103 protein-coding genes (1 of these 103 cut by a window edge) are annotated in these 114,382 nt (G+C 61.9%); 41 read left to right on the top strand and 62 right to left on the bottom strand.

Features of this window, described 5'->3' with window-relative positions; all coding sequences use genetic code 11:
• Positions 1-223 precede the first annotated feature (223 nt).
• Both EQV97_RS21250 and EQV97_RS21255 read left to right on the top strand, forming a co-directional pair.
• Positions 224-796 (top strand): chorismate mutase, encoded by a 573-nt coding sequence (locus tag EQV97_RS21250; RefSeq protein ID WP_122838472.1) that lies wholly within the window; start codon positions 224-226, stop codon positions 794-796.
• 121 nt (positions 797-917) lie between these two features.
• Positions 918-1,319, top strand: coding sequence for a hypothetical protein (locus EQV97_RS21255; RefSeq protein WP_240889749.1), 402 nt, complete (start codon positions 918-920; stop codon positions 1,317-1,319).
• 64 nt (positions 1,320-1,383) lie between these two features.
• On the opposite strand, the gene EQV97_RS21260 is transcribed toward EQV97_RS21255, so the two are convergent.
• Positions 1,384-1,776, bottom strand: a complete 393-nt coding sequence (locus EQV97_RS21260) for a cytochrome c family protein (protein WP_122838470.1) — start codon at positions 1,774-1,776, stop codon at positions 1,384-1,386.
• A gap of 66 nt (positions 1,777-1,842) precedes the next feature.
• Entirely contained in the window at positions 1,843-2,649 is an 807-nt protein-coding gene (locus EQV97_RS21265; RefSeq protein WP_240889751.1) for a class I SAM-dependent methyltransferase, read from the bottom strand.
• Between the two features lie 238 nt (positions 2,650-2,887).
• Here EQV97_RS21265 and EQV97_RS21270 point away from each other — a divergent pair, with 238 nt between their 5' ends.
• On the top strand, positions 2,888-3,271 hold the full coding sequence (locus EQV97_RS21270; RefSeq protein WP_201149782.1) for a hypothetical protein: 384 nt from the start codon (positions 2,888-2,890) through the stop codon (positions 3,269-3,271).
• Positions 3,272-3,276: 5 nt separating this feature from the next.
• Here EQV97_RS21270 and EQV97_RS21275 read toward each other — a convergent pair whose 3' ends face one another.
• The 5 genes from EQV97_RS21275 to EQV97_RS21295 all read right to left on the bottom strand — a co-directional run bounded on the left by EQV97_RS21275 (position 3,277) and on the right by EQV97_RS21295 (position 11,716).
• Positions 3,277-4,704 (bottom strand): sigma-54 dependent transcriptional regulator, encoded by a 1,428-nt coding sequence (locus EQV97_RS21275; RefSeq protein WP_122838467.1) that lies wholly within the window; start codon positions 4,702-4,704, stop codon positions 3,277-3,279.
• A complete protein-coding gene (locus EQV97_RS21280) occupies positions 4,673-6,163 on the bottom strand; it encodes an ATP-binding protein (protein ID WP_225568711.1) in 1,491 nt (496 codons plus the stop codon). Before EQV97_RS21280 ends, EQV97_RS21275 begins: the two co-directional genes overlap by 32 nt.
• Positions 6,164-6,250: 87 nt before the next feature.
• Complete coding sequence (locus EQV97_RS21285; RefSeq protein WP_201149781.1) at positions 6,251-7,279, bottom strand: SCO family protein; 1,029 nt, start codon at positions 7,277-7,279, stop codon at positions 6,251-6,253.
• Positions 7,276-10,083 (bottom strand): multicopper oxidase domain-containing protein, encoded by a 2,808-nt coding sequence (locus tag EQV97_RS21290; RefSeq protein ID WP_122838464.1) that lies wholly within the window; start codon positions 10,081-10,083, stop codon positions 7,276-7,278. Before EQV97_RS21290 ends, EQV97_RS21285 begins: the two co-directional genes overlap by 4 nt.
• A 184-nt stretch (positions 10,084-10,267) precedes the next feature.
• Positions 10,268-11,716, bottom strand: coding sequence for an ATP-binding protein (locus EQV97_RS21295; protein WP_240889753.1), 1,449 nt, complete (start codon positions 11,714-11,716; stop codon positions 10,268-10,270).
• Positions 11,717-11,997: 281 nt separating this feature from the next.
• Here EQV97_RS21295 and EQV97_RS21300 point away from each other — a divergent pair, with 281 nt between their 5' ends.
• From EQV97_RS21300 to EQV97_RS21315, 4 genes are read left to right on the top strand one after another with little or no spacing between them, the layout of a single operon-like run.
• Positions 11,998-13,344, top strand: a complete 1,347-nt coding sequence (locus EQV97_RS21300; RefSeq protein ID WP_122838462.1) for a hypothetical protein — start codon at positions 11,998-12,000, stop codon at positions 13,342-13,344.
• Between the two features lie 35 nt (positions 13,345-13,379).
• Complete coding sequence (locus tag EQV97_RS21305; RefSeq protein ID WP_240889754.1) at positions 13,380-15,626, top strand: Ig-like domain-containing protein; 2,247 nt, start codon at positions 13,380-13,382, stop codon at positions 15,624-15,626.
• A gap of 60 nt (positions 15,627-15,686) precedes the next feature.
• Positions 15,687-16,151 (top strand): curlin, encoded by a 465-nt coding sequence (locus EQV97_RS21310; protein ID WP_240889756.1) that lies wholly within the window; start codon positions 15,687-15,689, stop codon positions 16,149-16,151.
• A 27-nt stretch (positions 16,152-16,178) separates the two neighbouring features.
• On the top strand, positions 16,179-17,627 hold the full coding sequence (locus tag EQV97_RS21315) for a curlin (protein WP_240889758.1): 1,449 nt from the start codon (positions 16,179-16,181) through the stop codon (positions 17,625-17,627).
• A 525-nt stretch (positions 17,628-18,152) separates the two neighbouring features.
• Here EQV97_RS21315 and EQV97_RS21320 read toward each other — a convergent pair.
• The 20 genes from EQV97_RS21320 to EQV97_RS21415 all read right to left on the bottom strand — a co-directional run bounded on the left by EQV97_RS21320 (position 18,153) and on the right by EQV97_RS21415 (position 40,621).
• Positions 18,153-19,019 (bottom strand): CsgG/HfaB family protein, encoded by an 867-nt coding sequence (locus EQV97_RS21320; RefSeq protein WP_225568718.1) that lies wholly within the window; start codon positions 19,017-19,019, stop codon positions 18,153-18,155.
• Between the two features lie 27 nt (positions 19,020-19,046).
• On the bottom strand, positions 19,047-19,481 hold the full coding sequence (locus tag EQV97_RS21325; protein WP_045058812.1) for a curli assembly protein CsgF: 435 nt from the start codon (positions 19,479-19,481) through the stop codon (positions 19,047-19,049).
• A complete protein-coding gene (gene csgE / locus EQV97_RS21330) occupies positions 19,478-19,870 on the bottom strand; it encodes a curli production assembly/transport protein CsgE (RefSeq protein WP_045058813.1) in 393 nt (130 codons plus the stop codon). Before csgE ends, EQV97_RS21325 begins: the two co-directional genes overlap by 4 nt.
• On the bottom strand, positions 19,867-20,406 hold the full coding sequence (locus tag EQV97_RS21335) for a type II secretion system protein (protein WP_240889761.1): 540 nt from the start codon (positions 20,404-20,406) through the stop codon (positions 19,867-19,869). Before EQV97_RS21335 ends, csgE begins: the two co-directional genes overlap by 4 nt.
• Positions 20,381-20,755, bottom strand: a complete 375-nt coding sequence (locus tag EQV97_RS21340; protein ID WP_122838457.1) for a type II secretion system protein — start codon at positions 20,753-20,755, stop codon at positions 20,381-20,383. Before EQV97_RS21340 ends, EQV97_RS21335 begins: the two co-directional genes overlap by 26 nt.
• Positions 20,756-20,759: 4 nt before the next feature.
• Positions 20,760-21,233, bottom strand: coding sequence for a type II secretion system protein (locus EQV97_RS21345; RefSeq protein WP_240889763.1), 474 nt, complete (start codon positions 21,231-21,233; stop codon positions 20,760-20,762).
• Between the two features lie 2 nt (positions 21,234-21,235).
• Positions 21,236-23,068 (bottom strand): secretin N-terminal domain-containing protein, encoded by a 1,833-nt coding sequence (locus tag EQV97_RS21350; protein ID WP_122838455.1) that lies wholly within the window; start codon positions 23,066-23,068, stop codon positions 21,236-21,238.
• On the bottom strand, positions 23,065-23,583 hold the full coding sequence (locus EQV97_RS21355; protein ID WP_240889765.1) for a hypothetical protein: 519 nt from the start codon (positions 23,581-23,583) through the stop codon (positions 23,065-23,067). The genes EQV97_RS21350 and EQV97_RS21355 overlap by 4 nt, the downstream gene beginning before the upstream one ends.
• Positions 23,583-24,131, bottom strand: coding sequence for a GspMb/PilO family protein (locus EQV97_RS21360; protein WP_045058819.1), 549 nt, complete (start codon positions 24,129-24,131; stop codon positions 23,583-23,585). The genes EQV97_RS21355 and EQV97_RS21360 overlap by 1 nt, the downstream gene beginning before the upstream one ends.
• On the bottom strand, positions 24,118-24,663 hold the full coding sequence (locus EQV97_RS21365; protein ID WP_122838453.1) for a PilN domain-containing protein: 546 nt from the start codon (positions 24,661-24,663) through the stop codon (positions 24,118-24,120). The genes EQV97_RS21360 and EQV97_RS21365 overlap by 14 nt, the downstream gene beginning before the upstream one ends.
• Before the next feature lies 1 nt (position 24,664).
• Complete coding sequence (locus tag EQV97_RS21370; protein WP_225568722.1) at positions 24,665-25,468, bottom strand: hypothetical protein; 804 nt, start codon at positions 25,466-25,468, stop codon at positions 24,665-24,667.
• Positions 25,449-27,155: a GspE/PulE family protein gene (locus EQV97_RS21375; RefSeq protein ID WP_045058822.1), complete on the bottom strand. Its 1,707-nt coding sequence runs from the start codon at positions 27,153-27,155 to the stop codon at positions 25,449-25,451. Before EQV97_RS21375 ends, EQV97_RS21370 begins: the two co-directional genes overlap by 20 nt.
• 83 nt (positions 27,156-27,238) lie before the next feature.
• On the bottom strand, positions 27,239-27,757 hold the full coding sequence (locus EQV97_RS21380) for a response regulator (RefSeq protein ID WP_240889767.1): 519 nt from the start codon (positions 27,755-27,757) through the stop codon (positions 27,239-27,241).
• A 232-nt stretch (positions 27,758-27,989) separates the two neighbouring features.
• Positions 27,990-28,943, bottom strand: coding sequence for a peptidylprolyl isomerase (locus EQV97_RS21385; protein WP_240889769.1), 954 nt, complete (start codon positions 28,941-28,943; stop codon positions 27,990-27,992).
• Positions 28,944-28,956: 13 nt separating this feature from the next.
• Complete coding sequence (locus tag EQV97_RS21390; RefSeq protein WP_240889771.1) at positions 28,957-30,507, bottom strand: ABC transporter substrate-binding protein; 1,551 nt, start codon at positions 30,505-30,507, stop codon at positions 28,957-28,959.
• A gap of 9 nt (positions 30,508-30,516) precedes the next feature.
• Positions 30,517-31,146, bottom strand: a complete 630-nt coding sequence (locus tag EQV97_RS21395) for an SCO family protein (protein WP_122838448.1) — start codon at positions 31,144-31,146, stop codon at positions 30,517-30,519.
• Positions 31,143-31,799 (bottom strand): SCO family protein, encoded by a 657-nt coding sequence (locus EQV97_RS21400; RefSeq protein ID WP_122838640.1) that lies wholly within the window; start codon positions 31,797-31,799, stop codon positions 31,143-31,145. Before EQV97_RS21400 ends, EQV97_RS21395 begins: the two co-directional genes overlap by 4 nt.
• Positions 31,800-31,812: 13 nt before the next feature.
• A complete protein-coding gene (locus EQV97_RS21405; protein ID WP_240889772.1) occupies positions 31,813-33,843 on the bottom strand; it encodes a YncE family protein in 2,031 nt (676 codons plus the stop codon).
• A gap of 131 nt (positions 33,844-33,974) precedes the next feature.
• Positions 33,975-39,809, bottom strand: a complete 5,835-nt coding sequence (gene mnxG, locus EQV97_RS21410; protein ID WP_122838447.1) for a manganese-oxidizing multicopper oxidase MnxG — start codon at positions 39,807-39,809, stop codon at positions 33,975-33,977.
• 203 nt (positions 39,810-40,012) lie between these two features.
• Complete coding sequence (locus tag EQV97_RS21415; RefSeq protein WP_225568825.1) at positions 40,013-40,621, bottom strand: lytic transglycosylase domain-containing protein; 609 nt, start codon at positions 40,619-40,621, stop codon at positions 40,013-40,015.
• Positions 40,622-40,816: 195 nt separating this feature from the next.
• Here EQV97_RS21415 and gspG point away from each other — a divergent pair, with 195 nt between their 5' ends.
• The 3 genes from gspG to EQV97_RS21430 are packed head-to-tail and all read left to right on the top strand — an operon-like array spanning position 40,817 to position 43,038.
• Positions 40,817-41,266 carry a type II secretion system major pseudopilin GspG gene (gene gspG, locus EQV97_RS21420; protein ID WP_122838638.1) on the top strand — a complete coding sequence of 150 codons (450 nt, stop codon included), beginning with the start codon at positions 40,817-40,819 and terminating at the stop codon, positions 41,264-41,266.
• 14 nt (positions 41,267-41,280) lie between these two features.
• Complete coding sequence (locus EQV97_RS21425; RefSeq protein WP_225568726.1) at positions 41,281-42,468, top strand: type II secretion system F family protein; 1,188 nt, start codon at positions 41,281-41,283, stop codon at positions 42,466-42,468.
• Positions 42,469-42,495: 27 nt separating this feature from the next.
• Positions 42,496-43,038: a hypothetical protein gene (locus tag EQV97_RS21430; protein WP_240889774.1), complete on the top strand. Its 543-nt coding sequence runs from the start codon at positions 42,496-42,498 to the stop codon at positions 43,036-43,038.
• A 145-nt stretch (positions 43,039-43,183) separates the two neighbouring features.
• Here the strand turns inward: EQV97_RS21430 and EQV97_RS21435 are convergent, their stop codons facing one another.
• On the bottom strand, positions 43,184-44,080 hold the full coding sequence (locus EQV97_RS21435; protein WP_240889776.1) for a LysR family transcriptional regulator: 897 nt from the start codon (positions 44,078-44,080) through the stop codon (positions 43,184-43,186).
• Positions 44,081-44,282: 202 nt separating this feature from the next.
• Between EQV97_RS21435 and EQV97_RS21440 the strand changes: the two genes are divergently transcribed.
• Together EQV97_RS21440 and EQV97_RS21445 are read left to right on the top strand one after the other, a co-directional pair.
• Positions 44,283-45,302 carry an alpha/beta hydrolase gene (locus tag EQV97_RS21440; RefSeq protein WP_225568728.1) on the top strand — a complete coding sequence of 340 codons (1,020 nt, stop codon included), beginning with the start codon at positions 44,283-44,285 and terminating at the stop codon, positions 45,300-45,302.
• 93 nt (positions 45,303-45,395) lie between these two features.
• Positions 45,396-46,829, top strand: coding sequence for a mechanosensitive ion channel family protein (locus EQV97_RS21445; protein WP_240889778.1), 1,434 nt, complete (start codon positions 45,396-45,398; stop codon positions 46,827-46,829).
• A 63-nt stretch (positions 46,830-46,892) separates the two neighbouring features.
• On the opposite strand, the gene ycaC is transcribed toward EQV97_RS21445, so the two are convergent.
• The 4 genes from ycaC to EQV97_RS21465 all read right to left on the bottom strand — a co-directional run bounded on the left by ycaC (position 46,893) and on the right by EQV97_RS21465 (position 51,217).
• Complete coding sequence (ycaC, locus tag EQV97_RS21450; protein ID WP_045061273.1) at positions 46,893-47,519, bottom strand: isochorismate family cysteine hydrolase YcaC; 627 nt, start codon at positions 47,517-47,519, stop codon at positions 46,893-46,895.
• Between the two features lie 69 nt (positions 47,520-47,588).
• Positions 47,589-49,427: an amidohydrolase gene (locus EQV97_RS21455; protein ID WP_240889780.1), complete on the bottom strand. Its 1,839-nt coding sequence runs from the start codon at positions 49,425-49,427 to the stop codon at positions 47,589-47,591.
• Positions 49,424-50,035: an antibiotic biosynthesis monooxygenase gene (locus EQV97_RS21460; protein ID WP_122838637.1), complete on the bottom strand. Its 612-nt coding sequence runs from the start codon at positions 50,033-50,035 to the stop codon at positions 49,424-49,426. Before EQV97_RS21460 ends, EQV97_RS21455 begins: the two co-directional genes overlap by 4 nt.
• Positions 50,036-50,296: 261 nt before the next feature.
• On the bottom strand, positions 50,297-51,217 hold the full coding sequence (locus EQV97_RS21465) for a LysR substrate-binding domain-containing protein (RefSeq protein WP_045061270.1): 921 nt from the start codon (positions 51,215-51,217) through the stop codon (positions 50,297-50,299).
• 145 nt (positions 51,218-51,362) lie between these two features.
• Here EQV97_RS21465 and EQV97_RS21470 point away from each other — a divergent pair, with 145 nt between their 5' ends.
• Both EQV97_RS21470 and EQV97_RS21475 read left to right on the top strand, forming a co-directional pair.
• Positions 51,363-51,803 (top strand): AraC family transcriptional regulator, encoded by a 441-nt coding sequence (locus tag EQV97_RS21470; protein WP_240889782.1) that lies wholly within the window; start codon positions 51,363-51,365, stop codon positions 51,801-51,803.
• A gap of 185 nt (positions 51,804-51,988) precedes the next feature.
• Positions 51,989-54,787, top strand: a complete 2,799-nt coding sequence (locus tag EQV97_RS21475) for a winged helix-turn-helix domain-containing protein (RefSeq protein ID WP_240889785.1) — start codon at positions 51,989-51,991, stop codon at positions 54,785-54,787.
• Here the strand turns inward: EQV97_RS21475 and EQV97_RS21480 are convergent.
• Entirely contained in the window at positions 54,761-56,236 is a 1,476-nt protein-coding gene (locus tag EQV97_RS21480) for a winged helix-turn-helix domain-containing protein (protein ID WP_240889787.1), read from the bottom strand. The genes EQV97_RS21475 and EQV97_RS21480 overlap by 27 nt on opposite strands.
• Positions 56,237-56,383: 147 nt before the next feature.
• Positions 56,384-57,334, bottom strand: coding sequence for a GlxA family transcriptional regulator (locus tag EQV97_RS21485; protein WP_122838436.1), 951 nt, complete (start codon positions 57,332-57,334; stop codon positions 56,384-56,386).
• A 260-nt stretch (positions 57,335-57,594) separates the two neighbouring features.
• Between EQV97_RS21485 and EQV97_RS21490 the strand changes: the two genes are divergently transcribed.
• The 3 genes from EQV97_RS21490 to EQV97_RS21500 all read left to right on the top strand — a co-directional run bounded on the left by EQV97_RS21490 (position 57,595) and on the right by EQV97_RS21500 (position 60,536).
• Complete coding sequence (locus tag EQV97_RS21490; protein ID WP_122838435.1) at positions 57,595-58,317, top strand: pirin family protein; 723 nt, start codon at positions 57,595-57,597, stop codon at positions 58,315-58,317.
• 108 nt (positions 58,318-58,425) lie between these two features.
• A complete protein-coding gene (locus EQV97_RS21495) occupies positions 58,426-59,424 on the top strand; it encodes an NAD(P)H-quinone oxidoreductase (protein ID WP_122838434.1) in 999 nt (332 codons plus the stop codon).
• Positions 59,425-59,579: 155 nt separating this feature from the next.
• Complete coding sequence (locus EQV97_RS21500) at positions 59,580-60,536, top strand: alpha/beta hydrolase (protein ID WP_240889789.1); 957 nt, start codon at positions 59,580-59,582, stop codon at positions 60,534-60,536.
• A 3-nt stretch (positions 60,537-60,539) separates the two neighbouring features.
• Here EQV97_RS21500 and EQV97_RS21505 read toward each other — a convergent pair whose 3' ends face one another.
• The 3 genes from EQV97_RS21505 to EQV97_RS21515 form a co-directional block, all read right to left on the bottom strand.
• Positions 60,540-62,354: an ABC transporter ATP-binding protein gene (locus tag EQV97_RS21505; RefSeq protein ID WP_122838432.1), complete on the bottom strand. Its 1,815-nt coding sequence runs from the start codon at positions 62,352-62,354 to the stop codon at positions 60,540-60,542.
• Positions 62,355-62,401: 47 nt separating this feature from the next.
• Entirely contained in the window at positions 62,402-63,526 is a 1,125-nt protein-coding gene (locus tag EQV97_RS21510) for a hypothetical protein (protein WP_240889791.1), read from the bottom strand.
• Positions 63,527-63,603: 77 nt separating this feature from the next.
• Positions 63,604-64,644 carry an AraC family transcriptional regulator gene (locus EQV97_RS21515; protein WP_225568736.1) on the bottom strand — a complete coding sequence of 347 codons (1,041 nt, stop codon included), beginning with the start codon at positions 64,642-64,644 and terminating at the stop codon, positions 63,604-63,606.
• Between the two features lie 167 nt (positions 64,645-64,811).
• Here EQV97_RS21515 and EQV97_RS21520 point away from each other — a divergent pair, with 167 nt between their 5' ends.
• From EQV97_RS21520 to EQV97_RS21530, 3 genes are read left to right on the top strand one after another with little or no spacing between them, the layout of a single operon-like run.
• Positions 64,812-65,663, top strand: a complete 852-nt coding sequence (locus EQV97_RS21520; protein WP_240889793.1) for a 3-hydroxybutyryl-CoA dehydrogenase — start codon at positions 64,812-64,814, stop codon at positions 65,661-65,663.
• Positions 65,650-66,309 (top strand): TetR/AcrR family transcriptional regulator, encoded by a 660-nt coding sequence (locus EQV97_RS21525; protein WP_240889795.1) that lies wholly within the window; start codon positions 65,650-65,652, stop codon positions 66,307-66,309. The genes EQV97_RS21520 and EQV97_RS21525 overlap by 14 nt, the downstream gene beginning before the upstream one ends.
• Positions 66,310-66,356: 47 nt before the next feature.
• On the top strand, positions 66,357-66,770 hold the full coding sequence (locus EQV97_RS21530; protein ID WP_122838427.1) for a VOC family protein: 414 nt from the start codon (positions 66,357-66,359) through the stop codon (positions 66,768-66,770).
• A 191-nt stretch (positions 66,771-66,961) separates the two neighbouring features.
• Here EQV97_RS21530 and EQV97_RS21535 read toward each other — a convergent pair whose 3' ends face one another.
• The 6 genes from EQV97_RS21535 to EQV97_RS21560 all read right to left on the bottom strand — a co-directional run bounded on the left by EQV97_RS21535 (position 66,962) and on the right by EQV97_RS21560 (position 73,877).
• On the bottom strand, positions 66,962-67,177 hold the full coding sequence (locus EQV97_RS21535) for a TOBE domain-containing protein (RefSeq protein WP_045061257.1): 216 nt from the start codon (positions 67,175-67,177) through the stop codon (positions 66,962-66,964).
• 125 nt (positions 67,178-67,302) lie between these two features.
• A complete protein-coding gene (locus EQV97_RS21540; protein ID WP_240889797.1) occupies positions 67,303-68,124 on the bottom strand; it encodes a TonB family protein in 822 nt (273 codons plus the stop codon).
• On the bottom strand, positions 68,121-68,567 hold the full coding sequence (tolR, locus tag EQV97_RS21545; RefSeq protein WP_122838425.1) for a protein TolR: 447 nt from the start codon (positions 68,565-68,567) through the stop codon (positions 68,121-68,123). Before tolR ends, EQV97_RS21540 begins: the two co-directional genes overlap by 4 nt.
• A 13-nt stretch (positions 68,568-68,580) precedes the next feature.
• Positions 68,581-69,291, bottom strand: a complete 711-nt coding sequence (tolQ, locus tag EQV97_RS21550; protein ID WP_045060500.1) for a protein TolQ — start codon at positions 69,289-69,291, stop codon at positions 68,581-68,583.
• A gap of 91 nt (positions 69,292-69,382) precedes the next feature.
• Complete coding sequence (locus EQV97_RS21555) at positions 69,383-71,290, bottom strand: phytase (RefSeq protein WP_240889799.1); 1,908 nt, start codon at positions 71,288-71,290, stop codon at positions 69,383-69,385.
• A gap of 58 nt (positions 71,291-71,348) precedes the next feature.
• A complete protein-coding gene (locus EQV97_RS21560) occupies positions 71,349-73,877 on the bottom strand; it encodes a TonB-dependent receptor (protein WP_240889801.1) in 2,529 nt (842 codons plus the stop codon).
• A gap of 336 nt (positions 73,878-74,213) precedes the next feature.
• Here EQV97_RS21560 and EQV97_RS21565 point away from each other — a divergent pair, with 336 nt between their 5' ends.
• The 3 genes from EQV97_RS21565 (at position 74,214) to EQV97_RS21575 (ending at position 76,538) form a co-directional block, all read left to right on the top strand.
• Positions 74,214-75,128: a GGDEF domain-containing protein gene (locus tag EQV97_RS21565; RefSeq protein WP_225568743.1), complete on the top strand. Its 915-nt coding sequence runs from the start codon at positions 74,214-74,216 to the stop codon at positions 75,126-75,128.
• Between the two features lie 9 nt (positions 75,129-75,137).
• Complete coding sequence (locus EQV97_RS21570; RefSeq protein WP_240889803.1) at positions 75,138-76,181, top strand: AraC family transcriptional regulator; 1,044 nt, start codon at positions 75,138-75,140, stop codon at positions 76,179-76,181.
• Positions 76,182-76,304: 123 nt separating this feature from the next.
• Positions 76,305-76,538, top strand: a complete 234-nt coding sequence (locus EQV97_RS21575) for a hypothetical protein (RefSeq protein WP_122838636.1) — start codon at positions 76,305-76,307, stop codon at positions 76,536-76,538.
• Positions 76,539-76,583: 45 nt separating this feature from the next.
• Here EQV97_RS21575 and EQV97_RS21580 read toward each other — a convergent pair whose 3' ends face one another.
• Positions 76,584-77,183 carry a serine protease gene (locus EQV97_RS21580; protein WP_240890097.1) on the bottom strand — a complete coding sequence of 200 codons (600 nt, stop codon included), beginning with the start codon at positions 77,181-77,183 and terminating at the stop codon, positions 76,584-76,586.
• Positions 77,184-77,728: 545 nt separating this feature from the next.
• On the opposite strand from EQV97_RS21580, the gene EQV97_RS21585 reads away from it, so the two are divergent.
• On the top strand, positions 77,729-77,932 hold the full coding sequence (locus EQV97_RS21585) for a hypothetical protein (protein WP_045060494.1): 204 nt from the start codon (positions 77,729-77,731) through the stop codon (positions 77,930-77,932).
• Positions 77,933-77,948: 16 nt separating this feature from the next.
• On the opposite strand, the gene EQV97_RS21590 is transcribed toward EQV97_RS21585, so the two are convergent.
• The 6 genes from EQV97_RS21590 to EQV97_RS21615 form a co-directional block, all read right to left on the bottom strand.
• Positions 77,949-78,734, bottom strand: a complete 786-nt coding sequence (locus EQV97_RS21590; RefSeq protein ID WP_240889807.1) for a sulfoquinovose 1-dehydrogenase — start codon at positions 78,732-78,734, stop codon at positions 77,949-77,951.
• 28 nt (positions 78,735-78,762) lie between these two features.
• Positions 78,763-79,638 carry a 6-deoxy-6-sulfogluconolactonase gene (locus EQV97_RS21595; RefSeq protein ID WP_240889809.1) on the bottom strand — a complete coding sequence of 292 codons (876 nt, stop codon included), beginning with the start codon at positions 79,636-79,638 and terminating at the stop codon, positions 78,763-78,765.
• Positions 79,635-80,534 carry an aldose 1-epimerase gene (locus EQV97_RS21600; RefSeq protein ID WP_240889811.1) on the bottom strand — a complete coding sequence of 300 codons (900 nt, stop codon included), beginning with the start codon at positions 80,532-80,534 and terminating at the stop codon, positions 79,635-79,637. The genes EQV97_RS21595 and EQV97_RS21600 overlap by 4 nt, the downstream gene beginning before the upstream one ends.
• A 33-nt stretch (positions 80,535-80,567) precedes the next feature.
• Positions 80,568-81,644, bottom strand: coding sequence for a porin (locus EQV97_RS21605; RefSeq protein WP_122838418.1), 1,077 nt, complete (start codon positions 81,642-81,644; stop codon positions 80,568-80,570).
• Between the two features lie 142 nt (positions 81,645-81,786).
• Complete coding sequence (locus EQV97_RS21610; protein WP_240889813.1) at positions 81,787-83,832, bottom strand: alpha-glucosidase; 2,046 nt, start codon at positions 83,830-83,832, stop codon at positions 81,787-81,789.
• Complete coding sequence (locus tag EQV97_RS21615) at positions 83,832-85,589, bottom strand: solute:sodium symporter family transporter (protein ID WP_045060488.1); 1,758 nt, start codon at positions 85,587-85,589, stop codon at positions 83,832-83,834. The genes EQV97_RS21610 and EQV97_RS21615 overlap by 1 nt, the downstream gene beginning before the upstream one ends.
• A 229-nt stretch (positions 85,590-85,818) precedes the next feature.
• On the opposite strand from EQV97_RS21615, the gene EQV97_RS21620 reads away from it, so the two are divergent.
• Positions 85,819-86,883, top strand: coding sequence for a LacI family DNA-binding transcriptional regulator (locus tag EQV97_RS21620; RefSeq protein WP_240889815.1), 1,065 nt, complete (start codon positions 85,819-85,821; stop codon positions 86,881-86,883).
• Positions 86,884-86,927: 44 nt separating this feature from the next.
• Here EQV97_RS21620 and EQV97_RS21625 read toward each other — a convergent pair whose 3' ends face one another.
• The 4 genes from EQV97_RS21625 to EQV97_RS21640 form a co-directional block, all read right to left on the bottom strand.
• Positions 86,928-88,388, bottom strand: a complete 1,461-nt coding sequence (locus EQV97_RS21625; protein WP_240889817.1) for a 3-sulfolactaldehyde dehydrogenase — start codon at positions 88,386-88,388, stop codon at positions 86,928-86,930.
• A 37-nt stretch (positions 88,389-88,425) separates the two neighbouring features.
• Positions 88,426-90,165: a 6-deoxy-6-sulfo-D-gluconate dehydratase gene (locus tag EQV97_RS21630; protein ID WP_122838414.1), complete on the bottom strand. Its 1,740-nt coding sequence runs from the start codon at positions 90,163-90,165 to the stop codon at positions 88,426-88,428.
• Between the two features lie 66 nt (positions 90,166-90,231).
• On the bottom strand, positions 90,232-90,990 hold the full coding sequence (locus tag EQV97_RS21635) for a sulfite exporter TauE/SafE family protein (RefSeq protein ID WP_240889820.1): 759 nt from the start codon (positions 90,988-90,990) through the stop codon (positions 90,232-90,234).
• A gap of 130 nt (positions 90,991-91,120) precedes the next feature.
• Positions 91,121-91,924 carry an aldolase/citrate lyase family protein gene (locus EQV97_RS21640; RefSeq protein ID WP_240889823.1) on the bottom strand — a complete coding sequence of 268 codons (804 nt, stop codon included), beginning with the start codon at positions 91,922-91,924 and terminating at the stop codon, positions 91,121-91,123.
• A gap of 241 nt (positions 91,925-92,165) precedes the next feature.
• Here EQV97_RS21640 and EQV97_RS28895 point away from each other — a divergent pair, with 241 nt between their 5' ends.
• On the top strand, positions 92,166-92,300 hold the full coding sequence (locus EQV97_RS28895; protein WP_274610205.1) for a hypothetical protein: 135 nt from the start codon (positions 92,166-92,168) through the stop codon (positions 92,298-92,300).
• A 626-nt stretch (positions 92,301-92,926) separates the two neighbouring features.
• Here the strand turns inward: EQV97_RS28895 and EQV97_RS21645 are convergent.
• Entirely contained in the window at positions 92,927-93,124 is a 198-nt protein-coding gene (locus EQV97_RS21645; protein WP_240889826.1) for a hypothetical protein, read from the bottom strand.
• A gap of 389 nt (positions 93,125-93,513) precedes the next feature.
• Between EQV97_RS21645 and EQV97_RS21650 the strand changes: the two genes are divergently transcribed.
• Genes EQV97_RS21650 through EQV97_RS21680 form a run of 7 tightly spaced genes read left to right on the top strand, consistent with a single transcriptional unit; the run spans position 93,514 to position 99,217 of the window.
• The gene (locus EQV97_RS21650) at positions 93,514-94,458 is read left to right on the top strand and encodes a PDR/VanB family oxidoreductase (RefSeq protein ID WP_240889830.1); all 945 of its coding nucleotides are present in this window, start codon (positions 93,514-93,516) and stop codon (positions 94,456-94,458) included.
• Between the two features lie 52 nt (positions 94,459-94,510).
• Entirely contained in the window at positions 94,511-95,842 is a 1,332-nt protein-coding gene (locus EQV97_RS21655) for an aromatic ring-hydroxylating dioxygenase subunit alpha (protein WP_122838410.1), read from the top strand.
• Positions 95,832-96,365 (top strand): aromatic-ring-hydroxylating dioxygenase subunit beta, encoded by a 534-nt coding sequence (locus EQV97_RS21660; RefSeq protein ID WP_122838409.1) that lies wholly within the window; start codon positions 95,832-95,834, stop codon positions 96,363-96,365. Before EQV97_RS21655 ends, EQV97_RS21660 begins: the two co-directional genes overlap by 11 nt.
• On the top strand, positions 96,365-96,958 hold the full coding sequence (locus EQV97_RS21665; RefSeq protein WP_122838408.1) for an isochorismatase family cysteine hydrolase: 594 nt from the start codon (positions 96,365-96,367) through the stop codon (positions 96,956-96,958). Before EQV97_RS21660 ends, EQV97_RS21665 begins: the two co-directional genes overlap by 1 nt.
• Positions 96,955-97,767: an SDR family oxidoreductase gene (locus tag EQV97_RS21670; RefSeq protein WP_240889833.1), complete on the top strand. Its 813-nt coding sequence runs from the start codon at positions 96,955-96,957 to the stop codon at positions 97,765-97,767. Before EQV97_RS21665 ends, EQV97_RS21670 begins: the two co-directional genes overlap by 4 nt.
• A gap of 41 nt (positions 97,768-97,808) precedes the next feature.
• Positions 97,809-99,032 carry a dienelactone hydrolase family protein gene (locus EQV97_RS21675; protein ID WP_240889860.1) on the top strand — a complete coding sequence of 408 codons (1,224 nt, stop codon included), beginning with the start codon at positions 97,809-97,811 and terminating at the stop codon, positions 99,030-99,032.
• Positions 99,033-99,073: 41 nt separating this feature from the next.
• Complete coding sequence (locus EQV97_RS21680; RefSeq protein ID WP_240889863.1) at positions 99,074-99,217, top strand: hypothetical protein; 144 nt, start codon at positions 99,074-99,076, stop codon at positions 99,215-99,217.
• On the opposite strand, the gene EQV97_RS21685 is transcribed toward EQV97_RS21680, so the two are convergent.
• The 3 genes from EQV97_RS21685 to EQV97_RS21695 form a co-directional block, all read right to left on the bottom strand.
• Complete coding sequence (locus EQV97_RS21685; protein WP_122838405.1) at positions 99,196-100,203, bottom strand: AraC family transcriptional regulator; 1,008 nt, start codon at positions 100,201-100,203, stop codon at positions 99,196-99,198. The two genes, EQV97_RS21680 and EQV97_RS21685, sit on opposite strands and share 22 nt — an antisense overlap.
• A gap of 2 nt (positions 100,204-100,205) precedes the next feature.
• A complete protein-coding gene (locus EQV97_RS21690; RefSeq protein ID WP_201148882.1) occupies positions 100,206-101,219 on the bottom strand; it encodes an AraC family transcriptional regulator in 1,014 nt (337 codons plus the stop codon).
• 324 nt (positions 101,220-101,543) lie between these two features.
• On the bottom strand, positions 101,544-102,800 hold the full coding sequence (locus EQV97_RS21695) for an OprD family porin (RefSeq protein WP_240889865.1): 1,257 nt from the start codon (positions 102,798-102,800) through the stop codon (positions 101,544-101,546).
• A gap of 416 nt (positions 102,801-103,216) precedes the next feature.
• Between EQV97_RS21695 and antA the strand changes: the two genes are divergently transcribed.
• From antA to EQV97_RS21735, 8 genes are all read left to right on the top strand, one after another.
• A complete protein-coding gene (gene antA / locus EQV97_RS21700; RefSeq protein ID WP_240889874.1) occupies positions 103,217-104,620 on the top strand; it encodes an anthranilate 1,2-dioxygenase large subunit in 1,404 nt (467 codons plus the stop codon).
• A 2-nt stretch (positions 104,621-104,622) separates the two neighbouring features.
• The gene (gene antB / locus EQV97_RS21705; RefSeq protein ID WP_122838402.1) at positions 104,623-105,114 is read left to right on the top strand and encodes an anthranilate 1,2-dioxygenase small subunit; all 492 of its coding nucleotides are present in this window, start codon (positions 104,623-104,625) and stop codon (positions 105,112-105,114) included.
• 18 nt (positions 105,115-105,132) lie between these two features.
• On the top strand, positions 105,133-106,158 hold the full coding sequence (gene antC / locus EQV97_RS21710) for an anthranilate 1,2-dioxygenase electron transfer component AntC (RefSeq protein ID WP_240889876.1): 1,026 nt from the start codon (positions 105,133-105,135) through the stop codon (positions 106,156-106,158).
• Between the two features lie 106 nt (positions 106,159-106,264).
• The gene (locus EQV97_RS21715) at positions 106,265-107,425 is read left to right on the top strand and encodes an ABC transporter substrate-binding protein (protein ID WP_240889879.1); all 1,161 of its coding nucleotides are present in this window, start codon (positions 106,265-106,267) and stop codon (positions 107,423-107,425) included.
• Positions 107,426-107,528: 103 nt separating this feature from the next.
• Positions 107,529-108,440 carry a branched-chain amino acid ABC transporter permease gene (locus EQV97_RS21720; protein ID WP_122838399.1) on the top strand — a complete coding sequence of 304 codons (912 nt, stop codon included), beginning with the start codon at positions 107,529-107,531 and terminating at the stop codon, positions 108,438-108,440.
• A gap of 10 nt (positions 108,441-108,450) precedes the next feature.
• Positions 108,451-109,467, top strand: coding sequence for a branched-chain amino acid ABC transporter permease (locus EQV97_RS21725; protein WP_240889882.1), 1,017 nt, complete (start codon positions 108,451-108,453; stop codon positions 109,465-109,467).
• Positions 109,464-110,213, top strand: a complete 750-nt coding sequence (locus EQV97_RS21730) for an ABC transporter ATP-binding protein (RefSeq protein WP_122838397.1) — start codon at positions 109,464-109,466, stop codon at positions 110,211-110,213. Before EQV97_RS21725 ends, EQV97_RS21730 begins: the two co-directional genes overlap by 4 nt.
• Complete coding sequence (locus tag EQV97_RS21735; RefSeq protein WP_240889886.1) at positions 110,206-110,892, top strand: ABC transporter ATP-binding protein; 687 nt, start codon at positions 110,206-110,208, stop codon at positions 110,890-110,892. Before EQV97_RS21730 ends, EQV97_RS21735 begins: the two co-directional genes overlap by 8 nt.
• A 49-nt stretch (positions 110,893-110,941) precedes the next feature.
• Here EQV97_RS21735 and EQV97_RS21740 read toward each other — a convergent pair whose 3' ends face one another.
• The 4 genes from EQV97_RS21740 to EQV97_RS21755 form a co-directional block, all read right to left on the bottom strand.
• Positions 110,942-111,565 (bottom strand): NIPSNAP family protein, encoded by a 624-nt coding sequence (locus tag EQV97_RS21740; RefSeq protein ID WP_122838395.1) that lies wholly within the window; start codon positions 111,563-111,565, stop codon positions 110,942-110,944.
• 114 nt (positions 111,566-111,679) lie between these two features.
• Positions 111,680-112,675: a 3-hydroxybutyryl-CoA dehydrogenase gene (locus EQV97_RS21745; RefSeq protein ID WP_122838394.1), complete on the bottom strand. Its 996-nt coding sequence runs from the start codon at positions 112,673-112,675 to the stop codon at positions 111,680-111,682.
• Complete coding sequence (locus tag EQV97_RS21750) at positions 112,672-113,778, bottom strand: NAD/NADP-dependent octopine/nopaline dehydrogenase family protein (RefSeq protein WP_240889897.1); 1,107 nt, start codon at positions 113,776-113,778, stop codon at positions 112,672-112,674. Before EQV97_RS21750 ends, EQV97_RS21745 begins: the two co-directional genes overlap by 4 nt.
• A 119-nt stretch (positions 113,779-113,897) precedes the next feature.
• Positions 113,898-114,382: the end of an alpha-hydroxy acid oxidase gene (locus tag EQV97_RS21755; protein ID WP_240889899.1), read on the bottom strand. It continues 709 nt past the right edge of the window; 485 of the gene's 1,194 nt are visible here — the last part of the coding sequence; the start codon falls outside the window, past its right edge; the stop codon is at positions 113,898-113,900.

Genomic DNA, 114,382 nt, shown 5'->3' on the forward strand with positions numbered 1-114,382 from the left:
CGGCTACTCATCGAGGGCCGAGCGTTGTTACAGCAACGCTCACAACGAGCCCGGATACATTAGCGCAAGCCAGCTTTACCGAAAACAGCCCATGAGGTTGCAGGAGATGGGCTGACCATACATTTTTGTGGGCAAACCAGGCAATTTGACACTTATGACCACCGGCACACCTGTGTTACATACTTATTGAGTAGTGACCACTGTACCCATGAGGTTTTTGCCAATGCGCTTGTGCCCGTCCCTGCCAAAGCTGTTGCCTGCTGCGATGCTCGGTTTGTTCATGTGTGGAGCGCAGGCGGCCGTGCCCGCCCCGGCGCCCGACAGTTTGCGACCATTGCTGGTGACGATGTATGAGCGGCTGAGCATTGCCGATCAGGTGGCGCTGAGCAAATGGGATACGCGCCAGCCGACGCAAGACAGTGCGCGGGAAGCGCAAGTCATTGCCAATGCCAGGAAACAGGCGCTGGAACGCAAACTCGACCCGGACGAGGTCGCGGAGTTGATTGCCGCGCAGATTGAGGCCAGCAAGCTGGTGCAGTACGGTTTGCTTGCGCAGTGGCAAGCGGCTGGCAAGGCACCCGATACGCCGAGGCCAGACCTTTCCACGCAGGTCCGGCCGCGCCTGGATCAGCTGCAAGTCCGACTGTTGACCGAGTACGCCACGTTCGCCCGCTATCGTACCGACCCCGACTGCCCCCTGTGGCTAGCCACCGCCCGGTCCGGCCTGATCAAGGACGCTCTGCATGGACAGGCATTGATCCGGGCGACGGGTGATCTGTGTATCACTGCCCAGTGATGGGCGATTGGCAGCCATTGCTGGCGTCGATAGTCACCATCAACTCAATGAAGTTCTCATAATAAATCTCCGGCGTAACATCAGCTCCATACCAACCAATAACACCCCGGAGCACACCATCATGAAACGCCAGGTCCTTCTCAGCATCGCCTTCTCGGTTTTTGCAGTTAACGCTTTCGCCGCCACTTCCGCCCAGCCCGTCGTCGCTGAAGGCGGGTCGGATCGCCTGATTGAAAGTCGTGTAGCCGAAGGTGGCTCCGATCGTCTGCTGGAACGCCGTGTGGCCGAAGGCGGCTCCGATCGTCTGCTGGAACGCCGTGTAGCCGAAGGCGGCTCCGATCGTCTGCTGGAACGCCGTGTGGCCGAAGGTGGCTCCGATCGTCTGCTGGAACGCCGTGTAGCCGAAGGTGGCTCCGATCGTCTGCTGGAGCGTCGTGTAGCCGAAGGTGGCTCCGATCGTCTGCTGGAGCGTCGTGTGGCCGAAGGTGGCTCCGATCGCCTGATCGAGAGTCGCAACGCATGAGTAAAGTGTTAACGGCAGCACCCGAAAATAACCCGGCCTCAGCAGCCGGGTTTTTTCTGTCTGGTCATTGGCCGTCCTGGAACGTCTGCAGGTAGGCCAGCACATCCGCGACTTTATCCGGATCGCTGAGCCCCCAGAAGATCATTCGGGTCCCGGGCACCACCTTTTTCGGTGCTTCCAGGTACGCGGTGAGCGTTTGCGTGGTCCAGGTGATACCGGCTGATTTCATCGCATCGGAATACTGGTAATCCGTGGTGCTGCCGGACATCCGGCCGAAAATCTGATTGAGCTGCGGGCCGAAAGACGCCCGGGCGGACTCTCCGACCTGATGGCAGCCGCCGCAGATACGGCCAAACAGCTTCTGCCCTGCCTCCACATCACCCGCACCATGGGCCTGCGCGGTGAACAATGCACCACTGAGCAACAAGGCAACCGTGATTCCAGCGGCGTTGTTCATTTTCACTCCTGATCAGACGAGCACTATGCAGGCTGCACAGGATACGGATTGCCCCATCTTTCTCAATCAGGTTTTCACCGCCACCCAGGTGAAACACATGGGCAACTGGGCGCTCTGCTGCTCATAGCGGTCGTACAGTTCTTCGCGATTGGAGTGTGGATACTCCTTGAAATGGCTGATCGCCAAACCTGCATCGAGGGCGCCGGTAAAGATGTCGCCCAGGGTATGGATGAACCAGTATGACGCTGCGGACTGCTGCTCGACCTTGCCGGCATAGACAATCGGTTGGGTTTGCACGAATGGTTCGCTGCGAAAGTAGGAGCTGTCCAGGCGGTACGGATCGCTCGCCTCGGGGTCGAACATCTCCAGAAACGGGTGGGTTTCGTAGATCACCAGCGCGCCACCGGTTTTGAGGATGCGGGCCACATGGCGGAAGAACTCGCCAATGTCCGGCATCCAGTTCAATACGCCAATAGTGACCAGTGCCACATCGAAACGATTGTGGAGATCGCTTGGGAGGTGATGGATGTCGGCTTCGATGAACTGTGCAGGATGGGGCGAGCGCGCCCCCAGTTCCCGCGCCTGATCGAGGAAAGCGGCGGATTGATCGATACCCACCACGCTACGGGCACCAAGGGCAAACAGCGAGAGGCTTTCCCTGCCGTTGTTGCAGCCCACTTGCACGAGGTCTTTTCCTGCGACGCCGACTTGCTCCAGCAGCATGTGCAAGGTGGTGTCAAGACAGCTGAAATCATTGTGTTCTACAGCACTGAGCAGCGCCGGCCATTCAGGATTGTCCCGATGATGGCGGGCGGAGTCGTTCCAGGCCTCGCGGTTGCTGGCGATGGCTGTTTCCTTGGTCGGCATTTCCATTGCAGGCTCCAGAGATCTGGTCTTGATTGACCGGTGAAGGAGTCTAGGTGAGAGGTGCAGGAAAACCCATTGGGAGATTGTTGGATTCTTGTAAGGGGCAAACTCGCTGACTTCAATAGCCTAAGCGCGAGCAGAGCTCGCCCCTGCGAGGGGAATCTCCTGGCGGTGAACGTGTGCCCCCTGCGCAAGGTCTATAGTTAACGACCTTGGGGAAATTACCGAAAAATCAGGTGATGCCATGCAAAACACCAAGCTGATGATGTCGCTCGCTGTATGCCTGCTCGGTGCCAACGGCGCCCAGGCCGATGACAGTCCGATGCAGACGCAGACCTACAACAGCGAGTTCATCTACTACGGCGCGGACCAGCCCTTCGCCCACCCCTCGCCTCCGTCCATCAGCACCGTGCCGCCGGGGTCATACATCTCGACTTCGCCTCAGGACTTCATCCCGATAGCCAGCCGGCAGGAGTTTACCGACTCGCGCCTGCCGACCATCGCGGACGCCAGCGTACGGGTGTTCATCCGCTCCTATGACGCGCAGCGCGGGGTGTACGTCAACGAAGAAGTCCTCGACCCCACGTGCCTGCTCGCCTGCCTGAGTCGCCAGGGCCCGGCGTTGTAGCCCGGCTACCACTGGCGCTTGTCCGGACGCGAGAGGCCGAGCTTTTCGATGCGGTAGCGCAGCATGTCGCGGCTCAAGCCCAGCAGGCGCGCTGACTTGGTGACGTTCCAGTCGGTCTTGTCGAGCATCTTGCGCACCATGTCACGCTCGACCTCCGGCAGGTTCATCGACTCCGTGCCGTTGTAGACCGGCCGCGGCTCGTGGTGTTGCGCCTCCTGGATAATGGGTGGATCGTCCACCAGGCTCAGGCACACGTTCAACTGATGGGCTGCGATGGTATCGCTCTGGGCCAGCAGCACGGTCTGTTCGAGCATGTTGCGCAGCTCGCGCACGTTGCCCGGCCAGCTGTAGCTGAGCAGCAGTTCTTCGGCCTGATCGCTGAAATGCAGGTTCGGCTTGCCATAGCGCTTGCCGTGGGCCGCCAGGAAATGCCGGGCCAGGAGCAGGATGTCTTCGCCGCGGGCATACAGCCGCGGCACCTTGATCGAGATGATCCGCAGGCGGAAGAACAAGTCGCGGCGGAACTTGCCTTGCTGCACCATCTGTTCCAGGTTGCAATTGGTGGCGCTGATCACCCGCAGGTCGACCTTGCGCTCCTTCACCGACCCGACCCGGCGGATGGTCCGGTCTTCCAGCAGTTTAAGCAGCTTGGCTTGCAGCAGCAGGTCCATCTCGCCCACTTCATCGAGGAACAGGGTGCCGCCATCGGCGGCTTCGACCAATCCGACCCGGCGGTCCTTGGCATCGGTGAAGGCGCCCTTCTCGTGGCCAAACAACTCCGACTCCACCAGGTTCGATGGAATCGAGGCGCAGTTGAACTCAATGAACGGACCTTTGCTGCGCGGCCCGTCGAAATGCAGCGCCCTGGCCACCAGTTCCTTGCCGGTGCCGGTCTCGCCCTCCACCAGGACCGGCGGCAAGTCGGTGTTGGCCATGCGCCGCTCGGCGTCGAGCAGTTGGGCGATGGTGCCCTTGAGGTATTGCATGGGTGCCGACTCGCCGATCAACGCCTGCACGCCGGACTTCTGTGCTTCACGCTCCTGATAAAACGACAGCGTGCGCTCCATTCGATCAGTGGCCAGGGCCTTGTCCAGCAGCAGCTTGAGCTCCGGCAGGGCCACCGGCTTGGTGACGTAGTGGAAGGCGCCCTCTTTCATCGCCACCACAGCGTCTTCGACATTGCCGTAGCCGGTCATCATGATCACTTTCAGATCCGGCGCGCTGACGCGCAGCTTCTGGATCAGGTCGTGACCGCTCATGCCCGGCAACGAGTTGTCGGTCAGTACCACATCAGGCGCAAACGTGCGCAATTGCTCCAGTGCATCTTCCGCCGAGTGGCAGACCGTGACCTCGAAGTCTTTGCGCTCCAGGTAGGTCTGAATATTCTCGGCAAGAAGTTCGTCATCCTCGACCAGCAGTATGCTGTGCTCCATATTCCCCTCCCGTTGCCACTTTGAAGTTGAGACATACGCGGGTTCCTTCCAGCTCCCGACTGGTCAGTTCGACCGAGCCTTCGAAACGCTCCATTATTCTTTTGACCAGGGCCAGGCCCACGCCCAAACCGCCTTGCTTGGTGGTGAAAAACGGCTTGAAGACCATCTGCTGCTGTTGCGCGGTCATGCCTTTGCCGGTATCGCTCAACGTCAGGCTCACCTGCCCCGGCTGCGACGAATCGAGGCCGATCGTCAGCACGCCGCCCTTGGGCATGGCCTCCAGGGCATTGGCAAACAGGCTATTGAGAATCTGCGTGAGCAGCACCCGCTGACTGACGACCGGTTCGATCAAGCGCGGAGTGAAGCGCACCTCGACGTTCGAGCGGCGGATCAGCGGTTCAAAGGCGTTCAGCGTGTCCTCGACGGCGAGCAACAGGTCCACGGCTTCGGAATCGTCATTGGCCGGGCGCAAGGACACCAGCAATTCGCGAACCCAGCGCGACATGCGATCGACCTGGCTGATGATGTCGCTTATGTTTTTCTGAGCGTTCTGGCTGGCAATGTCCTGGGCCAGTTCGGCGCTGGAGCGGATGTTCGCCAGGGGATTGCGCAAGCTATGCGCCACTGCGGATGACATCTCCCCCAGGGCTACAAAGGTCTCGTTGGCGATCAACAGTTTCTGCTGGGCCTGCAGCAGCCTGGCAGCGCGCCGCACGATCCAGAACAAGCCCAGGTAGATGGCCGCGCCGCCCAGTGCAGTGGCCAGCCAGATGGCCTTGAAGCCTCGCTGGATGCGCGCTACCAGGTCTACGGGCTCCTTGTAGATTTCCACCATGGCAATGACCTTGCTCCTGTCGGCGTTGAACATCGGGATGTAGTTCTCGACGAACAGATAAGCCGGCTCGCGCAGGAACCGCTGCTCGGGACGCTCATCATCGACCTCGTGATAGCTGGTGGATACCGCCTCCTTCATCGTGAATGATTCGTCCAGTTCTTCGTCACCGGTAATGCGCTCACCGATCAGGTCGGGGTTGGTCGACCACACCACCGTGCGATCCAGTGCAAAGACGTGGGCCAGCAGGATGTCCGGCAAGTGCTCCACGTGGTCGAGAAATTCAACCCGGGCCGCCGCGCGTGTCGCGGGGTCTACGTCCGGATAAGCGTTGTCATCACGCGGGTCAAGCATCTCGCCCATGGTCCGGCGCGGATTGATCGAGGCATGGCGGATTTCAGCGTCACCGATGGCCTGGATGAATTGCGCAGTCAGCATGGAGTCACGCTCGATGCTCTCCTCGACCACAAAACGCGTGGAGATATAACCCAGGCCCAGGGCCACGGCGGCGATGATGACGAAGCTGCCCACGGAAAACCAACGCAGCAGATTGAACTGACCAGGCCAGCCCTCCCGCATTGCGGCCAAAGGCGGCGCAGATGCTTTTAATTGTTGTGGTCTGTGCATGGGCCTATCCCGGGATACAGGGGCGCGTTCCCAATCAGTGTAGGTGGCAATCAACGCCTCCGACGGTCCAATGATGGTAAATCGCCGCTATTGTGTTTGTGCCGCCAGCGCCTGCTGGCGTTCGGTCTCTTGCGTCAGAAAATCAATCACCGCCTGGGCCGAGCTTTCATCCAGCCGCAGGTTGGGCATCGGGATCTTTTCGAAGCGTTCGAACAGCGCCGTCGCGATCGGGTCCCCCTCCGCCAGCATCCGGTCCGGCTCACGAATCCAGCGACTCAACCAGGCCGGGTCGCGCTGGCGGGTCACGCCGATCAGGTCCGGCCCGATGCTGCGCATGCCAATGCCCTGGCCATCCTGCGGGCCAAGGCTGTGACACGAAGCACAGCGGGTGCGAAACAGTTCTTCGCCGGTGCTCGGCGGGCGGATCTGCGGGGCGTCGGCATAACTTTGTTCAATGCTCGGCTGCTTCCAGTTCTGCAAGGTATTGGCCAGCTGATCGGCGAGGATCCACGGATTTTCAAAGGGCGAGGCCTTCATCCAGCGGCCGGTTTCCTGGTTGCCGACGATCAGGCTGAGGTTGTGGTCCTTGTTACGGCCGTTGTCGACCCCTTCGATGAACAGCCCGAGCTTGTGTCTAAGCTCGGTGACATCGTCGAATTCACCGGTCAGAAATTGCCAGCCCGGCCCGACCTTGAAGCGTTGCGCGTAGGCCTTGAGCACGGCAGGTGTGTCGCTTAGCGGATCGATGCTGATCGAATAGAAGAAGATGTCCTTGCCGACCCGATCCCCCAACAGCGTCTGCACCTGACGCAGGCGCGCAGTTTCCAGCGGGCAGGAGTCGCTGCACGAGGTGAAGATGAAGTTGATCACCACCACCTTGCCCTTGATCAGGTCGTCGAAGAAATGCACCTGTTGACCGTCCTGGTTGGTCAGCTGGGTGTTGGGGAAATAATCGCCGCCCCAGGGCGTCACCGAGCCATTCGCCGCGGACTCCGCCTCGTGTGCCAGCAGCAACCGGCCAGCCAGCACGCAGGTCACCAGCAGCAGCACCAGGTGCATGGACAGGGCACGGGAGCGCGGCGTGTGCAGTGGCCGGTCGACCGGTAGGCGGTTCATTTTTTCACCGTCACTTGCGGTCCGAAACCGTCGCCGGTGCGGAAGGTTGGCAGTGCGGCGGAGTTCACATAGCGCACCCCGTCCCAGCTTGGCAGTGGCGTTGGCATCAGCTGCAATTGCCCGGGTTTTTCCAGGTCCCAGCGCAGCAGCATGGAGTTGTCTTCGTGCTGGGTGTTGTGACAATGCTCCATGTAGGTGCCGCCGAACTCACGGAAGTTGATCGCAAACTCCACGCTGTCCAGGCCGTCGTTTTCCGAGCCGATCCGGTACACGTCCTTGCGCGCCCATTTTTCCCATTCCGGTGGCGCCTTGCCGCCGCGACTGAGAATGATCCCTTCCTCGAAGTGCACGTGCACCGGGTGGCTCCAGCCCTTGCCGCCGGCCTTGATGTTCCACACTTCCAGGGTGCCGAAACCGCTGACTCCAGCGTCGGTGGGTCCGGTTTTAAGCTGAATCGAGGTATTGAGGCGCCGCGGGTCCATGTGGTAGCCGAAACCGCCATCGGTCTTGACCGTCCAGGGCGCGGCATCGGTGCCATCCGAGCGGCCATAGGTGAAGGTGCGGTGACGGGCCTGGGCGAGCAGCAGCTTGTCGGCGGCGTTGTCACGATGGATCTTCAGCGGGATCATCACCATGCCTTCGGCCTTGCCCGGCTTGGCCGGCTCGTAGGCTGCCGGATCCATGGCCAGGTCCTGGCCGGTGTAGGCCTTGACGTTAAGCTGGAGGACTTTGCCAACCCCCGGGTCACCCTTGTCCCATTGCGGCCCCTTGCTCGATTGCTTGAGCACCGCGAGGTATTTTTCCGACAGCACATCGCCAAGGGGGATTGGCTCTTTCGGCCCCTTGCCGTCGTCGTGGGCCAGCAGGTTGACCACGAACAGCTTGTCCCCTGGCTTAATGCCGTTTTTCGCGAAGTTGACGATGATATCGAAGCGTTCGGCGATGCCCTGGGTCGGCAGGATCGCATTGTGGTTCTGTTTATCGCCGTCGGCATCCAGGTCCATGCTGCCGTCGAAGGGCACGCTGTGCTCCATGATGTTGCCGTCGTTGGCGATCATGTGGAACGGCACCCGGCTGTAGGATACCCCGGAGTTTTTCGGCCCCTGGAACTCGCCGCTGCTGCCCTTGATTTCGCGCACGATGGCCAGCTTGAAGTAACGCGACACCGAGCCATTGAGGATGCGCAAGCGATAGCTGCGGGCGCGTACATCAAGGGTGGGTTTCCACTGCCAGTTGACCAGGATCTGGTCGCCAAGAAAGCCGTCGGTGTTGAACGGGTTGAACCACAACTGGCCGGACTGATCCCAGGCCTTGTCGGCGATCACCAGGTTGACGTCGTAATCGCGATTGCCCCACGGCAAGGCGCTGCCGCTGGGCAAGCGCAGGTTGACGCCGTCGTTGACCGACTCGTTGCCGCGGTCCAGGGCACTGTAGTAGTTCATCATCGCCGCGTTGCCCTTGTAGACGTTCTGCGCGGTGAAATCGAGCATGTGGTCGTGAAACCAGTGGGTACTCATGGTTTCGCGCCAGTCGCCACGGATCTTGATCGTGCCGTGGTCGCAGGTCTTGCGGCTGGGGGTCAGGTCGTTGGTCCAGAGGGTCTCGCCCGGCGAGCAGGGGAACGCCGCGCGCGGATCCTGGGCATCGGTGTTGATGCTGTCATAGCCGGCCAACTGGATCGGCCAGCGATAGTCGTAATACTGGCCGGGGAAGAAGAACGCATTGGCATAGCCATCGCTTTCCGCTGGCGCGTGGCCGTTGTGTTCGTGGGTGCTGATGGTATGCAGGCCGAAGCCCATGTTGGCCGCCGGGTCGATGGGCAGGCCGTTGTAGTGCCGCATCAGGACGGGCTGGCCGTAGCGCACCATCAACAACTTGGGCGGCAGGGTGCCGTCGAAGGTCCAGACCGAATTGTGGTTTTGCACCGGCATGTTCGGGTGAAAGCGCGGGTCGACGCCCTTGGCGGTGCCGTCGGTAGCCGGGACGCCGGCCACGTTGTGGTAGAGCCCGCCGGGGCCGAACTCGCCCAGGGCATAACCATGCATCTGCCGGCTATCACGCAGCCCGCCATTGACCCGGGCACCGGTCTGCACGGTCTTGTAGGCCAGTTGCGGGTAGAACTCGTTCCAGCGCTGGTGGGACCAGCCCTTTCCAGGTGGGCGCCCTTCTGCCGACGAGCCGATATGCCGGTTGAGGAAATATTCGATCTGCGCCTGCCAGGGGTTGCGGTCCACCACGTTGGAGAACTGACTGGGGAAAGGTGTCAGCCCCGGCTGACGCAGGAAAGCATCTAGCGCGACGCCTGGAGGTGCACTGCGCGCCGCACTGGTGGGGTCCTGTTGCGGCGCCGGGCCGATCGCCACGGGCGGAAACGGCAGGGGTGCCGCCGGTGTGGTCGGGTCAAGCTTTTCCGGGCCGAATTCTTCGAACAGCACCAGTTGCTGGGTAAACGGCTGGGCGCCAAACAGTGGGCTGGGCTTGCCATTCGTGGGGTAATTGAAACTGGTCTGCACCGTCGGCGGCAGGATGTTTTCCTGACGCGGCGTGTCGCGGCTGCCTTTGACCCCATCGGGTAAATCGAAGGAATCCTCGTTGGCCTCCGGCATGGTGAGGATCGCATTCAAGGCGCCGACCTTGTCCTCGGGTTCGTCGTAATAAGCCGAAGGGTCCGAAGGTTCGGGCTGTCGCTCGTCGTCGATCGGGCTGGCACGCAAGGAAGATGCAGCCAGGGTCATCAGGAGGATGCCCACGGGCGTGAACCACTTGCAGGTTCGTTTGAAGGGGTGTGTCGATTGCCTGTTCATCACCAGCCGCCTCACAGTCAGAAGGGGTACTGGTGGAATTGCAAGGAGCTCGCCAGACTTGTAACAGATTAATACAAAATAATTAACGTCATTCAATACAATGGCTTAACAACATCAATGTGCCATGACTGATCGAAGTGACTGGGGAATGACACCCGCTAGCGGGGAAAGTTCATCCCCAGTTTCAGGGAATCAGCTTGAACCACAGGCGCACGCAAGTGCCCTCGCCTTCGCGACTTTCCAGCTGCACCGAGCCGCCAAAACGCTCCATTATCCGCTTGACCAACACCAGCCCGACGCCAAGTCCGCCCTGCTTGGTGGTGAAAAACGGGCGGAAGGCCATGGTGCGTTGTTCGGCGTTCATGCCCTTGCCATTGTCGCTTATCACCACGCTGACGCTACGGGCATCACCCGGCTCCAGCCGCACGGTCAGGGTGCCCCCCTTGTCCATGGCTTCCAGGGCATTGGACACGAGGCTGTTGAGGATCTGGTTCAGTTGCACCTGCTGGCTGCGCACCATTGGCGTCTGGGTGGGCTCGAACACCACATTGATCTCGCCCTTGGCGATCTGCTGCTCGAACGCCATGAGGCTGTCGTGCAACGCTGCTACCAGGTTCACCGGTTCCGCTTCTTCGCTCAGCGGGCGCAAGGATTGCAGCAACTCGCGCACCCACTTCGACATGCGGTCGACCTGGCCGATGATGTCGTTGATGTTCTTGTGCGCCGCGCCAGTGTCGAACTCCAGGGCCAGCTCGGCGCTGGAACGTATGGTCGCCAGGGGGTTGCGCAAGCTGTGGGCAACCGCAGAGGACATTTCGCCCAGGGCCACAAAGGTTTCATTGGTGATCAACTGCTTCTGCTGGGTCGCCAGCAAATTCGCCGCGCGCCGCACGATCCAGTACAGCCCCAGGTAAATCAGCCCGCCGCCCAGGGCCGTGGCCAGCCAGATCAACAACAGGCCACGCTGCATTCGATCAATCAGGTCCTTGGGCTCCTTGTAGATCTCGACCATCGCCGTGACCTTGTCGCCGTCGGCATCGAACAACGGAATGTAATTCTCTATGAAAATGTATTCCGGGGGAGTGACGAACTTCTGCTCCATGCGGCTCTTGTCCACTTCGTGATAACTGGCGGACACGGGGATTCTGGAATTGAAGGCCTGGTCCAGGTCATCATCGGTGTGGATGGTGGTGCCCATCAGGGACGGGTTGGTCGACCAGATCACCGTGCGGTCGGGGGCATAGATGTTGGCCAGAATCACGTCCGGCAGGTGCTCGATATGGTCAAGGAATTCGCCGCGGGCCTTGGCCCGGGCCAAGGGGTCGACGTCGGAAAAATTGCGGTCCTGGCGCGGGTCAAGCAGCTCGCCCATGGTCCGCACATGCGGGATGGACACGTGGCGCACTTCGGCAGAAGCGATTGCCTGGATGAACTGCGAGGTCAGCAAGGCGTCACGCTGTACGCTTTCGGTAATCACGAAGCGGGTCGACACTGCCCCCAGGGCGATCGCCACCGTGCCGATGACCGCCATGCTGATCAGCGAAAACCAGCGCAACAGGTTGAACGGCTGCTTGCGCGAGCCCAGGCGAACATCGCCCTGGTGGGACGCGAGTGTTTGAGTCGACCTGGCCATGGATAGTGTTCCGCACGAATTCCCCTATAGGGTTATAGCCCACCCGCCGATCTTTGCCCGATCCCGGGGGTGGCTGCCCCCCATTCCCCGCCGCCCCCATCTACCCCCAACTCTGGGGGCTGGGGCCCGATGGTGTTTCACTCAAGACGCCACCCTCTCGCACCTGCACGCCCGTGCGCCGGGCCTGTGCGGGGCATTTTCGCTTTCTGGTACGGAAGTTGCCGAAACCCCTCTCAACTGACCCATCCCCAAGGGACAGGTCTCCAATAGAGGGAATACTCATGCACCCTTTACTGTCCAAAACGGCGGCCGCCCTGGTCGTCAGTGCTCTGGCTCAAGGCGTCGCCCAGGCGGCGCTGTTTGCAGTCGATCCCGGACCCTATCTACCTGGCAACGGTGGCTTCGCCGCCTGGTATCAGGACACGCACGGTCGGACCCTCGACCTGTGCCTGTCCAAGGCGGTAAGTTCGCGGGTTCCAGGCGCACCCGGCGCGCCGACCTACATGTGCAACCTGCTGCCGACTCCCGGGGTTTTCGATGACGCGCAGCCAATCGTCTTCCCCACTAACTTCCCCGACGAAGCCTTCTGGTTTACTGCCGACGCGGCAATCGTCGACGCCGCACGCGGGATTGACCTGGCATTTGGCACCGCCATTGAAGCGGCCTTCGCCGCCGAAGAACCGGTGGAAGGCGACCAGGTCAGCTTTGCCCGGGTAAGGATTCGCGTCGACGTGCCCGTCGCCGGCACCTACGTGATCACCCACCCCTATGGTGTCGATGTGTTCAACATCGACACCCCCGGGCGGCGCGCGATCAACATGACCCGGGACATCGGCATCGGCACGCCGAAAACCTATGACGGCGCCCTCAAGGGCGATGTCGGGCCTTTCCTGCGCAGCGTCAACGGCCCCTACTCCGAGACCAACCCGCTGACCGGCAGCGCCGAACAGTTCGTCGGCGACCCCAACCTCACGGAAGCCGTGACCGGCAGCCCGTTCAACACCAACTTCGTGCGCATCGAAGGCCCTAACGGCCTGGACCTTCGCACTACGCTGTTTTCAATCTCGGGCAAATTATCCACCGTGGTTCGCCCCACGCCCATGATCGCCCAGCGGAGTACCTACTCACGCACCGCCGGTGAAAGCGCGCCAGTGGCCCAGCAGGACGTGTTCGTAATGGCGCCACCGCCACCGGCGAGCGTGACCCTCTCCAGCAGTACCCCGGTCCTGAACCTGAGTGAAGCCGACACCACCGGCAACTGGTACGCGCAGTCGTCGGCCAACCCGACCTTGCCGACCACCTTGCAAGTGACCGCCGACAACCACCTGGCCATTCCCAGCAGCACGCCGACCACCCTGCCCATGGCTCTGACCGACCTGGTGGTGATCCAGCGGGCCGAGTACAGCCTGAGTTCCGGGCAGCTGACCCTCGTGGCCTCCACCAGCGATGAAACCTCGCCGCCAGTGCTCACGGCAACGTCAGGCAGTGGTGCCGCCATCGGCGCCCTCAGCGGCGAAGGCGCGGTGAAAACCCTGGCCACCGGTATCTCGCCGATTCCACCGTCCCGGGTTCGTGTGACGTCATCCAATGGCGGCAGCGACACCGAAGAAGTGGTCATCGTGCAATGAACGCTCACATGCCCAGATCCTCATCAGGAGGCATCATGAACAATTGGCCACGCCTGGCGCTCAACGCCCTGGGACTGACTCTATCGCTGTCCGGCAGCGCGTTCGCGCAACTCGCCGCCGTCGACCCGGGCCCTTATACCTTTGCCACGGGGAAATTCCCCATGTGGTATCAGGACAACAATCAACTCTCGATGGAACTGTGCCAGTCCCGGGCCGCCAGCTCGCGGGTGCCGGCCTCGGTACCGCCGGCCTACATGTGCACCCTGCTGCCGGAACCGGGTATTTACGATGACACCCAACCCATGGTGTTCCCGGACAACTGGCCACCGGAAGCCTTCTGGTTTCTTGCCGAGACGGCCATCCCCGATAACGGCGCCGGCTATGGCGTAGATGCCTACGTGGCCGGGATCGAAGCGGCATTCGCTTCAGAGAATCCGATCGATGGCGACCAGCAAAGCTTTGCGCGGATTCGCATCCGGGTGAACATTCCCACGGCCGGTGTCTACACCATCACCCACCCGTATGGTGTGGAAACGGTCAACGTGACGGCACCTGGCCGTCGTGCGATCAACATCACCCGCGACATCGGCATCGGCGCACCGGGCAATTTCACCGGTGCGGTGAATGGCGCCATCGGCCCCTTCCTGCGCAGCATCAACGGCCCCTATACCGAGGTGAACCCGGACACTGGTGGCGTGGAAACCTTCGTCGGCGACCCGAACCTCACCGAGCAGGTCACCGGCAGCCCGAACAACACCAACTTCCTGCGGGTCACCGGGCCTGCGGGCACCATCCAGACCAACCTCTTCACAGTGGCCGGCAAGGTCCTTGACGCCCGTGCGCAAACCCCGGTCGAGGTGGACCGCGCGACTTACCGGCGCACCACCTCGGGTGGTAGCAGCAACGTGCGCGTCGAAGTGTTCGCCAAGGCCGGCAGCGGTTCGTCCCTGTGCTTCCGCGAAAGCGTGGCGCTGGTTCCCGGACCACCGCTTTCGCCCTGCCAGACCACCCTGTTTGGGGACAACACCGGGCTATTCTTCGGTCAGCGCCAGGCTATTGGGCCGGTGCCTCCGGTCATAGTGGTCACCGCTTCCAATCCGGCAGGCACTACCCGGCCGACAGCCGTATCGAGCAAGCTCACAGACGTGGTGAAAATCCAGACCGCACGCTACAACTGGTCTAACCACAGCCTGCTGATCGAGGCCACCTCCACCGATGAAGTGGCCATTCCGGACATGGTCGCGCAAGGCTACGGACGCCTGTCGAAATCCGGCACCCTGCAGAAAATCACCATAGCCGATCTGACCCAGCCCCCCGCTTCCGTGACGGTAAAATCCGCCGCCGGCGGCAGTGACACCGAGCCAGTAGTGGTAGTTGGCAGCGCGCCGAACACCGGCGAAAACCAGCCTCCACTGGCCGTCGCCGACAGCGGCAGCACCAGCTTCGGCGTACCCATCACCCTCAACCTGCTGACCAACGACAGTGACCCCGATGGCGACGTGCCGCTGAGCATCACCGCGTTGACCCAACCGGCTGCGGGACAGGGCACCGTGGCATTGAGCGGCACGACTGCAGTGGTCTACACCCCCCCGGCGGTGGTCAACGCTCCGCTGACCACCACCTTCACCTACAAGGCGCAAGACATCAAAGGCCTGGCCTCGACCGCTCCGGCGACCGTGACCATCACCGTGGCACCTAACCAGGCACCGGTGGCCGTCAACGATGCCATTGCAACCCTGGGCGTGGCGGTACCGATCAGCGTGCTGGCCAACGATACCGATCCGGAAGGCAACCTGCCCCTGGCAGTCGCCAGCTTCAGCCAACCACCGGCGGGTCGCGGCAGTGTCAGCAGCAACGGCACGGTACTGACCTACACCCCACCGGCCACCGTGACCACGGCTTTCACCACGACCTTCACCTACACCGTCCGGGACAGCTTCGGTGCTGTGTCAGCGGCCCCGGCGACGGTCACCGTGCAAGTCTCGCCACGGCCTGCTGCGGAGAACTTCACAGTGACCACGGCCACGGTGTCGGCACGCTCCAACAACCGCTTCACCTGGGACTTTGCCGGCACCAGCTCGGTGATCACCGGCAACACCATCACCGTCCGGGTCAGCACCCCGACGGGCCTGGTGACCCTGGGTACCACCACGGTGCCAGTGACCGGTCGCTGGCGGTTGACGGTCAGCAACAGCACCACGGTGATCCCGTCGGCGAACCCGACAGCCACCATCACCTCGTCCCAAGGCACCGTGCGTACGGTGTCGGTAACGGCGAACTGAGCCCTCGCCCCGTCAACTCCAGGAGTTGACGGGGCCAGCCTCTTCTCACAGGACAACGCCATGAAAACGTCGACCGCCGCCCTGCTCTGCCTGCTTCTGCTCTGCAGTGGCGCTGGCGCGCGCGCCGACGACGACCTGATGGACAACGACGACCTGGCCCCCGCCACCGACCTCGGCGAGCTGCCACCGCCGGTTGGCCAACAGGCACTGATCGACCAGAACGGCCAGGCCAACGTCGCGCTGCTGCAACAGAACGGCCAGTCGTTGCTCGGCAGCATCGTCCAGTCGGGCAGCAATCAGGAGGCGTTCATTCTTCAGCAAGGTAACGACCTGATGGCCCTGATCACCCAGCAAGGTTCGGGCAATAACGCCGGCATCACCCAGACCGGCAGCCACAACCGCGCGCAGATCTCCCAGAACGGCAACAACAACGACGCCACCATCGACCAGGCCGGCACGGGGCTTTCCAGCGCCGTTACCCAGTCGGGCAATGGCATGAGCGTTTCGGTCAAACAATATCGCTAAAGCACTGCACTACCCGGAGGTTTCATCATGTTCAAACTGACGCCCCTCACCGCCGCCATCCTGGTCATTGTCAGTGCCCAGGCCATGGCCGACGACAGTATCTCGACCCAGAAACAATTCGGTGATGCCAACATCGCCAATGTGAAGCAGACCCAGGCCCCGTTCAGCACCGCAACCGAGCAGCAGTTCGGCCAGGGTAACGACGCGATGGCGGTGCAGGACACTGCAAGCAGTAGCATCGACCAGAATCAGGTCGGTGATTACAACGCCGGCTATGCCGAGCAACTGTTCGAGGACGGCAGCACCATCGTGCAACGGCAGGTGGGTACGTTCAACAACACCCATGCCAGCCAGTCCATCGGCTTGACCGGCAACGAAGCGCTGCAACAGCAACAGGGTAGCGGCAACTTTTCGTTCATTTACCAGGACAGCCAGCAAGGCGCCTCGGGCCAGACCTTTCAAAACGGTGACAGCAACGTGGCTTACATCGAACAGATGGAAGTGGGCGATGCGAATGTCGCCACCGTGGTGCAGTACGGCACCGCCAACTATGGCACCGCAGAACAGGTCGGTCACTCGGGTGGCCAAATTGCGATCAACCAGAACGGCGGCGACAACTACGCCTACGGTGATCAGCGCAGCGGCGTTGGCGGCACAGTGACCATCAGCCAGTTCGGCGACATGAACGGCAGTGAAGTCTGGCAGTTCGGTCAAGCCGCCAGCCAGGTTATCGTCGATCAATACGGGCAGGCCAACGAAGCGATCGTCGACCAGAGTTTTGGGCAAAACAACTACGCCCAGGTCGTGCAAGTCGGCGACCTCAACGCACTCTACGCCGACCAGTTCGAATCTATCGGTTCGACCCTGGCGCTATACCAACAGGGTACCAACAACATCCACTTTACCTACCAGAGCGGCGACAGCCATGTGCTCAATGCCAGCTCGGTGGGTAACGAGAACAAGGTCTACGCCAGCAACTGGAAAGGCCCACAATCTGGTGGCCAGTTCGGCACCAACCAGCGCGCCACCGTCAACCAGACCGGCAACGCCAACATCGCCAACTTCACCCAGACCGGCGCCGGCCACATCATGACCACCAACCAGAGCGGCCTGGGCAACAAGACCACGGTCAGCCAGGCCGAGTCCTACAACGAGCTGTACTTCGACCAGAACGGCACCGACAACATTCTCATCGCCGACCAGCGCGGCACCACCAACCTGATCCAGGGTTCCTCCACCGGCACCGGCAACAGCAGCGAGTTCGACCAGTCGGGCAGCGGCAACCAGGCGTTCACCACGCAGATGTATGGCAGTGACAACCAGATCACCGTCAAACAGGCCGACAGCATGAACGTGGCATATGTGACCCAGGGCGGGACCGGGAACGTTGCCAATGTTGATCAGAGCGGCGTGTCGCAGATGGCGACGGTGCAGCAGTTTGGCGGGGCTAACCAGGCGACTGTGTTGCAGCAATAACTGATAGGGGGGTACCAAAACCGCGGCCTGAAGGTCGCGGTTTTTTTTTGCTTGCGCGGTTCTGGGCTGCCCCCCGAGATGTTGGACATCAATCAGGACTTTGGGGTGCAGACCATTCTTTAGGAGCTGACCGTAGGAGCTGCCGAGTGAAACGAGGCTGCTCCTACAGTTTGGTCGCTTAGGGATCGCGCGTGCATTGCAAATCCCCGTGGGAGCAAGGAAGGCCGGGATCATCCGCTTATGCTTCTTCGCCCTCAGGCAACACAGGGTTTGGGCGATGCGCTTGAGTATCGGAGGGTTAGGGTACTGGCAGAGCTGCTGGTCTCGAACCCTGTCTCGATGTAGGAGCTGACGAGTGAAACGAGGCTGCGATCTTTTGATCTGGTTTAGCCACCACCAGGATCAAAAGATCGCAACCTCGTTTCACTCGGCAGCTCCTACAGGCAGCTCCTACAGTTTGGTCGCGCAGGAGTCGCCTGTGCACTGCAAGTCCCTGTGGGATCAGGGAAGACTGGGACCGCCCGGTTATTCTTCCTCGCCTTCCGGCACTACGCGGTTCTGCGACAGGTAGCGTTCCATGGTTTCATTTTGTGGCGGTGCCGAGTTGTCGCCGGCGACCTGCCACATTTTGCGTTCAATGCCTTGGGACAACAGGTGGCCGACCGCCGATTCGATGGCCGACAACACGCACAACTGCGCCGGCTCGTTGGTGGTGTAGCCCACTTCGGCCTCGAGCAGTTTCTTGAACTCGATGAACTTGAACACCCCGGCGCTGCGGGCCACGGAGTAGATGGTCTTGCTGGTCATCACGTTGGCCAGGACCTGGCCGCTGCGCACGTCCACCGCCCGCAGGTTGACGGTGACCTGGTCGACCCGATACTCGCGGGAGATGTCGATGCCCAGGTAACGGGCCCCTTCCCCGCCGCTGCGCACATTGGTGTCATAGGCGATGATGCCGCCTTCGAGCATCATGTTCGCCGCCTGCAACGGCGGCAGTTCCGCCTGGATGTTCATCGGCGTGTTCGGTTTCTTTTGCGAAGCGCGAATGATCTTGCGTTCGGTCAGCAGGTTCTGCAGCCCTTCACGCTCCAGCACCACAAACCAGCCGCTGGCTTGCATGGCGTCCATCAGCATGCTCGCCGCGCCCTGGGTCACGCTGGTGGAAAATGAGCTGGCCGGGGTGGGTTTGTACTGCCCGGTCTGGTCGCGAAAACCGTAGACCACGGCCATCAAGCGGCCCTTGGGACGCGGCAGCTTGATCAAGTCGTAGTAGGTTGACGCCCTGGGCGTCAGGGTCGGGGTTTCGCTGTCCTGCTCGGCCGGCATCGGCTCGCGCAGGCTGCAACCCTGCAAGGCTGCCAACAGCATCCCTAGCACAATTATTTTTTTCATGTCCGTTACTCCCCATCAGTCCTTGGCTCAAGGAGCCAGGCCGTTCACCAGGATTTCCGAAATTTCGCCGGTCGCTCGGTCCGTCACTTCAATGGTCAGTGCGCCCGAGTCGTCGATGACATTGACGATAAAAGCGTCGGTGGACAGGCTCCCCGCGTTGCCGGTGGAGATGTTGTCCAGCAGCTGCCCCAGCAGGCGCGATTGCAACTGGCTGCTGAAGCGCTCGAGGGCCGAGGTGCCGGCGATCGCGGTGCGATCCTTGAGGTCCGGGTCGTCGTAGTCGTTCTGCGCCTGGGCGTTGTTGAGCAGCCAGGTGCCGTTCAACGGGTTGCCGCCGAACGAGGGGTTGACCGGCGTGTACACCAGCTCAGTGGCCTGGACCACACCGCAACTGGTAATCCCGAGCAGCCACATGCCTGCCCACGCGAGGCCGCTGCGCTGCGAAAACAATGTCGTCTTCATAATTCGTCCCTCTCAAGGTCCGTGGTGTCTTGCAACAAGGCTTCCAGCTTGCGCTGGACAATCTGTCCGCGAACCCAGTCGGCGGCGTCATAAGCCTCGTCCTTGAGCTCCACGGTGTTCGGCGGTAGAAAGCGCCGGTAAACCAGTCTCTGTTGGTATTCCACGGTCACCAGGCTGCCCCAGCGTGCCGAAGGTCGTTCGCGTACCACCAGGTTGAAATCCATCGGGCTGGTCGCTCGCAGGCGTTCACTGAACGAGTAGTAAAATTCGTGGCCGATGTGCGAGATCGTGTCATCGACGATGAAGCCCATCATTTCGTCCTCTTCCCCGGCCGAGGCGAACGGCAGCACCAGCACCAGGGCCATGGCGGCCAGCCATTGGCGGTTCATGGCCGCAACGCCCCGGGTGCGCTGGACTGACCTTTGGCCGGACCCGACGCGCCATCGAGGAAGGCTTTCTCGGCGACAAACTGCCAGTCCTTGTAACTGGCCATGCCGGTGAAGTCCGACCACTGGCTGGGGAAATCCACCTGCTTGAGCGGCTTGTCGGTAGACGGGCTGTTGAGGCCGGTGATGCGTCCATCAAAGCCCCGTTGCAGGCTCCACTCACCGCCACCGATGGGATCAGGATAGAGCTGGCGGATATGGTGCCTGGGCGTTGGAAAACGCTGGTCGTCCAGCAGGTCTTCGAGCTCCTTGGGGTACTGCGCCAGGCCAGGCGAACTGCGGTAATAGCTGCGCAGCGCCTGGGCATATTGGGTACCGACCCAGAGCAGCTGTTTCTCGCGGTCACGCCGCGATGCGGTGGACCAAAGCTCGCCTGCGCTGGCCAGGCCCATGCCCATGACCATGATCAGGAACAACACGCCCAGGTAGGTGAAACCGCCCTCTGCGGACGGCCTACCACTCGGAATAAAGGCTGCCATCACGCGCCCTCCCTGTGGCTCCACTCTTGATATCGGCAACACCGCCCGCCACACCCTCCGGCGGCGCGACCATGACCCAGGCATCCTTGCGCTCGGCGATCGGGTCCATCGGCGGGTTGCGCAGGTAACGCTGCTCAACCAGTTGCTCGATGGAGTCGGGATAACGCCCGGTGTCGCCGTAATAGTGGTCCAGCGCCTCACGCATCGCCGACAGGCTCTGGCGCAGGGTGGTCTCTTTCGATGTTTCCAGGCTGTTGAAATAACGGGGCAAGGCAATGGTCATCAGGGTTGCGATGATTGCCATGACCACCATCAGTTCCAGCAGGGTAAATCCCTTTTGCCGACGCATGATTTCACCACTCCCTATAGGCGACGCCGTTGAGCCCCTTGCCGCGAGCCTGGGAATAGACGTCAAAGACGTCCTCCCCCTCACGCGGGTTCTGGGCCGAACTCTCATAGGTGCGCAAACCCCAACCGCCTTCGTCGTCACGCTTGACCGACGCCAGCGGATCGTGGGGAATGCGCCGTAAAAAGTAGAACTTGGCACCCTTGGCACTGCGCACATCGCGCACACCGTCCACCAGCACTTGCAGGTTCGGTGGGTAGCCGCTGCTGTTCAGCGACTTCTCGATGTAGCCGGCATCGAATGCGCGCTTGTAGGCATCGATGGCATCGCGAATCTGGTACAGCGCGGTGCGCAGGTCCTGCTCTTTGCCCCGGCGCACCACGGTCTCGGTCAGCGGCGCGGCCATGCCGGCCAGCAGGCCGATCAGGGCCAGCGTCACCACGACTTCGATCAGGGTAAAACCGCGTTGCGAGGCGTTCATGATCAAGGCTTCTCGACGACGACACGGGTGGCGACCACCGGCGTGCCTATGGTTTCGGTGCGGATCGCGGTGTCCATCGAGCGGTCCGGGGCCTGGATGTGCATGCTGGTTTCGGTGCCGGTAGGGAACTCCATGTCCGAGGGGCTCTGGTATGGCAGGTTGCGCACGATGCGCGGGGTGATGGACAGCACCAGTTCCGATTTGCTGACGTCGTCGCGGTTGCTGCCGAACAGCCGGCCCAGGCCTGGAATATCGCCAAGGCCGGGGATTTTGTTGCCGTTGCTGCCATGGTCATTGCGCACCAGCCCGGCGAGGATCTGCGTTTCGCCGTCGTGCAGGCGCAAGGTGGTCTGGGCATTACGGGTGTCAACCTGAACCGGGATGGTGCCCTGGCGGGTCGGTTCCAGCGGGGTCGCGTTGCTGACCTCCAGGGCGATTTTGATCGCCACCTCGTTGTTCAGGTGCACGATGGGCTGGACTTCGAGCTTGAGACCGACATCCAGGTAGGTCACGCTTTCGGTGATCACCGGGCCCTGGGTCGAAGGGACCGAAGTGGCGCTGATGATCGGCACGCGCTGGCCAATGTGGATGCGTGCCTGCTCGCGGTTGCTGACCCGAATCACCGGGCTGGCCAGGGTATTGATGTCCTTGTCCTGGGCGTTGATCTTGGCTTGGGGCGAAGGCGAAATCGAGATCCGGCTGGAGTTGATACCCCTGAGCTGGTCGAGCACCGACACCGCCTGGCCGTCACTGGTGAGCACGCCAAAGGTATTGGGCCACTGCAGGCCGAGATCGAGGATGCGCTGGCGAGCGACCTCCATGACTTCCACTTCCAGCACCACTTCGGGGTTGGACTGGTCTTGCGATTGCAGGAGTTTTTCCGCCATGCGAATCGCGTCTTCGCTGTCGCGCATGGTCAGGGTGTTGAGGCGTTCGTCGACAAATACATCGCGGGTCTTGAGCATGGTCTTGATCATATTCAGCGCGGTGTTGGCATCGATGCTGGTCAGGTAGAAAGTGCGCATCACCAGCTCTTGATAGTCCTTGAGCTTCTGCGGCGAGTCGGGGTAGATCAGCAGGGTGTTTTCGTTCACCACTTTCTGGTGCAGCTGGTTCTGTTGCAGCAGCAGTGCCACGGCGTCTTCGATGCGCACGTCACGCACGAAGATGGTGGCTTTCATGTCCGGGCGCAGGTCCTTGTCGAAAATGAAATTCAGCCCGGCGACCTGGGACAGCACTTCGAAGATGGTCTTGAGGTTGGCATCGCGAAACTCCAGGGTCACCGGCCGATCGAGGCGAGTGCGCAGCTGCGGGTACTGCACGACGTTACGGCTCTGCACCAGGCGGATGCTGCTTTGCAGCTCCAGGGCGCCTTCGTTTTTCGGGTCCAGCTCGAGTATCTGCTTGACCTGGCGGTCGGCGGCGTAGATGTCGCCACGGCGCAGGTCGCCCCGGGCCAGCTCGAGTTTTTCATCCTGGCTGCGCATGTGTTCAAGCTGGCTCAGGGATTCCTGGGCGCGCCGGTTGTTCGGCTCGATGGTCAGTACCCGGCCATAGCCCATGCGGGCGGAGGCAAAATCACGCTGGGCGCGGTCCATGTCGGCCTGGGTCAGCAGCGCCGTCACCGCCCGGGCGCGGCTGCTGTTCAAGGCCAGGTGCAGCTCGGTATCACGAGGATTTTCGCGCAGGCCTTCCTCGATTCGGGCCAGGCCGGCTTCGTACTGTCCCGACTCAATGAGGTCGGACGCCTCCTGCTTGGCTACCTGCGCGGAACTGCACGCGGCCAATCCTGCACACAGGCAGACAAGGCTTATCAGCAAACGGGATCGGTTCATTGCGTGCTCCCCACAGACAGCGTCTGAGACAAATGCAAAGGCAGGTAAACGAAGCTCAGTTCCACATCGGAAATGCCCTCGATCCGCCACGTTTCGTCGATCACGTCCCCTTTGCGCACGACGTATATTTTTTCGCCGTTCTGCAGAAATACCTGCAGATCGGTACGGTCATCCAGCCTGCCCACGAACTGGAAAGGCATGGGCGGTGCGCTAGGGGCTTGCACCACCGGGGTGACGTTGACGGGTTGTTCGGTGACGACGGCGAGGGTCGGCGCCGCTTTCCAGCTGCGGGCGGCGAACAGATCGCCGGCCGGGCTCAGGTCCTTGATCTGCGCGGGTTTGCCAGCAGCGGGTGCAGCCGGCAAGGCGCCGCTAACCCTGGCTTTGGCCGGGCTGCCTACGACAGCGACGGTGTCATCGCCCTCCTCTGTCGACTGGAAGAACTCGCTCCCCCAGGTGAGCGCTGCGGCAACCCCGAGGAATGCCAGCCAGCCCACTACGCGTTGGCTTTTCATCACGACCTCGACAGGTAAAGGGTCATGCGGATCCGCCCGGTGAGGTCGGTGTCGGCGATCTTCTTGCGCTGGAACTCCACGTCCTCTACCACCACGGCCGGCAGCTGGCCGAGCAAGGCGTGCAGGAAGCGCCGCAGTTGCGGATAGCTGCCGCGCACCGGCAGGAGGATCTGATAACGCGCCAGGTGGGTCTTGGGATCGATGCCCAGGGAGTATTCACCGCGGGCCAGGGTGATACGTTCCTGGGCGGCCAGGGCGTAGATCTTGTCGATGGCAACCGTTGCCTGGGGCTGTGACGGCAACTTGCTGCGGAAGTCATCGAGCTGGCGCTGCGGCACCACTGGCGCAGCCACGCTGCCCTCTTCAACCTTGGCCAGGTATTCGCCGGCTTCCCGGGTCTGCTGGCTGAGCTGTTGCAGCGACTGCCAGTCCGGCAGCAAACCTGCCAGGCCATACACCAGCGCCAGCAGCACCAGGGCAATACCGGCAAGCCCGGGCACACCGAGGCCTTGCAGGTATTCGTGGACGATCAATCTAGGGATTTGCATCGCCGATCTCCCAGGTAGCCGACAGGTTGAATTGCACCGGATGCTCCGGCACGTTGGCGACGATTTCGTGGCTCAGCAGCGACACATCGGACAGCTCGTCGCTGGCTTCGAGGCGCCGGTGGAAGTCGAGCATCGCTTCCAGGTCCCGCGCTTCAGCGCTGATGCGCACCTGGCCCTTGCGAGCGTCGGGGGTCAGGGTCAGCAGGGCAATGTTGTCCCGGGGCATACTTTCCAGGGTGGCGAACAGGTGCTCCCAGGGGCGGCGCAACTGCTGCGAGACCTTGCGCATTTCGGCCAGGTTTTGCGCCTGTTCGCGGATTTGCGCCGGGGTCAGGCTGAGCTTGGTACCGGTGTCGCCGGTCAGTACCCGCTGAGCCGTTTGCAGGTGACCTTGCTGCTGGCTGGATTGGTCGCTGACGTGCTGGCCGAGCGCCAAGCAAGTCAGCGCCAGCACCACGCCGGCGGCCAGCAGGCTCCAGCCCAAGGGACCGGAACGGCGACGCGGCTGGAAGTCGAGCATCAGGGCGCGCATGTCAGGCCACCGCCCGGGACATGACGTACAGGCTGTCGCGTACGGCTGTCCGGTCCTCTTCAAGGGTGCGCAGGTGAACACCCGGCACCTCGGGGTGCGAATCGATGCGTGCCGGCGCATGCAGGTAAACATTCAGCGGGCGGTCGCTGGTGGAGGCTTGCAGCTGGCTTTCACGACCGATCAGCGCCGCCAGTGCGGCATCGCTGTCACTGCTGCCCACCGAACGCACCGAAGCCCAACGCCCTTCCCGCGCCACCAGCAACACGCTGCGCACCGGCTCGGCGACCACGAAGAGAAAATCGCCGGCGTCGAAGCTCGAATCGAAGTGATTGAAAGCGGCCATCAGGTAGGGCTGCACCGAGCGCAGCTTCAGGCCCCGGGCGCTGGCCAGCGTCCGCAGGCGCTCAAGCAGGTCCTGCGGCAGCGCGGCAGCGATGCGGTCGTAACCCGCAGGCTCGGCCGACAACACCAGGTTCCAGGGCTGCGTCGGCACACCGTAAAGGTCTTCGAAGCACAGTTGGGCGAAGCCACGCAGTTCCTCGGGGCTGTTGATCTGATCGCTCCACGGCACCAGGCAGAAGCGGCTGAAGTGCCCCGACACGACCACGCTCAACTGCGCACCGGCAGCGGCATGTTCGCCCAGCAGGCGGTCGAGGGTTTCCAGGGCGACGGCCCAGGCATGGAAGCCTTCGTCGATGAAACCGACGCTGCCCAGCCACAGGGTGTCGCTGCCCTGGCGCCGGCCCAGGCCAACGCCACTGGCGCCGAGTACGGCGACAAAACGATCACGAGACAAAAGTGACACGATTGATCTCCTCGAGCGTGGTCCGCCCTTCCTGCACCAGTTCCAGGGCCGACTCGCGCAGCAAGCGCAAGCCACGTTTGCAGGCATGGGCCTTGATTTTCGAAATCGGCTGGCGCTCGACGATCATCTGCCGCAGCTCGTCGTCCAGGTGCAGCAGCTCGGCGATCGCGGTACGCCCGCGATACCCGGTGCCCCGGCAGTGGCCGCAGCCCTTGCCGTGCACGAAGTGGAAATCGGTCACCTGTTGCGGGTCGAGCCCCGAGAGGTGCAACTCGTCATCAGTTGGGAAATGCGGCGCGCTGCAGCTGGCGCAGACCAGGCGGATCAGCCGTTGCGCCAGCACCGCGTTGAGCGCCGAAACCAGGCTGTAGGGGTCGATTTCCATCTGGGTGAAACGGCCAATCACGTCGAACACGTTGTTGGCGTGGATGGTGGTGAACACCAGGTGCCCGGTGAGTGCCGATTGCACGGCAATCTGCGCGGTGTCCGGATCACGGATTTCGCCGACCATGATCTTGTCCGGGTCGTGGCGCAGGATCGAGCGCAGCCCCCGGGCGAAGGTCAGGCCCTTCTTCTCGTTCACAGGAATCTGCAGCACACCCGGCAGTTGATATTCCACCGGGTCTTCGATGGTGATGATCTTGTCCACGCCGTGGTTGATCTCGGTGATCATGGCGTAGAGCGTGGTGGTCTTGCCGCTGCCAGTCGGGCCGGTCACCAGCACCATGCCGTAGGGTTCGGACGCCAGGCGGCGCAGTTGGCGCAGGGTTTCGTCTTCAAAGCCCAGGGCCTGCAACTGCACGCCACTGACCTTGTCGGCCAGGTCCTGTTTGTCCAGTACCCGCAGCACCGCGTCCTCGCCAAAGATGCTGGGCATGATGGACACACGGAAGTCGATCTGCCGCCCGCTGATACCGATCTTGAAACGGCCATCCTGGGGCACGCGTTTTTCGCCGATGTCCAGTTCGGCCATGACCTTGACCCGCGAGAGCACCTGCTCGGCGAACTCGGTGCCCTGGATCTTGCTGATATTGTTGAGCACGCCGTCGATGCGGTACTTGATCACCAGGCCGCTGCCGGTGGTGCCCAGGTGGATGTCGCTGGCGTGCATCTTCAGCGCGTCGTAGAGGGTCGAGTTGACCAGCTTGACCACGACACTGGCGTCCTCGCTGATGCTGGTCAGGGACAGGCTTTGCAGCTTGTCGATTTCCACCCCTGAGTCGGCCTGGGCATTGAGCGATTCAACCGCGTGAAAGCTTTCCTCGTGGCGGGCCAGGTAGGCCTTGAGATCGTCGGCGTGCACCAGGTACAACGGCGCGCCGTGCAGGCAGTCGTCGATCCAGGCCAGGCGCGCGCTGTCGAAGGGGTCGGCGAACACGCCAATGACCGTCTCTTCGTGACGCAGCAGGATAAATTCGCGCTTGAGGCATTGGGCCAGGGTGACCCGGTCGAATACCGGGGTGGCCTTGAACAGCGTGTCGGTGTCGAGCACCGGGTAATGCAGGGTAGTGCCCAGGCATTCGATGAAGGGCATGGGGGCCAGTTCACACAACACCCCAAGTGCTTCCAGCACCCGTTCGCCGGAAGTGGCCGCGCGGGAGCGGGCCTGGGCCAGTTGTTCACTGGAAAAACGCGACGGTACGGTGTCCAACAGCGCCGGTTCTACGGCTAGGGATAGACGGTCCATGGCATGCTCTCCAACGCCGGGGGCTTTGAGCCCTGTCGACGCGGCGAGCAGTTACGGGGGGTCCGGAACGACTTGTCGCGTCATTACTCCCCGGTGAGCAATTGTTCGTCGTCTGGTGCCATGGAGTTCGAGTTTCTTCGGCGATCCACCAGCACCCAGCTTCCGTCGTACAACTGCAGCGGGAAACTTTCGGTCCTGCTCTGGCGTCGTTCGACGAATCCTGTAGCAGTGTTCGTTCGGCGCTCCATCCCCAGAAGGTCACAAACGGCCCGGGCCAGCTCCGCCAAAGGAAACGGCTTGAACAGGATGTGACTGACTCCAAGTTGCCGGGCCCGCTCACAGACTTCAGCGGTTGGGTGCCCTGTAATCAGTACACAATGACAATTCCTGTTCTGGCGGACTTGTTCGAGAACGTCAAAACCTTCCATATCGGGCAAGCGGTAATCGAACACCATCACATCGGGGGCAAAATCAGCGGCTTCGCCGATGGCTTTGGCACCTTCGTGTGCTATCCGGACTTCCAGCCCTTGCGCCTGCAGGTAATCCTGGAGGTTATGTGCAAGGAGCTGTTCGTCTTCAACAACCAGTACTTTGTTTAACAAGGTGGACTCCTTGTAACCGCAGGTCCGAATCTCGAACCTGGCAGAGTGCCGCCTCAATCAGGCTAACGCACACTTCATGCCAGACTCGGCGCGGAAGTTTTCACCACTGCATGTAGTTGATATTCATGAAAAACCTTTTTCGCCCGAGCACACCACCGCCAAGTGCCCCCCAAAGCCGGGGCAAGTGCACGGATTCACCCTGAAGCTTTTCCCCACTATTGGGGAACAAACTTCAATCGTCGTCAATCCGTTCAATTCGATTGCTCGACCGCAACTGCGCAAGCACTTCGCCACGAATGGCAACCTGTTGCTGTCGAGCAAGGTAAGCCCTGACCATTTCCAGTCCCTGTTCTTCTGAGACATCGGCGGGCTCGCTACGGTTCTGTAAATAAATGAGGTGCCAGCCCACCGGAGTGCGTACCGGCTCGCTGAGGTCACCCGGGGCCATGGCAAAGGCTGTCGCTTCGAATTCAGGGAACATGCGGCCCTTGGGGAAATATCCCAGGTCCCCGCCGCTGCTGGCGGAAGCATCCTCTGAAGCACTTTTGGCAATACTGGCAAATTCGGCACCGTTAACGATTTGCAACCGCATGTCTACCAAGCGTAGACGCGCTGCTTCAATTGTCGCGGTATCTGCGCCTTCAGGGACCTTCACCAGGATATGCCGCGCCTGTACTTCCTCGGGCCGGCCCATTTCGCTGCGGTGTTCCTCGTAGAAGGCCCGCACCGCTTTTTCGTCGGGCGCGGCCACTTTGGTCAGTTCGGCAAACACCTGCTGCGCCGCCATGTCACGCCGGGTGTACTCGATGAAGCTGGCTTCGTCAAAACCGGCATCGTTCAGGCGCCGGGCGAACACCTCAGGGCCGCCGATGGCCTGGCGAGCCTGGTCGACCTGGCCCTGCACCTGTGCGTCGCTGATCACCACGCCGCGCCTGACGGCTTCTTGCCACAGCAATTCCTTGTCGATCAAGGCGTCCAGGGCCTTTTGCCGCAGTTGCTTGTAGGCCTTGGGATTGCGAATGCTGCTCAAAGCCCGGCCCTGGTCCTCGAGGAACTCGGCGAAATAGCGTTCCAGGCGAAATTCGGATATTTCCTCGCCATTGACCCGCGCCGCGATCGGGCCGGTGCTGGCGTAACTCACCGGCACCGACAGGGTCAGCAGGAGCAACCAGGTGTTGAGTTTCATGATGAGCCTCCGTTCAGGGCATCGCTGCTATCGGTCTATAGGGCGCTACCAGGTAGAAACGCTGGTCAGGCAGATCCACGGTCACCACATGGGCGCCGCTCAGGCCCAGGCGGCGGCCAGGGCCAAAGCTGATCAAGGGCGTCAGCCCGGTATCGAAGTCGTGCAGGCCTTCGAGAGCGTCGACCAGCTTCTCGCGGCTGGTGTCGCGCCCGGCCTGTTTCAGGCCCTCGCTGAGCAGCAGCATCGAGCTGTAGGCGCCCACTTGCAGCACCGCGTGCTGGCCGCCCAGGCCCTGGTTGGCGCGCACCTGCGTCAGGGCCAGGCGGCCAGCAACGGTCCAGTCACTGGGCACAAACGGATACGCCAGGAACACTCGCCGAGAAAAACCACTGGGCACCTGCAGCAGGTCCCCCGCCACCTGATTCGAGGTGGCAAACAGATACGGCACCTGCCCGGCCACTTGCAGGCGCTCGGCCAGGCGACTGAAACCGGCCCCGCTGCCCAGGTAAAACACCGAACGCGAGCCTAGCGGCACTTCTTCGCTGGCCGGGTCGTAGGCTTGCAGGCGTACTTTCTGCCAGGCGTGATCCTGCAGATACCGGCTCAGGTTCTGGGCCGCCAGGCGCTGGCCGGCTTCGTCCGGGTAGGTGATCAGCGTGGGCCCCTGCAGCACTTTGAGCTGTTCGGTGGCGTAGTCGGCCAAGGCGATCAGTTGCTCGCGCAAGCCCGGCAAGGGCTCGAAAATCTGCCGGCTGGCCTGGGCTGTTCCCAGCAGAGACAAGGGACCGATCAGCGGCACGCCGGCGCGTTCCAGACGAGTGGCCAGGTCTGCGTCCAGTGCCGGCACCAGGGGCGCGATCAGGGCGAATACCTGTTCCTGGTCAATCAGGCGGTCCAGCGCCTGCGCGGCACTGGCGCGGTCCGGCCCCGGGTCGAGAATGGTCAGGCGCAGCTGCCGGCCGTGGATACCACCGGCTTCGTTGATACGCGCCACGCTGCCCTTGAGCACCGCCGCCACCGTGGCCCCCTCCTCGCCCAACGGCCCGGAAGCTGGCAACAGCGTACCCAGGTGCACGGTGGCCGGGTCGAGGCCAGGGTCGCCGTCTTCGGCCACGCGCTTGAGATAGGCGGTGAGGTTGCGCTGATCGTTCATCGACAGGACAAACCTGGGCATCGCCGGGTCGAGTCGATTGTCGCCGGGATCGCGGCCTTCCTGAATGGCTTTGGCCAGGCTGGCGTCGGTATAGGCCGGGTAGTCGCGGCCGTTGACCTGTTGCTGGCCATAGGTGCTGCTGAGCCGCGGCCAACTCAAATCCGGCGGTCGCACCCCGCCTTCGGGTCGTCCCACGCCGTCGGCGCCATGGCAATTGGCGCAAGGCAGGCTGGTGGCGGGCAGTAGCATGCCCGCCGCACCGACCCGCGCCATGATGGGCTCGCCACTGGCCGACAGCCCCTCGCGATACAGCCGTTTACCGGCGCTTTCGCTGGGGGTCAGCGGCAGCGCCTGGGCGCCGAGGTGCAGACCGCACAGGAGCAGCAGGCCGAGGACGAGGGAGGTTTTCATGGCGCGCGCTCAACGGCCGACCAGGGGCATTGTCAGCAACTGCAAGCGCTGGGCAATGGCGGCGGCCGGGGCATCGGGACGAATCTTGCTCCAGCGCTTGTTGGCCACGTCACCGACGATCAGTTGCGTGGAGTGCTGTTCCGGGGTCGGCACGATCTGGCCGATGCGCCCCAGTACCAGGTCCATCTGGGCCTTGTCGCCCGTTAGAAAAAGCCAGTGGGGGTCTTCTACCCCTTGTTTCAAGGTGTAAGCCTTGAGTACCGCCGGGGTGTCCCGCAGCGGATCACTGGTAAGGGAGATAAAGGTGATGCCCTCGGCCTTGTCGCCCAGGACTTCGCGAACTTCCTTGAGTTTTTGGGTGATCAGCGGACAGGCATCATTGCAACTGGTGAAAATCACGTTGAGCAGCACCACCCGGTTTTGCAGCGCGTCGCTGTAGAACCGCAGGGTCTGGCCATTCTGGTCCTGCAACGGGGTGTCGGTGAACCAGGTTTTGGCGTCGCGCGTGCCGCTGGCCGGTTGCGCGGCGGGCGTGGCGGGCGTGGCAGGTGCGGGTTCCTGGTGGCCCTCATGGGCAAGCGCCAGCGAGCTGAAGAGGCCCAGGCACAGGCTCAAGGCGATACGGTCGAAAGTCCTCATGGGTGCTGCTCCATGGCAATGGCGGTGTGTTTGGCGTGGGCATTGCGTTCGCCGCTGAGTTTTTCCACTTCGCGGGTGAGCACGGCCGGGTCGGTGAAACCGTAGTAGCGGGTCCAGTGCCGGCTGTTGCCATCGCCCACCAGAATCAGCGGCGCATGGCTTTTCAAGTCGCCGTTGAACGTGCCCAGGCCCTTGAGGGTTTCAGCGACCGACTGGGTAGAGCCGGTGAGCCAGCTCCAGCCGGGGCCGTTCTGGAACGAGCGGGCGTATTCATTCAGCCGCTTGGCATCGTCGCGTTGCGGGTCGATGCTGATCGACACCAGCTGCACCTCGGTGCCGACCCGCGCGCCGAGTTGCTTCTGTACCTTGCCCATGATCGAGGACACCACCGGGCAGACCGTGGTGCAGCTGGTGTAGATGAAACTCATGACCACGATCTTGTTGCTCACCAGGTCTTGTTCCAGGCGCACTGCTTTGCCCGTCTGGTCCACCAGAGCAACGTCGGCGAACTTCACCTGGGCGCTTTCGGAGGTAGCACTTTTGGCGGGCATGTCATGGCCGGCATGTTCATCCGCCGAATGGGCCATGGCCTGGCTGATGCCGGCAGCAAGCAGGCACAGCGTCAGCATTGCGCAGGGTGCGAATCGATTCATGTTCATATCCTCTTCAGTGTGCAGCGCCCGGGACCACCCGGACGCTGGCAAAGGTCTTGTCGTCGAAACTCGCGCCAAGGGACGCCGCACGCACGTGCAGGTACCAGGCGCCGCTCTGGTCGAGGGTCACCGGTGCTTCGTACACGCCGTTGCCCACTTCCAGCGCCGCTACGGTCTGGGTCTTCGATGACGGCGCGCGGAAGTAGCGCACCCTCACGTCCTTGACCCCGCTGCGCTCGACTTTCTGCTTGCCCTGGACGATGCGAAAGCGCACGACGTAGGGAGCGCCCAGGTCGGCAGTGGATTTATCGAGCATGAATTCCACTTTGGGCACGCCCGCGTGCAGGGCAACCTTGTCGTTGGGTTCCACCTGCGCGGTGAAGCAGTGAATGATGTTCGGCTGGTTGAGCAGGAAGGCCACGTCGAAACGCCCGGCCACCGGCAGTTTGATGCGCGCGCTGTAAAGCCCGGGCTCGTCCTCGCGCAGGCTGCGATTGATCACCAGCGCAGCCCGCGCCACTTGCCCGCGATTGGGGTAGCCGGACATCGGCGCGTTCATGCCTTCGGCGTAGAAATAGGTGGTGTTGTCCACCGGGTTGACCACGAACACTGCGTTGTCATCGCGCGACACCGCCAGGCTCGACGCCAGTGGCAGGTCCCCCGCCAGGCGCGGAGCCTGGGGGCCGGCTTCGAAACCCTGGGTGATCGGCTTGCGACCCTCGCCCAGGGAAGCCAGGTTGATCATGGTGACCTTGGCCGAGGCCAGGCCGCGAATGTAGGCGTAGGCCTTGGTGAACACCACCTGGAACGGTTCGGCGGAAACGTCCAGGTCATGGATCAGCGAGTTGGTCGCGGCGTCGATCACCGAGGCCTGGTTCTCCAGGGTATTGAGTACGATGGCGAAGCGTCCATCGCTGCTGAACCCCATCGGGCCCAGGCCCTGCTTGAGCTGGATCACCCGGCGCACGGCCAGGCTGGCGCTGTCGATGACCGTGACAGTGCCGTCCTTGCCGTCGGCGACATACACCGCCTGGGACAACGGCGAGTAGGCCACGGACAACGGGTGCGAACCGGTCTTGAGCTGCTTGCTGAGGGTCAGGGTGGCGATATCGATGATGCTCACGGTGCCGTCATCGCGGTTGCTGACGAAAGCCTGGCGGCTGTCCTTGCTGAAGGCGATTTCGTGGTGCCCGGCGCCGGTGGCCAGGTGCTTGAGCGGCTTGAGGCTGCGTGCGTCGATCACCGTCACGCCGGACGCCTCGGGGCTCTTGGCGTTGTTGCCAACCCACAGCAGGCGTTCGTCGGGCTGCAGCGCCACGCGCACCGGGTTGCTGCCGGCGGCAACCGAGTCGATCACCTTAAATTGCTCGCTGTCGATCACGGCGACTTCGCCGGCCGTGGGCATCGAGACGAACACTCGTTTGTTGTCCTTCGGGGTGACCCAGTCCATCGGGGGTTGCTTGATGTCGATGCGCGCCATGGTGCTGGTGATGCCTCCCACCGAGACCGAGGGATCGACCACCATGACGCTGGCATCGCGGTTCATCACCAGCAGGAAGTAGCTGTTGAGGTCAAGCAAGGGCCGTGCGCCGATGCTCGATTTTAGGAACACCCCGACCCGGGACTTGCAGCTGCGTTCACGGCCCTGGGCCTGGTCCGCCGCCACGGTTTCCGGGTCGAGCCAGGCCCCCGGTGCCACGCCGGCCAGGGGTTGGCCGGAAGCGCTGTCGGTGATCCGGAATCGCACGTCGGCAAATTCACCTTCGCGCAGCACACCGTCTGCGGCCAAGGGGCGAACCTGCATTGCCACCGACACGCCGTCACGTTCGAGGATCTGCTGGCCGTCGTCAGCAGTGCTCGCCGCGACCGGATTCTGGCTGGCGGGCTGAGCCGCCTTGGCGGGCGAACTGGCGTTGGCAGACCAGGTATTTGGCAGTGCGATCTGGCTGAGCGTGTCTGGCGGCATGGTCTTCCACACCCCCAGCCAGATCAGCGCCACCCCGACAACCAACGCACCTGCGATGACCTTGATGTTCCTGTTCATTCCCCTCTCCCCTTACAGATCTGTGCCTGCCTGTGCACTGTCGCTCTTGCTTCTGCTCGGTGCTTTTGCCCTGTGGGCCCACCCTGGTGTTGAGGGTGTGGCCCATGACTCCATCGCGAGCAAGCTCGCTCCTACTGGGCTGGCGGCGCCGGTTCCGCTTCGTTGGTCACCCGCAGCAATCCCCACAAGCCGGAGGTATTGCCGTAGGCGCCGTAGTCGCGGTACAGGTAGTCACCCGGTATCGCATTGCTGCCCCCGGCACTTGGGTGCATGAAGCTGAAGTGCGCGGCCGGCAGGATGCTTTCCCGGGCGCCGATGTACATCGACATCGGGTTGTAGCCGAACCGCACCGAACCCACGCCCGGGGTGCCCATCGGGTAGCCACCGGTGTCGCTCTTCTCCGACTGGAACGGGTTGACAGACCACACGTGGCCGTCCAGCTGGAAGGTCGTGCCACGGCTGCCACCGGTCGGCAACAGGATGTGCGTACGGAACGGTTGCCCCGGTTTTGCATAGAGCACTGGTGTCTGTGGATCGCCGCCGATCAGCGCATTGCTATAGGCCATGTGCGCGTTAGGTACGTCACCGTAGCCGGCACCACCGGCGTGACCGAAGGGTGCATCCGGCGCCAGTCCGAAGCGGAACCACAGCGGCTCGGCCTTGTAGTTGATGGCCATGCTCGAGTTGTCCTGCGGATCGTTCGGCACCCCGAACCCTTCGGCCGCAATGCCTTCCACCGGCCGGCCGTTGGCCCAGCGCATGTTCAAGGCTTTCTGCCAGACCATCGCGAAGTCGCGGTATACCGCCTGCCCTGGCGCCGTGACCGTGGCGTTGGTCTTGCGGGCGTCTTCGACCCAGGTCGCGCCGATCGGCAGGATGGACATTGCCCCACCCAGGCCTTTCTGCCCTTGCTTGATCACGTCCGCCGGGGTGATGTTCAGGCCGCCGAACTCCACCGCCGTAGCGTTGATGTTGTCGACACTGCGGCCCAGTTGTGTCACCGGCTTGCCCTCACGCTCCAGGTGCCCGGCGTAGTACTGGTAGGTACGAGTCGGGTAGGCGCCGGTATTGCCGACCCGTGGTGGCACGGTCTGGATCGGGTTGGCGCCGACGTTGACGCCGTCGGACTTGGTGATGTCGTACGCCAGCAGCTGGGCATGCAGGCCCACATGGCTGGACGGCCGGATCAGATTGTTGCTGAAGATGGTCGAGCCCTGGCCACTGTTGCGATCACGCTTGACCAGGCCTTGCACCGCAGCAGTCTGGGTCAGGTCGGGCATGACCAGCGGCAGGCGGTTTTCCAGGGTGACGTTGATGCAGTCACCCGCCGCCGCACGCAATACCAGCGGCTCTACCGGTACGCCGGGTTTGAGCTTGCCGGTGTTCGGGTCGAGGTCGGACTTGCGCACGTACAGGATGGCGGTCGGGTCATGCAGCGGCCCGCTTTGCCCACCGATGGTGATGGTTTCGCCATCTTCAGGATCGGTCACCGTGACCTGCGGGATGTTGACCGTCCGCGAGTTGAACACCAGGGTGCCGCCCGCCGGATTCAACGGGCCGCCGACGTGCTGGCCGAGACCGGCAGGATCGCCGATGGTCAGGTTCAACGGGTTGCGCAGGATGTCATTGGCCAGCGCCGCGACCACTTCATAGTTGCGTTGCACGGTCGGCCGGGTGCCGATGCCACTAGGGTTGGCGCTGATCCGTGGGCACGAACCCTCGTACGCCACGGTGTTGCGCATGCCCGCCGGTTTAGGGTTGTTCGGCAGCGCGAACAGGTCGCTGCGCTGGGCCGTGTAGTTGCGCATCACACCCCAGATACCGTTCCAGTAACCCTCGATGGAGGCATCCATGGAGTACAGGTAGTCACCCGTGGTCGCCGCCGAACTGGAGAGCATCGAGACCGGTGCGTTGAAACCCATCTGCTCGGAGATGCCGACCATTTGCGAGGCGCGCCAGCCGGAGTTGGAGCTCATGCCGAAGCCGGAACCGCTCTGCAGCCATTTCACCCCGTGCAGGGTCACGTTGTGCTCCTCCTCATGGCCGCCGGCATGCAGGCGCAGCCGTACGTTGTCACCGGTATAGGTGCGCAGCATCGGGGTGAACGGGTCGCCAGGTTCGGCGCCGCCACGGTTGATGTGCGGTGGGAACAGCGTGGTGCCGCCGGTTGGGCCGGTCGCCGAGGTGACCAGGTTGGGCGCCAGGTTCATCGCAGCGATGGCACGGTCGGTACGGCTTTGCATGGCGTACGCGAGGTCGCCCCCCAGGCCGTCCGCCTGCATGCCGCGCTTGCCGTCAGGGCCGAGTTTGTTCGGGTCATACACCCGCAACGCCAATGGCTCGTTGCGATAGTTGACGACGAACATGCCAGGGTCATCCACCGAGATAGCCTGCGGGCACGGCCGGGTCGGGCAGCCTGGGACCATGCCGCCCTGCACTTCGATGATGCCATCCAGCAGGTTGCTGGCGTTGTTGCGCACAGGCGGGTTGATGGCGTAGCGGAAGCTGTCCGCAGTGGCCGGGAACGCCGTCGGGTTGGGCACGCCATTGGGGCCCGCGCCCACGTACACACCGGCTTCATAGGCGTGCTGGAAGTCGCTGTACTCAAGGAAGAACTCGCGGAAGCTGTCGTTCTTGCCGTCGCCGTCCAGGTCACCGGTGGACACCACCGCTTGCCACGAAGTCGGTCCGCCGTCTTGCCGCGCGCCGCTGTACAGCTGCTCGCCGGTCTCGGCGTGGAACCAGGTGGAGCCGGCAGGTTCAGCCAGCACGGTGGCGTACAGGCCAATCTGTTGGTGAGTCGATGGGCCGAGATGGTCGTGGGTGAAGATGGTCCCCAGGCCACGGTCGACGCCTTTGGTATTGACCACCGGATCGACGAACCAGCGCTGCATTGCAGTCCGTGCCCCGACCCAGTCCGCCCGACCGTATTGACCAAAGAACGGATGGTTCTTGGCTTTCGGGCAGGCCGGCGTGCCGTCACGCGGATCGGCGCCCAGGCACTGGTTGAACTCGCGAATGGCGTGAATACGCTCCTGCACGGCGCCAGGGGAGAGCACGCCATCTTCGTAGTTCCAGCCGTTGGCCGAGCCGTCGGCCGCCGTCAGGTCCCATTTCGGCAGGTGGATATGCTGGCCGATCACGTCGGTTGGGGTGCGCACCTGATAATCGTCCATCTCATAGGTGGCCGGCACCAGGTTGGTTTGTTGGTACTGCACGCAGTCGAACGTGTTCATGCGCATTACCAGCGGTTCTGGTGGGCGCTGCTTGGTGATCACCGGCCAGGCGTCTTCCCACAGGGCCAGAATGCGCGCTTGCGGGAAGTGGTAACCGACCTTGTTGTACACCGCATCGAACTGGATGTTCGCGGCTTTGTAGACCCTTGGACGGTCGGCGGTGAAGGTCGATGAACCGGTGTAGGACATGCCGTCGATACGCTCGCCGCTGGCAAACTCGCCAGTACCGGCGCTGCTGGTCAGGCGTTTCTGCCGGTCATCCATGCAGGGTTCGTAATAAGGCGCGCCGGCAATGGGCAAGGCGCCATTGGTGCGGAAGGCCCGTGCCACGATCTGGTTGCCGGGGAGCAACGCGTAGCTTGGGTGGTCTTTCTTGGCATGGAAGGCCATCGCTGCCTGTTCCACCTCAGTGCCCTCTTCCGGCATGTAGATGGGTTTGGCGCGGGTCACTTCCTTGGAGAAATCCAGCGAGGTGGTAATGGTGTTCGCTTCACCGCCCGCAGAGAAGCCGTCCAGCGAGTGCCGGCCCAGGCCGCCATCCCAGCCGCCGGATTGCGCCGGATCGAGGTTGGCCCACAGGGCGTTGCCGCTGGTTTTCAAGGCCTGGGCCTTGGCTGCATCGAGCATGTCCAGGGGCGGGGTCGGTGGGCGTTGGCCGACCGATGTTTCCATGCCGCCGATCCAGAATGGATAGCCAGGGTTTTTCAGGCTGCCATCGGCATTGCGGTTGGCTTCGCTGCGATCCACCAGGGCCAGCGAACCGATGGCCTGGGCACCACCGGTGCCACCTTGGTGGTCATCATCGTCGTCTTCGTCATCGTCATCGTCGTGACCGGCCACCAGGGTTTCACCGATTTTAGGCACGACCGCGACCTTGCCCGGCATCGGCGCCATAGCCTTGCCGGGCAGTGGCACTACCGCTGGAATCGGGGTACCGGCGATGATCTCGCCATCAGGCAGGGCACGGGCACCCGCCGCGGGTTTACCGCTACGCAGGGCATAGGGCTCGCTGTGGTAACCGTCGTCGCCTTGTTGCGAGACTTCGAGTTTGGTGCCTTCTTCAAACACGTCATGCACCCGCCACATGGCCCACATGCCCTGGGCGAAGTGCGGGTAGAAGTGGCAGTGATAGATCGCATCGCCGGCCACGCGGTTGCGGTTGCCCGAACCACCGTTGGCGATTTCATAGGTGTAGCCGGCGCCCGGGCCAATGCCCTGGGCATCCACGTAGTCGGAGTTGTCGTCATTGGGGTTGAACAGCCACTGGTGCCCGTGCAGGTGGAAAATGTGCTGCTCGTGACCGTTGTGGGTGTTGCGGAATTTCACGAAGTCGCCAATGTAGCTGTGGTTGACGTTGGACGGCTCAGACGGGTACAGCGCCATGGTGGCCTTGACCCCAATCTGGTCGGCGCGCGGGGTTTCCCCGGGACGAATGTTTTCCAGGCCAGCGTTGGCCGGCACATCCACCAGCATCGCCACGTCGCCAACGGTGTGCGAGCTGAGGAAGAACTCTTCGTAGGCGCAGGACAGACAATCGTGCATCGGCCCGACGCCGAGGCGGTTGGCGACCACTTCGGCACCCATGCCGCCGGAGCCATAGTTGATCATGAACGAATCGCGGGTCGGTTCCAGCACGTGGGCCATCACCGGGTCTGCCCAGTAGGCGGGGAATGCCTGGGTGGCCGCGGTTTCATCCTGGAACTGCGAGGCGAAATCGCGGAACGGTTCCAGCCGGTTGGGCAGCGCCGGGTTGCGTTTGCCAATGGCTTCCAGGGGGTAGGTCGAAGGCGGGAAGCTGCCGTCGGCGTTGCTGCCCATGACGATCGCGTCACTCTCGCTGGAGATGATTTCGTTGCCGTCGACCATATTGATAATCGGCGTGCCGGCCTTGCCTTCACGGATCCACGGCTCGCGCTGCGGGTAGCGTGCCTGGTAATCAACGATCGGTTGTCCGGTCGGTGTGCGCCCGGTGCTGGCCAGGCGCATCTCTTCTTCAGTCACGGTGTTGCGATAGGTGCGGCCGCCCTTGGGCACTACCACCACTTCGCCGAACAGGCCATTGGCGACGTTACCGGCAGCGCCTTCACCACCGAAGGTGGCGCCACGGCTGCTGGCGGCGAAAGCGCCTTCGCGTTCGGCATACAAGGTATAGGAGCGGCTTGCGCCGGGGGCGACCAGGGTGTTGGCATTGCGGCCGGTATAGGAGGAAATGTCGTCGATGCTGTTAACCGCCTGCATGCCGTTGACCTGGAAGCCGACATGGCGGTCCGTGACCTGCTCGTCGACCTTGAAGTCATCGACTGCACCGATTTCAACTTCGCCTTCGATTTCCCCTTCTTCTTCCTCCCCGCCGTCATGACTGCCGGGGTTGGCTTGATAAGCCAGCAGGTTCTGCAGGTTGATGGTCAGGCAATCACCGGCTGCCACGCGCAGCACCAGGGGCCGCGGACGCTTGTCGGGCCGCAGCGAGACCTTGCCCGGCACCGCTGTGCCACCCTGGGCCAGTGACCTGTTGTGATCGTCGACCACATCGCGACGCAGGGCGAACATCATGCCGTTGACGTTCTGTGCGCCGAGTCGGTTGAACATCAGCGGCTGGTCCAGCGCCACGACGTTTGCCACCAGATTGCGCTCGCAGCGCAACGCGGCCTGGGCCGTTTCCAGGCCGAACATCGGCACCAGAAACAGCAGCAGATTAAGCAGGTGATGAGCGTTGGGTTTGCCGGTCATGATCACGGACCTCGGTGGGGTGCTCATTGGGAATACGTCTCGTCAAAAATCACTTCAGCAATCGCCATGCCATAAAACTTTTTGTTATTTTTCAGAAGGTTATACGGACGATTTGATAAGTCGGGGGAAATCCCCCACCCATTCCCCGGTTTGCGGGGTAACCGATACCTGTCGGTTTTCCCCACAATTGGGGAATCCCCCAATCACAGCGGAGCATCCACGGCCAGGCCCTGCAGACGCCGGTATTGGCGCAGGACGCTGGGCACATAGCGCTGGGTTTCGGCGAATGGCGGAATCACTCCGCCACGGCTGATCACCGCCTGTGGCCCGGCGTTGTAGGCCGCCACGGCGAGGGCGATGTCGTTGTCAAACAGGGTCATCAGGCGCTTGAGGTATTTGGCCCCGCCCTGAATGTTCGCCTTGGGGTCGTAGACATCCTTGACCCCCAGCTCCCGGGCGGTGTCGGGCATCAACTGCATCAACCCCCCCGCGCCTTTGGGTGAGGTGGCGCCGGAGTTGTAGCTGGACTCGGCCTGGATCACCGCATGCAACAGCGCCGCCGGTAACTGGTTGGCCGTGGCCGCTGCCGACACCAACTCGGCGTAGGGCCGCGCGGCAATCATCTGCGGCTGCTGGTCAAGGCTGACCTGCGCCACCTCAGCCTCACGAATCACCCGTTCATAGTGGCGGCCGGGACGGTGGACATTGGACAGGACGTAGCTGCCCTTGGCGTCGACGGAAATGAACACATCGGCGTGCGCAAACCCGGCCAGCAACAGCCCGCCCAGCAGTCCCGCAGTGAATGACTTGATCATTGGTACCTCCCCTGACCTGCCCCGAAAAATGGGGGTAATGCCCCAATGACAAGTCGTGAACCAGCCGTACGCAAGCACCGTGCCGTAACTGCAAAGCCCCGTAATGCGGGGGTTGCAGGGCAATGACCGAGCCTGTGCATGGCAATTGCATAAGGCTTTCGCGCGACCCTTCCGTCTATGTGTGAGGTCATCATGAATCAGCGTCAGTGCTGTATTGCGCGTAGCTATACCCCGCGAGCTCAGCGCGGGTTCACCCTGCTCGAATTGCTGGTGGTGCTGGTGGTGCTAGGCCTGTTGGCCGGCATCGTCGCGCCGAAGTACTTTGCCCAGCTCGGCCGCTCGGAAGTGAAAGTGGCCAAGGCGCAGATCGAAGGCCTGGGCAAGGCGCTGGACTTGTACCGCCTGGAGGTCGGGCATTACCCCTCGACCGAACAAGGCTTGCAGGCGCTGGTCACCGCGCCCAGCGATGAAACCCGCTGGACCGGCCCCTACCTGCAGAAAAAACTGCCCCAGGATCCGTGGGGACGTAATTACAACTACCGCTACCCCGGGGAAAACGGCGAGTACGACCTGCTGTCCATGGGCAAGGACGGCCAACCCGGCGGCGAAGGCGAAAACGCCGAAGTCACCAGTTGGCAATGACGGGAGTGGCGACCATGCGGTTTCATCTCAAGGCAGTGGGCAAGGCCGGCGTCGTGTCAGTGACCGTCGAGGCCCAGGGCGACAGCGAGGCGCGGCGCATGGTCGAGGACCAGGGCTTGCGCGTCGTCAGCCTGCAGGCCGACCGGCGCTGGCAAGCGCTGCGCCTGCACAAACGCGAAACCTTCAACCTGGTGTTGTTCAGCCAGGAACTGACCACGCTGCTCAATGCCGGCCTGCCGCTGATCGATGCACTGGAGAGCCTGGCGGAAAAAGAAAACGCGCCCCAGGCCCGCAAAACCTTGAGCGAGCTGGTGCGCTTGCTGTACGAGGGCAAATCCTTCTCCCAGGCATTGGGCCAGTTGTCAGGGGTTTTCCCGCCTCTCTACGTCGCCTTGGTACAGTCCAGCGAGAAGACCGGCGCCGTGGGTGATGCGCTGGGTCGGTATGTCAGCTATCGCCAGCGCATGGACGAAGTTCGCCAGAAGATCGTCAGCGCTTCGATCTACCCGATGCTGTTGCTGGTGGTAGGAGGTGGCGTGGTGTTGTTCCTGATGGGCTACGTGGTACCGCGTTTCAGCCTGGTGTTCGAGGGGCTGGGGTCGAACCTGCCGTGGTTGTCCCAGGTGCTGATGAGTTGCGGGATGTTCCTGCATGCGCATCAGGGTGAATTTTTCGGCGCCCTGGTGGCCATCGTCGTCGCCCTCGCCTTTCTCCAGCGCCAGCCGGCCTTTCGTCGTGGCGTTGATCGGGTGATCGAACGGCTGCCAGCGGTGCATCAACGGATTTTCATGTACGAGCTCGCGCGCTTCTACCGCTCCCTGGGCATTCTGCTGCAGGGCGGTATCCCGCTGGTCACCGCCATGGGCATGGTCCGCGGCCTGCTCACCGTGCCCTCCCGCGTGCGCCTGGACCAGGCCTGCGAACGGGTTCGCGAAGGTCAATCACTGTCCGCTGCACTGGAACTCAATCACCTGGTGACACCCGTGTCCCTGCGCTTGCTGCGTGCAGGCGAACAGTCCGGCAACCTCGGACAGATGATGGAACGCAGCGCCGACTTTTATGACGAAGAGATCAGCCGCTGGATCGAATGGTTTGTACGGCTGTTCGAACCGCTGCTCATGACGTTCATTGGCCTGTTGATCGGGGTGATCGTGATCCTGATGTACATCCCTATCTTCGAACTGGCCTCGAGTATTCACTGATACATCCACAACAAGACGGAGATCGATATGCACATGAAGAAGCTTTTGCTCGCAGTGGCTATTGGCGCAGTTCTGTCGGCATCTACTGTACTGGTTCCCGATGGATTGTCCGGGATGTCCAGCGCTCAGGCTAAGGATGGTGGTGGTGGCGGAGGAAGTGGTGGCGGCGGGGGCAGTGGTGGTGGTGGCGGTGGCGGTGGCGGTGGCGGTGGCGGTGGCGGTGGCGGTAATGGTGGTGGCGGCGGCAGTGGCGGTGGTAATGGTGGTGGTCACGGCGGCGGCAGCAGTGGCGGCAATGGCGGCGGCAACGGCGGCAGTCATGGCGGCAGCGGCAGCGGCGGAAACAGTGGCAGCGGCCACAGCGGCAGCGACCATGGTTCGGGCCATTCCGGCAATTCCGCGTCATCCTCGTCCGGACGCAGTGGCACCCATGACGAGCCAGGTGACGACCACGGCGTACACCGCGCCGGCGAAGTAGGCGACGACCATGGCGCGCACCGCGCCGGCGAAGTCGGTGACGACCATGGCGTGCACGTCGGCGGCGAGCCAGGCGACGACAAACGATCCTGACACCCACCCCCCCTGTGGGAGCGAGCCTGCTCGCGATGGTCGTCAACGATGACGCGGGAAACCTGAATGACCGCGTCCTCCCGAAACGATCCCGCAATCCGTTGATCTTGTTTGCCCTACAGGAAAACAAGATCAACGCACCCCTCTAGACAACCTCCTCGGCGCTATCCAATCGCTCGCGCAAAAACTCGATCAACGCCTGCACCGGCCTCGACCCCTGGCGATGCTGCGGATACACCGCCGACAACGTCAAAGGCTCGGGACGGAATTCATCCAGCACCGGCACCAGCCTGCCGTCCCGCAACGCCGCACCGACGATAAACGTCGGCAGATAGGTGATCCCCATCCCGGCAATCGCCGCATCCCTGAGCAACTCCCCGTTATTGACCCGCATGCGCCCGGTGACATTCACCGACAACGGCTTGCCCGGCCCCTCGAAGCGCCATTGCACCTGGCGACCGTGGCCGTAAGGCAGGCAATCATGGGCGTGCAACTCCTCCGGCCTGAGCGGCGTGCCGCGCTCCTCAAGGTACGCCGGGCTGGCGCAATATACGCGCCGGATCGAGGCGATACGCCGGGCAATCAGCGTCGAGTCTTCCAGTGTCCCGATGCGCAGCGCCAGGTCGTAGCCCTCACCGAGCAGGTCCACGGGCCGGTCACTCAGGTCCACCTCGACCGTGACCTCGCGGTAGCGCTGCAGGAACAGCGGCAGCAAACACCCCAGGTGCGCCAGTGCAAAAGACAAGGGCGCACTCACGCGGATAGTGCCCCGTGGCTCCGTGGTCTGGCCGGCAATGCCCTGCTCCACCTGCTCGACCTCACCCAACAGGCGCAGGGCCGACTCGTAGTAACTCTGCCCCAGGGGCGTGACATCCAGGCGCCGGGTGGAACGGTTGAGCAACCGTACGCCCAGGCGCTCTTCCAGCTGCATCAACCGGCGGCTGACGAACTGCTTGGACAAGCCCAATTGATCGGCTGCAGCCGTGAAGCTGCCGGAGTCCATGACCTGGCAGAAAATGCGCATATCTTCGAAAGGGTTCATTGTCACTTCCTGGTTGACAGTCAAACACTTTATAGCTGCTTTTTCCCTTTTTTACATCCTATTAATCTGTGCTCACCCCGGACATGCAGGCGCTGCCGGAGGCTGCGATCTTTAGATTCTGGGTCGTGAAAACCAGGATCAAAAGATCGCAGCCTTCGGCAGCTCCTACGGACCGTACCTCCCAACGAAAAGGAATTACTTCATGAACATCGTCACCCAATCCCTGACCGCTTCCCTCCTCGCCCTCGCCGTCGGTAATGCCTTCGCTGCGGGCAGCCCGGGCGTTGAACACAACACCCAGGCCTTTCTCGAAGCCCTCGCGGCAGGTGGCGGCAAGCCGCTCGAACAGTTGAGCCCCAAGGATGCCCGGGCAGTTCTGAGCGGCGCACAGAATTCGGTGAAGGTCGATGTGTCGGGTATCGCCGTCAGCGACCGGGCGATCAAGGTCGACGGGCAGACCATCAACCTGAAAATCGTCCGTCCGGAAAAGCTTAAAGGTGAGTTGCCGGTGTTCATGTTCTTCCACGGTGGCGGTTGGGTTTTGGGGGATTATCCAACTCACCAGCGACTGATCCGCGATCTCGTGGTGGGCTCCGGTGCCGTTGCGGTCTATGTCGACTACACGCCGTCCCCGGAAGCGCACTACCCGACCGCGATCAACCAGGCCTACGCTGCCACCCGCTGGGTCGCCGAGCACGGCAAGGACATCGGCGTCGACGGCAAACGCCTCGCCGTGGCTGGCAACAGCGTCGGCGGCAACATGGCGGCGGTCGTGGCCTTGATGGCAAAAGAACAGAAAGCACCGGCCCTGCGCTTCCAGCTGCTGATGTGGCCAGTGACCAACGCCGCTTTCGACAGCGGCTCGTACCAGCAATTTGCCGAGGGCCACTTCCTGACCAAGGGCATGATGAACTGGTTCTGGGACAGCTACACCACCAACCCCGCTGAGCGCGCGCAGATCCACGCCTCGCCATTGCAGGCCAGCGCCGAACAGCTCAAGGGTTTGCCGGCCGCGCTGGTACAGACCGCCGAGTTCGACGTGCTGCGCGATGAAGGTGAAGCCTACGCCCGTCACCTGGACGCGGCCGGGGTGCCGGTCACGGCGGTGCGGTACAACGGGATGATTCATGACTTCGGGTTGTTGAACCCGCTGAGCCAGATCCCGGAGGTGCAAGCGGCGGTGCGGCAGGCGGCGCTGGAATTGAAGACTCATCTGAATTGAGGATGTACCTTCTGCGTTTTTCGTAGGAGCCCGGCTTGCCGGCGCCTACGAAAAGCAATTTTGCATTATCACTCCAGCCTTCCGGGGTTCTCCATGTCCTTTGTCCTCGCCCACCTGTTGTCCTTGAGTGCCTTGCTACTGGTCATCGACACCCTGCTCTGGCACTTCGCGCCATTCAAGCATCGCGTGGTGCGTGTCGGGGTGCGCCTGGGGCTGTTCATGGGGTTCAGCGCGCTGATCATCAATGCCGGTGTCAGCCCGTTGCAGGCCCCGTTGTTTGCCGACGATAGCGTGCTGCAGTTGGGCGCAACGGCCCTGGGTATTCTCTGGTGGCTGTATGCGGCGCGCGTGCTGACCGAGGTCATCGGCCTGGTGCTGGTGCGGCGCATCGGCCACAGCGGACGGTTGCTGCAGGACGTGATTGGCGCCCTGGTGTTCCTGATCGCCATCGTCGCAGCGGCGGGTTATGTGCTGGAGCTGCCGGTGAAAGGCTTGCTGGCGACTTCCGGGGTGGTGGCAATCGTAGTCGGCCTGGCATTGCAAAGCACCTTGAGCGATGTGTTCTCCGGGATCGTGCTCAACACCACCAAACCCTATCAGGTGGATGACTGGATCATGATCGACGGCGTGGAAGGCAAGGTGCTCGATATCGACTGGCGCGCCACCCACCTGTTGACCAGTGCTGGCAGCACTGCGGTAGTGCCTAACTCGGTGGCGGCGAAGGCGAAAATCGTCAACCTGAGCCGGCCGAGCAACATGCACGGGGTGTCGATCAGCCTCCACGTGCCCAATCACATCCGTCCGCGCCGCGTGCTGGATGCCCTGGATCGCACCCTGCAAGGCAGCAGCAGCCTGCTGCTCAATCCGGCGCCGAAAGCCGTGCTCAAGGAAGCTGGCGAATCCATGTCGGAGTACGTCGCCAGCGGCTTCATTGCCGAGTTGGGCAAGAAGAGTGAGGTGCGCAACCAACTGTTCGACCTGGCTCATCGACACCTTGAGGCGGCGGGGATTTCCCGTCAGCTCGACGGCGTGATCGAACCCACTACCCGGGCCCGGGCGTTGCTGGATGAAGTCAAAGTCTTCCGCTCCCTGAGTGACGCGGAACGCGACGAAATGGCGCGCTCGATGGTTGCGCAGCAATACGCCGCAGGTCAGGTGGTACTGGAACTGGGCGATGTGCCGGACAGCCTGATGGTGATTGCCACCGGTGTCGTCAGTGCCAGCGTACCCGATGGCAGTGAGCACACCGAAGCCGGGCGCATGGGCCCGAGCGAGGTGATGGGCGAACAGAGCATCCTCACGGACTCACCGTCCCAGGCCACGTTCACGACATTGACCTCGTGCATCATTTACCGGATCGACAAATCCCTGGCCCGCCAATGCATGGAGGCGCGTGTAGAAGTGGGTCGGGCGTTGAACAAATTGCAAGCGGTGCGCCAGCAGAACAGCCGGTTGGCGCTGATGGCCAAGCCGGAGCCGATCCGTAAAGGCGGGTTCCTGGGGTGGTTGCAAAAACGTCAAGGCTGACGCAAGGCACAGTGGAAGCGGGGTTGCCCGCTCCCACAGGCTATCGGTGTTGGCCGAAAATGCTTACTTCGAGCTCAGCACCGAATAGCTGTTCATCAGGTTGCGGTAGTTGGGAATGCGCGGCGACAGCAGGTTGGCCAGGCCTTCCATGTCGTTGCGCCAGTCCCCCTGCAGCTCACAGGCCACCGAGAACCAGTTGACCAGTTGCGCGCCAGCGGCAGCCATGCGGGCCCAGGCGGCTTGCTGGACGGTTTCGTTGAAAGTGCCGGAAGCGTCGGTCACCACAAACACTTCGAAACCTTCCGCCAGCGCCGAGAGCGTCGGGAAAGTCACGCAAACATCGGTCACGACGCCGGCGATGATCAGTTGCTTGCGCCCGGTGGCCTTGACCGCCTTGACAAAGTCTTCGTTATCCCACGCATTGATCTGGCCAGGACGAGGAATGTACGGCGCGTCCGGAAATTGCTCCTTGAGCTCTGGAACCATCGGACCGTTCGGGCCGTTTTCAAAACTGGTGGTGAGGATGGTCGGCAGCTTGAAGAACTTGGCCACGTCGCCCAGGGCCAGCACGTTGTTCTTGAACTCGTTCGGCGAGAAATCCTGGACCAGCGAGATCAGACCGGTCTGGTGGTCGACCAGCAGCACCACGGCGTCATCTTTGTTCAGGCGCTTGTAGGGAACATTGCTCATGTGAAACTCCTCGTTGGATGGGCATTACGTGCCGCGCCGAAGGGGAATTCGGCGCAGCGTGGACAGTCGTCAGAACGCGAAACACGAGCAGCCGAAGGCGCCCCAGAAGCCGGCAAAATCACTCACCGGAGCGTTCGACAAACGCGCCCGGTCGTGGCTATGGGCATGCACACCACAGGGTCCGCTGCAGTGATGCACCTGGGCCTGGATCGGCGAGGTCGGGCGCCAGTGGCCGGGGACCTTCACCACCGGAGACCAGTCGGGCAGCACCGGCACTTTCGCCGGGCCAAGTTTTTCAAAGTCACCGGCGGCATACACCACCTTGCCGCCGACCACGGTCAACACCGACTCGATCCACTTGATGGCTTCTTCATCAACGCTGAAAAAATCCGCACTCAGGGCGGCCAGGTCAGCCAGTTGGCCGACCTTGATCATGCCTTTCTTGCCCTGCTCGGAGGAGAACCAGGCGCTGCCATGGGTGAACAGTTCGAGCGCGGTCTGCCGGGAGAGGCCTTCGCTGTGCAACTCCAGGCCACCGACGGTGCGACCGCTGACCATCCAGTACAACGAGGTCCAGGGGTTGTAGCTGGACACCCGCGTCGCGTCGGTGCCGGCGCCGACAGGTACGCCTTCAGCGAGCATGCGTTTGATCGGCGGCGTGGCTTCGGCGGCCTTGGCGCCGTAACGCTCGACGAAGTACTCGCCCTGAAAGGCCATGCGATCCTGAATCGCAATACCACCGCCCAGCGCCCTCACCCGCTCGATGTTGTGCGGGGTAATCGTTTCGGCGTGATCGAAGAACCATGGCAAGCCGTTGAATGGAATGTCGCGGTTGACCTTCTCGAACACGTCGAGCATGCGGCTGATGGATTCGTTGTAGGTGGCGTGCAGACGAAACGGCCAGCGTTGCTCGACCAGGTGGCGTACCACCGGCTCGAGTTCATCTTCCATGGTCTGCGGCAGGTCCGGGCGCGGCTCGAGAAAGTCCTCGAAGTCGGCTGCCGAGAACACCAGCATCTCGCCGGCGCCGTTGTGTCGCAGGAAGTCGTCGCCCTGGTGCAGGGTCACGCTGCTGGTCCAGTTCTTGAAGTCGGTGAGTTCTTCCTTGGGTTTCTGGGTGAACAGGTTGTAGGCGATGCGGATGGTCAGTTGCTGATCTTTCGCCAACTGCTCGATCACCTGATAGTCGTCCGGGTAGTTCTGGAAACCACCGCCGGCATCGATCGCGCTGGTCAGGCCAAGGCGGTTGAGTTCGCGCATGAACTGGCGAGTGGAGTTGACCTGATACTCCAGCGGCAGCTTCGGCCCCTTGGCCAGGGTCGAGTAAAGGATCATCGCATTGGGACGCGCCACCAGCATACCGGTCGGCTCACCGTTGGCATCCCGGACAATCTCGCCACCTGGCGGATTCGGCGTGTTGCGGGTGTAGCCGGCCACTCGCAGGGCGGCACGGTTGAGCAAGGCGCGGTCGTACAGGTGCAGCACGAACACTGGCGTGTCCGGTGCCGCCTGGTTGAGTTCTTCCAGGGTCGGCATGCGCTTTTCGGCGAACTGGAATTCGTTCCAGCCGCCCACCACCCGGACCCACTGCGGGGTCGGCGTGCGGTCCGCCTGCTCCTTGAGCATGCGCAGGGCATCGGCCACCGAGGGCACGCCTTCCCAGCGCAACTCGAGGTTGTAGTTCAGGCCACCACGAATCAGGTGCAGGTGCGAGTCGTTGAGCCCCGGTATGACGCAGCGGCCCTTGAGGTCGATGACCTGGGTGTGTGCACCGCGCAGGGCCATGGCCTGGGCATCGGTGCCAACGGCGATGAAACGGCCTTCGCCGATGGCCACGGCACTGGCGCGCGGGTTCTCCCGGTCGACGGTATGAAATTGGCCGTTGAACAGAATCAGATCGGCGTTCATGGGTTTTCCTTGGGCTCGGAGGTGGGAGACAGCCAGGGCGCGAACAGCCGCGTCGCCATCGGCATGAACAGGTACACCACCGAGACGACGATGGTGAGGGTGATCAGGAACGTGGCCACCACGTAGTTGGAGAGCAAGGGGTGGAGTTGCAGCAGTGGCCCCCAGATCAATGGCACCAGCAGGGTGTGCGGCAGAATGACCAGCAACGTCACCACGGCCTGCTTCCAGCGTGGCGGTGGTGGTGAGGCGGCGTCGGCCTGGGTGAACCAGAATTCGTTGACCGGGTTGACCTCGGTCTGGTCACCGTCTGCCAGCATGGGCGTGGCTTCGTTGACCAGCGCCAGCCGTTGCGGCGAATCGAGCCAGCGCTGCATGGCTTCGGTGGAGCAGAAGCGCAGCACGCAGGTGTACAGGTCGAGACCGGCGTTCTTGCCGCGCATCACGTCCACGCCCAGATGCCCATCCTGCTGTCCGGCGATGGTGACGATGTTGCGCAACCAGGTTTCGTAGGGCACTTCAAAACCGGCCTTGACCCGGTGTTTGATCACCAGGGTCACGACTTCTTCAAAGCCGCGCACGGGGGTGTGACGTGTGGTGGGTTCAGACATGGCGTAACGCTCCGCACAATCGATCATTGAGCGCCAGACGTTCTGGCCGGCAATAAGAGAATAGTGCAGGGAGTTTTGTGCAGGGAATTGGATGTATGTGCTGTTCTGGCTGGCTGAGCTCGACCAGCGAAAATCCGCTGTGGGAGCGGGCTTGCTCGCTAGGGGGCCGGTACCTTCAACATTTGTTCAACTGCCCCACCGCTGTCGCGAGCAGGCTCGCTCCCACCCTGGTCCCACGCCACGCGAAGATTTCAGGGGTAGTTATGCCTCTATTGGAAGCGGCCGTGACATGAAGTCGCTGATCCGCGAGCGCAGCCAGCGTTCTGCCGGATCGTTGTCGTGCACCCCGCTCCAGGCCATGGAGAGCTGCGCCGCCTCGATCGGGAATGGCGGGTCCTCGGCGCGCAGGGCGCAGCCTTCGACCAGCGCGCAGGCCGCGTAATCCGGAACGGTTGCAATCATCTCGGTACCGGCCAGCAAGGCGCGCAGGCCGCTGAATTGCGGCACGCCCAGGACCACCCGACGATTGCGGCCAATCTTGGCCAGGTCCAGGTCAATGTTGCCGCTCAGGTCCCCGGAAAACGAGACCATGGCATGAGGCCGCTCGCAGTACTCATCCAGGGTCAGCGCGCCTGGTCGCTTGTCTGCACGCAGCACTTTGCAGGGAATATCGCGCAGGGTCTTGCGCTTGGCGTTGGCCGGCAGATCCGTGGTGTAGCTGACCCCGACGGAGATTTCACCTGAGGCCAGGAGCGCCGGCATCAACAGGTAATTCGCCCGGCGTACCACCACGATGATGCCTGGCGCCTCCTCGCGAAGGCGCGTCAGCAGTGATGGAAACAGGCCAAACTCGGCATCGTCCGACAGGCCGATGCGAAACACATCGCAGCTGCTCGCCGGATCGAACTCCTTGGCCCGGCTGACCGCGCCAGAGATGGTGTCCATCGCCGGTTGCAACTCCTTGAGAATCGCCAGTGCGCGGGCAGTGGGTTCCATGCTCCGGCCGTTGCGCAGCAACAACGGATCGTCAAACAGGTCACGCAACCGTCCCAGTGCGGCACTCACTGCCGGCTGTCCCATGAACAGTTTTTCAGCGACGCGAGTGAGGTTCTTTTCGAACATCAAGGCCTCGAAAATCACCAGCAGGTTCATATCGACTCGGCGCAGATCGTTTCGGTTCATGGGTCGCGATTCCCTCAAGGGTGAACACCCGATTGTGGCTGATTTTATTCCAGGCTGCCTGGTGTTAACACGCAATTAACAACGATTAACTCGCCACGCAGAGCCTCCCGTCCAAGAATGCGGTGTACCAACCCGGATATTGCTTATGGCTCAATCTCAGCAAACTATCGCCTGCACGCCCGTCGTCGAACCGCGCAAGAAGAAGACTGGTGGCCTGATCCCGTGGCGTGAAAGCCTGGCCAAGCAGTTGATCCTCGACCGTTTGAGCGAGACCGTCGAAGTCGCCGACCTGGCGCGTGCATGCGCCCTGTCGCGCAGCCATTTCTCCCGCGCGTTCAAGTGCAGCACCGGTCTATCACCCCAGGACTGGATTCGCCAGCAACGCCTCGCCCGCGCCAAGCAACTGATCCAGAGCACCGACATGACACTGACGCAAATCAGCCTGGAATGCGGCTTCTGCGACCAGGCGCATTTTTGCCATATCTTCACCCGCAGCGAAGGCATCAATCCGTTCGCGTGGCGATGCCGGATGGTGCGTTCCCCGACCAGCCTCAAGCCTGGAGCAATGCCGGTCTGTCAGCGTTGAGCCGCTCGTTGCGAGTCTCGGTCACGCCATAGAGTGTCCGAATCGAATCGCGATGGCGTCGAGTTAAACGCCGTTAATTCTGCACCGCAAAGCGGGCTCGCCCGGCGTACCGTTGCGTTGACGCGCAAACCTCTGGAATATGCTCGCAAACTGCGTACCAGACGCACGCAAGCAGGAGTGAGCGCGTGACCCTTTCCCCCGAACTGGCCATCCATTTCGGCCCCTACCGGATCTACCCCGGCCAGCGCCTGGTGCTGGAGGGCGACCAGCCGTTGCGGCTGGGCCGGCGCGCCCTGGATATCCTGTTGATCCTGCTGCAACACGCCGGCAATGTGGTCAGCAAGCAGGTGTTGATCGCCGGAGTGTGGCCCGACAGCGTGGTGGAAGACATCAACCTGCGGGTCCATATGGCTGCTTTGCGCAAAGCCCTGGGCGACGGCCAGACCGGGCAGCGCTACATCATCACGGTTGCGCAGCGCGGCTATAGCTTTGTCGCGCCCTATTCGATGCAGGCCTTCGAGCCACATCCGGCGCCTGCCGCAGTCGAACGCAGCCGCCACAACCTGCCCGTGCGGCGCACCCGCCTGATCGGTCGCCAAGCCCTGGTCGAGCGCCTGGTGACACACCTGTCGCGCCAGCGTTTTATCACCCTCGTCGGCCCCGGCGGCATCGGCAAGACCACCGTCGCCCTGCGCGTCGCCGAGCAATTGATCGGGCAATACCGCGATGGCATTCGCCTGCTGGACCTGGCGCCGATAAACGACCCTTCAATGATCACCACGCATCTGGCCACCCTGCTCGACCTGTCCGTGCACGACACCGAGCCAATGGGCAGCCTGGTGAACTTCCTGAGCGAGCGGCAGATGCTGTTGGTGATCGACAACTGCGAACACCTGGTCGACGCCGTTGCCCTGCTCTGCGAGAACATTCTGCGTGGTGCGCCCAACGTGCACATCCTGGCCACCAGCCGCGAGGGCCTGCGGGCCGAGGGCGAGTTCGTGCAGCGCCTGGAGTCGCTGGACTGCCCGCCGCCCTCCACGGTGCTGGACCGCGCCCAGGCGCTGAGCTTTTCCGCGCTGCAACTGTTCGTCGAACGGGCCATGGCCAGCCACGACAGTTTCGAGCTGCACGATGCGCAATTGCCGGTGCTGGTCGAAATTTGCCACCGACTCGACGGCATCCCGCTGGCCATTGAACTGGCAGCGGCGGAGGTTGGCCGCTTTGGCTTGAGCGGCCTGCTGACCCAGCTGCAGGGCAGTTTTCGCCTGCTGGCCCACGGCAGTGACCTGAGCCTGGCCCGCCATCAGACCTTGCGCGCCACCCTGGACTGGAGCTTTGAACTGTTAAGCCCCTGCGAGCAGGTGTGCCTGCGCCGACTCGGCGTATTTCGCGGCGGCTTCACCCTGGCCTCAGCCGCAGCGGTGATCGTGGGCGAACAGATCGAGCCCGATGAAGTGTTTGCTTCGATCACCCAACTGGTGGCCAAGTCATTGCTCAACGTGGAAGTCGGCGACGAAGAGGTGTTCTACCGCCTGCTCGATCTCACCCGCGGCTATGCCCTGGAAAAACTCGAACAGGCCGGTGATCTGCTGGACACCCGCGCCCGGCACGGCGCACGGTGCCTGGCCCTGATGCAACAGGCCCGGACCGACTGGGAGTTGATTCCGACCAGCCGGTGGATCGAGCGCTATGCCCGCAGCCTGGCGGACATCCGCTGCGCCCTCGATTGGGGGTTGCATGCCGCCGGCCCGCAGACGCTGGCGATCACCCTGGCGGCGGCTTCCACGCCGCTGTGGCAGGAGCTGTCACTGCTCAAGGAACACGGCGCCTACGTGCGCAAGGCGCTGGCATTGCTCGACGTAGAACCGCAGCCCTGCCCGCAACTGAAGATGAGCCTCAATCTTGCACTCGGCAGTTCCTGCTATCACACCCAGGGCGGCACTGCCGAGACCATCGAAGCGTTCGTCAGCGCCAGGAACCTGGCCAGGGCGAGCAATGACGTGGCCGGGGAATTGCGCGCGGTGTCGGGGTACATGGCGGTCAACCTCAGTTGCGGCAATTATCAGATGGCCCTGGAGCAAAGCCAGCAATTCGACCGCCTCGGCCGCCACGGTGACCCGCTGCTGGACTTGAGCGCGCACCGCCTGCGGGTGCTCGCCCTGCACTTCGTGGGCAATCAGCGCATGGCCCGGGTCAACGCCGAAGAGGTGATCCAGCGCATGGCACAGAGCGGGCACCTCAACCGTTTCACTCATGGTTTTGGCGTGCAATACGACCAGAGCGTGGCGGCGCTGACGATTCTGGCGCGCATCCTCTGGGTCCAGGGTCAGCCCGAACAAGCCTGGCGTACGGCCCGGCAGGCGCTGGACGTAGCGCTGCAGATCAACCACGGCACGTCGATCTGCTACACCCTGGCACTAGCAGGCTGCCTGATCGCACACTACAACGGCGATACCTGCAGCGCCCGTGAACTGTTGCAACTGCTGCTGCAGCAAGCGCAGAAACACTCGGTGCTGCTGTTCTACAACTGGGCGCGCGAGTATGCGCAGGTGATCGCCCCCGACACAGCACCGACTGCCGCGCCGGCAGGTTCCGGGTTGATCCGGGAGATCATGCTCACGCTGGATGCCGGGCTGATCGATGAAGCATTGGTGCTTCGGGCGGAGACCGGGATGGCCGGTTGGTGTACGGCGGAAATCATGCGCGCCAGGGCCGGTACCTTGCTGGCGGTCAATGATTCAGACGAAGCGGCGCGCGAGGTCGAGGCGCTACTGATCAGGGCGCTGAATGTGGCGAGCAACCAGGGCGCCCTGGCCTGGGAACTGCGCAGCGCCACCGCCCTGGCGCAACTCTGGCTGCATCTGGGACGACCGCTGCAGGCGCAGGAACTGCTCGCGCCCGTTTACGCGCGTTTCACCGAGGGCTTCGCCACACCGGACCTGCAAAAAGCGCGACGTCTACTCGACAACCTCCAGCACACCTGACTCACGCCAGGCGCGGCGGATGTGATGGCCGTAGCGCACCTCGAACAGGTGCAGGCAACCGCTGTGCGAAAGCTTATCCAGCGCATAGCGGCGAGTAGTGTGCAGCAAGCGATACCGCGCGCTGCCGTTGACCTGTTCCAGCGACAGCAGCGATTTGGCCACCAGCCCCTCCAGCAGCGTCAGCAATTGCGCGGGACGCAGCACCGCGCAGCTGATCACGCCGATGGCCGCCTCCAGGGTGAACGACATCTTGAACACGGCCAGGCGCTGCAGCACCGTCTGCTCGCGGTTGCTGAGCTTGTCGTAACTCCAGTCCAGAGCCGCCTTGAGGGTCTGGTGGCGCGGCACCGCAGTACGCCGGCCCTGGGTCAACAACTGGAAGCAATTGTCGAGCTGGGCCTGCAATCCCACCAACGCCAAGGCATCGATTTGCGCCGCAGCGAGTTCAATGGCCAGGGGCAAACCATCCAGGCGGCGACAGATTTCACGCAAGGCCTTGAGGTCTTGTTCGCGCAGGGCAAAACCTTGCTGACGCGCCCGCGCCCGGCTGACAAACAACTGCACCGCCGAATAGCCCATCACCTGCTCGACGCTGTGCAGCGCGGACACCGGTGGAACGACCAGTGGTGCCACGCGCTGGACGGTTTCACCGGCGGCCTGCAGGGGTTCGCGACTGGTGACCAGGATCGATAACCGTGGTGCGCCCCGTAGCAGCGCCTCGACCAGGTGACGACAGCGTTCGAGCACGTGCTCGCAGTTATCCAGCACCAGCAGGGCATGCCGCGCCTTTAGCGCCTCGAGGGTCGAGCCAACTTCCAGACCAAGGCTTCGCAGCACATGATCGACCACTCGCGTCGGATCATCGAGGGTGGAAAAATCCACCCGCCACACGCCGTCCCGATAGTGCTGCAACAACAGTTCGGCGACCCGCAGCGCGACCGTGGTCTTGCCAATGCCGCCGGGGCCGACCAGCGTCAGCTGACGCCGGACCGGCAACTGCCGCACCAGGCTGCCGACCACCGAGTCCCGGCCGGTTACCGGGGTCAGCCGGGCGGGCAAGTTGTGCTGGGGTGGCAGGCAAGTTTCAAGGGCAACTAGCGTGCTCGCCGGCCCCTGCACCACTGGCGCGACAAAACAGTAGCCCTTCTGGGGAACATTGATGATGTAGCGCAGGCCGTTCTGCCCATCGCCCAGGGCCCGGCGCAAGGCGGCAATGTGCACCCGCAGGTTGATTTCCTCGACCACCGAAGTGGGCCACACCCGGGCGATCAACTGCTCTTTGCTCACCACTGTGCCCGCTTGCTCGACCAGTAGCTGCAGGAGGTCCAGGGCGCGACCGCCCATGCGTAGCGCCACCTCGCCGTCCAGAATCAGGCGTTGTTGCAGGTAGAAGGCATAGGGCCCGAAGTGCAGCACCGTATCGCTGTGCAAATCTCTGAGACTGTTCATGCCGTTTACATGCTGAAACCCGACCCTGCGGATTCCCGCATCTCCAGTGCAATGAGTTCTCATCTATCTTGGCAGGCATTGGTGACAGCACAACTGCGGCGATGGGAGTGTCACGGCCATCCGGGTGCGCGGGACGGACAATCAGCCTCAGCTGAACTGCTCGCGGTAATGAGTGGGGGTCAGGCCGAGCTTTTCACTGAACAGAAACCGCATGTGCCGCACGCTGCCGAAACCACTTTTGAAGGCGATGGTCTTGAGTGGCAAGTCACTGGTTTCCAACAGGTTTCTCGCGTGATCGATGCGCGCACGCTGGAGGAACTCCATGGGCGTCATGCCCACTTCCCGGGCGAACACCCTGGCGAAATGCCGCGGGCTCATGGCCGCCAGGCTGGCCATGCCATCAATGTTGAAAGGCTGGTCGAGGTGTTCCAGCACATGGTTCTGCACCCGGGTGATGGCCGTTTCCTGCGGCGCCACGGCCGCCATCAAAGGACTGAATTGTGCCTGCCCACCCTGGCGCTTCATCACCACCAGCAACACCTTGGCCACGTCCTGGGCGACTTTCTTGCCGTGGTCGGCGGCAACCACCGAAAGCGCCAGGTCGATACCGGCCGTCACGCCACCGGAGGTGATCAGATTGCGGTCCAGCACGTAGATCTGATCGGTCTCGACCGTCGCCTTGGGGAAGCCCTTGATCAGCCGCTCGGTGTAGTGCCAGTGGGTGGTCACCCGATAGCCGTCGAGCAGGCCCGCATGGCCAAGCACGAAGGCACCTGTACAGATCGAGCCGTACTGGCCGGCCCGGGCTGTCGCGGCCGGCAGCCAGGCGAGTAACGAGGGGTGCCTTTCGTTGTAGGCGCCGGGGCCGCCGGGGACCAGCAGCAGGTCATAGCTATCAGAGGCCTGGTCGATGTGCAGATCGGTGCTGAGGCTGACACCGTTGGACGCACGCAGCGGGCCGGGTTCGGTGCCGATGGTGGTGAGTACGTAGGCGTGCTCGGCTGCCAGATAACGATTGGCGATGGAAAACACCTCCATGGGGCCGGCCATGTCGAGCAGGAGGAAATCGGGGAACAGCACCATTGCCACGGTTTTCATGGGATCAATATCACTGGGTTCATGTAAAGACGCACCTTCCCCTGCAGGAGCGAAGCTTGCTCCTACAGAGTTGGGTCTAAGGTGCTGGGCATTATGACCAGGTTCAGCCTGGATGTCGGGCGGGAAAAGGTGATCATCCGCACATTACTGTCAACCTGGAAGCGACAGTATTTCAATTTTCATCTACTTATTGCATCGAGCAGTAACCATTAACCTTCTCCTCACTCGGACGAATCACCGTCCCTCCAGGAGAATTCATCATGCTGACCCTTCGCAAAGCCACTGATCGCGGCATGGCCAATCACGGTTGGTTGAAGTCGTTCCATACCTTTTCGTTTGCCAGCTACCGCAACCCGAAAGAGCAGGGATTTTCCGACCTGCTGGTGATCAACGATGACCGCGTGGCGGCCGGGAAAGGTTTCGGCCAGCACCCGCACCGCGACATGGAGATTTTCTCCTATGTGCTCGAAGGCGCACTGGAGCACAAGGACACTCTGGGCACCGGCTCGGTGATTCGTCCCGGGGACGTGCAATTGATGAGCGCGGGCAGTGGTGTTGCACACAGTGAGTACAACCACTCAAGCACCCGCCCGGTGCACTTTCTGCAAATCTGGATCGTGCCCGATGTCGCCGGGGCCAAACCACGCTACCAACAGGAGCACTTCAGTACGCAGAAAAAACGCGGGCGCCTGCAACTGATCATTTCGCCGGACGGTAGCAACGGCTCGCTGAAGGTGCGCCAGGATGCGCGGGTGTACGCGGCACTGATCGACGGCGAGGAAAGCGCCACCCTGGAGCTTGCAGCCAACCGCTATGCCTACGTGCATGTGGCGAGCGGCAGTGTCGAGCTTAATGGCCTGCGGTTGCAGGAGGGCGATGGGGTGCGGGTGCGTAATGAGCAGGTGTTGATGTTGAGCAATGGTGTGGATGCTGAGGTGCTGGTGTTTGATTTGCGGGCGCAGGAATTGCCGCAGATGCCGTAATGGCAATAGGGTCAAAAGATCGCAGCCTCGTTTCTCACGACAGCCCCTACAGTAAAACTGCGAAAAAAATGGTCTTATCCATTACATCCTTAAAAACAGGCCACTGCCATGCCCCTGCCACAGACCATGACCCTCATTGAAATCACCCAGCCTGGCGGCCCCGAGGTCTTGCAGCCGCGTCAGGAAGCGCTGCCTGTGGCGGCCGCCGGCGAAGTGCTGATCCGCGTTCACGCCGCCGGGGTCAACCGTCCCGATGTCATTCAACGCACCGGCAAGTACCCGATGAAGCCTGGAATGAGCCCGATTCCTGGCCTGGAAGTGGCGGGAGAAGTGGTCGCGATCGGCGCAGGGGTCAACGAGTTCATCGTCGGTGACAGGGTCTGCGCCCTGACCAATGGCGGCGGCTATGCCCAATATTGTGTGGCGCCGGCCAGCCAGACCCTGCCAATTCCCGACGGCATGGACTGGATTCACGCGGCCGCCGTCCCGGAAACGTTTTTCACGGTGTGGGCCAACCTGTTCGACATCGGTGGCGCCAGCAAGGGCCAGCGGGCGCTGATTCATGGCGGCACCAGCGGGATCGGCACCACCGCCCTCATGCTGTGTCGCGAGTTCGGGGTCAAGGCGTTCGCCACGGCGGGGAGCGAGGACAAATGCGCGGCGATACGCCAGCTGGGCGCCGAGGCGATCAACTATCGTGACCAGGACTTCGTCCAGGTGATTCAGGACAAGACTGCCGGCAAAGGCGTGAATGTGATTCTCGATATCATGGGCGGCTCATACCTGAACCAGAACATCGCGGCACTGGGCATGGACGGTCGCCTGGTGATGCTGGGTTTCCTGGGAGGCGCCAAAGCCAATGAAGTCGACCTGATGGCGATCCTCGGCAAGCGCGCAACCATCACCGGCTCGCTGATGCGTTCGCGCACCCGCGAGGAAAAGGCCTCGATTGCCGAACAGTTGCGCGAGTACGTCTGGCCGGTATTGTCCGCCGGGCGGTGCGTGCCGATGATCGACAAGGTCTTCGCTCTGGCCGACGCATCCCAGGCGCATGCACGGATGGAGGCTGGTGATCACATTGGCAAGATCGTGTTGCAGGTGGATTGATACTCCAACCGCGCATCAACACAGGTTCCCTCTGCAGGAGCAAGCTCGCTCCTGCAGGCATGTATGGGCAGTTGACGGCTGTCGATATTTTTCCCGCCTGCGCCACGCATCTGTTAAAACCCAAACTTCAGTTTTTTTGATGGTGAACGACCGTTATGCGCTCTTCCCTCCTCCCCCTGCTGCGCCGCCGTTGGCTCTCGCTGATGTGCATGGCTGCGCTGATTGTCGGCTTGCCGGTGGGTTGCGGGGTGCTCCAGCACAAGGAGCGCGAGTTGCTGTTTCGCATCGAACCGGGGACCGCCGGTTGGTACCGGGGCCTGCCCAAGGACGTTCAGGAGTTTGACATCAAGCCCTCCGGTTTCAAGGCCGGGCAATCCCTGCATGCCTGGTGGTGGCCGGCGGCGCGCCGCGATGCGCCGTCAATCCTGTACCTGCACGGTGTGCGCTGGAACCTGACCGGCCAGGCATTTCGCATCGAGCAACTGCGCGCCATGGGCTATTCGGTGCTGGCCATCGACTACCGCGGCTTTGGCCAGAGCAAAGGTGACCTGCCTTCTGAAGCCAGTGTCTACGAAGATGCACGTGCGGCCTGGGAGCGTTTCACGGCGATGCAGCCCGACGCCAGCAAGCGCCTGATCTACGGGCATTCCCTGGGTGGTGCGGTGGCCGTTGACCTGGCAGCCGAGCTGGCGGCCCAGGCAAAAAAGAACCGCGACCCGGTGCCTGTGCGTGGCCTGGTGATCGAGTCCACCTTCACGTCACTGGGGGATGCGGTGGCCCAGGTGGCCGATAACAACTTGCCGGTGAAGTGGCTGCCGGTGCGCTGGCTGCTGTCGCAGAAATTCGATTCAATCGACAAGATCGTCGACATCGACATGCCGTTGCTGGTGGTTCACGGCCTGGCCGACCCGCTCATGCCGTCGCGCTTCAGCCAGCAGCTGTTCAACGCCGCCAATGAACCCAAGCGCCTGCTGCTGATCCCCGGTGGCACGCATAACAACAGCATGAGCCTGGGCCGTGCGCAGTACCGCCAGGCGCTGGAAAGCCTGATGAAAACCACTCCAGCGCAGGTAGCCGGCCCTGCCGCCGGCCGGGCTGCACACGATTCCTGAGGCTCAGCGGTAACCCTGGGCCTGCAGCTGGAAGAGCTGCGCATAGCGTCCTTCGGCCGCCACCAGGCTGGTGTGATCGCCGCGTTCGAGTATCCGCCCCTGTTCGAGCACGATGATGTGGTCGGCATTGCGCACGCTGGAAAACCGGTGGGAAATCAGCAGGGTCATGCGCCCTTCGGTGTGTTCGCTGAAGTGCTGGAACACCGCTGCTTCCGCCGCAGGGTCGAGTGCCGAGGTCGGCTCGTCGAGGATCAGGATATCGGCGTCGCGGCGCATGTAGGCGCGGGACAAGGCGATTTTCTGCCACTGCCCGCCGGACAGTTCCTGTCCCCCGGCAAACCAGCGCCCCAGTTGCGTCGCATAACCGCGGTCCAGCTGTTCGATGAACGGCGCGGCCATGCCTTCAGTGGCGGCTGCCTGCCAACGCGGTTCATCGTTGAAGGCCCGGGTATCGCCCACCCCGATGTTTTCTCCCACGGTGAACTGGTAGCGGATGTAGTCCTGGAAAATGACCCCGATGCGCCGTCGCAGTGCCTGTTCTTCCCACGCTTGCAGATCGCTGCCGTCGAGCAGGATGCGCCCCTGGTCCGGGCGATACAGACGGGTCAGCAGCTTGATCAGCGTGGTCTTGCCTGAACCGTTTTCCCCTACCAGCGCGACGCTGTGGCCCGGCACCAGGTGCAGGTCGATGCCTTCCAGGGCCGCGCGACTCGCCCCGGGATAGCGAAAACCGACATTCTCAAAGCGCAAGCCATCGCCCGGCGCCACGCCCTCGGTCAAATGACCACTATCGGCCACCACCGGTTCGCCCAGGTATTCGTAAAGGCTCGACAGGTACAGGCCGTCCTCGTAAAGGCCACTGATGGCGCTGAGGCTGCTGCTCACCGCCGACTGCCCCTGCTTGAACAACACCAGGTACATGGTCATCTGGCCCAGGGTGATGCTGCCGTGAACGGTGTCGACCACCACCCAGGCGTAGGCCAGGTAAAACGCCGCGGTACCCAACAATCCAAGGACAAAACCCCAGCCATCCCGGCGCAGAGTCAGGCGCCGGTCCTCGGCGTAAAGACGGGCGAACGTGTCGCGATAGCGCTGCAACAGCAGGGGTGCGAAGCCGAAGAGCTTGACTTCCTTGATGTAGGCCTCGTGGGACAGCAGGGTCTCAATGTAATTCTGCTGGCGACTTTCCGGCGCGCGACGGGTGAATAACCGGAAAGCATCCCCGGAAAAATGCGCCTCGGCAAAAAACACCGGCAACGCCCCCACCACCAGCAGCGCCAGGGCCCACGGCGAGAAATGCACCAGCAGCACGCCGAAGCTGATCAGCATGATCAGATTCTGGATCAGCCCCAGCGACTTCATCACCAGCGCCAGCGGCCGGGTGGACGCCTCGCGTCGCACGCGCACCAGCTTGTCGTAGAACTCGGAGTTTTCGAATTGCACCAGGGACAGGGTCTGGGCTTTCTCCAGGATCATCGTGTTGACCTTCTGCCCCAACTGCACCCGCAACAGCGACTGCTGGACCGACAGCGCCCGCTGGGTCGCGGACAACAGGGCGAGCACACCCGCCTCGAACAACACGTAACGCACCACTGGCCACAAGGGTGCACTGCCCTGCTGGGCATGCAACTGCATGGCGAAGACCACCGCATCGACAATGCGCTGGCCCAGCCAGGCGGCAAGCGCCGGCAGTATGCCGGCGATCAGGGTGGCGATCACCAGGCCGATAAACAGTGCGCGGGAGGTACCCCAGACCAGAAGCAAGGCGCGTCGGGCCTGGTCGAGCAAGGAGGTGACGCGATTCAGGGCAACTGGCATGCGGTGCTGGACCCGGTGTAGTGATGGCGTGAGTGCGCCATGTTACTTCAGCCAGGGGTCGGGGCGGTCACTGCAACAGCCGCAGTTTTTACCTTTTCACGCGGACAGACGTCCACGCCCACCAGACCCGCCCGTGGGACAAACTGCACCGCCTTGGTATCGGACTTCCACAACCGCACGAAGTACGTGCCATCCGCTTCGGCAATGACCCGCAGCGGGCGACTGAAACCGGGCCTGTCGGGATCGGTGATCGACTCGAAGCCTTTGCTCTCGGCGCCGAAATTCAGCACCGTGCAATTGCGTGCGCCGGAGGCGGACACCTGGAAGGCGAAGCCGCCGAGCCTGGCGCCCGAGGCAGGGTAAAATCCCAGCACCATGACCAGCACCATCACCGCGCACGCCACCATGGCAAGGGGGTTGTGGTGGCTGCGCATCTTCACTACGAACAGGGCGCCCAGCAGCTGGATGATCCACAGCACCAGCAACTCCACCAGCATCAACGGCACCATCCACCACAGATTGCTCACATAGCGGCCGGCGATGTCGATCGCCACGATGGTGACATTAAGAATCACGCCCATCTGCACGAAGGCCGACATCAGGCAGGCAAATCGGAAGTCCATCGACATGGGGCCGTCGATACCCAATGTCATCAACCAGTAGTAGGCGGCGATGGTCAGCACCGTGCCCACGACCGCCAGCAGGGTCCAGTACCAGGTGGCAGACACCTGGGAACCGATCACGCTCAGCAACGCGCAGAACGTCCCGAGTACCACCAGGCTGGCCGCCCAACGTCCCAGCATGCGCTTGTGGCGCTTGCGCTGTTGCGCGGTGGCAGGGCCGAGGGTGAGCTCGTCACTCAGGCGCCGCTGCGAATCATTGAATCGATGAAACAGTACAAAGATCGGCAGCAATACAAACGCCAGCAGAATCGAAATGATGAAGATCAGAATCGCCGACATCACCGGCAACGCCGTGATGACCGCCGACGAGGTGATGCTCAGCGGGATTTTTTCTTCCTGGATGTATTGGTACAGGTACACCCCGGCCATCAGCAGAATGCCCACGGTCAGCGGCCAGGCGCGCTCGTTGAGCCACAGCAGGCACTGGCTCAACTGTTTGAAACGATCGGGGGTGGCAGTACGCGGGGGAATGTTTTCGATATCGGTCACGTCGACAGGCTCCAGTTCCATGGGGGCAGGTACAACGACTGTACAGGCCCAAACGCAGGAAAACATCGGGGCCGAGCTTAATCAGAAGCGTCCGTCAGATCTTTCGCCAATGCCCCCTGGAAACGCGACCGGTACTTGCCCGGGCTCTCCCCGGTCCACTTCTTGAACGCCCGATGAAACGCGCTCGGCTCCTGGAAACCCAGGCGCTCGGCGATGTCGCCGATGCTTGCACGGCTTTCGCGCAACTGCTCGAACGCCACGCCACGCCGTACTTCGTCCTTGATTTCCTGGTACGAGCAGCCTTCGCGCTCCAGCTTGCGGCGAAAGGTGCTGGGGCTCAGGTGCTGTTCAAGGGCAAAAGCCTGCAGGGTCGGCCAGTCGCTGTATGGGCTGTTGCGCAGGCGCTGGTGCACTTGCGAGGCCAGGCCATGCTGATTGCGGAAGCGGATTACCAGCCACTGCGGCGCCGTGCGCAGGAACACCTTCAGCGAGGCCAGGTCCTGGACCACAGGCAGGCGCAGGTAATGGCTGGCGAACTCGATCTCGGTGCGCTCGGCCCCCAGTGTCAGGTTGGGCCCCCAGAGCAGTCGGTCATCGCTGAGGGCTACCCGGGCATGGCGAAAGTCGGCACGGTCGATCGGAATGCGCCGGCCACCGAGCCAGCACAACAGACTGATCATCAGCACCAGGAAGGTCTCCTCGCCAAATCGACTGACTTCAGGGTTCTTCGCCCGGGATTCCAGGCTAATGACCGCACGCTTGCCACGTACGGTCAGCGTGCCGCGGAAATCGCGCAGGAACAGGCCGAAGTTGGCCAGGCACTGGCGCATCGCCTTGTGCAGGTCGGGTTCCTGGATCAATGCCCGACAGATCAGGGCGAACGCACCCGGCGGCATGCCATGGGAGTCGAGCAGGAAAAATTCATCATCGAGCTCGCGGATCAGGATCAGCCATAGCGCGGCAAACGCGCTGGCAGGCACTCGCGCTGTGGGCTGCCGCACCAGCAACGGGTCGATGCCGGCCTGTAGCAGCAGCGCTTCGCGACGCAACGGATCGGCGCCCAGCTCCTGGACCATGGCTTGCACAAAGTAGGCGGCGACCGAATCCTTTTCCCGCATGTGAACGCTTCACTCCCCAGTATTCGAATGGCAAAAAACACCAGTTGCGTTGAACAGTTGCGGCATAGGACAACTGCCCTGCCCGCTCTAGACTCGGCGCCAATAGTACGCTTTTGGCCGCCTCGACGGCCAAGGTATCGCAAGGTTTTGAGCGCAAGGACTGGAACATGGATCTGCAAAATATTGGCGTAATCGGCGCGGGCACCATGGGCAATGGCATCGCCCAGGTGTGTGCCCAGGCCGGTTTCGATGTGATCTTGCTCGACATAAGCGAGAGCGCGCTGCAAAAAGCGCTGGCGACGGTGGGCAAGAACCTCGATCGGCAGGTGGCCAAGGAAACGCTGAGCGAAGCACAAAAGCTCGCGACCCTTGCCCGGATCCGCACCAGCACTGACTACAGCAGCCTGCAGGCCGTGCAGCTGGTGATCGAGGCGGCGACCGAAAATCTCGAACTGAAACTGCGGGTGCTGCAACAGATCGCCGCACAAGTGGGCAGCGAATGCGTGATCGCTTCCAACACGTCGTCGCTGTCCATCACTCAACTGGCCGCCAGTGTCAGTCAGCCCGAGCGTTTCATCGGCCTGCACTTCTTCAACCCGGTGCCAGTGATGGGCTTGATCGAGGTGATCCGCGGCCTGCAAACCAGCGACGCGACCCACGCTCTCGCGCTGGAGATGGCGACTACCCTGGGCAAGACCGCGATCACTGCCGGCAACCGCCCGGGTTTTGTGGTGAACCGGATCCTGGTGCCCATGATCAACGAAGCGATCCTGGTGTTCCAGGAGGGCCTGGCCAGCGTCGAGGACATCGACGCCGGCATGCGCCTGGGCTGCAACCAACCGATCGGCCCTCTGGCATTGGCAGACCTGATCGGCCTGGACACCGTGCTGGCAATTCTCGAAGCCTTCTACGATGGATTTAACGACAGCAAATACCGCCCTGCTCCACTGCTAAAGGAAATGGTCGCCGCCGGCTACCTGGGACGTAAAACGGGGCGTGGCTTCCATGCCTATGCCTGAGCGCTGTTCACGTTTTGCCGAATACCGGGACAAGGTGCTGGAGCTGTTTGCCAGCAAGGGTTTCGGCCAGGTCGGCATGCGTGAACTCGCCACCTGCCTGGGGCTCGCCCCGGGCTCGCTGTATCACCATTATCCGAGCAAGCAGCACTTGCTCCTCGATCTGATCGAGGAATTCTATGAAGAGCTGCTGGCTACCCTGGGCCGCGTCGAACAAAAGGCTCCGGACAAGCGCGAGCGCCTCAACAGCCTGATCCGCGCCCACCTGAATCTGCATGAGGACATGCCTTGGCATTTTCGCCTGGTAGAGCGCGACAGCGGTTGCCTTAACGATGAGCAGCAAGTGCGAGTGCAGCGGCTGCGCGAGCAGTACGAGCGCAAACTGCTGAAAATGCTTGGGGTGCGGTCGCGCTTTAGCGAACAGGGCCTGCTCGCCGCCGGGCATGCCATCGCCTCGCTGCTCAACAGCGCCCCCACCTGGTTGACTCATCACCCGCTGGACGAAACCGAGCGCGGCGAGCTGCTGGAGAACATGGTCAGCGGCGCCATCGAAAGGCTGCTGGCACCGCGTCGCTCGAGTGAGGCGATAAGCCTGGCTACATCCATAGAAAAAACATCTAAAAAAACCTCGGCAATCGCCGCGATTTAGCGCTTTGCTACCCGGGTCAATCATCTTCAATGACCGGGAGCTGAATCATGAAAATCAATCCCTATCTCATCTTCAACGGCGACTGCAAAGCCGCCTTTACGTTCTACGCCCAGGCGTTAAACGGCAGCATCGACGTCATGATGACTTTCGGTGAAAGCCCCGCCCGCGAAAACGTCCCCGCCGACCTGCACAACCTGATCATCCACACCCGCCTGTCGATAGGTGACCAGGCCATCATGGGCTCGGACACCACCCCGGATCGACCCACGGATGACATGGCCGGCTGTTCGATATCGCTGAACGTCGACAGCATTGCAGAGGCCGAGCGGGTGTTCAGTGCATTGGCCGAAGATGGCAGCGTGCAAATGCCGCTGGAACCGACGTTCTGGGCGGCACGGTTTGGCATGTTGCAGGATCGGTTTGGAGTGGCGTGGATGGTGAACTGCGAGAAGGATCAGTGATTGGCCGATTGGCTGATTGCCAGCACCTTGTGGGAGCAAAGCTTGCTCGCGATGACAGACTCCTGTTCAACAGTGATGTCGACAGGCACACCGCCATCGCGAGCAAGCTCTGCCCCAAAATTTCACCTCCAACAGGGGGGGTAGTTTCACCTCAAACAGAGGGCCAGGTATTTGGGCCGTGGGAACCCGCATCAAAGCTTGGCGATCGAAACCTCAGTCGATTTAACAAACGCAATCACCTCACTGCCCACCCGCAACTCCAGGTCCCGCACCGAGCGGGTGGTAATGACCGAAGTGACAATCCCGGAAGCTGTCTGCACATCAATCTCGGAGACCACTTCGCCCTGGACGATTTCCTTGATGACACCCTTGAACTGGTTCCGCACGTTGATCGCTTTGATGGTCATGTTAAGGCTTCCTGTCTGAGTCTTGTTGGCTGGCACACATGTGCAGGCCCCCAAAGTGCACCGAGCGGAACGACATTAAAAGGAATATATAATTATCTATCTATGCCTTTTTGGAATAAAAAGAGTTACTTGATCCGATAGTGAAAGGTATTGCGCACTGCCGGCACCGACACCGCCTTGCCATCAATCATCCGCGGCTGATAACGAAATGTATCGGCAGCGGCCAGAGACGGTCGCATGAACATCGGGTGACAACCCTCAAGCACCTTCGGATTCTCGACCTTGCCCTGCGGATTGACTGTGTACTCCACCGTGCAATCGCCCTCCAGGTTCTTATCCAGCGCGCGTTGTGGATAGTCGGGCGCTTCCTTGCTCAATGGCAGGTACTGACGAGTGTCGGCAGCGGCCTGGGCAGCCGCCTGTTGACGGCCTCGCTCGGCACTCAGGCGCGCCTGTTCGGCCTGCTGTGATTGCTGTTGCGCCAGGCGCTGCTGTTCGACTTCGCGAGCGCGGTTTTGCGACTCCAGGCGCTCACGGTTTTGCTCGACTTGGAGCTCACGCTTTTTCTCTTCGACCCGCTTGCGAGCCAAGGCCGCCTGCTGCAACTTCTGCACCTGGACCTGCGGGTCGACAGCCGGCTTGCTCGGCGCTGGCGACGCGGCCACAGGCTCAAGCGGTTGCACCACGGCAGGCACCGGTATGGGTGACGGTATCGGTGCCTGAAGCGCAGGTGCCTCGGGCGTCGGCGCCAGGATCACCAGTTGGGTACGCAAGACCGCCGGCTGCTCGGCCGGAGCCATCTCGGCCACCCAACCCCGCACCAGCAACCCCAGCACGATCACGTGCAACCCGACCGCAAGGCTCGCAGCCAGGCCATTGCGCCACAGCCCGCTGCGATCGACCGGCGCAGCCGCCAGGTAAGGCCTGTGCAAGGTCATCGCCGTCATTGCGGGGCCTCGGTTACCAGTCCCAGGTTACTGACCCCACCCTGTTGCAACGCCGCCATGGCCGCGACCACGCTGCCGTAGCCGGCGTCCTTGTCGGCGCGAATGTAGACCTGGGTGTCTCGCCGCTCAGCGACCACCTGCGCTACCTTGGCCTGCATGTCTGCAAGGCTCACCGCACTGTCGGTCTGGTTGCGGGTGTCGAGTTCGCCGCCAAGATTCCAGTAGTAACCGCCCTCGGCTTTCACCGACAGGGTGAGGATCTGCTGCCGGCTGTCATTGGCCAGTGCTTCGCTGGCGACCTTGGGCAGGTCGATTTTCACCCCTTGGGTGAGCATGGGCGCGGTGACCATGAAAATCACCAGCAGCACCAGCATCACATCGATATACGGCACCACGTTCATCTCGGCCTTGGGTCCGTGTTTGCGTTGCGGTCTGACCAACATCGTCACTCTCCTTTCAGGCGGCGGCGGCCAGGTTGATCGGCGCGCCATGCAGCTTGCGGTGCAGGCGCACTTGCAGCTCGTTGCCGAACGCGTAGTAGCGCGTCAGTAACGTCTGGCTACGCGAGGAAAAGCGGTTGTAGGCAATCACCGCAGGTATCGCCGCAAACAGGCCGATGGCCGTGGCAATCAGCGCTTCGGCAATGCCCGGGGCCACGGTGGACAACGTCGCCTGCTGCACCTGCGACAACCCGAGGAAGGAATTCATGATGCCCCACACGGTGCCGAACAGGCCGATGTAGGGGCTGACCGAACCGACCGTGGCGAGGAACTGCAGGCCTTTTTCCAGGCGCACTTCCTGCTCGCTGATGGCGACATAAAGCGCCCGCTCCACGCCCTCGAGCACCACGTCTGCAGCATTGCCCGAGTGTTGGTTGAGGTGGTTGAACTCCTGCAAGCCGGCCTGGAAAATGGGCTCGACGCCGGCTTCGCTGTCAGTGTTTTTCGCCGTTTCGCGATACAACGCCAACAGGTCCGGCGTGCCGCGAAAGCGCTGCACGAAATCGTTGAGCTGTCGCTCGCGGCGCTTGAGCACGCTGCTGCGCAGGATGATCAGGTACCAACTGAGCAGCGATGCCAGCAGCAGGATAAGCATGACCGCCTTGACCAACAGACTCGCGTCGCTGATCAGCCCCCAGATCGTCATGTGTTCGAGTGTGGCCTGCATGGTGAAACTCCTTGTGCGGGGCTCGCGGGCCGTCGACGCGCGACGGCCGTTGAGCTATTCGATGAAAGTCAGATGACAGGGTGATGACGTATCAGGGCAGCTTGAGCGTCCTGGTGACCTCGGCCCAGGGCACGAATTTAAAGTTCTGGGTTTGCTCGGGCATGCGTTTGCGCCCGTCCTGCACCACCAGCATGCCCTCGCTCCAGGCTCCGCCGAGGTTGACGGAAGTGACCTCCAGGCCATCGGTTTCCGAGGCGCCGTCGATACCGAGGGCAGTATTCAGACCGACACGAAATGCGCCACGGGCAGCGAATGGCGGTTGGGCATCAAGCACCAGGTAGCTGTCGTTGCCTTGGCTGGAGATCACCAGATAGTCATTGCCGGCGCTTTGATACAGCGCCAGGCCTTCCACATCGGCGTGCAATTGCGGGCCAACCTTGATCACGCTGCTGAGCGTTGCCGGTTGATCCGCCCTGGCATCCACCGACCACACGCCCACATCCTCCTCGCCGAGAAACAGCCGTTGACGCTGATCATCGGCAACGCAGCCCTCGGGCTGACTGGCGACCTTGAACTGGCGCACCAGCTCACCCTGGACCGTGCCGTTCGGCGCACTCAAGCGGTACTGCAGGAAGGTCCCGTCCTTGCCGTTGGCGAATGCAAAGAGTTCCCCGCTGGCTGGCTGGAACAGGCAGATGCCGTAGATTTCCTTGAGGGGCGTGGCGATCTCGCCGGCCTCGCGCAGCTCGCCGCTCTGGCGATCGATACTGAACAGGCTGAGGCTGTTGTGATCGCGATTGCTCGCCACGGCCAGATCGACCGTTTGCTGACCCAGCTTGAAGTTGGGCCGCACATCGACATTGTTCAGACGCCCGACCGGCAGTTCCTGAAGCAACTTGCCCTGCAGGTCGTACGCCAGCAAACCCTGCTTTTTGTTGGTGCCCAGCACCCGACTCAAGCCTGCCTGCTGGGGATGAATCCAGATCGCCGGATCATCGGCGGCGTCCCCCTGCCGTCCTACCGGTTCGGTCTGGGCCTGCGCCGGCACAACCGGCAGCTCCGCGGGCCGTGCGACCGGTGTGGCTTGCCAATCGAGCTGCCCCTGATACAGACGGCCATCGTCATCGTCGCGCAACAACACTTCAAGCCCCTTGGCCGTCGCGCGCACGTCGAGGTTTTCCGGCTCCTTCATCCCGGGCAATGCAAGGCTGGCCTGGGCCACCCAGCGCTCGCCCTGCTGCTGATACAGGTGCAATTGCGCGGCCTTCGGGTCAAGTGCAACCACACCCGCGGGGGTCAGGGCCATGGCGCCAGCGCTGTGTTTGATCTCGCCGAAAGGCTCGCGCAGGGCCACGGGACTGCGCGTCACTTCGGCCTCGGGATGTGCCGGGTAAGCCCACCAGCCGACGTTCTCCTCGTTGACGACCAACTGATGGGCGCCATCGTCGACCCGACAGTCCGTTGCCGAAGGCGGCAACGGCAGACCGCGTACCCGTTGAGGCTGCGCATCAAGACGGGCGCCGTTGCCGACCAGCCACTGTTCACCCTTGCCCTCCTCGCCCACCAGGAACAGGAACAGGTTACTGGCCTCGTCGCGGTACAGGCACAGGCCATTCACCGGGTAGTCACGAGTCGGCAGATATACCGGCTGGCCCCATCTGCGCTGGTCAGCATCAAGGCTGACCAGCATCGCTTGCTGCCGCGCATTGTCGAGGCTCGCCACCAGCACACGGGAGCCCAGGGCGCGGCTGTCCAGGCTGGCGAATGATCCCTGCAGGCGCGCCAGTTCCGCGCCTTTGGGGTCGAGTAACAGCAAGCCATCTCGCTGACTGACGGCCAGGCGGTCAGCGCCGGTCGGCAGGAACGCCACGGCGTCGACCTTGAGGTTCGGCGCCCAGGGCGTGAGTGTCAGGTTCGCCGGGCCAGCCATGGCCTGGCTGACGCTCAGGCTGATCAGGGCGGCGAGCAGGCAACGGGAGGGTGATAAAAAAATGCTCATGAACAGGCAAGTTCCTTGTGGTGCGTACAACCTGATGGCAGCGGCGGCCATCCCGGGCTTAGAAGTGGGTGAAGGTCAGGCCGAGCTTGAAGGTCGGGCCGTACTCTTCGTACTGGCCGTTGTAGGCGCGCTGCCCGGTGTAGACGAAGTACGACTCGTCTGTGAGGTTCTGCGCCTCGAAGCTCACCTGAAGGTCCTTGGTCAGCGAATAGCGCGCGCTGAAATCGACGAAGGTCTGGGCGTCGACGTGCAGGTCGTGGGCCTTGTCGTTGATGGACGCCAGTTCGTAGAGGTAATCGGACTTGTAGTTGGCAGACAGGCGCAAGCTCAGCTTGTCGTCCTCCCAGCCAACCATCAGGTTGCCGACGGTGTCCGACTGGCTGGGCAGGTCGATGCTGCGCTTGCTGTTAGTGCCGGTGGCGGCATCAAAGCCCTTGATCTCGGCATCGGAGCGGCTGAAGGTGGTGTTGGCACCGATCAGCAGGCCGTTCCATGGCGCAGGCAGCCAATCGAATTTCTGCGAGTAGGCCAGTTCCAGGCCATAGAGTTTGGCGCTGTCGCCATTGGCGAACGTGTGCGCCTCGGCGAAATCGACCCACGCACCGGTACCGGCAAGGTCGGTGTTGTAGACGAAGTTCTGAATGTCCTTGTAGAACACGAACGCCGAGACGGTACCGGCTCGGCCCATGAAGTGCTCGATGCCCAGGTCGAGGTTGCTCGACTCCAATGGCTTGAGGTCCGGGTTGCCGAAGGTAGCCTCGTCATCGTCGATGACAAAGCCCGGGGCCAGCTGGCCGAAGGTCGGGCGTACAACAGACTTGGTCCAGGCCGCGCGAACCTGAGTGTTTTTGTCCAGCTGATAACGCGCATGCAGCCCCGGCAGCCAGTGGTGATAACGACGCCTGGTGTCGGTCGCCTGAAACTCACCATCGGTGGCGCCGGTGCCCTTGGCTTCGAACTCGGTGCCTTCGTAGCGCATGCCGGCAATGAAACGCCAGTCGTCGATGTCGATGGTATTCATCAGGTAGCCGGCGTTGATGTCCTCGCTGATCTTGAAGTCGTTGACCCGCGACTCGGTCTCGTCGTAGAAATCGTCGCGATCGAGGCCGCCGATCAGGTTCTTGATCGCACTGGCGCTGATGCCCGGCCCGAACCGGCCCAGGCGGTAGTCCACGGTGCCTTTCTGGAACTGCGCCAGGTTGAGCTGCTGGTCGTTGAAACCCAGCTCATCGAAGTCTTCATAGACCCAGGCGTCGAGATCATTGTCCTTGTTGCGGCGACTGACCTTGCCGCCGAACTTGACCTGCGAGGCGTAGCCCTTGAAGTCATAATCCCGGGCCAGGTCCAGGCGCAGATTCTTTTCGGTATCGGTGGTGCGCTGCTTCTCCCAATCAACCTTGTCGAGGCTGAAATTGCCCGGGTCGTAGAAGCCCTGGCCGATGATCGGCCGTGGCTTGTCGTTGTCGTAGAACCCACTGTCGGCAAAGTCATCGGTGCCAGCGAAGGCAGCGTTGGCAATGTGCCCCGGGCTGTCTTCGCTGGAACGGCTGTAGCCGGCCTGCCCGCTCAGGGTCCAGAGGCCGAACAGGCGCTCGCCGCCGAGCACGTAGGACTGGATTTCCTGGGTCTCTTCGCGCTGCTTGAGCTTGCGTGAGTCCTCGGCATCGCCGGTCTCTGCAGCGGCCAGTGGATCGGCAAATTCGAATGCCGTGGAGTTGCGCGTCTCGCTGTCCTTGTAGCGGCTGTAGAGCGTGCGCAGGTAATAGCTGCTGAGGTCGTCGGGCTTGTAATCGAAGTTGAGTCCACCGCCTGCCCGTTCGCGACTGATGTCGTAGTCCCGCTGCTCGAACTCCTGCAGCCGGGCGCCTTGCTCGAAGTCCCAGGCGCCGCCGGTTTCGACGTTGTCCGAACCGAAATCGCGCTTCTGCCAGCTCAATGCTGCGGCGACACCAAAGTTGTCGATGCCGTCACCGAGGCTGAACCGGTTACTGGCCGCGCCGGAAAATTTCGGGCTGGTCTGGTGGGTGTTCTTGTCGTAGCTCGCCTCAGTGCTGCCGGTATAGAACAGTCCCTTGTGATCGAAGGCCGAGAGGCTTTGCACATCGACCGTACCACCCAGGGAGTTGGCGTCCATGTCCGGGGTCAGGGTCTTGATCACCGACAACGACTGCACCAGTTCGGAAGGCAGTACGTCAAGGGCCACGGCGCGACGCTCACTTTCCGGCGAGGGCACCAGCGTGCCGTTGATGGTGACGCTGTTGAGGTCGGGGCCCAGGCCGCGCACGCTGACAAAGCGGCCTTCGCCCTGGTCGCGCTCGACACTGATCCCGGGCAGGCGCTGCACCGCTTCGGCGACGTTTTCGTCGGGCAGCTGAGCCATGCCGTCGGCGTGCACCACGCTCTTGATGCTGTCGGCGCTGCGCTGCTCCTTGAGCGCCTGGTCGATGCTCGCGGCCTGCCCCACGACCTGCACGTGCTCGGTGGTGGTCGCCGATTCGGCGGCACTCAGCCGTTCGCTGGCGATCGCCATGGCCAGAGCGGTAAGCGTGAAACCGACAAACCCGGCTGTGCTGCTGCGCTTGTACATGAATGTCCTCCCCCAAGAGTCCGTTGACGCCGGGCAAGTGGCCCGGCAACTGGGAGGGCAAGCTAGGGTTGCGCGATGACGGTTCTGTGACAGGGGTGGCAGGGAAGGCTTCAAAACGCGCTTTTGCGCGAATCGGCGGGGGCAAATGAGCTGAAATGACCTGCCTCGCCTGACGCAACTTCTGCGGCAACACAAACTCCCTCGCCACAGGAACGCTTGGTCAGATAAAAATGTGGCGACATCACTGAGCTGATTCGACCCCCTGCCCCCGTCACCCGCCTGTCACAAACATCTGCTGTGCTGACGCGCACTGTCACTCGCCAAAGGATCGCGGCCATGTTCTCTGTGCTCAAACCCCATCGCTGGAAACTTGCCCTGCTCCTGGTGGCGGCCAACCTCGGATTGCTCCTGCACCTGGCCTGCGGCGAACTGAAAAGCGTCAGCGAGTGGGTGTGGCTGGACATCATCGGCGAAGGCGGCTCGGCGCTACTGGCGCTGGTCTGGCTGGGGCTGGTGCTCAAGAGTCGCCCCGCCGGCCGGGTGACCAACTACCTGGCCCTGGGCCTGAGCTGCATCTTTTTCTCCTGGTGGATCGACAGCCTCGACGAGTTCATTCGCCTGCCCGACAGCATTACCTGGGATCACTGGCTGGAATCCGGGCCGATGCCGGTCGGGATGATTCTGCTGACCATCGGCATCTATCATTGGCATCGCGAGCAATTGGCGATCAGCGCGCAAATGGAGAAGCGCGAGAAGCTGTTCCGCGAACACCGCCTGTTCGACAAGCTGACGCCACTGGGGGGCGCCGATTATCTAAAGCGCCAATTGACTGCCAGCCTGGCGCAGAGTCTTGCCCAGGAGCAGCCGCTTTCACTGATGGCCGTGGACCTGGACAACTTCACCGCGATCAATCAGGCGTTCGGGCATGCCGAAGGCGATGCGGTGTTGCAAGCCATCAGCCATTTACTGCTGCTCAATCTGCGCCGCCAGGACCTGCTGTGCCGGTTGGCTGGCGACCGTTTCGTGGTGGTGTTGCCCAACACCGGGGAAAGCCAGGCGCGGCTGTTGGCCCTGGAACTGCAACAGGCGGTGCATGGCCTGGCCCACAAAACCCGTCAGCATGGCGAGCGCTTGCAACTGTCCGCCAGCACCGCCGTGGTGATGGCCATGGATGAGGCACCTGACGTTTTGCTCAAACGCCTGAACCTGGCACTGGCGCGCGCCAAGCAGCCCCTGGCAAAAACGGCCTGAGGCGCGGCGATGACCCTTAAAAATACCTGGTACGAAAGCGACAGCCGTTTCATCCCCGGGCATTACCAGCCGGCAACCCTGATCGACCTGGCGCTGTCGCGGGACATCGACAGCCATCGCCTGCTGCGCGGCACCGGGCTGTTCCACGACGACATCCTGGCCGGACAGACGCGCCTGAGCCCGCAGCAATTCCTGGCCCTGATCGACAACAGCCGGCGCCTGCTCGATGCCGACGACAGCAGCTTTCTGTTCGGCCAGCGCCTGCTGCCCGGGCATTACGGCCCTGCCAGCCACGCCCTGCGTCATGCACAAAACCTGCACCAGGCACTCGATACCCTGGTGCAACAACAGACGTTGCTCAGCCCCCTGGCCGCACCACGCCTGGTAATGGACGACAAGCACGCCTATTTCTACTGGCTGGACAGCTGCGGCGCCGGCGAGCAGTGGCGCTTCCTGCTGGAGGCGAGCATGACGTCGATCGTCGCCATGAGCCGCTCCCAGAGTGGTCAGCGCCTGCCGTGGGAGTGCAGTTTCAGCCACGCCGAGCCGCGTTACGTCGAGCAGTATTGGGTGCACCTGGGCGAAGACACGCAGTTCAAACGTCCCCTGGACCTGATGCGCATCCCTCGCGAGTACCTGGTACGGCCCTGGCCCAACTGCTCGGCAACGGTCGGTCAGGTCGCCCGGCAGGAAGCCCAGGGGCAAATCGATCAGTTGGGTTTCACTGCAAGTTTTGTCGACTGTGTCTACCGCTACTTGCAGGCCCACGTGCGCGAGGCCCCAAGCCTCGAACAGGCCGCGTTCGCCTTTGCCGTGAGCCCCGCGACACTCAAACGCAAACTGCAAAAACACCACACCGGGTTCCAGCAACAGGTGGATCTGGTGCGCAAGCACGTGGCGCTGTACCTGTATCAAATCAAAGGCTTCAGCAACGAAGAAGTGGCCGAGTACCTGAGTTTCAACGATGCGGCAAATTTCCGGCGCTCTTTCAAGCGCTGGACCGGTAGCACGCCTAAGTTGATTCGTCAGTTGTTCGGTTCCGGCATGGGCTAAACGGGAATTTGCTGGGTTTGAGGCAGGCGGCTATGTTGTAACCACGCCAATCCAGCGGGATTGGACCATTGGCAAGTGGAGACTGACATGCACCTCTTCAAGGCACTGCTGATCACCTCGCTAATGGCATCTGGCCTGCTGGGCCATGTTGCCACGGTCAACGCCGAGGGCGATATCGCCAAGGACGTCCGCCATGACCATCGTGAGATAGACAAAGGCATTGATCATGATGCCGACGAAATGGATAAAGCCGATAAACACGCTGACGAAGAAATAGATAACGAAGCTACCCACCTCGACAAAGAGCGGCACAAGGGTGATAAACACCTGGACAAGGAATTCAAGAAAGATCTTTAGACTGCCGAAGTGCAGGCCCGCCCTATTGACCGGGCCTGCAGTTGGTTACTTGACGGCCAACCGGGTACCGCGCGGCGTTTCAAGTTTAGCCTGTAATAACAGCCATTCGCGCTGAATGATCGAATACGGAATAAACACACTGATGCGCTCGGCGCCTTTCACTCCGGGATGGGCACTGACATCGTGTAACGTCGTGGAATAAAAGCCCATGTTGATCCCGACAATATTGCCATCGTTGCCGATGACCGGCCCACCGGACATGCCCTTGACCAACGGTGCATCGTGGATGGCATACAGATCGCCGCTGTTCTCATCGGTATTGATAAATGGCGCCTGATACACCTTGCCCTTGCCGGTCGCGGTGGCCATATACGGGCTGGAGCCCACGGCGGTGATGGCCTCGCCTACCCGTGGCGCACGCCAGGCGGGATAGCGGCCGTTGGCTTTGTGACGGATGAACACCAGGTCGCAGCCGGTACTGCAGCTGTATTGCACATTGGGGATCAGCGGAGTGTGACGCGTCGTCACGGCGTATTCCTCGTTCCATTGCACAGCCGAAGCCATATACATATAGGGAAGAGGAAAGCCTGAAAAAACGGTGAAGTATGAGTCGTTGGCGGGCCCCGAAAAATCGGGTTTCACCATGCCGTTGCATCCTGCGAGTACAGCTCCTATTAAAAAGCAGGCCATGATCTTGATCATGATGAGTCACCGACTTAATAGGGAGGACGAGACTGTTTTTTGTCGTCAATTTTTATTTTTTAGTTGTAGTTATCCTTGCCGAAGGCTCTGCACCGGTACTTTGTTATTTATGGCCGATGTTCTTTAAACGTGAGTAAATGAATTGTGCTAAGTCCAATTGCTTTTGGTTACATACACTAAGACTTATTATTGGCGCCTAAATAACGACATATAAAAATCACTTCCATGGTTTTTTCTATGACGCCGTTTTACAAAATTCGCAGGGTGATTTCACAATCTGGCCTAAGCTCAAAATTGTCTCGGAGACGCGAGTGCGAGTACCGATCATCCGGTCGATGATCCTCTGCTGATTTCCCGGCCCCGACTGGCTCAAGGATTGCAATGGACGCCGATAGCTGCCCCAGAACAACGGATTTCTGACGCGACGGCAATTTATCAACGAACAAGGACGCCAGCACTACGCTTGGTCAGTCACCGGGAGACGTATCGTGTCAACTCTCAATGAAATCGCAGCGAACCACGCGAGAATGGCTAAGGCAAAGGAAGCGGAGATCATCGCCCTGGGGGAGCGAGAGGCGCAGGTGGTGGGCGGGTTTGAAGTCACCACCCTTGAAGTGCAGCACATGCCGCTGCACCTGATTGCGGGAGCGCAGGATAACCAGGCCGGTCAAGCTGCCGGTTACGGAATGTGACGGATATCCGCCGTTTCTACTGAATCGACAACCCCGCGTCCACCACGAAGTTTTGCCCCGTGCAGCCGCGGCTGTCATCAGACGCCAGAAACAGCGCCATGCGTGCGCAGTCGCTGGCGTCGAGGCGGAACTTGAGCATTTGCTGGTCGATGAAATTCTGACTGGCCAATTCCAGTCCCGCCGGATCGCTGGCCCACATGGCATCCTGGCGGGCAGTGCGAATCGCACCCGGCACCAGACTGTTGACACGAATGCCACTGTCGCCCAGTTCCCGGGCCAGGGTGCGGGTCATGCCATTGATTGCAGCCTTGGCAGTGGTATAGCAGACCATGCCGGGACGGCCCCTCATCCACGAAATCGAGCCCATGTTGATGATCACCCCGCTTCCGCGCCGGGTCATTCCCGGGGCGACCGCCTGGGCGGCGAAAAAAGCGTGGCGCAGGTTGGTTTGCATACGTTCATCCCAATATTCGACGTCGACGTCCTGCATGGGATGGCGATCATCGCGGGCGGCGTTATTGATCAACACATCCACCGCCCCCCATTGCGCTTCAACTGCCGCGATGGCGGCCTGCAACGCCGGGATATCGCGCACGTTGCAGGGCAGGAATTTCACCCGGTCCTGGCCAAGCGCAGCAGCAAGTGCCTGCCCACCGGCCTGGTCCAGATCCAGGAAGGCGACGCGGGCGCCCTGCTGGTGAAACGCTTCGACAAATGCCGCGCCAATGCCTGAGGCACCGCCGCTGATCAGGATGACTTTGCCGGTCAGGGACGGGTAACGCGTTTGGGTATGCTGGCTCATGATTCAATCCTTGCAAAAATAGGGAAACTCAACCGGCAAACAAAGGCTCGGGGCAACCGGCCACATCGACCTCTACCGAGAACAGGCAACCTGACAGCGGCCAGGTCGCCAACTCCTCTGCACTGCGGTTTTCCCGAGAACTGGTGATGTACAGCGTGCGCAGGTCCGGGCCGCCAAAAGCAACCATGGTCGGCCATCGGGTGGGGACACGAATTTCATCGAGTTGGGTGCCATCCGGTGCCAATCGCAGGATGCGGCCGCCGTCGAACTGCGCACTCCAGTAGCACCCTTCACTGTCGAATGCGGCGCCGTCCGGACGCCCGCCCGGGCCGCGTTCGAAGGTGCGAACAGTCTGCCGGGGCCCCGGCTGGCCCTGGCCATCCAGGGGGTAGCGATACAGCACATGATTGGGTGTGTCGCTGTGGTACATCCAGGCCCGATCAGGACTGAAGGCCAGGCCGTTGGACACCATGACGTCGTGCGCCATGACTTGCGCATTCATGTCCTCATCGATGCGCATCAGGACGGCGCCATTGCGGTCCCGGGGTTGCCAGATAGTCCCGGCCCAGAAACGCCCCCAGGGATCGACTCGACCATCGTTGAAACGACTGTCTGCGGGCCCGCAGGGGTTGTCCGCAAGCTTGCGGCCCAGTGTTCCGTCCTCGCCCAGCAAGTAGATGCCAGTGCGCAGGGCAACGATGAAGCCGCCTTGCCGACGCAGGCCGAAACAGCCCAGGTGCTCGCCCAGCGTCAGGCTGGTCACTCCTCCGGTTTGCGGGTCCAGCCGATGCAATTGGCCGGCGAGAATATCGGCCCAATACAGCACCTGCTCCCGGACCGACCACACCGGGCATTCGCCCAGTTCACTGACTTGATCGACCACGCATTTGACGGTGTAACTCATACTATTGCTCCTGATCCATCCAGCCTGATGCTCATGCGCAGGGTGCGCGTCATGTTCTGCCCGGGGCCCAATACAACGATGCCGTGGGCCTGGGGCACAGGCAGGTTGATGGCGTTGTTCAAGTGACTGACCGGTTCGACCGCAATGAAATCCTGGGGTGCCGGTGGCGTAAAAACCACCAGGTGATCCAGCCCTTCCTGCGCGGTCATCTCGACGCCGACCCCGGCTTGCGGCCAATGCACTGAAGCCTGGCGATGCCAGCCTTCGAAACAGTTGTCCAGGCCGACGTGACCCAGCGCCCGACGCCGGGCAAAGTCCCACTGTGGCGGCACCGGCAGGCGTTCATGGGGCAACGAGTCGCTACCGTTGAGCCATACCGCCGATGCGGCAAATGACAGCTCGACCCCCTGGTGCCGGGGGAAATACGGATGCCAACCCAAACCGGCCGGCATTGGCTTGCGACTGGCATTACGCAACGTCATCGACAGGGAAACCCCCTGTTCATCAAGGCTGACATATTGATCGACCTCAAACGCAAATGGCCAATCCTCGCCGCCCTCGCTGGCAGGATCATGGGACAGACGCAGGTGGCATTCACGGCTGGTGCAATCAACCACCTGCCACTCTCGCTGCCATCCCACGCCATGCAGCGGATGAGCATGCTCGCCGAAATTGCGTGGCAATTGATATTCGTGCCCGCCGCACTGGAAGCGCCCTCCTGCGATGCGGTTCGAATAGGGCACCAGCGGATAGCACGCTGAGCGGCGAACGTTGGGGGTGCAATCCCACGGCCGCAACAGCGCAAAATCCCGGTGCCGCAGACCGGCCAGGGAACCGCCCAGTTGTGGCAGTACGTCGAGCTGCAGGTCGCCGCTGTGCAGACGAAGCATGTTCATGGGTGGCGCCTTTTTCCAACTGTTCATCAATGCTCAGAATCCCCAACGGATACCTGCTGTCATGGCCCACGGGTCGTACCCCTTGGGTACGCTTGGGTAGCTTTCACTCAACAGCGCAAACCCCTGTCCGGAGTCGGCATTATTCTCGATGTGAGACACGTAGGTGTAGAGCTGGGTATTGGTATTAAGCGAATACAGGTAGCCCGCGTGAGTGGCCCAGGCTCGCGCGCCCTCGGCTTCGATACGGTGCGAGACGCCAAGCGTGATGTCACCGGGGCCGAAAGTGATGCGTGCGTTGACCATCTGCGCAGAGGCGAACCAGCGTACGTCGGTATCGCGTTCGGAGTAGACGTAGTTCGCGCCCCACAGCACTCCACCGAGCCGCACGGTGCCGGAGAGCACGTGGGTGTTTTGCCGATACAACTCACCGGTCGTGAGCGAGGGAGCCGAATCGTGCTGGTTGAAGCCGTAGCCCAGCCTTGTATCACCATCGCGATAGCGCAGGTTGAAGCCGCTGGTGCGGTTCTGATCCGGACCGTTTTCAATACTGGAATTACCGTAGGAATACCCCAGTTCGCTGGAGAACCCATGGACCTCCGGAGTGCGGTAGCGCACGGTGGTGTCATAGAAGCCACCGGTGCCACTTTTGCCCAGGGTCGTGGTGTGTTCCAGGCTCATGATCGAGGCCATGTTGGACAGGCCATACATCGCCACGTCCGAATCAAGGAACACCCAGTAGATCGGCATGTACAGGCTGCCCATGTCGACCGAACCGAATGGCCCGGTCACCCCTGCACCATAACCACGGTTGGTGGAGATCCTGCCCTCGTTGTAGCCGGTGCGCCAGATGTTGCGCAGCACCAGGCCGCGCTCACCGAACGCCCGCACGCCATAGCCGCTGTTCCCCAGTGCGTAGTCGATCTTCAGGCCAATTCGCGACGCCTGCAGGTTGCCGTCCGAGACCATGGTATGACCCGGGTGATCGTCGGTGAACTTGCCGCCCTGCAGCGACAGATCAAGAATCCCGTAAGGGTTGATGCTCAGGTTTCCAGCCTTGAAGACCAATGGTGAGGCCGCATCGGCAGGGTTTCCCAGGAGGGTGCAGGTCATGGCAAAAGCAGCAAAAACGTAATTTTTATTATTCAAGTTCGCTTACTCGGGTACAGGTATTGGCGATCTCAAGGCGCAGGGAGGCCCGACGCCTCCCGAGAAGGAGGCGCACAGGGCGCCGTGTACCGGGAAAGGATTCAACTCACAGAGCGAAGCCCGCCAGGGTTTCGAAGGTCGCCTGCCAGCGACTGCCGACGCGGATGAACACCGGAGGCTGACCCAGCGGCGCTGCAACCGTCACGCGCTGGCCGCCGGCATATCGCTCGCCACTCCACAGGTGCTGCCATTGATCGCCACGAGGCAGATAGGCCGCCCACTCGCGCTGACCTTCGGCGTGCACGGGCGCCACAAGCAGGTCTTTGCCGTACAGGTATTGATCCTGGATCGAATAGGTCTCGGGATCCTGCTCGTAGTGCAGGAACAGCGGACGCTGCAGCGGCAACCCGCTGGCCTCGGCTTCATCCACCAGGCTTTGCAGGTACGGACGCAGGCCGACATACAGTCGGGTCATGCGGGCGAAGTGCGCGTAAGTGTCGGCGTCCTGCCAGAACTGCAGGTTCTGGTCCGGGCGATTGCCTTCATGGGTACGCATCACCGGAGTGAACGCCGCCATCTCGGCCCAGCGCTGGAACAGTTCGCCGGTGCGGCAATTGTCGTAGAGGCTGGTGTAGCCGCCGATATCACTGTGGTGATAGGCATTGCCGAGCAAACCCGAGGACAGCGCACCACAGATGACCGTCTGCAATCCGTCATGGCGGCTGAAGTCTACTGACTGGTCCCCCGCCCACAGCAATGGGCAATGACGTTGCACGCCGCTGTAGCCGGCCCGCATGAAGAACAGTGCATCGCCGGTCTTGCCCGCGTTGGCAATGGCCCGTGCGTTGACCTCGGCCCAGCGCACTGGCCAGGCGTTGTGCTCGAGCATCGGGTCGGCATCGCCGGCCAGTTTCAGGTCGATGGGCAGGTACTCGCCGAAGTCGGCCATCCAGCCGGACAAGCCCTTGTCGAGCATCTCGCGCCGCAGGATTCGCTCTTCAAACCACTGCGCCGCTGCCGGCAAGGTGAAGTCGACCACGCCACACAGGAACTCGCCGAAGTCCACCAGATAGGTGCCGCCTTCGACTCGCGTGGCCAGGTAACCGGCTTCCTGCGCTTCCTGAAACAACGGACCGTCGTTGCACAGGTACGGGTTCACGTAGCCCATGAACCGGATGTCCTGTGCTTCAAGGCTGGCCACCCAGGCGGCGTGATCGGGGTAGCGCGTGCTGTTCCACTGCCAGTCCCAGAACAGGCGTTTGCCAAAGGAGGTGATGCGCAGGCCTTCCCAGTCCTCGCACCACAAAGCGCTCACCGCGACGCCCTGGTCGAGCGCATCGTCGAGACGCGCCTGGGCGTGTTCGCGGCCGTTCTTCAAGCCCAGAATCGCCCCTTTCATCACCCATGCCGGCAGGCGCGGCTGGCGACCGAAATGGCTCGATACCTGGCTGACCAGTTGCACGAAGTCATCGGCCAGGAGGAATTCGAACGCCTCGGGCACCGCCCAGAACTGCAGTTCATGAAATTGTTGATGGCGGAAATCAAAATCGGCGTAGGCCGTGGTCACCGCATGCAGGCAGTAGCGCTGGGAGGAAATGTAGGTCGGCTGCGGATAGTTGGTGTGGTAGTAGTCGCCGCCGGCATTGGCTTCGTTGTCCGCTTGCAGGGTGAGCCAGGTCGACTTGTCCCGGCCGACTCCGGGCTCCGAGGTCCAGAGCGGAAAATTGCGCCCGCGCAGGTCGAAATACGACATCTGCTCGCCGCAACCCCAGACATGCTCATCCGCTGCTGCCGGTACCCGCAACCACAGGCGGTTGATGCCCGCATCAATGTTCAGTGGCACCAGGCGCAACACGTTGTCCTGCACTTGCAGGCTCAGGCTGAGCAGCACCGGGCCGTCGACCCAGGCGCGCAAATCCAGGCGCGCTGCGGCCTGGTCTAACCAGGCGTGACGCAAGGCCAGCCGTTCCTGGACATAGTCACGGATGGAGAAGTTGCCGCGCTGCATGCTGATGTCCGCCTCGCCCTGGCCGACGAAGATCGCCGGGTTGCGCTCGCTGTGACAGAACAACACGCGGCCATCGACCACCAGGCGGATATCACCCTCGGTCTGGACGAAAGCGGCAGTGGCGAGTGAAGTTGAAGACGTCATCAGGATTGCACCTCGCAGGTTGGCAGGGAGGATTTGGCATCAGGTTCGCGCTGGCGCCAGCGACGGCGAACCACGCTGATGGCCGCCAGCGCCGCGACCCACACCGTCGCCAACAACGGCACGAACCAACTGCTCGGCCCGGCCGCACTGGCCACTCCCAGCGGAGAAAAAGTCAGGTAGATCGAGACCAGTGCGGCCAGCAGCACGATGCTGAAGCTGCCCGCATGGCGCCATGGCGTCAGGTCCATGATCCGGCTTGAGGTCTGCACCACGTAAGGTTCGGCCCGGGCGTAGCGGTTGCGCAAGGCGATCAGGATCAGCATCTCGATGGCGAACATGATCCCCATCACATGGATAAAACTGATGCCCAGGCGCACGTCGATTTTCAGGCCCAGCACGAATACCGCGTAGCACAAGGCGTGCAGGCCCAGCACCAGCTTGGCCGGGAACGCACCGCCACGGGCATTGAAGAACCCGAACAGCATGATGGCGATGATCGGCATGTTGAAAAACCCGGTGAAGCGGCGCAGCACCGCGTAGATGCCTTCCGGCGCATACATCAGCATCGGCGCCACGACCAGCGACACCAGGGCGGCGAGGATGCTCACGCGCTTGCCGAAGCGCACCAGCGCCTGATCATCGGCCAGGGGCCGCAGCGGCTTGTAGAAATCGTAGGTGAGCAAGGTCGCCGTGCCGTTGATGATCGCGTTGAAGTGACTCATCACAGTGCCGAAGATCACGGCCACGAAGAACCCCTTCATCCACCAGGGCATCAACACCGACACCAGCGCCGGATAAGCCATGTCGGAGTTCGACAGCGGCTGATCGCGGAACAGGTGCCAGGCGATGACACCCGGCATCAGCATGGCCAGCGGCACGAGCAGTTTCAGGCAGCCGGACAACAGCACGCCCTTCTGCCCTTCAGCGAGGTTTTTCGCCGCCATGCTCTTCTGCACGATCGCCTGGTTGGTGCACCAGTAAAACAGGTTGGCAACAATCATCCCGGTGAAAATCGCGCCAAACGGCACCTTGTCCTGCGGGCCGCCGATGGCATTCAGCTTCTCGGGCGAGTCCTGCATGATCGTCTGCGCGCCGGACAGTACATCGCCCTGGCCGAGGGTCCACAGGCCAATGATCGGGATCAGGATGACCACGACCAGCAGGCCGATGCCGTTGATGGTGTCCGACACCGCTACCGCGCGCAGGCCGCCCAGTACCGCGTACGCCGCGCCAATCACCCCGGTGCTGACGATCAGCAGCGAGATGGTGGCCGGGTAGGACCAGCCGAGAATGCCTTGCAGGTCGAAAATCTGGTTGAAGGTGATTGCCCCCAGGTACAGCGACGCCGGGTTCAAGACCAGCGTGTAGGTGGCAACCATCAGCGCGCTGACCACGCGACGGGTGGTGACGTCGTAGCGCTTTTCAATGAACTCCGGCAGCGTCGAAAAACCTCCACGCATGTAGCGCGGCAAAAAGAACAACGCCAGGGCGATGGTCGAGACGGCCGCAGTGGCCTCCCACGCCATCGAGCTCAGGTTGTGGGCATAGGAGTCACCGTTGAGGCCGATCAACTGGTCGATGGACAGGTTGGTGAGCATCATCGAGCCGGCGATAAACCAACCGTTGAGCCCACCGCTGGCCATGAAGTAGCCGTGGGCACCGACATCCTTGGCCTTGCGCGTGAAGGACCAGGAAATGGCGGCCACCAGGCCGGTAAAGAACAGCATGCTAAGGAAGGTGAACAGGGACGTATTCATTTTTTATAGTTGTTCTCCAACACGGGTTGGGTAGACGCTCGGATAAAATCGCAGCGCTGCTAAATGGTACGCGCCGAGCATAAACCAAGGAAAATCGTAGCGCTACGATTTTTCCTTCGTTTTACGCGCATTTTTGTTCGCATTCGAATTTTGCCGAGCTGGCATGCTCGTGATTGACTTGAAAGCGCCCTGCTTTCATTCTCTTGGACTTTTGCACCCGAGGAAACAGATGAGCGACTTACCGGCAACCATCGCCAACGGCAATCCGGGCCGTCGCAAAGGCAATCGCGTGACCATGGACGAAGTCGCCGAGCGGGCTAACGTCTCGCCCAGCACCGTTTCACTGTTCCTGCGCGATCCTGACGCTGTCTCCAGCAAGCGTGCCGAGCGCATCCGCGAAGCCATCGCCGAGACCGGCTACACCATCAATCGCCTGGCGGGCGCCCTGGCCGCGTCCCACAGCCGCACTGTAGCGGTCATCGTGCCTTCGATGATCAACGCGTTTTTCTCGGAGACCCTGCAAGCCATGCAGGACGTGTTCGAAGCGCGGGGCTATCAGCTGCTGATCAGCAACAGCAACTACGACCCCGACCGTGAACTGGAACTGCTGCGGGCCCATTTATCCTGGTCCCCTGCGGCACTGGTGCTCACCGGTAACCAGCATCAAGCCGCTCGTTCGCTGCTCGAAGCCACCGGCATCCCGGTGGCGCAAATGTGGGAACTGGGTGACGAGCCGTTTCATCTGCAGGTCGGGTTCTTCCACGAAGATGTCGGCGCGGCGCTCGCCGAGCACCTGTACCAATGCGGTGTGCGCCGCTTCACCTATGTCGGCTCACGCATGCACCTTGACCATCGCGCGCAAAAACGTGCCGAGGGCTTCCGTGCCTGGCTGGAAAAAAAGGGTTGCACGGCGACGATTATCGCCCTGGAAGAGAGTACTTCCGAGGTGGTGTTGACCCAGGTGTTCGACCAGTTGGCCAAGACTGCAGATCAGCCTCAGGGCTTGTGCTGCTCCAACGATGTGCTGGCGATCGGCGCGCTGTTCGAAGCCCGTCGTCGCGGCATCGATGTGCCCGGCCAGCTTGCGATTGCCGGTTTCGGCGACCTGCCCCTGAGTAAGCTCAGCGCGCCGCGCCTGACCACCGTGCGCCCGTACCCGATGGAGATCGGTCGGACGGTCGCCACTCGCCTGCTGCAGTGGATCGAAACCGGCACCCTGCCCGCCGAGCCGGAAACCGTGGACCTGGGGTTCGAGCTGATCGTGCGCGAGAGCACCTGCGCAGTGCCAGATTGATGCAGGCGGCACACAGCCGCCCGCATCGCTTGCAGCCTGCGCTGTCAGCGATTGACGCCACCCAGGCACACGTACTTGATTTCCAGGTAGTCCTCGATGCCGTAGCGTGATCCTTCGCGGCCCAGGCCTGACTGCTTGACCCCACCGAAAGGCGCCATCTCATTGGCGATGGCCGCCGTATTGACGCCGACCATGCCGTACTCCAGCTCTTCACTGACGCGCATCACCCGCCCGATGTCGCGGGTGTAGAAGTAGCTGGCCAAGCCAAACTCGGTGTCGTTGGCCCGCTCGATGACCTCTTCTTCGGTGCTGAAGCGGAACAACGGCGCCAACGGGCCAAATGTCTCTTCCTGGGCGACCTTCATGGCAGCGGTCACACCGGTCAGTACGGTGGGTTCGAAGAAGCTGCCACCCAACGCCGCACGCTGCCCGCCGGTGACCAACCGGGCGCCTTTTTCCAAGGCATCGCCGATGTGCTCTTCGACCTTGCGCACGGCCGCCTCGTCGATCATCGGTCCTTGGGTGACGCCCTGCTCCAGGCCATTGCCCAATACCAGTTTTTGCGCGGCAGCGGCGAGCTTTTCGGCGAATTGATCGTAGACGCTGTCCTGCACGTAGATTCGGTTGGCGCACACGCAGGTCTGCCCGGCATTACGGAACTTGGACAGCATTGCGCCCTCGACGGCCTCGTCCAGATCGGCATCATCGAAAACAATGAACGGCGCATTGCCGCCCAACTCCATGGAGACTTTCTTCACCGTGTCGGCGCATTGCCCGATCAACAGCCGACCCACCGGAGTCGAACCGGTAAAGCTGAATTTGCGCACCAGTGGATGCCGCGTCAGCACGCCGCCAATCCGAGTCGCGCTACCGGTCACGACGCTGAATACCCCGGCCGGGATACCCGCACGCTCCGCCAGTGCCGCGAGCGCCAGGGCCGACAACGGCGTCTGGCTGGCCGGACGCAGAACCATGGCACAACCGGCGGCCAGCGCCGGCGCGACCTTGCGGGTGATCATCGCGTGGGGGAAATTCCACGGCGTGATGGCCGCCGTCACGCCGATAGGTTCCTTGGTGACCAGAATGCGCTTGTCCGCCGACGGCTGCGGGACGGTGTCGCCGTAGACCCGCTTGGCTTCCTCGGCGAACCACTGCACGAACGAGGTGCCGTTGGCCAGTTCGCCGCGGGCTTCGGCCAATGGCTTACCCTGCTCGGCAGTGAGGATCAGCGCGAGGTCATCGAGGTTGTCCTGCATCAGGCTGTACCAGGCCTGCAGCAACTCGGAGCGCTCCTTGGCGGTCTTGCGCTTCCACTGCTTGAATGCCTTGTGTGCGGCAATCACGGCCCGCTCGGCTTCGGCCTCACCCATTTGCGGCACCCTGGCGATCAACTCGCCGGTGGCCGGGTTGGTGACATCGAAAGTCACACCGCTGTCGGCACCGACCCATTGCCCGTCGATATAAGCCAACTGTTTGAAGAGCGAAGAATCCTTGAGGTTGAGCATGAGGTTCGAACTCCTGTGCAGATCGGAAAAAACCGGATCAATGAATCGGTGGCTCGGGCACGACTTCCCCGGCTTGCAGGAAATCGAAGTCGCAGCCTTCGTTGGCCTGGGTCACGTGCTGCTGATACAGCGCCGCGAAAGAACGGCCGTATTGGCGATGAACCGGCACGTGCGCAGCGCGTCGGCGAGCCAGCTCTTCATCGCTGACGCGCATGTTCAGGGTGCCGGCGTCGATATCCAGGTCGATGATGTCGCCGCTGCGCACCAGGCACAGCGGCCCACCCACCGCCGCTTCCGGCGCGACGTGCAGCACACAGCTGCCGTAGTGGGTGCCGCTCATGCGTGAGTCGGAAATGCGCAGCATGTCGCGCACCCCGGCTTCCAGCAGCTTTTTCGGGATTGGCAGATTGCCCCACTCGGGCATGCCTGGCGCGCCGACAGGCCCGGCATTGCGCAGCACCAGCACGGTGTCCGCGGTGATTTGCAGCGCCGGGTCGTCGATCATTCGGCTCAGGGTTTCGTGGTCGTCGAACACCAGCGCCGGCCCGGAATGCTTGCGCAATGCAGGGCTGGCGGCAGAAGACTTCATCACCGCGCCATCGGGGCACAGGTTGCCGCGCAGCAGTGCCAGCGTAGCGCCCTGGTCGAGGCCCACCACAGGGTTATCGAGGCTGCGGATAATATCGTTGTCGTAGCACTTGGCATCGGCCAGCAACGCGTCCCACGTTTGCCCGGTGGCCCCGGCGCAATCGAGCGCCAGGAACGGCGTGATCTCGCGCATCAGTGCCCGCAGGCCGCCGGCGAAGTGGTAGTCCTCCATCAGTGCATTGCCGGACGGGAACAAATTCAGCAGCACGGGGATTTTGGCCGCCGTCTCGGCCAGTTGCTCCAGCGTCAGGTCGATGCCGGCACGACGGGCGATGGCAATCAGGTGAATGGCCGCATTGGTCGAGCCACCCATGGCCATGTAAACCGCCACGCCATTGGCGAAGTGCGCAGGGGTCAGCCAGGTGGATGGCCGGCGGTCGCGCCAGATCAAATCGACAATGGTCTCGCCACACTGCGAAGCCATGCGCGGATGCCCCGCATCAGCTGCCGGTATGCTCGATGCACCCGGCAGGGTGAAGCCGATGGCATCGGCGATGCTGGTCATGGTCGACGCGGTGCCCACGGTGTTGCAGGTGCCGATCGAGCGGGTCATGGCGCCTTCCAGTTCTTCCCAGGCCACCGTATCGATCAGCCCCAGGCGGCGCTCGTCCCAGAACTTCTTCGTATGGGTCCCCGCGCCGGTCTTCACCCCACGCCATTGGCCATTTGACATTGGCCCGGCAGGGCAATAGAGAATCGGCAGGTCCATGCTCAGGGCCCCCATCAACAAGCCGGGCGTGGACTTGTCACAGCCGCCGAGCAGCACCGCACCATCGATGGGCAGGGAGCGCAGCAGCTCTTCGGTTTCCATGGCCAACAGGTTGCGATACAACATGGTGGTCGGCTTGACCATCACCTCGCCCACCGACTGCACCGGCAGCTCCACCGGAAATCCGCCTGCTGCCCAAACACCGCGCTTGACCGCTTCGGCACGTTCGCGCAGGTGCGAATGACAGGGTGACAACTCGCTCCAGGTGTTGAGGATGGCGACCACCGGCTTGCCCATGAATTCCTCGCGTCGCAACCCGATCTGCTGCATGCGCTGGCGATGGGCAAAGGCGCGGATGGTGTCCGGAGCGAACCAGCGCTGGCTGCGTAGCTCTTCCAGTTTTTTGTGTTTATCTGACATGAAATGGCTTCCGCTTGACTCTAAAAGGCCGTCTCCCAGATGGGTCTCGACGGTGTCGGTGATTGTTTAAAAGTGGATGGACAGCAACGGCCGCATGACCAGGCTCACCCCTGCCAGCAGCAACAGGACGAAGACGCCGATGCGCAACGTTCGTGCCTTGATCGCGGGTGGCCGGCGACGCATGTACCAGGTCAGGGCGAACACCACGGGCGCCGCTTCCAGAGCCAGGTAACCCGCACTCACGTCAAGACGCCCGGCGTAAGACTGCAGGCCCAATCGCAACAAGGCGTTCAGCGCAAACACCACGATCAGGGTGTCGCGCACCACCTGCGCCGCCAGTGGCTGGCGATACAGCTGATAGACCAGGGGCGGACCGGCGCTGGAGAACAACCCGCCCATGACCCCGGACAACCCGGCGAACCCGCTGAAACTGAGCCATCCGGAAAGACGCTCGAGGTGGCGCGACCGAACCACCAGCAGGAAGCTGCACAGCACGATGGTCAACCCCAGCACCAACTGCAGCAAATCCCGCTCATGCGCCCCCAACAGGCCCAGCAATTCAACCCCTGCAAACACGCCGAGCAGGCTGCACCCGAGGATTAGCGCCAGCAGCTTCGGCGCCAGGGCCGGGCGACGGCGCAGCAAAACAAAGGCGTTGATCAACGTCAGGATCGAGCTGACATTGGCGACGGTTTCCACCGGCGCCAGCTGCAACAATCCGGTGAGCCCCAACAGCAACAGGCCGAAGGCAAAACCCGTGGTGTTCTGCGCAAACGTGGCCAGTGCCACACAGAGCACAAACCCCACATGTGACCAGACGCTCATCATTTACAGGCTGTCTCGAACAGGCCAGGGGCCCGACAGGTCGGGGAATTTGCAACTGCCATGAGTACTCCTGAGGGCCAGACTGCGGGTGATTTTCACCGGTTCCTGAAGTCGCCCGGCTTGAGGTCAATCAATACGGCGTGGTGACCGCAACGGGCGCCTGATGAGCCTTCAGGACCGTGAGGAACTCGTTGGCCTTCTTCATCATCATCGCCAGGTCGGACGCCACTGCGGCGAAGGCATACCCCTGCTCCAGATAACTTTGAACCAGTTCAGGCGTGCCGCCGACTATCCCCATCGGCATGCCGACGCGCCTGGCGCGCACGATCGCATCGCTGATCATCGCCTGAACCTCTGGATGCCCCGGATTACCGATGTGACCGCACGCTGCGGACAGATCGCCCGGACCAAGGAACAGCGCATCGACCCCGGCAATCGCGGCAATTTCTTCAAGGTTCGCCAGCGCGGTTGGCGTTTCGATCTGCAGGATGCAAGTCACTGCGTCGTTGGCTTCCTTGCCGTAGTTGGCCCAGGTGCCATAGCGGCTGGCACGGTGCACAGCGGCAAAACCGCGGGTGCCCAACGGTGGATACTTCACCGCGTTGACGGCCGCCTGCGCCTGCTCGGCGTTCTCCACGAACGGCACCATGACGTTGAACGAACCCAGGTCGAGTGCTCGCTTGAGCAACACCGGGTCATTGGCGGCAACCCGCACGATCGGCTGGGCGCCCCCGCAGTGAATGGCCTGGAGGATTTGCCACAGATCGCGAAATTCGATGGGCACGTGTTCCATGTCGACCAATAGCCAGTCAAAACCGGCGTAACCCAGGGCTTCGGCGGTGCTTGCAGACCCGGACATCAGCCAGGTGCCAATGGGAGCGCTGGGGCCGTTCAGGCGGCCGGCAAAGGTCTGGGTTGAGTGTACGTCGGACATGGCGTGCCTCCGGTTTCAGATGGGGTTGCGGCGCTACTCGCGGTGCTTGAAAGCAAAATCGCAGCGCTGCAAATTAGGACTGAAAGCATATTCCAGAAATAATCGCAGCGCTACGATTTTTACTTATGGTTGTTGATTGAGTGTTTAGGGAGTGGATTGAGGGACAAAAAAAATGGAATTGTCTGGTTGGCCGTTCGGTCAAGAATTACGTAACGCAGTAATTTCTGACCAGGAGCCAGCGATGACTATCGAAGCAGAGACACTCGTACAACTGACCGCCGCGCTGCAGCAGCGCGGGATCGTTCTGGTATCGGATGTGAGGTTTACCCGGGCGCCTTACCGGATGAATCATTTGTGGACGTGTACTGTTGAATAAAGCGTTCTACCAGGGATATCGCAAGCCTTGGTGTGAGGCATCCGCCCGGTGCTTTTTCACTGCTGCAGTAAAAGAGATCGGCAGAGTGACTGATCAATTATCAATTAGAGATCTGATCTCACCATCGCTTGGAGAAATAAGTCATGACGCATCCAAGGGCTGTGGCTACGCCACCCTTGAATAACGCGTAGCCGGAGCCTTGACATGCAACGTACTGATATATCGCGCAGAACAGGAATAGCAGCGCGATTGAAAGTATGGAGATGGATATCCCCCATTGTATCTGGAGTCGACGTTTGTTGGTTCCTATCCACATGGTCAAACCATCCCTAGCCGTCCCGGCCTGTGCGGGAGTTGGTCTAGACCATAAGGGCTGAAGTGCCGGTCATCAAGTAGCTCGGACACTCGTCTTTAGATATCAGATGCCCCAGCAGTGTTTTGCGCGGCGCAAAAGAGTGTGAAATGCGTTCATCAAACGCTTTTTGCAGGAGTGAGCTTGCTTGCGAAAGACTCTAAATACCGCGGTTATCCGGGCTCCAGGCGTGATCGTTGACGTTTTTCGCGAGCAAGCTCGACGCTCCAACAGCATTACGACACTGGGTCGTACGTTTTGGGCGGACTATCCATCACGGGCTTGGGTGATCGGTGGATACCGAATTGGCGGCATCCACGTCGGTCATTTCTTCGTCGACAGGCGCCTCATCGTCAGTTGGAAGGGGGACCTCGGTTCCACTTCTTTTAGGATCATGGCCTGTCTCGTTGTCAGTGCCGCCCGACACGCCCTTCTGGGAAATATTGCCTGGGGCATTCTCGTCAATTTCCATGTTGGCTCTCCGTTCGCAATGCGCGGGAATTCCGCGCTTGTACATGAGAGAGAGCACATCGTTGCAAGTGCCCGGTTGTGGACGAACGGGGCGCGCAGCCTTTTCGAAGTAACCCGCTGTAAGAGCGGAACCGATAGAAGCCGTGACCTTAGAAATGAATATGTACACCTGAAGCCACCATCGCGAGCAAGCTTTGCTCCCACAGGTATTTCAATCGTACTTCCAGAGGTGTTCCAAGCCTGCTCCCACAGGTGATACAAGCCTGCTCCCGCAACCTCGCAAAATGCGGCTATCAACTTGCCGTTATCGGCTTTTTTGCCCCCACCTGCATCCCTACAGTAAGTACGACTTCAACGGCGACCCACCCTCGCCCCGTTCAGGAATCGTGCATGTCCAGCCTGCCTTTGCGTATCGAACGGATCGACCCGCTCACGCCCCATATCCGGCGCCTGATCCTGGTCGCCGATGCCAACCAACCTCTGCCCGAATTCACCCCCGGCGCGCATATCGAAGTGCAGATACCGGGCAGCAAGGCCATGTGGCGCGCTTATTCGCTGGTCAGCTTGCCGGGTAACCCGCACTACGAAATCGCTGTGCAGCTGGAAGACCAAAGCAGCGGCGGCTCGCGCTGGATGCACGGGGTGCAGGTCGGGCAGCAGTTGCAAGTACGGGCGCCAAACAATCATTTTCCGTTGGCCACCGACGCCAGTGATTACCTGCTGATCGCGGGTGGCATCGGCATCACGCCGATGCTCGGCATGGCCCGCGCACTCGCTGCCAGTCAACAGCCTTTCATCTTGCACTATGCCGGCCGGGACGCCTGCCGCATGGCGTACCTGCAGGAAGTCCAGGCACTCGAGGCCGCCCATTGCTGGATCAGCGGCGGTGACCCGGCCCGACGCCTGCCCCTGCCCCACCTCCTGAAATCCCACGCCCCTGGGCGCCACCTGTACGTCTGTGGTCCCAAGTCGCTGATCACCGCCGTGCTGCAAACGGCTCGCGAGCTGGGTTGGGACGAGCGTCAACTGCACAGCGAATTGTTCATCGGCAGCCTCGACACCCAGAGCCCAGGCGCTTTTGAAGTGGAGCTGCGCAGCAGTGGTGTGACGCTGCAAGTCCCCGCAGGACAAAGCGTGCTGGAGGCCATGATCGCCGCCGACCTGGACCCGATGTTCGATTGCCGTCGCGGTGACTGCGGAGTGTGCGTGGCCCAGGTTATCGACGGCGTCGCCGACCATCGCGACATCTGCCTGTCAGAGCGCGAACGGGCCGGGGGCAGCTTCTGTACCTGTGTATCGCGAGCGTCCAGCGCTCGATTGGTTCTCGATTTGTAAGAGCGTTGCGCCAAGGCGCCCACCCCTTCATGACGGCTAGAAAGGAGACACCATGATTCCCTCCAATGAACAAATCGCGGCCCTGGTACGCGACGACAGCGTGCACAAGAGCGTCTACACCGACCCTCAGCTGTTTGACCTGGAGATGCAGCGCATTTACGGCCAGGCGTGGATCTACGTTGGCCATGAGAGCCAGGTGAAAAACGTCGGCGACTATCACACCACCCGGGTGGGCGATCAGGACGTGATCCTGGTACGCGGCGCCGACAAAACCGTCAACGTGCTGTACAACCGCTGCCCGCACAAAGGCGCCAAACTGGTCGCCGAGGGCGACGGTAACGTAGGCAAGTTCTTCCGCTGCCCTTACCACGCCTGGACCTTCAAACTCGACGGGCAACACCTGTCGGCACCGCTGAAAAATGCCTTCGAAGGTACCTGTTTCAATCCGCAGCACGCGGATTTTTCCATGGTCAGCCTGGCGCGGGTCGACAGTTATCGCGGTTTCGTTTTTGCCAGCCAGATCGATCATGGCCCGGACTTGAAAGGTTTCCTCGGTGGCGTGATTACCTCCATCGACAACCTGTGCGACCGCTCCCCAGTGGGTGAAGTCGAAGTGGCCGGCGGTATTTTTCGGGTCATGCAGCGTTCCAACTGGAAGGTGTTCTACGAAAATCTGCACGACACCATGCACGCTCGCGTCACCCATGAATCTTCCGTGGATGCGGCCCGCAGCGAAGCCGAAACCCTGGGCGAAATGCCTTTCGAACTGCTGATCATGGACGGCAACGGCGAACCTTACGATTTCTGGGAAAAACTTGAGCTGCGCGCCTATCACAATGGCCACGGCTACATGGAAGCGATCTTCGATCCGGCCGCAGCCGAGCGCGACGAGGTGTCCAAGGCCCACTTCGAGTGCCTGAGCGCGGCTTACGGTGAGGAGCGCGCCCGGGGCATTCTGGGGATGAACCGGCACAACACCGTGATCTACGGCAGCGGCTCGCCCCACACGGTGTTCATGCAGTTTCGGGTGATCCGGCCGATGGCCGTCGATCGCACGCTGGTGGAGATCCAGACGTTCCGCTGCAAAGGCGCACCGGACGCGGTATTTGACCGGGCATTGACCTACGCCAATGTCATCAACTCGCCCTCCTCCAACGTCATGCCCGACGACGTGGAGGTCTATGCGCGCTGCCAGGAAGGCAACATGACCCGCGGCGGAGAGTGGATCAGCATGCATCGCTATGTCGGCACCGATCGGTTACTGCCCGACGGCGCGGTCTCGACCAATGGCACCAGCGAATTGCCCATGCGCAACCAATTTGCGGCCTGGAAGCACTACATGACCGCCACCCTGATTGCCAAGGAGAGCACCCATGCTGCTTGATCGCACTTTCGATGTCTCGACTCACAGCCTGATTCCGGCGCAGGTACCCAGCGAAACCCTGCGCGACATCGAGCAATTTCTGTACCGCGAAGCACGCCTGCTGGATGAGCGCCGTTTCTGGGAATGGGACCAGTTGTTTACCGATTCGGGCATGTATTGGGTGCCGCAAAAAAACGGGCAGGTCGATCCCTTCGAGCACATTTCGCTGTTCTGGGAAAACCGCATGCTCCGCGAGGTACGCATCCGCCGTGTGGAGAACGTGCGTAACTGGTCGCAGCAGCCGCCGACCCGCACCGCGCACCTGGTGGGCAACGTGATGATCGATGGGCTCGACAGTCAGGGCCTGCTGGTGGTGGGCGCGACGTTCCAGGTCAGCGAGTGGCGCCTCGACCAGCGCCAGTTGGCAGGACGCTATACCTACAAACTGGCGAGCCAGGACAACGGCGACTGGAAGATCCAGCTCAAGCGCGTTGACCTGATCAACTGCAACGACGTGTTCGCCAACCTGGAGGTGTTTGTCTGATGGCGCGCCCAACCGTCATTGCCCTGCACTACCAGAACGACGTCCTGCACCCCGACGGACTTATCCGCGTGGGGCTTGCGGCGCACGATCCGGCACGCGATGCGCTGCTGGATGCCGCCATCAGGCTGCAGCAAGGCGCTCGTGCACGCGGCTGGCCGATCATCCACGTACGCGTGGCGTATCGCCCCGACTATGCCGACCTGGTGCAGAACGCGCCGATCCTGCGCGCGGTGGCGGCCAGTGGTGCCGTGCAGGACGGCAGCTGGGGCGCGCAGTTCCATGACGCCTTGCAACCACTGCCAGGCCCGGACGAATTTATCGTCACCCATACCCGCATCAACGCGTTTTATGGCACGCCGCTGGATACGCTGCTGCGCCAACTCGACGCGCGGCAGTTGCTGATCGCGGGCGTCGCCACCCACTCGGTGGTCGAGAGCACGGTGCGGCACGCGGTCGATTGTGGTTTCGAGGTCACGGTTTTATCCGACGCCTGCGCCGCCGCGCACCCCGCTACCCATCTGGCAGCACTGGACAGCATGCGCCTGATCGCCACCGTCACCGACGTCGCAAGCACCCTGGAGTCAATGCCATGAAAACCGCTCCTGCCGCCAACCTGCAAGGTCAGGTGGCGATTGTCACCGGCAGTACACAGGGCCTGGGCACCGACATTGCCCGGCAACTTTTGCAGGCCGGCGCCAGCGTCATGCTGGTTGGGCGCAACCACGAAGTGGGCGCGGCACTCGCCAGCGAACTGGGTGCGCGCTGTCGTTTCGTCGCGTGCAATGTCGAGCTGGATGAGGACATCGATGCCTGTCTCGACCAGACCCTGGCCGCTTTCGGACGCCTCGACATGCTCGTCAACAACGCCTGCGTCTACGACGACCAGGGCTTGTTGTCTGATCGGGCGCAATGGCTGCACACCCTCAACATCAACCTGGTGTCCGCAGCGATCTTTGTGCAGAAAGCCGCGCCGCACATGGCGGAAGGTGGCACCGTCATCAACATCGGCAGCACCGGCGGCAAGTTCGGCGTGGCCGGGCGAGCGCTGTACCCGGCGTCCAAGGCCGGGCTGCTGCAACTGACCCGCAACCTGGCCGTGAGTCTGGCACCGGCATCGATTCGGGTGATCAGCGTCTCCCCGGCATGGACCTGGTCGCCCTCGGTGGCAAACATGAGTGGTGGCGACCTCGCGGTGGCCGACCGGGTCGGCGCCCACTTTCACCCGCTGGGCCGCGTGGGGCGCGGCGAGGAGATCGGCCAGGTGGTGGCGTTTTTGTGCAGCCAGGGAGCGTCGTGGATTACCGGCGCAGACATTCCGGTCGATGGCGGCTTCTCCATTCTCGGTCCTGACCAGGGTCTCTCGCCGCGCGCGTGGTTTGAGCGCTTGCGTGATCCCGCCTGAACAGCATCCATAAAAAACCTGATGATGAGCGAGGCAACAAAATGGGCAAGATGATCAGTGTGAACGCCGGCGACGGCAGCGGCAGTTTCGCCGCTTACCTGGCACTACCTTCCAGTGGCAAAGGCCCTGGGGTAGTGATCGGCCAGGAGATTTTCGGTATCAACGCCAACATGCGCGAAGTCGCCGATTTTTACGCCGAGGAAGGTTACGTCGCCTTGGTCCCGGACCTGTTCTGGCGCCTGGAACCGGGCGTTGAACTGGGCTACACCGAAGCCGATTTCGCCCGGGCGATCGAGCTGTTCCAGGGTCTGGATGTAGACAAGGCCGTGGCCGACATCGACGCCACCTTCAACGCCTTGCGCGCCATGCCCGAAGTCGAGGCCGGCGGTTTGGGCTACGTAGGGTTCTGCATGGGCGGCAAACTGGCGTATCTGACCGCGACGCGCACCGCTGCCGCTTGCTGCGTGGGTTACTACGGCATGGGCATTGAGCAGATGCTCGACGAAGCCGACAACATCAAAGGTCGCCTGGTGCTGCACTTCGCCGAACAGGACAGCTACTGCGACGCCGATGCCCGCACGCTGATCAGCCAGCGCCTGGGCGGCCACAACAACGTCGAGATCTACACCTACCCCGACGTCGACCATGCCTTCGCCCGCAACGGTGGCATGCACTACAACAAGCCAGCGGCGCTGATGGCCCATCAACGCAGCATCGCCGCACTCAAGCAAGCCATCGGTCCGAATTACAATTTGTCGCAGCTATGGGACAAACACATCGAGTTCGAATTTGCGGTCCGCGATGTTCCGGCGACCATGGCAACCATGGTGGCCGAGCCCTACGTCAATCACATTCCGACCATGACCGGTGGCGTGGGTTATCGCGAACTGAGCCGGTTCTACCAAAACCATTTTGTGCATGCCAACCCGCCAGATATGAAGCTGATACCGATCTCGCGCACGGTAGGCGCTTCGCAGATTGTCGACGAGTTTGTGATGTGTTTTACCCACACCAGTGAAATCGACTGGATGCTCCCCAATGTCGCGCCGACAGGTAAATACGTTGAGATTCCCATGCTGGGGGTCATCAAGTTCCGCGGCGACAAGCTGTGTCACGAGCATATTTACTGGGACCAGGCCAGTGTACTGGTGCAGATCGGGCTGCTTGACCCAGCAGGTTTGCCGGTGGCGGGGGTTGAGACGGCGAGGAAATTGCTGGATGAGCAGTTGCCGTCCAATACGCTGATGGGCAAATGGGCAGGTTGAGCTCCCTGTAGGAGCAAAGCCTGCCGGGCGACGTTTCGACGATGGACGACAACGATAACGCGTTCATCCTGGATAAACGCGGCGGCTTCAAATCCATCGCGAGCAAGCTCGCTCCTGCAGAGATCGGCGAAAAGGTCACGAGATTTGTGTTCGCTGCGGCTGATTATTTGCCGCAGCCAGTCTGATGCGGCAGCTCACCAAAGCGCTCCCTGTAATACCGGGCAAAGCGCCCCAGATGTGCAAAACCATGCTCCAGGGCAACAGCCGTAATGCTCAGATCGCGACCACCCAGCAGACGCTCGCGCACCGATTCAAGGCGTAAATTACGCAGCCGCTCCATCGGCGTCTGTCCATAACAGCGCTGGCACAGGGTATTGAGGCTGCGCACGCTCATGCCCGCTGCCGCCGCCAGTTCGCCCAGAGACAGCGCTTCACCTAGATGACTGCGCATCAAGCCTTCGATCTTGTGCAGCTGGCGCAGTGCCTGACGCTGCGCCGGCGACTCGATCACCGCCGGCTGCAAGGCGTCCACTTGCGGTGGGTGGGTCAGCAGGAACAGCGGCAGGCTTTCTTCCAGGTGGCGCAACCAGTGCGCATGCACCGGCGCGCCCTCGCTTGCCCCTAACTGTTCCAGCAGGTCATCGACCAGGCGCAACCACCCGCGAGCCTGGCCAGTGTCGAGTCGATAAGCTGCAGGCAAGACAAAATCAGGCGCCAGCCCGCCTTCGTCCACCAGCCGCTCCTGCATCAATCGCAGCAACGAACGCGGCACCTTGAGCAGCAGCTGCTCACAGCCGGTGTGCCAGACCAGACGCGCCTGGTGATTGGGCGAGAGGACTGCCACCTGGCCGGCCTCCAGGTCCAGCGCCAACCCGTCGCACTCAATACTGGCGCGCCCGCGCAACGGCATCTGCATCAATACAAAATCGGTAAAGGGCCGTGGTCGCACCTCAACCTCGGCGCCATAACGCAGGACAAACAATTGGCAACGCCCTACTTCAGCGCGAAAAAAAGCCGTGTCGACATTCCCGGTGCGCCAGCTCAAGTCGTGTTCGACCAGCTCACGAGCGAGCAGCCGATGACTTTCGTGGCGCGAGCGACTGGTAAACACCGGCGTGCGACACAACTTCGACAGATCGAGCCCGGCGCCAGGACTTGAAAGCGCAGCCATGCTCACAGCGACCGGCTACGGCGAGCTTCGTTACGTTGCAAGGTGGTGCTCGGCGTCTCATCGAACAGCTTGCGGTACTCGGTGGAGAACCGCCCGAGGTGGGTAAACCCCCAACCCATGGCGATGACCGAGATGTTGCGCGACGAATTATCCTCGAGGATTTCCTGGCGCACGGCGCCCAGCCGGTGCTTCTTCAGATACGCCATGGGTGACATGCCGAAGTACTTCCTGAACCCTTCGAACAGCTTGAACCTCGACACCCCGGAAATCGCCTCGATGTCCTCCAGGTGCAGCGCTTCGCGGGCGTTCTCGTGGATGTACTGCTTGGCCCGAATCAAGTAGTGCGGCAGCTTCACACCCAGCACATCGCGCAATTCTTCGGAGTAGTTGTTCGGTTGGGCGAGGATCAGGCCCTTGATCAGCGAACTTTCGATGTCGCGGGTGAAAAATGTCTGGTCGTACAGCTCGCGACTGCGCTCCAGTTCGCCGATAAAGTAGCGCGCCATGCGCCACCATGACGCGGAGGAGCCGTTGACGGCGTCCATCACCGGCTCGAAACGCAAAGGGGTTTCCAGAGGCCGCTGCAACATGTCCTCAAGGGATTTGCGCATGGCCGCGCGGGTGATCACCACCTGAATCTTGCGGCAATCGCCGTTGATCGCCAACTCCTGGTTTTCGTGGGGCGAAACGATGATTGCGCAGTCGCGATCGGAGGTCATCTCACAGCCGTTCTTGAGTAGATGCTGTTCGCCCACCAGGGGCAGGCTGAGGCTGTAGCTGTTGAGGTGCTCGGCGTCTTCGATGCCCACCGTCACGTCGGTGCCGTACTCGATCACGCCCAGGGTGGTCGACATCGACTTGAGCACATTGCCGCTGTGATGAAACTGAATGCGGTTGGGATGGCTGGTCTTGAGCAGGTGTGGCCCGCAGATTCCGGCCATCCACTGCCGCGCGCCATTGAGGTCATAGCGCTCGATACGAATGTCACGAACATGTACATCAGGACTTGTACTCATCACGGGGCACCCACGGCTGTTTTTTTGAACGCGCTCTAGCGGCACGCCTCTGCGGGAAGGAGCAATCTTCATGCCGCCAGACCGCCTGCGTGGCCGGCCCGAAATATGCGGATAACATTCGCCGAATAATCGGATAGGGACCGCTCAAGACCGCAAACATCCACCCGGCTGTCCACCCTTCCCGCCCCCTAAACACTGGAAAGACGCAGCAAAAAAGCGCACTTGACCACCGACTGCACGATAGTCAGGCACCAAGGGCAGGCGTGATTGGGTATTACCTGCCCAGATGAGCAGGCAGGTGTTACCCCCTGTAGGCGCGATCGCTTACCAGAATTTCCAGGTGTAGGTGGTGATCAGGCGGTTTTCGTCGAAGTCATTGGCGTGGCGGAACTTGACGTTGATATTGCGCAGCTCCACGCCCAGATTCTTCAACAGTCCGTCCTGAATCACATAGGACAGGTAAATATTGCGTTCCGACTCGCTGCTGTCACTCAGGGCACCACGATCAATGTCGGTGCCGCGCATATAACGCGTCATCAACTTCAAACCGGGCACACCCACGCCAGCGAAATCGAAGTCGTAGCGCGCCTGCCAGGATTTTTCGTTGGGTTTTATGAAAGCAATGGCCGACCAGTTCACCAGATACGGCTGGGGTGCATAACCGTTGAGGGTCGGGAACGGGCTGTCGCCGAGCATGCGCTGGTAACCCAGGCCGAACGCGTGGGCACCTTTGCGCAAGGTGGTCATGGCCCCGTAGGAGCGATTGTCGATGCGCCCGTACAGCGCGTCACCATCTTGCTTGTTGTTGAAGTAGCGCACATCGGTTTTCAGCCCGTAACCACTGCCCAGGTCGGCCAGATAGGTTCCGCCCAGGTAGTGCTGGCGGTAGATATCTTCCAGCTGCCCGTAGAAGTAGGTCCCGGTCAGCGCGGGAGTGAACGCATAGCTGGCACCGCCGAAGTTCAAGCCGTCGCTGCGGCGCTGGATGTCCGGGCCGTTGAACAGGTACATTTTCTCGCTGTTGGAGGATTCCCGGCCGCTGATTTCGGTGAAGCGGCCACCAGTCAGTGTCAGTTTATCCACCTCCCTGGACTCGATCAGGGTGCCGTGGTAAGTGGTGACCAGTTGCCGCGAATCGTCCATGTAGGCCACCGGCAGCGTTGGCCGATGCTCGCCGAATTTCAACTCGGTTTTCGAGTAGCGCACCTTGGCCGTGTAGCCGCCGCGCCCGTATTCGGTGGCCTGCTCCTGCTTGCTGACACTGTACGGAATAATGCTGTCAGGCCCCCTGCCGCCACCGCCGTCGAGTCGGTAGGCGTACTGCATGGAGGCGTCCAGGCCAAACTGCACCGGGCCCTCGGTGTAGCCCGAAATGAAGCGCAAATCGAAGCCCTGGGTCCAACTGCCAATGCGCGAGTTCTTCGGGTTTTCGCCCTTGTAGTCACGGTCGATATAAAAGTTTCGCAGGCCCAGGCCCAAATGGCTGTCTTCGACAAAGTCCGCCACGGCCATCATCGGCGTCATCATTCCGGCCAGGCTGGCGGTCTGCACGCAACGGGTAAACCAACTCGCTTGAAACATAACTTCTCCCCTCTCTTTTAATGTGCGAACACATCAAGTAGCGGCGCGACCAAAGTGATCACCCCAATCGTCGGCAGTCGTTTCTTTATTAAAATAGTCAGCATGAGTCGAATTATTAAAGATGCTCACCCGGCGCAAGCCCTGACACGCATCGGCCATGATTAGGCCGTATTAACGATTGACTCTCTATCCTGTTAATCCACGAGTCATATCCGTTTACTTCGATTTGGCAATCCAGCATCAATCCCGGGCCCTCCGCCACTGTGCGCCCTGGCAGGTCGCAGGCAGGCGGGCCAATTTTATGGCCTGCGTTTGCCGACAAAGCGGATAGACCCAGGCCCAGGCAACTTATTTAATGAAGGCACACACCACTTATTAAATGCGCGAATTAGCCCGATGCAACGAGGTATCGATTAATGAGCAGTGCAAAAAGCCTGGAACAATGGAAAAGCTTTATTGAGGGCTGCCTGGACTTCCGTCCGGCAGAGGGTATTTTCCGTATTGCCCGGGATATGTTTACCGAGCCGGATTTATTTGATCTGGAAATGCAGCTGATCTTCGAAAAGAACTGGATCTACGCCTGCCATGAAAGTGAAATCGCCAACAAACACGATTTCATGACGATGCGCGCCGGGCGCCAGCCGATGATCATCACCCGCGACGGCGACGGCCAGCTCAATGCACTGATCAACGCCTGCCAACACCGCGGCACCACCCTGACGCGGGTCGGCAAGGGCAACCAGTCGACCTTCACCTGCCCGTTCCACGCCTGGTGCTACAAAAGCGATGGTCGCCTGGTCAAGGTCAAGGCGCCCGGTGAATACCCGGAAGGTTTTGACAAGGCCACCCGTGGCCTGAAAAAAGCCCGTATCGAAAGCTACAAGGGGTTCGTGTTCATCAGTCTCGACGTCGATGGCAGCGACAGCCTTGAGGACTTCCTCGGCGACGCCAAGGTGTTCTTCGACATGATGGTCGCGCAGTCGCCCACCGGTGAGCTCGAAGTGCTGCCAGGCAAGTCGGCCTACACCTACGACGGCAACTGGAAACTGCAGAATGAAAACGGGCTGGATGGTTATCACGTCAGCACCGTGCACTACAACTACGTGGCCACCGTGCAACACCGCCAGCAGGTCAACAGCGAGAAAGGCCTGGCCGGCGCCGACACCCTGGACTACAGCAAGCTTGGCGCGGGCGACAAGGAAACCGACGACGGCTGGTTTGCTTTCCACAACGGTCACAGCCTGCTGTTCAGCGACATGCCAAACCCGGCGGTGCGCCCCGGTTACGCGACGATCATGCCGCGCCTGCTCCAGGAGCACGGCCAGGGCAAGGCCGAATGGATGATGCACCGGCTGCGCAACCTGAACATCTACCCAAGCATGTTCTTTCTCGACCAGATCAGTTCGCAGCTGCGGATCATCCGCCCGATCGCCTGGAACAAGACCGAGATCAACAGCTTCTGCCTCGGTGTAGTCGGCGAATCGGATGCGGATCGGGAAAACCGCATCCGTCAGTTCGAAGACTTCTTCAACGTCTCCGGCATGGGCACCCCCGATGACCTGGTGGAATTTCGCGAAGCGCAGCGCGGCTTCCAGGCTCGCCTTGAGCGCTGGAGCGATATCTCCCGCGGCACTGGCAAATGGGTCGAGGGCGCGACGCCCAACAGTGAAACCATCGGCATCTCACCGGCGCTGACCGGCACCGAGTTCACCCACGAGGGCCTGTACGTCAATCAGCACGGTAACTGGCAGCGTTTCATGCTCGAAGGCCTGGCGCGCCTGGCCGCTGAAGAGCAACCGTTGAAACTGCGTGAGGTGTGAACATGAATTCGCAACTGCAATACCGCATCGAGCAATTTTTCTATCGCAACGCCGAAGCCTGCGACGCCCAGGATTGGGATACCTACCTGTCGATGTTCAGCGACGACAGCGAGTTTCACCTGCCGCAGTGGGACTCGGAGCACGTCTACACCACCGACCCGAAAAGAAGCATGTCGCTGATCTACTACCCCAACCGGGGCGGACTGGAAGACCGGGTGTTCCGCATTCGCACCGGCAAGGCGGCATCGACCATCCCGATGCCGCGAACCCTGCACCTGATCAGCAACGTGCGCATCGCGCCGCTGGACAACGACCAGCTGGAGGTGCGGGTCAACTGGCACACCCTCTACTACCGGCTGCAAACCGCCGAGCAGTTTTTCGGACGCGCGACCTACCACCTGCGGCCCGACGGCGACAGCTGGAAGATCACCCGCAAGCATGCGCTGCTGCTCAACGACACCATCAATTCGGTGCTCGATTTCTATCACCTCTGACTGGCGGAAGTCTGGATCATGAGTCACAAGGTCGCATTCAGTTTTGCCGACGGGAAAACCCTGTTCTTCCCGGTTCAGAACAACGAAATCCTGCTCGATGCGGCGCTGCGCAACGGCATCAACATTCCGCTGGACTGCCGGGAAGGTGTGTGCGGCACGTGCCAGGGGCGCTGCGAGTCGGGCCTGTACAGCCAGGACTATGTCGACGATGAAGCACTGTCGGCGCAAGACCTGGACCAACGCAAGATGCTCACCTGCCAGACGCGGGTCCAGTCCGATGCAGCGTTCTATTTCGACTTCGCATCGAGTCTGTGCAATGCAGCGGGGCCGGATCGGCTCAAGGGCATCGTACGGGCTGTCGAGCAGGTCTCGCCGAACACCGCGATCCTGCATCTGGATGCCGGCGCCGATGGTCAACAACTGGACTTCCTGCCCGGCCAGTACGCCCGGCTGCAAGTGCCGGGCACCGACGGCAAGCGCTCCTATTCGTTCGCCAACCGCCCCAATAGCAGCAACCAGTTGCAGTTCCTGATCCGGCTGCTGCCTGACGGACTGATGAGCAATTACATTCGCGAGCGCAGCCTGATCGGCGACGAGATCATGCTCGAAGCGCCCCTTGGCGCTTTCTACCTGCGCCATGTCGACAAGCCTCTGGTGTTGGTCGCCGGTGGCACCGGGCTCTCGGCGTTCCTGGGCATGCTCGACGAGATCGCCGAGCGTGGCGGGTGCGGGCATCCGGTGCACCTGTACTACGGCGTGCGCAATGCGGCGGACCTTTGCGAAACCACGCGCATCGCGGCCTATGCCGAACGCATACCGGGCTTTCGCTTCACCCCGGTCATCAGCGATCCGGCCCCGGACTGGAGCGGCAAGCGCGGGTACATCACCGAGCATTTCGACCTGGCCGAATTTCGCGACCAGGACCTGGACATGTACCTCTGCGGACCGCCGCCGATGGTCGAATCCATCAAGCAATGGCTGGCCGGCCAGGGCCTGGACCAGACCCGCCTGTACTACGAGAAGTTTACCGAGAGCAACACCTGACACTGGAAGCCGCAGCCACAAGAAATCTCCAGGCACTCGCACATTTTTACTGCCCTCCACTAACAACTACGTCTCGCGCGACGCGGACTTCACTAAAGGCGGCATTATGAAAAAACTACTCGTGGGTACATTGCTGGCAGCCAGCTGCGTAGCCAGTCTGCTGGCCCAGGCCCAGGACCCGGTGCGCATCGGTTTTATCACCACCCTCTCGACCCCCGCCGGTTATCTGGGCGAAGACTCCCGCGACGGTTTCCAGCTGGCAATCGATCAGGAAAACGGCAAGCTGGGCGGTGTGCCTGTGAGCTTGCTGGTCGAGGACGACGGACTGCAACCGGCTCGCGCCAAGCAGATCATCGACCGTATGAGCCTGGACGGCGTTTCGCTGTACACCGGGGTGATCTTTTCCAATGTGCTGGCGGCGGTGGTCAACACCGCGACCAAGGACGGCTTCTACATCAGCAACAACACCGGCCCGTCGAGCCTGGCGGGCAAACAGTGCAAACCCAACTACTTCGTCGCCTCGTACCAGAACGACACCATCCATGAAATGGCCGGGGTGGCGGCCAATGACCTGGGCTACAAGAAGATGGTGATCCTCGCCCCCAACTACCAGGGTGGGCGCGATGCACTGGAGGGCTTCAAGCGCACTTACAAGGGTGAAGTCACCGAGATCTACACCAAGCTCAACCAACTGGATTTCTCGGTCGAACTGGCCCGGGTACGTTCCCTGGCACCGGATGCGATTTTCGAATTCCATCCTGGCGGTGCCGGCATCAACTTTGCCAAGCAATACGGCAGCTCTGGCCTGGGTAAAACCATCCCGATGGTGGTGCCCGTGTTCTCCATGGACGAGCGCATGCTCGCCGCCACTGGCGATGTCGCCAAGGGCATGAACATCGTGAGCTTGTGGAACCCGGGCTCGGATAACCCGGCCAACCAGGCCTTCGTCAAGGCATTCACGGAGAAGTACAACCGGGTGCCGACCGTGTATGCGGCCCAGACCTACGACACGGCACGGCTGATCGGGGCTGCATTGAAGACGGTGGATGGCAACGTCAAGGACGCTGCGGCGTTTCGCAATGCCCTGCGCAACGTCAAGTTCGACTCGATCCGTGGCGACTTTGCCTTCGGCAAGAACCAGCATGCGGTCATCGACTGGTATCTGCTGCGGGTAGAGGCCGATGACAGCGGCAAGCTGGTCCAGGTGCCGGTGCAGACCATCGCCAAATCCCAGGTGGACAGTTTTGCGGCTGAATGCGCCCTGTAATACCCGATCCTGTGGCCAGTCAGGTTGCTGTGGCGAGTGGGCTCGCCACGGGGCTGCGCAGGCTCAAGTCATCAGCATTTCGGCACTTTTCGTAGGATTCCCCATGCTGTTACTCGAACAAATACTGAACGGCCTGCAATACAGCGCCCTGCTGTTTTTGCTCGCATCGGGCCTGACCCTGATCTTTGGCATCATGGGCGTGATCAACCTGGCCCACGGGGCCTTCTACATGGTCGGGGCCTTTTGCGCCGCCTATACCGCGTCGGCCAGCGGCTCGTTCTGGCTCGCCGGCCTGGCGGCGATCGTCGGCTCTGCACTGTACGGGCTGCTGATCGAAACCAGCATCATGCGCAGGCTCTACAACCGCGACCATCTCGATCAGGTGCTCGCGACCCTGGCCGTGGTGTTCTTCACCAACGAGCTGATCACCGTACTGTTCGGTCGCAGCCCGCCGGCGATGCCGACTCCCGAGTGGTACGGCAATTTCGTCGAAGTACTGCCCGGCCTGATGTACCCGGTCAGTCGCCTGCTGTTCATCGCGGCCGGAGCCCTGGTGGCGATCGCCATGTGGTTGCTGATCAACCATACCCGCCTGGGCATGCTGATCCGCGCCGGGGCCGATGATCACGAGATGGTCGGCGCATTGGGCGTGAACATCGCCCGCCTCTACACCCTGGTGTTCGTCTTTGGCTGCGTGCTGTGCGGCCTTGCCGGCTTCATGGCGGCACCGTTGCTGTCGGTGGAAATCGGCATGGGCGAGAAAGTCCTGATCACCACTTTCGTGGTAATTGTCGTCGGTGGCGTCGGCTCGGTGCGCGGCGCCCTCGCCGGTGCGCTGCTGATCGGCATGGTGGACGGTCTCGGCCGGGCTTATATCCCGCAACTGCTCGACCAACTGCTGCCTGCCGAAGTCAGCGGCACCTTGAGTGGCGGGCTGATTTCCGCCAGCGCCTACATCGTCATGGCCGTCGTCTTGCTGGTCCGTCCGCGCGGCCTGCTACCGGCCCGTGCCTGAGGAGAACACCATGTCCCGTCGAGTGCTTATCGATCTGCTGTGCCTGGCGACATTTGCCCTGCTGCCGTTACTCGCCTCCCTGTTGCACGAACCCTTTCTGGTCAGCCTGTTCACCCGCCTGGCGATCTACGGTATGGCGGCCGCCAGCCTCGACCTGCTGATCGGCTACGGCGCGATGATCAGCTTCGGTCATGCGGCATTCTTCGGCCTGGGTGGCTACGTGGTCGGCGTCATCGGCTTTCATACGTCCCAGGCCATGCCGTTGTGGGGTTGGGAAGGTTCCAGCAGCGCGCTGATCGTCTGGCCGCTGTCACTGCTGGTCTGCGCGTTATTTGCCCTGGTGGTGGGTTATCTGTCCCTGCGCACCAGCGGTGTGCAGTTCATCATGATTACCCTCGCTTTCGGCCAGATGCTGTATTTCGTCCTCGGTTCGCTGTCGCTGTATGGTGGCGATGACGGCATCCTGCTCAGCGAACGCAATACCCTGCCAGGCCTGGACCTGGATAACCCGGTGCAGTTCTACTACCTGTGCCTGGGGCTGCTGGTGGCCTGGTTGCTGTTCTGTCGGCGACTGGTGAGATCGCGGTTCGGTTACGTGCTGCGAGGGCTCAAGCAAAGCGAGCGACGCAGCATCAGCCTGGGCCTGCACCCGCTGCGCTATCGACTGACGGCATTCGTCATCGCCGGAGTCGGTGGTGGCCTGGCCGGTATTCTGTGGGCCAACTACGCGATGTTCGTAAGCCCGGACATGGGTGCCTGGCACAAGTCCGGTGAATTGATGGCGATGGTTATTCTTGGCGGTGTTGGCACCTTGCTCGGGCCGGTACTTGGCGCCGCGGTGTACCTGGGTCTGGAGCAGGTATTGAGCCTGTGGACCGAACACTGGCTACTGATCTTCGGTCCCTTGCTGCTGGTGGTCGTGCTGTTTGGTAAAAAAGGCCTGTACGGCTTACTTCTCAGCCCGCTCCCCCGTTGGCGCAAATCACCCGCTGCCCCCGCCATCGTCAATAGCGAGGTGCGCCCATGAACCCGCTACTGTCGATCCAGGACCTGGAAAAATCCTTTGGTGCGGTCAAGGCCACCAACGGTGCGAGTTTCGATATCGCGCCGGGTGAACTGCACGCCATCATCGGGCCCAATGGCGCCGGGAAATCCACGCTGATTTCGCAGATCGCCGGGGAGATTCGCCCGGACCAAGGGCGAATCTTCCTCAACGGCCAGGACATTACCGCGGTGCCTGCGCACCTGCGCCCTCGCCTCGGCCTGGCGAGAGCCTTTCAGGTGAGCCAGCTGTACCCGGACTTCACCCTGCTGGAAAACGTGGCCGTGGCGATTGCCGCGCGGGATGGCCAGACCTTCGGCATGTGGAAGCCGCTGGGCTGCGATAACCGCCTGCTGGAACCGGCCGCGGACTACCTGCACCGTGTAGGCCTGGCCGCACGCGGGCAGGCACTGGTCAGCGAGTTGTCCCATGGCGAACGGCGACAACTGGAAATCGCCCTGGCCCTGGCCCAGGAAGCCTCAGTGCTGTTGCTCGATGAGCCCATGGCAGGCATGGGGGCTGAGGAATCGGCGCGCATGACGCAGCTGCTGCTCGAGCTAAAGGGCAGATACGCGATCCTGCTGGTCGAGCACGACATGGACGCCGTATTCGCCCTGGCTGACCGCATTACCGTGTTGGTTTATGGCCAGACCATCCTGACCGGCAGCGTCGAGCAGGTTCGCAACGACCCGCAAGTACGCGCCGCCTACCTGGGAGAAGAACATGCTTGAAGTCAGTGGATTGCAGGCAGGCTATGGCCTGAGCCAGGTGCTGTTCGATATGCACCTGAAGATCGAACAAGGCCAGGTGGTGTCGCTGATCGGGCGCAACGGCATGGGCAAGACCACTACGGTCAAGTCGATCATGGGCCTGCTCAAACCGACCGCCGGGAGCATCCTGATTCACGGTCGGGAAATGCGCGGCGCACCACCCTACCGCATCGCCCAGGCCGGCTTGGGCCTGGTGCCGGAAGGCCGGCGCGGGTTTGGCAGCCTGAGCGTACGGGAAAACCTCCTGGCCACCGCAACCCGCGGAAAATGGGACCTGGCACGGATCTACGCGCTGTTTCCGCGCCTGCAGGAGCGCCAGGATCAGTTGTCGAAGACGCTTTCGGGTGGCGAGCAGCAGATGATGGTGGTTGCCCGCGCCTTGCTGACCAATCCGCAACTGCTGATCCTCGACGAGGCCACCGAAGGCCTGGCACCGATCATTCGCGAAACCATCTGGAGCTGCCTGGCGAGTTTGAAGGCCGAGGGGGAGACGATTCTGGTGATTGACAAGAACCTCAAGGAAATGGCGCGAGTGGTCGACTGCCATCACATTATCGAAAAGGGCCGTCAGGTGTGGAGCGGGACGCCGGGGCAATTGGCTGACACGCCGGAGTTATCCCGGCGTTACCTGGGGGTTTGAAAAGACCAAAAGCCGAAGGCGACACCTGTGGGAGCAAAGCTCGCCCGGCTCATTGCAGCGGCGAAAAACTCGCCGGCAGGTAGATGGTCGAGTGCATATCGAGCAGCTGTGGCCCCGAGTTTTCCGGGGGCCACACGCCGTCTTTCACGGCTCGGGTACGCACGTCGAGGCGTTGTTCGAGCGAGGCATAGGGCCAGATGTGCAGGTAACGGGGCAGCCGACCGTCGGTGGCATAAAAAGCGGCATACACCGGTGAGTACTGCTCGGCAGTCCTGGGCTCCACGGCTTTCTTCCAGCCTTCGAGCGTGGGTGCCAGGCCCGAAGGCACCAGGTCGTACATGCGCAGTTCGTAGAAGGGCCCGTGGCGCCCGGCCGGCAGTGGCTCGATAAAGGGAAACAGGCTGTAGTTTTCCACGCGCATGTTCAGCAGGTAGGCCTCGACGCCAAACGCATCGGCGTTCGCCAGATACCGTTCACGCTCAGCCTGGCGCGAGGCCTCGTCGGGGTAGCCGCGCAGCAGCGCTATCTGATTCAGCGGACCGATCTCCGAAGCCCAGCACCCCATCAATCGCACTCCGGCATCAGCGCTGCCCAGCTGCTGCTCCAGGCATTCCATGGCCGTGGCAACGGTGCGCACGCGCACGGTGAACGTGATCAATTCGTACAGCTTCATGACAACCTCGATTCAAGACCAGACAGGTAGATGGATGAGCTTCATCCACGAAAAAAACCGACGCCGCCGGTGTGGCGCGTCGGTCGGGTAAGTCAGGGCGTGAAGCTGTCGCAATCAGGACACCACCGCACCATTGAACACCGGCGACAACCCCATCAACTCAAGCTTGCGGGTGAACTCACCCAGCCGCTGCAATTTGTAAGCTTCAAGGTCTACGTCCTGGTAATCGTAAAATCCCTGCCCTTCGCGCAGCCCGTTGCGCCCCTGCGCCATGTTGTCAGCGATGACCTGGGGCGGCAGGAAGCGCGGATCGATGGCTTGCGCCAGGTAGTTGGAGGCATAGAACAGAATGTCGCCGCCGCCCCAATCGATGAACTCGAGCATCCCCAGCACCGAGAACCGCAACCCGAAACCGACGCGAATCGCCGTGTCGATGTCCTCGGCGCTGGCCACGCCCTCCTCGACCATACGCGCCGCTTCGTTCATCGCCAGCGCCTGGATTCTCGGGACGATGTAGCCCGCTGCCGGGGAGCATTGCACCGGGACTTTGCCGATGCGCTTGAGCAAGGCCATCAGGCGCTGCAGTACCTGCGGACAGGTGGCTGCGCTGCGGCTGACTTCCACCAGCGGCATCAGGAATGCCGGGTTCAGCCAGTGGGCGTTGACGAAGCGCTGCGGATGGGTGACCAGTGCCGCGAGTTGCGTGACCAGGAAAGTTGAAGTGGTGGATGCGATCACGGTGTCAGCGGCGCACGCCTCGCTCAACCAGGCGAAGGTCCGGGTCTTGAGTTCGAGCACCTCCGGCACCGCCTCGAACACCACTGCGGCGTCCTGCAGATAGGCGCCACTGTCCCCGCGATCGCACAGGCGCACATGGCTCATTGCGTGCTCGGCCTGTGCAGCATCCAGGGAACCGAGGCGCACGAGGGTGGCGAGTTCGCCACGCAAATGCTCCTCGACCTCGCGGAAGTAGCGGGCTTGCGCCGCCGCATCCCGCGGCTTGATGTCGATCACCGTCACGGGCAGCCCGGCGAACATGAACGCCAAGGCGATGCCTTCACCCATACGTCCGGCACCGACGACGCAGATGCCTTGCAGGTCGGCGCTCATGCCGGCAACCCCTGGCTGAGGTATTGCGTCATCTGGCTGCGGCTAAGTTGCTCAAGGCCCAGGTTTTCCAGGGTTCGGCCCTGGGCATACAGGTCGATGCCGCTCACCACCGATGCCACACTCAGCAGGCCCTGGGCCACCGGGGTCGGCACGCCGGCCCAGCGTCCTACCGACACCAGAAACGACAGGCCCAGGCGCGTGTCTTCGAGCATGTAGCGGTGCTTTTGCAGATCGATGTCTTCGCGCCAGTCGCCGCTGTCGGTGAGTTTGCCGTGAGCGCCGCGACCATACATCCACTCATCGCCATCGGTGGCGTAGTGATCGGCCAGCGGGAAATGCGGTGCGCCATAGCCCAGCGCCTCACGCACGGCGATGCGTTCGGCGTCGAGGGCATTGGTCACGCGGCGGATCGAAGGGACGGTGCCTTCGTTGTGAATGTCCCAGGTGTCGAAATGTTCCAGGGGACCGGCGTTCATCAGGATCAATGGCGGATGAATGATCGGCCCGGCGTTCATCAGTGCGCCGCTCAGGGCGTCTTCGATCGGCTCGACGCTGGGGTAGGCTTCGCGCAATACGGCAAACGCAGACTCGCTCAGGCGACTGGGGAAAACTCCGGTCGGCAGACGCGTCGCGTAGCCGCTGATCACGACCTGATTATCACCGTGCTTGCGCGCCAGGTAGGGCAAGGTACCGGTTTCGGCAAAGGCCACTTCGGCGTGATTGCCGACCTTGACCATTGCCTGGGCGAACACCATGCTGCCGAACGTGCCTGGCGGCAGGAACACCACCTGACCGTCGTGCAGCAGCGGCGCGAGTTCAGTGGCCAGATCCTGGTGGGTGGTCGAGGGCAAGGCAATGACCAACAGCTGCGCATCGACCACGGCGTGGGCCAGGTCGAACGACAGGGTCAGGGCGTCACCGGGCTGGCCCAGGCTGACTTTACGTTCGCCACGAAAGTCGCGCACCCGCAGATGACCGAGGCCTTGCAAGGTTTCCAGCGCGGTGCTGTCGCGGCGCCACAGCCGCACCGAATGGCCTTTTTCCGCCAACTCTATGGCTGCCGCATAGCAACCGTGACCACCGCCGATAACACTGATATTCATGGATACACTCCTGTAGAAGAGCCTCGATCCTAGCAACGGGTCCGGGCGTTCACTGGCCGAAACGCGCAAGCCTGATTCCGATTGTGCAAAGCATTAGGCCCCCACAAGTTTCGACTGGCTCAGGATGCGGGTCGTTGCACATGGCGCGGGAACAAGCTGTCTCGCTGCAGATGGTTGAGGTGGGTGCAGCCCATCAGGTTCATGGTTCGCACCAGTTCTTCGCTCAACAGATCCAGGGCTCGGCCAGCGCCGGGTTCGCCTGCCACCGCAACGCCGTAGAGGGTGGAGCGGCCAAGCATGACCGCATCGACCCCCAGGGCCAGCGCCTTGACGATATCGCTGCCACGGCGGATTCCGCCGTCGAGCAGCAGGCTGAGCCTGCCTTTTGCCTGCGGCGCAATCGCCGCCAGGGCGTCGAGGCTGCTCAGGGCGCCGTCCAGTTGGCGACCACCGTGGTTGGAAACCACCACGCCATCGAGCCCCAGCGCGATGGCATGCTCGACATCCGCCGGGTGCAACACACCCTTGAGCAAAAGCCGGCCGTTCCACTGTTCGCGCAGGCGCGCCAACTTGTCCCAGTCGAGCAAGGTGTCCATCTGCTTGC

Origin of the sequence: Pseudomonas sp. TMW22090 (genome assembly GCF_022496665.1) — a bacterium.
Classification (GTDB): Bacteria; Pseudomonadota; Gammaproteobacteria; order Pseudomonadales; family Pseudomonadaceae; genus Aquipseudomonas; species Aquipseudomonas gregormendelii.

Bases quoted from the DNA above. Each gene is read 5' to 3' on its own strand.
- EQV97_RS21400 (WP_122838640.1), bottom strand. From the start codon at position 31,799: ATGAATCGATTCGCACCCTGCGCAATGCTGACGCTGTGCCTGCTTGCT.
- EQV97_RS21740 (WP_122838395.1), bottom strand. From the start codon at position 111,565: ATGAAGCTGTACGAATTGATCACGTTCACCGTGCGCGTGCGCACCGTT.
- EQV97_RS21630 (WP_122838414.1), bottom strand. From the start codon at position 90,165: ATGTCAGATAAACACAAAAAACTGGAAGAGCTACGCAGCCAGCGCTGG.
- EQV97_RS21270 (WP_201149782.1), top strand. From the start codon at position 2,888: ATGCAAAACACCAAGCTGATGATGTCGCTCGCTGTATGCCTGCTCGGT.
- EQV97_RS21255 (WP_240889749.1), top strand. From the start codon at position 918: ATGAAACGCCAGGTCCTTCTCAGCATCGCCTTCTCGGTTTTTGCAGTT.
- EQV97_RS21565 (WP_225568743.1), top strand. From the start codon at position 74,214: ATGTTCTCTGTGCTCAAACCCCATCGCTGGAAACTTGCCCTGCTCCTG.
- EQV97_RS21605 (WP_122838418.1), bottom strand. From the start codon at position 81,644: ATGACCTGCACCCTCCTGGGAAACCCTGCCGATGCGGCCTCACCATTG.
- EQV97_RS21375 (WP_045058822.1), bottom strand. From the start codon at position 27,155: ATGGACCGTCTATCCCTAGCCGTAGAACCGGCGCTGTTGGACACCGTA.
- EQV97_RS21645 (WP_240889826.1), bottom strand. From the start codon at position 93,124: ATGGAAATTGACGAGAATGCCCCAGGCAATATTTCCCAGAAGGGCGTG.
- EQV97_RS21345 (WP_240889763.1), bottom strand. From the start codon at position 21,233: ATGAACGCCTCGCAACGCGGTTTTACCCTGATCGAAGTCGTGGTGACG.
- antB (WP_122838402.1), top strand. From the start codon at position 104,623: ATGAATTCGCAACTGCAATACCGCATCGAGCAATTTTTCTATCGCAAC.
- EQV97_RS21260 (WP_122838470.1), bottom strand. From the start codon at position 1,776: ATGAACAACGCCGCTGGAATCACGGTTGCCTTGTTGCTCAGTGGTGCA.
- EQV97_RS21440 (WP_225568728.1), top strand. From the start codon at position 44,283: ATGAACATCGTCACCCAATCCCTGACCGCTTCCCTCCTCGCCCTCGCC.
- EQV97_RS21610 (WP_240889813.1), bottom strand. From the start codon at position 83,832: ATGACGTCTTCAACTTCACTCGCCACTGCCGCTTTCGTCCAGACCGAG.
- EQV97_RS21405 (WP_240889772.1), bottom strand. From the start codon at position 33,843: ATGAACAGGAACATCAAGGTCATCGCAGGTGCGTTGGTTGTCGGGGTG.
- EQV97_RS21265 (WP_240889751.1), bottom strand. From the start codon at position 2,649: ATGGAAATGCCGACCAAGGAAACAGCCATCGCCAGCAACCGCGAGGCC.
- EQV97_RS21695 (WP_240889865.1), bottom strand. From the start codon at position 102,800: ATGTTTCAAGCGAGTTGGTTTACCCGTTGCGTGCAGACCGCCAGCCTG.
- EQV97_RS21580 (WP_240890097.1), bottom strand. From the start codon at position 77,183: ATGGTGAAACCCGATTTTTCGGGGCCCGCCAACGACTCATACTTCACC.
- EQV97_RS21595 (WP_240889809.1), bottom strand. From the start codon at position 79,638: ATGAGTTACACCGTCAAATGCGTGGTCGATCAAGTCAGTGAACTGGGC.
- EQV97_RS21470 (WP_240889782.1), top strand. From the start codon at position 51,363: ATGGCTCAATCTCAGCAAACTATCGCCTGCACGCCCGTCGTCGAACCG.
- EQV97_RS21385 (WP_240889769.1), bottom strand. From the start codon at position 28,943: ATGAAACTCAACACCTGGTTGCTCCTGCTGACCCTGTCGGTGCCGGTG.
- EQV97_RS21520 (WP_240889793.1), top strand. From the start codon at position 64,812: ATGGATCTGCAAAATATTGGCGTAATCGGCGCGGGCACCATGGGCAAT.
- EQV97_RS21690 (WP_201148882.1), bottom strand. From the start codon at position 101,219: ATGAGTACAAGTCCTGATGTACATGTTCGTGACATTCGTATCGAGCGC.
- EQV97_RS21745 (WP_122838394.1), bottom strand. From the start codon at position 112,675: ATGAGCGCCGACCTGCAAGGCATCTGCGTCGTCGGTGCCGGACGTATG.
- EQV97_RS21560 (WP_240889801.1), bottom strand. From the start codon at position 73,877: ATGTACAAGCGCAGCAGCACAGCCGGGTTTGTCGGTTTCACGCTTACC.
- EQV97_RS21625 (WP_240889817.1), bottom strand. From the start codon at position 88,388: ATGCTCAACCTCAAGGATTCTTCGCTCTTCAAACAGTTGGCTTATATC.
- EQV97_RS21535 (WP_045061257.1), bottom strand. From the start codon at position 67,177: ATGACCATCAAAGCGATCAACGTGCGGAACCAGTTCAAGGGTGTCATC.
- EQV97_RS21620 (WP_240889815.1), top strand. From the start codon at position 85,819: ATGAGCGACTTACCGGCAACCATCGCCAACGGCAATCCGGGCCGTCGC.
- ycaC (WP_045061273.1), bottom strand. From the start codon at position 47,519: ATGAGCAATGTTCCCTACAAGCGCCTGAACAAAGATGACGCCGTGGTG.
- gspG (WP_122838638.1), top strand. From the start codon at position 40,817: ATGAATCAGCGTCAGTGCTGTATTGCGCGTAGCTATACCCCGCGAGCT.
- EQV97_RS21295 (WP_240889753.1), bottom strand. From the start codon at position 11,716: ATGGCCAGGTCGACTCAAACACTCGCGTCCCACCAGGGCGATGTTCGC.
- EQV97_RS21465 (WP_045061270.1), bottom strand. From the start codon at position 51,217: ATGAACCGAAACGATCTGCGCCGAGTCGATATGAACCTGCTGGTGATT.
- EQV97_RS21670 (WP_240889833.1), top strand. From the start codon at position 96,955: ATGAAAACCGCTCCTGCCGCCAACCTGCAAGGTCAGGTGGCGATTGTC.
- csgE (WP_045058813.1), bottom strand. From the start codon at position 19,870: ATGAACCGCCAATGGCTGGCCGCCATGGCCCTGGTGCTGGTGCTGCCG.
- EQV97_RS21600 (WP_240889811.1), bottom strand. From the start codon at position 80,534: ATGAACATGCTTCGTCTGCACAGCGGCGACCTGCAGCTCGACGTACTG.
- EQV97_RS21530 (WP_122838427.1), top strand. From the start codon at position 66,357: ATGAAAATCAATCCCTATCTCATCTTCAACGGCGACTGCAAAGCCGCC.
- EQV97_RS21305 (WP_240889754.1), top strand. From the start codon at position 13,380: ATGAACAATTGGCCACGCCTGGCGCTCAACGCCCTGGGACTGACTCTA.
- antA (WP_240889874.1), top strand. From the start codon at position 103,217: ATGAGCAGTGCAAAAAGCCTGGAACAATGGAAAAGCTTTATTGAGGGC.
- EQV97_RS21660 (WP_122838409.1), top strand. From the start codon at position 95,832: ATGCTGCTTGATCGCACTTTCGATGTCTCGACTCACAGCCTGATTCCG.
- mnxG (WP_122838447.1), bottom strand. From the start codon at position 39,809: ATGACCGGCAAACCCAACGCTCATCACCTGCTTAATCTGCTGCTGTTT.
- EQV97_RS21335 (WP_240889761.1), bottom strand. From the start codon at position 20,406: ATGGCAGCCTTTATTCCGAGTGGTAGGCCGTCCGCAGAGGGCGGTTTC.
- EQV97_RS21575 (WP_122838636.1), top strand. From the start codon at position 76,305: ATGGCATCTGGCCTGCTGGGCCATGTTGCCACGGTCAACGCCGAGGGC.
- EQV97_RS21390 (WP_240889771.1), bottom strand. From the start codon at position 30,507: ATGAAAACCTCCCTCGTCCTCGGCCTGCTGCTCCTGTGCGGTCTGCAC.
- EQV97_RS21365 (WP_122838453.1), bottom strand. From the start codon at position 24,663: ATGCGCGCCCTGATGCTCGACTTCCAGCCGCGTCGCCGTTCCGGTCCC.
- EQV97_RS21490 (WP_122838435.1), top strand. From the start codon at position 57,595: ATGCTGACCCTTCGCAAAGCCACTGATCGCGGCATGGCCAATCACGGT.
- EQV97_RS21720 (WP_122838399.1), top strand. From the start codon at position 107,529: ATGCTGTTACTCGAACAAATACTGAACGGCCTGCAATACAGCGCCCTG.
- tolQ (WP_045060500.1), bottom strand. From the start codon at position 69,291: ATGCAGGCCACACTCGAACACATGACGATCTGGGGGCTGATCAGCGAC.
- EQV97_RS21685 (WP_122838405.1), bottom strand. From the start codon at position 100,203: ATGGCTGCGCTTTCAAGTCCTGGCGCCGGGCTCGATCTGTCGAAGTTG.
- EQV97_RS21445 (WP_240889778.1), top strand. From the start codon at position 45,396: ATGTCCTTTGTCCTCGCCCACCTGTTGTCCTTGAGTGCCTTGCTACTG.
- EQV97_RS21435 (WP_240889776.1), bottom strand. From the start codon at position 44,080: ATGAACCCTTTCGAAGATATGCGCATTTTCTGCCAGGTCATGGACTCC.
- EQV97_RS21655 (WP_122838410.1), top strand. From the start codon at position 94,511: ATGATTCCCTCCAATGAACAAATCGCGGCCCTGGTACGCGACGACAGC.
- EQV97_RS21430 (WP_240889774.1), top strand. From the start codon at position 42,496: ATGCACATGAAGAAGCTTTTGCTCGCAGTGGCTATTGGCGCAGTTCTG.
- antC (WP_240889876.1), top strand. From the start codon at position 105,133: ATGAGTCACAAGGTCGCATTCAGTTTTGCCGACGGGAAAACCCTGTTC.
- EQV97_RS21455 (WP_240889780.1), bottom strand. From the start codon at position 49,427: ATGAACGCCGATCTGATTCTGTTCAACGGCCAATTTCATACCGTCGAC.
- EQV97_RS21730 (WP_122838397.1), top strand. From the start codon at position 109,464: ATGAACCCGCTACTGTCGATCCAGGACCTGGAAAAATCCTTTGGTGCG.
- EQV97_RS21650 (WP_240889830.1), top strand. From the start codon at position 93,514: ATGTCCAGCCTGCCTTTGCGTATCGAACGGATCGACCCGCTCACGCCC.
- EQV97_RS21460 (WP_122838637.1), bottom strand. From the start codon at position 50,035: ATGTCTGAACCCACCACACGTCACACCCCCGTGCGCGGCTTTGAAGAA.
- EQV97_RS21480 (WP_240889787.1), bottom strand. From the start codon at position 56,236: ATGAACAGTCTCAGAGATTTGCACAGCGATACGGTGCTGCACTTCGGG.
- EQV97_RS21540 (WP_240889797.1), bottom strand. From the start codon at position 68,124: ATGACGGCGATGACCTTGCACAGGCCTTACCTGGCGGCTGCGCCGGTC.
- EQV97_RS21310 (WP_240889756.1), top strand. From the start codon at position 15,687: ATGAAAACGTCGACCGCCGCCCTGCTCTGCCTGCTTCTGCTCTGCAGT.
- EQV97_RS21590 (WP_240889807.1), bottom strand. From the start codon at position 78,734: ATGAGCCAGCATACCCAAACGCGTTACCCGTCCCTGACCGGCAAAGTC.
- EQV97_RS21285 (WP_201149781.1), bottom strand. From the start codon at position 7,279: ATGAACCGCCTACCGGTCGACCGGCCACTGCACACGCCGCGCTCCCGT.
- EQV97_RS21525 (WP_240889795.1), top strand. From the start codon at position 65,650: ATGCCTATGCCTGAGCGCTGTTCACGTTTTGCCGAATACCGGGACAAG.
- tolR (WP_122838425.1), bottom strand. From the start codon at position 68,567: ATGTTGGTCAGACCGCAACGCAAACACGGACCCAAGGCCGAGATGAAC.
- EQV97_RS21570 (WP_240889803.1), top strand. From the start codon at position 75,138: ATGACCCTTAAAAATACCTGGTACGAAAGCGACAGCCGTTTCATCCCC.
- EQV97_RS21395 (WP_122838448.1), bottom strand. From the start codon at position 31,146: ATGAGGACTTTCGACCGTATCGCCTTGAGCCTGTGCCTGGGCCTCTTC.
- EQV97_RS21340 (WP_122838457.1), bottom strand. From the start codon at position 20,755: ATGCGTCGGCAAAAGGGATTTACCCTGCTGGAACTGATGGTGGTCATG.
- EQV97_RS28895 (WP_274610205.1), top strand. From the start codon at position 92,166: ATGACTATCGAAGCAGAGACACTCGTACAACTGACCGCCGCGCTGCAG.
- EQV97_RS21355 (WP_240889765.1), bottom strand. From the start codon at position 23,583: ATGAAAAGCCAACGCGTAGTGGGCTGGCTGGCATTCCTCGGGGTTGCC.
- EQV97_RS21750 (WP_240889897.1), bottom strand. From the start codon at position 113,778: ATGAATATCAGTGTTATCGGCGGTGGTCACGGTTGCTATGCGGCAGCC.
- EQV97_RS21275 (WP_122838467.1), bottom strand. From the start codon at position 4,704: ATGGAGCACAGCATACTGCTGGTCGAGGATGACGAACTTCTTGCCGAG.
- EQV97_RS21680 (WP_240889863.1), top strand. From the start codon at position 99,074: ATGGACGACAACGATAACGCGTTCATCCTGGATAAACGCGGCGGCTTC.
- EQV97_RS21485 (WP_122838436.1), bottom strand. From the start codon at position 57,334: ATGAAAACCGTGGCAATGGTGCTGTTCCCCGATTTCCTCCTGCTCGAC.
- EQV97_RS21725 (WP_240889882.1), top strand. From the start codon at position 108,451: ATGTCCCGTCGAGTGCTTATCGATCTGCTGTGCCTGGCGACATTTGCC.
- EQV97_RS21515 (WP_225568736.1), bottom strand. From the start codon at position 64,644: ATGCGGGAAAAGGATTCGGTCGCCGCCTACTTTGTGCAAGCCATGGTC.
- EQV97_RS21640 (WP_240889823.1), bottom strand. From the start codon at position 91,924: ATGTCCGACGTACACTCAACCCAGACCTTTGCCGGCCGCCTGAACGGC.
- EQV97_RS21635 (WP_240889820.1), bottom strand. From the start codon at position 90,990: ATGAGCGTCTGGTCACATGTGGGGTTTGTGCTCTGTGTGGCACTGGCC.
- EQV97_RS21290 (WP_122838464.1), bottom strand. From the start codon at position 10,083: ATGAACAGGCAATCGACACACCCCTTCAAACGAACCTGCAAGTGGTTC.
- EQV97_RS21715 (WP_240889879.1), top strand. From the start codon at position 106,265: ATGAAAAAACTACTCGTGGGTACATTGCTGGCAGCCAGCTGCGTAGCC.
- EQV97_RS21360 (WP_045058819.1), bottom strand. From the start codon at position 24,131: ATGCAAATCCCTAGATTGATCGTCCACGAATACCTGCAAGGCCTCGGT.
- EQV97_RS21300 (WP_122838462.1), top strand. From the start codon at position 11,998: ATGCACCCTTTACTGTCCAAAACGGCGGCCGCCCTGGTCGTCAGTGCT.
- EQV97_RS21320 (WP_225568718.1), bottom strand. From the start codon at position 19,019: ATGAAAAAAATAATTGTGCTAGGGATGCTGTTGGCAGCCTTGCAGGGT.
- EQV97_RS21250 (WP_122838472.1), top strand. From the start codon at position 224: ATGCGCTTGTGCCCGTCCCTGCCAAAGCTGTTGCCTGCTGCGATGCTC.
- EQV97_RS21315 (WP_240889758.1), top strand. From the start codon at position 16,179: ATGTTCAAACTGACGCCCCTCACCGCCGCCATCCTGGTCATTGTCAGT.
- EQV97_RS21615 (WP_045060488.1), bottom strand. From the start codon at position 85,589: ATGAATACGTCCCTGTTCACCTTCCTTAGCATGCTGTTCTTTACCGGC.
- EQV97_RS21505 (WP_122838432.1), bottom strand. From the start codon at position 62,354: ATGCCAGTTGCCCTGAATCGCGTCACCTCCTTGCTCGACCAGGCCCGA.
- EQV97_RS21495 (WP_122838434.1), top strand. From the start codon at position 58,426: ATGCCCCTGCCACAGACCATGACCCTCATTGAAATCACCCAGCCTGGC.
- EQV97_RS21425 (WP_225568726.1), top strand. From the start codon at position 41,281: ATGCGGTTTCATCTCAAGGCAGTGGGCAAGGCCGGCGTCGTGTCAGTG.
- EQV97_RS21555 (WP_240889799.1), bottom strand. From the start codon at position 71,290: ATGAGCATTTTTTTATCACCCTCCCGTTGCCTGCTCGCCGCCCTGATC.
- EQV97_RS21665 (WP_122838408.1), top strand. From the start codon at position 96,365: ATGGCGCGCCCAACCGTCATTGCCCTGCACTACCAGAACGACGTCCTG.
- EQV97_RS21675 (WP_240889860.1), top strand. From the start codon at position 97,809: ATGGGCAAGATGATCAGTGTGAACGCCGGCGACGGCAGCGGCAGTTTC.
- EQV97_RS21325 (WP_045058812.1), bottom strand. From the start codon at position 19,481: ATGAAGACGACATTGTTTTCGCAGCGCAGCGGCCTCGCGTGGGCAGGC.
- EQV97_RS21350 (WP_122838455.1), bottom strand. From the start codon at position 23,068: ATGAACCGATCCCGTTTGCTGATAAGCCTTGTCTGCCTGTGTGCAGGA.
- EQV97_RS21500 (WP_240889789.1), top strand. From the start codon at position 59,580: ATGCGCTCTTCCCTCCTCCCCCTGCTGCGCCGCCGTTGGCTCTCGCTG.
- EQV97_RS21735 (WP_240889886.1), top strand. From the start codon at position 110,206: ATGCTTGAAGTCAGTGGATTGCAGGCAGGCTATGGCCTGAGCCAGGTG.
- EQV97_RS21280 (WP_225568711.1), bottom strand. From the start codon at position 6,163: ATGCACAGACCACAACAATTAAAAGCATCTGCGCCGCCTTTGGCCGCA.